This window comes from Pseudomonas sp. GW823-FHT02E01, from assembly GCF_058797535.1.
This window is the reverse complement of sequence record NZ_JBXAJS010000002.1, coordinates 622,148-737,490: the sequence shown is the minus strand read 5'-3', so window position 1 is coordinate 737,490 and position 115,343 is coordinate 622,148. Positions and strand designations below refer to the sequence as shown.

Annotated in this window: 100 protein-coding genes and 1 tRNA gene (2 of these 101 running past the window's edge); 57 read left to right on the top strand and 44 right to left on the bottom strand. The window is 60.0% G+C overall.

The genetic code is table 11. From position 1 onward, the window contains the following. The 8 genes from rsmA to AC1RDQ_RS07125 all read left to right on the top strand — a co-directional run. Positions 1-559, top strand: the 3' portion of a protein-coding gene (rsmA, locus tag AC1RDQ_RS07160) for a 16S rRNA (adenine(1518)-N(6)/adenine(1519)-N(6))-dimethyltransferase RsmA (RefSeq protein ID WP_057713072.1). It extends 251 nt beyond the left edge of the window; 559 of the gene's 810 nt are visible here — the last part of the coding sequence; its start codon lies beyond the left edge, outside the window; the stop codon is at positions 557-559. Between the two features lie 115 nt (positions 560-674). After that, the gene (gene apaG / locus AC1RDQ_RS07155; RefSeq protein ID WP_095944860.1) at positions 675-1,055 is read left to right on the top strand and encodes a Co2+/Mg2+ efflux protein ApaG; all 381 of its coding nucleotides are present in this window, start codon (positions 675-677) and stop codon (positions 1,053-1,055) included. Next, entirely contained in the window at positions 1,055-1,936 is an 882-nt protein-coding gene (locus AC1RDQ_RS07150) for a symmetrical bis(5'-nucleosyl)-tetraphosphatase (RefSeq protein ID WP_407516240.1), read from the top strand. The genes apaG and AC1RDQ_RS07150 overlap by 1 nt, the downstream gene beginning before the upstream one ends. Before the next feature lie 33 nt (positions 1,937-1,969). Then, positions 1,970-2,299 carry a thiosulfate sulfurtransferase GlpE gene (gene glpE, locus AC1RDQ_RS07145; protein WP_008051614.1) on the top strand — a complete coding sequence of 110 codons (330 nt, stop codon included), beginning with the start codon at positions 1,970-1,972 and terminating at the stop codon, positions 2,297-2,299. A gap of 297 nt (positions 2,300-2,596) precedes the next feature. Then, positions 2,597-4,519, top strand: a complete 1,923-nt coding sequence (locus AC1RDQ_RS07140; RefSeq protein WP_057713069.1) for a PrkA family serine protein kinase — start codon at positions 2,597-2,599, stop codon at positions 4,517-4,519. 204 nt (positions 4,520-4,723) lie between these two features. Next, the gene (locus AC1RDQ_RS07135; RefSeq protein ID WP_057713068.1) at positions 4,724-5,995 is read left to right on the top strand and encodes a YeaH/YhbH family protein; all 1,272 of its coding nucleotides are present in this window, start codon (positions 4,724-4,726) and stop codon (positions 5,993-5,995) included. Further along, entirely contained in the window at positions 5,992-7,554 is a 1,563-nt protein-coding gene (locus tag AC1RDQ_RS07130; protein ID WP_057713067.1) for a SpoVR family protein, read from the top strand. Before AC1RDQ_RS07135 ends, AC1RDQ_RS07130 begins: the two co-directional genes overlap by 4 nt. Positions 7,555-7,617: 63 nt before the next feature. Further along, positions 7,618-8,847 (top strand): multifunctional CCA addition/repair protein, encoded by a 1,230-nt coding sequence (locus tag AC1RDQ_RS07125; protein ID WP_492586825.1) that lies wholly within the window; start codon positions 7,618-7,620, stop codon positions 8,845-8,847. An 82-nt stretch (positions 8,848-8,929) separates the two neighbouring features. On the opposite strand, the gene folK is transcribed toward AC1RDQ_RS07125, so the two are convergent. Both folK and folB read right to left on the bottom strand, forming a co-directional pair. Then, on the bottom strand, positions 8,930-9,448 hold the full coding sequence (folK, locus tag AC1RDQ_RS07120; protein ID WP_407516239.1) for a 2-amino-4-hydroxy-6-hydroxymethyldihydropteridine diphosphokinase: 519 nt from the start codon (positions 9,446-9,448) through the stop codon (positions 8,930-8,932). Next, the gene (folB, locus tag AC1RDQ_RS07115; RefSeq protein ID WP_008051601.1) at positions 9,439-9,795 is read right to left on the bottom strand and encodes a dihydroneopterin aldolase; all 357 of its coding nucleotides are present in this window, start codon (positions 9,793-9,795) and stop codon (positions 9,439-9,441) included. The genes folK and folB overlap by 10 nt, the downstream gene beginning before the upstream one ends. Before the next feature lie 74 nt (positions 9,796-9,869). Here folB and plsY point away from each other — a divergent pair, with 74 nt between their 5' ends. Further along, positions 9,870-10,439, top strand: coding sequence for a glycerol-3-phosphate 1-O-acyltransferase PlsY (plsY, locus tag AC1RDQ_RS07110; protein ID WP_057713064.1), 570 nt, complete (start codon positions 9,870-9,872; stop codon positions 10,437-10,439). Positions 10,440-10,462: 23 nt separating this feature from the next. On the opposite strand, the gene tsaD is transcribed toward plsY, so the two are convergent. Further along, complete coding sequence (tsaD, locus tag AC1RDQ_RS07105; RefSeq protein WP_492586823.1) at positions 10,463-11,488, bottom strand: tRNA (adenosine(37)-N6)-threonylcarbamoyltransferase complex transferase subunit TsaD; 1,026 nt, start codon at positions 11,486-11,488, stop codon at positions 10,463-10,465. A 199-nt stretch (positions 11,489-11,687) separates the two neighbouring features. Here tsaD and rpsU point away from each other — a divergent pair, with 199 nt between their 5' ends. The 8 genes from rpsU (at position 11,688) to AC1RDQ_RS07065 (ending at position 22,035) form a co-directional block, all read left to right on the top strand. Beyond that, complete coding sequence (gene rpsU, locus AC1RDQ_RS07100; protein WP_002551877.1) at positions 11,688-11,903, top strand: 30S ribosomal protein S21; 216 nt, start codon at positions 11,688-11,690, stop codon at positions 11,901-11,903. Between the two features lie 481 nt (positions 11,904-12,384). Further along, a complete protein-coding gene (gene dnaG, locus AC1RDQ_RS07095; protein ID WP_492586821.1) occupies positions 12,385-14,352 on the top strand; it encodes a DNA primase in 1,968 nt (655 codons plus the stop codon). A gap of 67 nt (positions 14,353-14,419) precedes the next feature. Beyond that, positions 14,420-16,267, top strand: coding sequence for an RNA polymerase sigma factor RpoD (gene rpoD, locus AC1RDQ_RS07090; protein WP_057713062.1), 1,848 nt, complete (start codon positions 14,420-14,422; stop codon positions 16,265-16,267). A 122-nt stretch (positions 16,268-16,389) separates the two neighbouring features. Continuing rightward, a complete protein-coding gene (locus tag AC1RDQ_RS07085) occupies positions 16,390-20,136 on the top strand; it encodes a bifunctional diguanylate cyclase/phosphodiesterase (protein ID WP_223502324.1) in 3,747 nt (1,248 codons plus the stop codon). A 15-nt stretch (positions 20,137-20,151) separates the two neighbouring features. Then, a tRNA-Ile gene (locus tag AC1RDQ_RS07080) sits at positions 20,152-20,228 on the top strand. A 397-nt stretch (positions 20,229-20,625) separates the two neighbouring features. Beyond that, on the top strand, positions 20,626-20,946 hold the full coding sequence (locus AC1RDQ_RS07075) for a DUF3077 domain-containing protein (RefSeq protein WP_057713050.1): 321 nt from the start codon (positions 20,626-20,628) through the stop codon (positions 20,944-20,946). A 68-nt stretch (positions 20,947-21,014) separates the two neighbouring features. Next, positions 21,015-21,617: a nucleotidyltransferase domain-containing protein gene (locus AC1RDQ_RS07070; protein ID WP_492586819.1), complete on the top strand. Its 603-nt coding sequence runs from the start codon at positions 21,015-21,017 to the stop codon at positions 21,615-21,617. Further along, positions 21,607-22,035, top strand: coding sequence for a hypothetical protein (locus tag AC1RDQ_RS07065; RefSeq protein WP_492586817.1), 429 nt, complete (start codon positions 21,607-21,609; stop codon positions 22,033-22,035). Before AC1RDQ_RS07070 ends, AC1RDQ_RS07065 begins: the two co-directional genes overlap by 11 nt. A 15-nt stretch (positions 22,036-22,050) precedes the next feature. Here AC1RDQ_RS07065 and AC1RDQ_RS07060 read toward each other — a convergent pair whose 3' ends face one another. Then, positions 22,051-22,731 (bottom strand): zinc metalloprotease, encoded by a 681-nt coding sequence (locus AC1RDQ_RS07060; RefSeq protein ID WP_429522222.1) that lies wholly within the window; start codon positions 22,729-22,731, stop codon positions 22,051-22,053. Between the two features lie 171 nt (positions 22,732-22,902). Beyond that, the gene (locus tag AC1RDQ_RS07055) at positions 22,903-25,254 is read right to left on the bottom strand and encodes a glucose/quinate/shikimate family membrane-bound PQQ-dependent dehydrogenase (protein WP_492586816.1); all 2,352 of its coding nucleotides are present in this window, start codon (positions 25,252-25,254) and stop codon (positions 22,903-22,905) included. A gap of 183 nt (positions 25,255-25,437) precedes the next feature. On the opposite strand from AC1RDQ_RS07055, the gene AC1RDQ_RS07050 reads away from it, so the two are divergent. The 10 genes from AC1RDQ_RS07050 to AC1RDQ_RS07005 all read left to right on the top strand — a co-directional run bounded on the left by AC1RDQ_RS07050 (position 25,438) and on the right by AC1RDQ_RS07005 (position 36,345). Beyond that, complete coding sequence (locus AC1RDQ_RS07050) at positions 25,438-25,899, top strand: Lrp/AsnC family transcriptional regulator (protein ID WP_046039454.1); 462 nt, start codon at positions 25,438-25,440, stop codon at positions 25,897-25,899. A gap of 221 nt (positions 25,900-26,120) precedes the next feature. Further along, entirely contained in the window at positions 26,121-27,803 is a 1,683-nt protein-coding gene (locus AC1RDQ_RS07045) for a flavin monoamine oxidase family protein (RefSeq protein ID WP_057713046.1), read from the top strand. 12 nt (positions 27,804-27,815) lie between these two features. After that, positions 27,816-28,610 carry a carbon-nitrogen hydrolase family protein gene (locus AC1RDQ_RS07040; protein ID WP_223502306.1) on the top strand — a complete coding sequence of 265 codons (795 nt, stop codon included), beginning with the start codon at positions 27,816-27,818 and terminating at the stop codon, positions 28,608-28,610. Between the two features lie 38 nt (positions 28,611-28,648). After that, a complete protein-coding gene (pqqF, locus tag AC1RDQ_RS07035; RefSeq protein WP_492586814.1) occupies positions 28,649-31,078 on the top strand; it encodes a pyrroloquinoline quinone biosynthesis protein PqqF in 2,430 nt (809 codons plus the stop codon). Positions 31,079-31,236: 158 nt separating this feature from the next. Beyond that, positions 31,237-31,311, top strand: coding sequence for a pyrroloquinoline quinone precursor peptide PqqA (pqqA, locus tag AC1RDQ_RS07030; protein WP_003444522.1), 75 nt, complete (start codon positions 31,237-31,239; stop codon positions 31,309-31,311). Positions 31,312-31,392: 81 nt separating this feature from the next. After that, entirely contained in the window at positions 31,393-32,304 is a 912-nt protein-coding gene (pqqB, locus tag AC1RDQ_RS07025; RefSeq protein ID WP_492586812.1) for a pyrroloquinoline quinone biosynthesis protein PqqB, read from the top strand. A gap of 80 nt (positions 32,305-32,384) precedes the next feature. Continuing rightward, complete coding sequence (gene pqqC, locus AC1RDQ_RS07020) at positions 32,385-33,137, top strand: pyrroloquinoline-quinone synthase PqqC (protein WP_007993179.1); 753 nt, start codon at positions 32,385-32,387, stop codon at positions 33,135-33,137. After that, a complete protein-coding gene (gene pqqD, locus AC1RDQ_RS07015) occupies positions 33,134-33,409 on the top strand; it encodes a pyrroloquinoline quinone biosynthesis peptide chaperone PqqD (protein WP_020796019.1) in 276 nt (91 codons plus the stop codon). Before pqqC ends, pqqD begins: the two co-directional genes overlap by 4 nt. Next, positions 33,381-34,553, top strand: a complete 1,173-nt coding sequence (gene pqqE, locus AC1RDQ_RS07010; protein ID WP_150814011.1) for a pyrroloquinoline quinone biosynthesis protein PqqE — start codon at positions 33,381-33,383, stop codon at positions 34,551-34,553. Before pqqD ends, pqqE begins: the two co-directional genes overlap by 29 nt. Continuing rightward, complete coding sequence (locus AC1RDQ_RS07005) at positions 34,519-36,345, top strand: S9 family peptidase (RefSeq protein WP_492586811.1); 1,827 nt, start codon at positions 34,519-34,521, stop codon at positions 36,343-36,345. The genes pqqE and AC1RDQ_RS07005 overlap by 35 nt, the downstream gene beginning before the upstream one ends. A 131-nt stretch (positions 36,346-36,476) precedes the next feature. Here the strand turns inward: AC1RDQ_RS07005 and AC1RDQ_RS07000 are convergent, their stop codons facing one another. The 4 genes from AC1RDQ_RS07000 to AC1RDQ_RS06985 form a co-directional block, all read right to left on the bottom strand. Next, positions 36,477-36,635, bottom strand: a complete 159-nt coding sequence (locus AC1RDQ_RS07000) for a YqaE/Pmp3 family membrane protein (RefSeq protein WP_003228885.1) — start codon at positions 36,633-36,635, stop codon at positions 36,477-36,479. Positions 36,636-36,719: 84 nt separating this feature from the next. Further along, on the bottom strand, positions 36,720-37,040 hold the full coding sequence (locus AC1RDQ_RS06995) for a helix-turn-helix domain-containing protein (RefSeq protein ID WP_046039442.1): 321 nt from the start codon (positions 37,038-37,040) through the stop codon (positions 36,720-36,722). After that, on the bottom strand, positions 37,033-37,389 hold the full coding sequence (locus tag AC1RDQ_RS06990) for a type II toxin-antitoxin system RelE/ParE family toxin (RefSeq protein ID WP_057713038.1): 357 nt from the start codon (positions 37,387-37,389) through the stop codon (positions 37,033-37,035). The genes AC1RDQ_RS06995 and AC1RDQ_RS06990 overlap by 8 nt, the downstream gene beginning before the upstream one ends. Positions 37,390-37,640: 251 nt before the next feature. Beyond that, positions 37,641-38,924: an aspartate aminotransferase family protein gene (locus tag AC1RDQ_RS06985; protein WP_492586809.1), complete on the bottom strand. Its 1,284-nt coding sequence runs from the start codon at positions 38,922-38,924 to the stop codon at positions 37,641-37,643. A 169-nt stretch (positions 38,925-39,093) separates the two neighbouring features. Here AC1RDQ_RS06985 and AC1RDQ_RS06980 point away from each other — a divergent pair, with 169 nt between their 5' ends. Beyond that, positions 39,094-40,023, top strand: coding sequence for a LysR family transcriptional regulator (locus AC1RDQ_RS06980; protein ID WP_057713036.1), 930 nt, complete (start codon positions 39,094-39,096; stop codon positions 40,021-40,023). Positions 40,024-40,250: 227 nt separating this feature from the next. On the opposite strand, the gene AC1RDQ_RS06975 is transcribed toward AC1RDQ_RS06980, so the two are convergent. The 10 genes from AC1RDQ_RS06975 to bioB all read right to left on the bottom strand — a co-directional run bounded on the left by AC1RDQ_RS06975 (position 40,251) and on the right by bioB (position 52,736). Then, positions 40,251-42,029 (bottom strand): acyl-CoA dehydrogenase C-terminal domain-containing protein, encoded by a 1,779-nt coding sequence (locus AC1RDQ_RS06975; protein ID WP_492586808.1) that lies wholly within the window; start codon positions 42,027-42,029, stop codon positions 40,251-40,253. Positions 42,030-42,271: 242 nt separating this feature from the next. Further along, a complete protein-coding gene (locus AC1RDQ_RS06970) occupies positions 42,272-44,068 on the bottom strand; it encodes an acyl-CoA dehydrogenase C-terminal domain-containing protein (RefSeq protein WP_492586806.1) in 1,797 nt (598 codons plus the stop codon). Between the two features lie 85 nt (positions 44,069-44,153). After that, positions 44,154-45,446, bottom strand: coding sequence for a GGDEF domain-containing protein (locus tag AC1RDQ_RS06965; protein ID WP_492586804.1), 1,293 nt, complete (start codon positions 45,444-45,446; stop codon positions 44,154-44,156). Between the two features lie 195 nt (positions 45,447-45,641). After that, positions 45,642-47,447: a phenylacyl-CoA dehydrogenase gene (locus AC1RDQ_RS06960; RefSeq protein WP_492586802.1), complete on the bottom strand. Its 1,806-nt coding sequence runs from the start codon at positions 47,445-47,447 to the stop codon at positions 45,642-45,644. Positions 47,448-47,723: 276 nt separating this feature from the next. Continuing rightward, on the bottom strand, positions 47,724-47,999 hold the full coding sequence (locus AC1RDQ_RS06955; protein WP_492586800.1) for a pyrroloquinoline quinone biosynthesis protein PqqE: 276 nt from the start codon (positions 47,997-47,999) through the stop codon (positions 47,724-47,726). Between the two features lie 122 nt (positions 48,000-48,121). Continuing rightward, entirely contained in the window at positions 48,122-48,802 is a 681-nt protein-coding gene (gene bioD, locus AC1RDQ_RS06950; RefSeq protein ID WP_057713030.1) for a dethiobiotin synthase, read from the bottom strand. After that, positions 48,799-49,611 (bottom strand): malonyl-ACP O-methyltransferase BioC, encoded by an 813-nt coding sequence (bioC, locus tag AC1RDQ_RS06945; RefSeq protein ID WP_492586798.1) that lies wholly within the window; start codon positions 49,609-49,611, stop codon positions 48,799-48,801. Before bioC ends, bioD begins: the two co-directional genes overlap by 4 nt. Further along, positions 49,604-50,335: an alpha/beta fold hydrolase gene (locus AC1RDQ_RS06940; RefSeq protein WP_223502295.1), complete on the bottom strand. Its 732-nt coding sequence runs from the start codon at positions 50,333-50,335 to the stop codon at positions 49,604-49,606. Before AC1RDQ_RS06940 ends, bioC begins: the two co-directional genes overlap by 8 nt. Continuing rightward, the gene (gene bioF, locus AC1RDQ_RS06935) at positions 50,328-51,506 is read right to left on the bottom strand and encodes an 8-amino-7-oxononanoate synthase (protein ID WP_492586796.1); all 1,179 of its coding nucleotides are present in this window, start codon (positions 51,504-51,506) and stop codon (positions 50,328-50,330) included. Before bioF ends, AC1RDQ_RS06940 begins: the two co-directional genes overlap by 8 nt. 174 nt (positions 51,507-51,680) lie before the next feature. Next, positions 51,681-52,736 (bottom strand): biotin synthase BioB, encoded by a 1,056-nt coding sequence (bioB, locus tag AC1RDQ_RS06930; RefSeq protein WP_492586794.1) that lies wholly within the window; start codon positions 52,734-52,736, stop codon positions 51,681-51,683. Between the two features lie 93 nt (positions 52,737-52,829). Between bioB and AC1RDQ_RS06925 the strand changes: the two genes are divergently transcribed. From AC1RDQ_RS06925 to rarD, 5 genes are all read left to right on the top strand, one after another. Next, the gene (locus AC1RDQ_RS06925) at positions 52,830-53,570 is read left to right on the top strand and encodes a ComFC family protein (RefSeq protein ID WP_492586792.1); all 741 of its coding nucleotides are present in this window, start codon (positions 52,830-52,832) and stop codon (positions 53,568-53,570) included. A gap of 63 nt (positions 53,571-53,633) precedes the next feature. Further along, positions 53,634-54,398, top strand: a complete 765-nt coding sequence (locus AC1RDQ_RS06920) for a TOBE domain-containing protein (RefSeq protein ID WP_218494744.1) — start codon at positions 53,634-53,636, stop codon at positions 54,396-54,398. 67 nt (positions 54,399-54,465) lie between these two features. After that, entirely contained in the window at positions 54,466-56,367 is a 1,902-nt protein-coding gene (locus AC1RDQ_RS06915) for a PhoX family protein (protein ID WP_492586790.1), read from the top strand. Between the two features lie 195 nt (positions 56,368-56,562). Then, entirely contained in the window at positions 56,563-57,537 is a 975-nt protein-coding gene (locus AC1RDQ_RS06910; RefSeq protein ID WP_102670838.1) for a serine/threonine protein kinase, read from the top strand. 216 nt (positions 57,538-57,753) lie between these two features. Further along, positions 57,754-58,641, top strand: coding sequence for an EamA family transporter RarD (gene rarD, locus AC1RDQ_RS06905; RefSeq protein WP_090451795.1), 888 nt, complete (start codon positions 57,754-57,756; stop codon positions 58,639-58,641). 215 nt (positions 58,642-58,856) lie between these two features. On the opposite strand, the gene AC1RDQ_RS06900 is transcribed toward rarD, so the two are convergent. After that, entirely contained in the window at positions 58,857-59,375 is a 519-nt protein-coding gene (locus tag AC1RDQ_RS06900; protein WP_008017358.1) for a glycine cleavage system transcriptional repressor, read from the bottom strand. Between the two features lie 583 nt (positions 59,376-59,958). Between AC1RDQ_RS06900 and AC1RDQ_RS06895 the strand changes: the two genes are divergently transcribed. Continuing rightward, positions 59,959-62,136, top strand: a complete 2,178-nt coding sequence (locus tag AC1RDQ_RS06895) for a malate synthase G (RefSeq protein WP_492586789.1) — start codon at positions 59,959-59,961, stop codon at positions 62,134-62,136. A 110-nt stretch (positions 62,137-62,246) separates the two neighbouring features. On the opposite strand, the gene AC1RDQ_RS06890 is transcribed toward AC1RDQ_RS06895, so the two are convergent. Next, positions 62,247-62,693 (bottom strand): response regulator, encoded by a 447-nt coding sequence (locus AC1RDQ_RS06890; protein WP_090451799.1) that lies wholly within the window; start codon positions 62,691-62,693, stop codon positions 62,247-62,249. Positions 62,694-62,946: 253 nt separating this feature from the next. On the opposite strand from AC1RDQ_RS06890, the gene AC1RDQ_RS06885 reads away from it, so the two are divergent. The 9 genes from AC1RDQ_RS06885 to AC1RDQ_RS06845 all read left to right on the top strand — a co-directional run bounded on the left by AC1RDQ_RS06885 (position 62,947) and on the right by AC1RDQ_RS06845 (position 73,346). Beyond that, positions 62,947-64,887 (top strand): putative nucleotidyltransferase substrate binding domain-containing protein, encoded by a 1,941-nt coding sequence (locus AC1RDQ_RS06885; RefSeq protein ID WP_492586787.1) that lies wholly within the window; start codon positions 62,947-62,949, stop codon positions 64,885-64,887. Beyond that, the gene (locus AC1RDQ_RS06880) at positions 64,884-65,591 is read left to right on the top strand and encodes a 3'-5' exonuclease (protein WP_492586785.1); all 708 of its coding nucleotides are present in this window, start codon (positions 64,884-64,886) and stop codon (positions 65,589-65,591) included. The genes AC1RDQ_RS06885 and AC1RDQ_RS06880 overlap by 4 nt, the downstream gene beginning before the upstream one ends. Before the next feature lie 226 nt (positions 65,592-65,817). Next, on the top strand, positions 65,818-66,336 hold the full coding sequence (locus tag AC1RDQ_RS06875) for an RNA polymerase sigma factor (protein WP_057713015.1): 519 nt from the start codon (positions 65,818-65,820) through the stop codon (positions 66,334-66,336). After that, complete coding sequence (locus AC1RDQ_RS06870) at positions 66,333-67,307, top strand: FecR domain-containing protein (protein ID WP_492586783.1); 975 nt, start codon at positions 66,333-66,335, stop codon at positions 67,305-67,307. Before AC1RDQ_RS06875 ends, AC1RDQ_RS06870 begins: the two co-directional genes overlap by 4 nt. 270 nt (positions 67,308-67,577) lie before the next feature. Further along, complete coding sequence (locus tag AC1RDQ_RS06865) at positions 67,578-70,013, top strand: TonB-dependent siderophore receptor (RefSeq protein WP_492586781.1); 2,436 nt, start codon at positions 67,578-67,580, stop codon at positions 70,011-70,013. Positions 70,014-70,085: 72 nt separating this feature from the next. After that, a complete protein-coding gene (locus tag AC1RDQ_RS06860; protein ID WP_492586779.1) occupies positions 70,086-71,216 on the top strand; it encodes a PepSY-associated TM helix domain-containing protein in 1,131 nt (376 codons plus the stop codon). Then, entirely contained in the window at positions 71,213-71,392 is a 180-nt protein-coding gene (locus AC1RDQ_RS06855) for a hypothetical protein (protein WP_085716476.1), read from the top strand. Before AC1RDQ_RS06860 ends, AC1RDQ_RS06855 begins: the two co-directional genes overlap by 4 nt. 193 nt (positions 71,393-71,585) lie before the next feature. Beyond that, positions 71,586-72,215: a glutathione S-transferase family protein gene (locus AC1RDQ_RS06850; RefSeq protein ID WP_492586777.1), complete on the top strand. Its 630-nt coding sequence runs from the start codon at positions 71,586-71,588 to the stop codon at positions 72,213-72,215. A gap of 102 nt (positions 72,216-72,317) precedes the next feature. Beyond that, positions 72,318-73,346, top strand: a complete 1,029-nt coding sequence (locus AC1RDQ_RS06845; RefSeq protein WP_492586775.1) for an RHS repeat-associated core domain-containing protein — start codon at positions 72,318-72,320, stop codon at positions 73,344-73,346. A 207-nt stretch (positions 73,347-73,553) separates the two neighbouring features. Here AC1RDQ_RS06845 and creD read toward each other — a convergent pair whose 3' ends face one another. The 3 genes from creD to creB form a co-directional block, all read right to left on the bottom strand. Further along, entirely contained in the window at positions 73,554-74,924 is a 1,371-nt protein-coding gene (gene creD, locus AC1RDQ_RS06840) for a cell envelope integrity protein CreD (protein ID WP_492586773.1), read from the bottom strand. Positions 74,925-75,040: 116 nt separating this feature from the next. Beyond that, on the bottom strand, positions 75,041-76,459 hold the full coding sequence (gene creC, locus AC1RDQ_RS06835; RefSeq protein WP_492586771.1) for a two-component system sensor histidine kinase CreC: 1,419 nt from the start codon (positions 76,457-76,459) through the stop codon (positions 75,041-75,043). Continuing rightward, the gene (gene creB / locus AC1RDQ_RS06830; RefSeq protein ID WP_492586769.1) at positions 76,459-77,139 is read right to left on the bottom strand and encodes a two-component system response regulator CreB; all 681 of its coding nucleotides are present in this window, start codon (positions 77,137-77,139) and stop codon (positions 76,459-76,461) included. The genes creC and creB overlap by 1 nt, the downstream gene beginning before the upstream one ends. Positions 77,140-77,318: 179 nt before the next feature. On the opposite strand from creB, the gene AC1RDQ_RS06825 reads away from it, so the two are divergent. Next, on the top strand, positions 77,319-78,182 hold the full coding sequence (locus tag AC1RDQ_RS06825) for an RHS repeat-associated core domain-containing protein (RefSeq protein WP_492586767.1): 864 nt from the start codon (positions 77,319-77,321) through the stop codon (positions 78,180-78,182). A 24-nt stretch (positions 78,183-78,206) separates the two neighbouring features. Here the strand turns inward: AC1RDQ_RS06825 and rloA2 are convergent, their stop codons facing one another. Next, positions 78,207-78,710, bottom strand: coding sequence for a retropepsin-like aspartic peptidase RloA2 (rloA2, locus tag AC1RDQ_RS06820; protein ID WP_492586765.1), 504 nt, complete (start codon positions 78,708-78,710; stop codon positions 78,207-78,209). A gap of 314 nt (positions 78,711-79,024) precedes the next feature. Here rloA2 and yihG point away from each other — a divergent pair, with 314 nt between their 5' ends. Continuing rightward, positions 79,025-79,912 carry a 1-acylglycerol-3-phosphate O-acyltransferase, YihG family gene (gene yihG / locus AC1RDQ_RS06815; RefSeq protein WP_429522185.1) on the top strand — a complete coding sequence of 296 codons (888 nt, stop codon included), beginning with the start codon at positions 79,025-79,027 and terminating at the stop codon, positions 79,910-79,912. 1 nt (position 79,913) lies between these two features. Here yihG and AC1RDQ_RS06810 read toward each other — a convergent pair whose 3' ends face one another. Beyond that, positions 79,914-80,468 carry a DUF2780 domain-containing protein gene (locus tag AC1RDQ_RS06810; RefSeq protein WP_492586764.1) on the bottom strand — a complete coding sequence of 185 codons (555 nt, stop codon included), beginning with the start codon at positions 80,466-80,468 and terminating at the stop codon, positions 79,914-79,916. Between the two features lie 225 nt (positions 80,469-80,693). Here AC1RDQ_RS06810 and AC1RDQ_RS06805 point away from each other — a divergent pair, with 225 nt between their 5' ends. Next, on the top strand, positions 80,694-81,725 hold the full coding sequence (locus AC1RDQ_RS06805; RefSeq protein WP_492586762.1) for an RHS repeat-associated core domain-containing protein: 1,032 nt from the start codon (positions 80,694-80,696) through the stop codon (positions 81,723-81,725). A 46-nt stretch (positions 81,726-81,771) separates the two neighbouring features. Here AC1RDQ_RS06805 and fdhA read toward each other — a convergent pair whose 3' ends face one another. The 8 genes from fdhA to AC1RDQ_RS06765 form a co-directional block, all read right to left on the bottom strand. Then, entirely contained in the window at positions 81,772-82,971 is a 1,200-nt protein-coding gene (fdhA, locus tag AC1RDQ_RS06800) for a formaldehyde dehydrogenase, glutathione-independent (protein WP_090451825.1), read from the bottom strand. 203 nt (positions 82,972-83,174) lie between these two features. Beyond that, complete coding sequence (purU, locus tag AC1RDQ_RS06795; RefSeq protein ID WP_007981374.1) at positions 83,175-84,032, bottom strand: formyltetrahydrofolate deformylase; 858 nt, start codon at positions 84,030-84,032, stop codon at positions 83,175-83,177. Between the two features lie 169 nt (positions 84,033-84,201). After that, positions 84,202-84,834, bottom strand: a complete 633-nt coding sequence (locus tag AC1RDQ_RS06790; protein ID WP_043302458.1) for a sarcosine oxidase subunit gamma — start codon at positions 84,832-84,834, stop codon at positions 84,202-84,204. Between the two features lie 156 nt (positions 84,835-84,990). After that, the gene (locus AC1RDQ_RS06785; protein WP_340313365.1) at positions 84,991-88,008 is read right to left on the bottom strand and encodes a sarcosine oxidase subunit alpha; all 3,018 of its coding nucleotides are present in this window, start codon (positions 88,006-88,008) and stop codon (positions 84,991-84,993) included. Next, complete coding sequence (locus AC1RDQ_RS06780) at positions 88,005-88,334, bottom strand: sarcosine oxidase subunit delta (protein ID WP_057713000.1); 330 nt, start codon at positions 88,332-88,334, stop codon at positions 88,005-88,007. Before AC1RDQ_RS06780 ends, AC1RDQ_RS06785 begins: the two co-directional genes overlap by 4 nt. A 14-nt stretch (positions 88,335-88,348) precedes the next feature. Continuing rightward, a complete protein-coding gene (locus AC1RDQ_RS06775) occupies positions 88,349-89,599 on the bottom strand; it encodes a sarcosine oxidase subunit beta (protein WP_007907561.1) in 1,251 nt (416 codons plus the stop codon). A 23-nt stretch (positions 89,600-89,622) separates the two neighbouring features. Beyond that, the gene (gene glyA / locus AC1RDQ_RS06770) at positions 89,623-90,876 is read right to left on the bottom strand and encodes a serine hydroxymethyltransferase (protein WP_154946824.1); all 1,254 of its coding nucleotides are present in this window, start codon (positions 90,874-90,876) and stop codon (positions 89,623-89,625) included. Between the two features lie 283 nt (positions 90,877-91,159). Further along, positions 91,160-91,876 carry a TraX family protein gene (locus AC1RDQ_RS06765; RefSeq protein ID WP_154946823.1) on the bottom strand — a complete coding sequence of 239 codons (717 nt, stop codon included), beginning with the start codon at positions 91,874-91,876 and terminating at the stop codon, positions 91,160-91,162. A 156-nt stretch (positions 91,877-92,032) separates the two neighbouring features. On the opposite strand from AC1RDQ_RS06765, the gene AC1RDQ_RS06760 reads away from it, so the two are divergent. Together AC1RDQ_RS06760 and AC1RDQ_RS06755 are read left to right on the top strand one after the other, a co-directional pair. Next, a complete protein-coding gene (locus AC1RDQ_RS06760) occupies positions 92,033-93,073 on the top strand; it encodes a threonine aldolase family protein (RefSeq protein WP_090451829.1) in 1,041 nt (346 codons plus the stop codon). A gap of 193 nt (positions 93,074-93,266) precedes the next feature. Beyond that, positions 93,267-94,091 (top strand): SDR family oxidoreductase, encoded by an 825-nt coding sequence (locus AC1RDQ_RS06755; RefSeq protein ID WP_150813793.1) that lies wholly within the window; start codon positions 93,267-93,269, stop codon positions 94,089-94,091. Between the two features lie 133 nt (positions 94,092-94,224). On the opposite strand, the gene gbcB is transcribed toward AC1RDQ_RS06755, so the two are convergent. Further along, entirely contained in the window at positions 94,225-95,325 is a 1,101-nt protein-coding gene (gene gbcB, locus AC1RDQ_RS06750) for a glycine betaine monooxygenase reductase subunit (RefSeq protein WP_090451831.1), read from the bottom strand. Between the two features lie 282 nt (positions 95,326-95,607). On the opposite strand from gbcB, the gene gbca reads away from it, so the two are divergent. Further along, entirely contained in the window at positions 95,608-96,903 is a 1,296-nt protein-coding gene (gbca, locus tag AC1RDQ_RS06745) for a glycine betaine monooxygenase oxygenase subunit (RefSeq protein WP_057712996.1), read from the top strand. An 806-nt stretch (positions 96,904-97,709) separates the two neighbouring features. On the opposite strand, the gene AC1RDQ_RS06740 is transcribed toward gbca, so the two are convergent. The 8 genes from AC1RDQ_RS06740 to AC1RDQ_RS06705 all read right to left on the bottom strand — a co-directional run bounded on the left by AC1RDQ_RS06740 (position 97,710) and on the right by AC1RDQ_RS06705 (position 107,644). Beyond that, positions 97,710-98,930, bottom strand: a complete 1,221-nt coding sequence (locus AC1RDQ_RS06740; RefSeq protein WP_492586760.1) for a retroviral-like aspartic protease family protein — start codon at positions 98,928-98,930, stop codon at positions 97,710-97,712. A 163-nt stretch (positions 98,931-99,093) separates the two neighbouring features. Further along, positions 99,094-99,660 (bottom strand): GNAT family N-acetyltransferase, encoded by a 567-nt coding sequence (locus AC1RDQ_RS06735; protein ID WP_489847832.1) that lies wholly within the window; start codon positions 99,658-99,660, stop codon positions 99,094-99,096. Between the two features lie 191 nt (positions 99,661-99,851). Beyond that, positions 99,852-100,622, bottom strand: coding sequence for an electron transfer flavoprotein subunit beta (etfB, locus tag AC1RDQ_RS06730; protein WP_090451839.1), 771 nt, complete (start codon positions 100,620-100,622; stop codon positions 99,852-99,854). Positions 100,623-100,637: 15 nt separating this feature from the next. Then, complete coding sequence (gene etfA / locus AC1RDQ_RS06725; protein ID WP_492586758.1) at positions 100,638-101,858, bottom strand: electron transfer flavoprotein subunit alpha; 1,221 nt, start codon at positions 101,856-101,858, stop codon at positions 100,638-100,640. Next, the gene (gene dgcB, locus AC1RDQ_RS06720) at positions 101,858-103,807 is read right to left on the bottom strand and encodes a dimethylglycine demethylation protein DgcB (RefSeq protein ID WP_057712991.1); all 1,950 of its coding nucleotides are present in this window, start codon (positions 103,805-103,807) and stop codon (positions 101,858-101,860) included. The genes etfA and dgcB overlap by 1 nt, the downstream gene beginning before the upstream one ends. 174 nt (positions 103,808-103,981) lie before the next feature. After that, on the bottom strand, positions 103,982-106,042 hold the full coding sequence (gene dgcA, locus AC1RDQ_RS06715) for a dimethylglycine demethylation protein DgcA (protein ID WP_057712990.1): 2,061 nt from the start codon (positions 106,040-106,042) through the stop codon (positions 103,982-103,984). 15 nt (positions 106,043-106,057) lie between these two features. Further along, complete coding sequence (locus tag AC1RDQ_RS06710) at positions 106,058-106,588, bottom strand: DUF5943 domain-containing protein (protein ID WP_008048169.1); 531 nt, start codon at positions 106,586-106,588, stop codon at positions 106,058-106,060. Positions 106,589-106,666: 78 nt separating this feature from the next. Further along, complete coding sequence (locus tag AC1RDQ_RS06705; RefSeq protein WP_032829497.1) at positions 106,667-107,644, bottom strand: dipeptidase; 978 nt, start codon at positions 107,642-107,644, stop codon at positions 106,667-106,669. 236 nt (positions 107,645-107,880) lie between these two features. Between AC1RDQ_RS06705 and AC1RDQ_RS06700 the strand changes: the two genes are divergently transcribed. Together AC1RDQ_RS06700 and AC1RDQ_RS06695 are read left to right on the top strand one after the other, a co-directional pair. Further along, positions 107,881-108,282, top strand: a complete 402-nt coding sequence (locus tag AC1RDQ_RS06700) for a lysozyme inhibitor LprI family protein (RefSeq protein ID WP_218494728.1) — start codon at positions 107,881-107,883, stop codon at positions 108,280-108,282. A 61-nt stretch (positions 108,283-108,343) separates the two neighbouring features. After that, positions 108,344-108,760 (top strand): DUF3010 family protein, encoded by a 417-nt coding sequence (locus AC1RDQ_RS06695; RefSeq protein ID WP_340313383.1) that lies wholly within the window; start codon positions 108,344-108,346, stop codon positions 108,758-108,760. 129 nt (positions 108,761-108,889) lie between these two features. On the opposite strand, the gene AC1RDQ_RS06690 is transcribed toward AC1RDQ_RS06695, so the two are convergent. Then, positions 108,890-109,834 (bottom strand): GlxA family transcriptional regulator, encoded by a 945-nt coding sequence (locus tag AC1RDQ_RS06690; protein WP_057712988.1) that lies wholly within the window; start codon positions 109,832-109,834, stop codon positions 108,890-108,892. 223 nt (positions 109,835-110,057) lie between these two features. On the opposite strand from AC1RDQ_RS06690, the gene AC1RDQ_RS06685 reads away from it, so the two are divergent. The 6 genes from AC1RDQ_RS06685 to AC1RDQ_RS06660 form a co-directional block, all read left to right on the top strand. After that, positions 110,058-111,002: a choline ABC transporter substrate-binding protein gene (locus AC1RDQ_RS06685; RefSeq protein WP_057712987.1), complete on the top strand. Its 945-nt coding sequence runs from the start codon at positions 110,058-110,060 to the stop codon at positions 111,000-111,002. Positions 111,003-111,096: 94 nt separating this feature from the next. Then, positions 111,097-111,984 (top strand): 3-dehydrocarnitine:acetyl-CoA trimethylamine transferase CdhC, encoded by an 888-nt coding sequence (cdhC, locus tag AC1RDQ_RS06680; RefSeq protein WP_492586756.1) that lies wholly within the window; start codon positions 111,097-111,099, stop codon positions 111,982-111,984. A gap of 133 nt (positions 111,985-112,117) precedes the next feature. Next, complete coding sequence (locus tag AC1RDQ_RS06675) at positions 112,118-113,083, top strand: L-carnitine dehydrogenase (RefSeq protein WP_492586754.1); 966 nt, start codon at positions 112,118-112,120, stop codon at positions 113,081-113,083. A gap of 153 nt (positions 113,084-113,236) precedes the next feature. After that, positions 113,237-113,713 (top strand): thioesterase family protein, encoded by a 477-nt coding sequence (locus AC1RDQ_RS06670; protein ID WP_090451849.1) that lies wholly within the window; start codon positions 113,237-113,239, stop codon positions 113,711-113,713. Between the two features lie 13 nt (positions 113,714-113,726). Continuing rightward, positions 113,727-114,890 (top strand): gamma-butyrobetaine dioxygenase, encoded by a 1,164-nt coding sequence (locus AC1RDQ_RS06665; RefSeq protein ID WP_492586752.1) that lies wholly within the window; start codon positions 113,727-113,729, stop codon positions 114,888-114,890. Positions 114,891-115,284: 394 nt separating this feature from the next. Then, a protein-coding gene (locus AC1RDQ_RS06660) for a hypothetical protein (protein WP_007995656.1) crosses the window boundary here: on the top strand, positions 115,285-115,343 show its beginning. 208 nt of this gene lie beyond the right edge of the window; the window shows 59 of its 267 coding nt (coding positions 1-59); its start codon is at positions 115,285-115,287; the stop codon falls past the right edge of the window.

Here is a 115,343-nt window from a genome sequence, read left to right as displayed (position 1 = left end):
CCTGCATCAGGGCGATGCGCTGAAGTTCGACTTCAATAGCCTGAATGCCGCGCCTGGCAGCCTGCGCGTGGTCGGCAACCTGCCGTACAACATCTCCACGCCGCTGATTTTTCACCTGCTGCACAACTCGCACCTGATTCGCGACATGCACTTCATGCTGCAAAAGGAAGTGGTCGAGCGCCTGGCTGCCGGCCCTGGTGGTGGCGACTGGGGTCGCTTGTCGATCATGGTTCAGTACCATTGCCGGGTCGAGCACCTGTTCAATGTCGGCCCGGGCGCGTTCAACCCGCCGCCGAAAGTCGATTCGGCCATCGTGCGCCTGGTACCCCACGCGGTACTGCCACACCCGGCCAAGGATCACCGCCTGCTGGAACGCGTCGTGCGCGAAGCTTTCAACCAGCGCCGCAAAACCCTGCGCAACACTCTCAAGCTGCTGCTGAGCAATGCCGAAATCGAAGCAGCCGGCGTCGATGGCAGCCTGCGTCCCGAGCAACTCGACCTGGCCGCGTTCGTGCGCCTGGCCGACAAGCTCAGCGAACAAAAGCCTACCGCTGACTGACAGGCGATGAGCGCTATCGGGTAGGACGCCACTCTGGTCTACTACCCGATACTTGGCCTAGACTGAACCCCAACAGCTACGCCCCGCGTCCCGCTTCGTTTTTAAGGCCCTTTGCATGTCCGATCCTCGCTATCAGGTCGACGTCAGCGTCGTCACCCGCTATCTGGCAGAACAATCGCAACCCGAGCACGACCGCTTTGCCTTCGCCTACACCATCACCGTGCAAAACAACGGTGAAATGCCCGCCAAACTGCTTTCACGGCACTGGGTCATCACCGATGGTGACGGGCATGTCGAAGAAGTGCGCGGTGCAGGCGTGGTCGGCCAGCAACCGTTGATCGAGCCCGGCAAGAGCCACACCTACAGCAGCGGCACGGTCATGACCACCAAGGTCGGCACCATGCAAGGCACCTATCAGATGCTGTCCGACGACGGTAAACATTTCGATGCCATCATCGCGCCTTTCCGCCTGGCGGTGCCCGGAGCCCTGCACTGATGGCAACGTACGCTGTCGGTGACCTGCAAGGCTGTCTTCAGGCCCTGCAATGCCTGCTCAAACAAGTGGCGTTCGACCCGAAACGCGATCGTCTGTGGCTGGTGGGCGACTTGGTGAACCGCGGCCCGCAGTCGCTGGAAACCTTGCGCTTCCTCTACAGCATTCGCGAATCGCTGGTGTGCGTGCTCGGCAACCATGACCTGCACTTGCTGGCGGCCGGACGCAATATCGAACGCCTGAAGAAGGCCGACACCCTGCGCGAGATCATTGAAGCGCCCGATAGCGCTGAACTGCTCGAATGGCTGCGCCAGCAAAAACTCATGCACTACGACGAACAGCGCAACCTTGTACTGGTCCATGCCGGCATTCCACCGCAGTGGTCGCTGCGCAAGGCCTTGAAATGTGCCGCCGAAGTCGAGGCTGCCTTGCGTGACGACAACCTGTTGCCGCCCTACCTCGATGGCATGTACGGCAACGATCCGGCGAAATGGGACAACGACCTCAAAGGCGTGACGCGCCTGCGGGTGATCACCAACTATTTCACCCGCATGCGTTTCTGCACCGCCGAAGGCAAACTCGACCTCAAGAGCAAGGAAGGCCTCGATACCGCACCACCTGGCTACAAACCCTGGTTCCAGCACAAGGAACGCAAGACCAAGAATCTGAAAATCATTTTCGGTCACTGGGCAGCGCTGGAAGGCAACGTCGAAGAGCCGGGTGTTTCGGCGCTCGATACAGGCTGTGTCTGGGGCGGCGCCCTGACCCTGATGAACGTCGACAGCCTTGAGCGCCTGTCCTGCAAATGCGACGAACACGGCCATGCCGTGCCGCCAGTCGCCTCATCCATTCCCCAAACATCACCAGCCAGCGCCCCGCGCTAGACTGCCCATTCAGCCGAGCCACAGGAGCCCGCCATGAGCGAATTCAAACGTATTCCCCCGGAACAGGCCCAAGCCCTGCGCGAACAAGGCGCAGTGGTGGTCGACGTCCGCGACCCGGCCACTTTTGCCGCCCTGCACATCGCAGGTTCCAAGCATCTGGACAACCATTCCCTGCACGCTTTCATCCAGGGTGCCGACCTCGATGCACCGACCGTGGTGGTCTGCTATCACGGCAATTCCAGCCAGGGCGCGGCCGCTTACCTGATCAGCCAGGGCTTCTCCGACGTCTACAGCATGGATGGCGGATTCGAGTTGTGGCGTACGACGTATCCTGCGGAAACGGCGCAAGGCACCACTGAATAATTTTTTTGTAACGTTGCAGGCCCCGGCTCCCGCGGGCTAGCGTGGTGGCAGACGAACGGTCTGCCACAACTAATTACGTATCTCGCCTTTACCTCCCGAATTCCCAACTATCCTTAAGCCCAGGCCATCCAAAACAGGGGAGAGCCGGTACACCGGCGCACGGGTCATCGGGAGTAGCTTTCGGAGTAGTCAGCTCCGGGAGAGTTCTGGGGGGTAAACAGCAATCGCCTGTTCGGTTGCTGCCAGCATCGACTGAGTGATCCGGCGTCGGCTCCACGTATCGAGCGAGGTGACGTCATGAGTATCTTTAGCCACTTCCAACAACGCTTCGAGTCCACACGCCAGGAAGAACTCTCTCTGCAAGAGTATCTTGAGCTGTGCAAACAGGACCGCAGCGCCTACGCCTCCGCCGCCGAGCGTCTATTGCTGGCCATCGGTGAACCGGAACTGCTCGACACCTCGACCAACTCGAGACTGTCGCGCATCTTCTCCAACAAGGTCATCCGCCGCTATCCGGCCTTTGAAGACTTCCACGGGATGGAAGAATGCATCGACCAGATCGTGTCGTATTTCCGCCATGCCGCTCAGGGCCTGGAAGAGAAGAAACAGATCCTGTACCTGCTCGGCCCTGTCGGTGGCGGTAAATCGTCCCTGGCCGAGAAGCTCAAGCAACTGATAGAAAAAGTGCCCTTCTATGCAATCAAGGGCTCGCCGGTTTTCGAGTCGCCCCTGGGTCTTTTCAACGCCACCGAAGATGGCGCGATCCTCGAGGAAGACTTTGGCATTCCACGGCGCTACCTCAACACCATCATGTCGCCATGGGCGACCAAACGCCTGGCCGAATTCGGTGGCGACATCAGTCAGTTCCGCGTGGTCAAACTCTACCCGTCGATCCTCAACCAGGTCGCTGTGGCCAAGACCGAACCTGGCGACGAAAACAACCAGGACATCTCGGCGCTGGTGGGCAAGGTCGATATCCGCAAACTGGAGGAGTTCCCGCAAAACGACGCCGACGCCTACAGCTACTCGGGCGCCCTGTGCCGGGCCAACCAGGGCCTGATGGAATTCGTCGAAATGTTCAAGGCACCGATCAAGGTGCTGCACCCACTGCTGACCGCCACCCAGGAAGGCAACTACAACAGTACCGAAGGCCTCGGCGCGATTCCGTTCACCGGGATCCTGCTGGCGCACTCCAACGAATCGGAGTGGCACACCTTCCGCAACAACAAGAACAACGAAGCCTTCATCGACCGGATCTACATCGTCAAAGTGCCGTACTGCCTGCGGGTCAGTGACGAAGTGAAGATCTACGACAAGCTGCTGTTCAACAGTTCGCTGGCCAAGGCCCATTGCGCGCCGGATACCCTGAAGATGCTGGCCCAGTTCACCGTGCTCTCGCGCCTCAAGGAGCCGGAAAACTCCAACATCTACTCGAAGATGCGCGTGTACGACGGCGAGAACCTCAAGGACACCGATCCGAAAGCCAAGTCGATCCAGGAATACCGCGACAATGCGGGCGTCGACGAAGGCATGAACGGTCTGTCGACCCGCTTCGCGTTCAAGATCCTGTCGAAAGTGTTCAACTTCGACCCGCACGAAATTGCCGCCAACCCGGTGCACCTGCTCTACGTGCTTGAACAACAGATCGAGCAGGAACAGTTCCAGGCCGAGACCCGCGAACGCTATCTGCGCTTCCTCAAGGAGTACCTGGCACCGCGCTACATCGAATTCATCGGCAAGGAGATCCAGACCGCCTACCTCGAGTCCTATAGCGAGTACGGCCAGAACATCTTCGATCGTTATGTGCTGTACGCCGACTTCTGGATCCAGGACCAGGAATACCGCGACCCGGAAACCGGCGAGATCCTCAACCGCGTAGCGTTGAACGAAGAACTGGAGAAAATCGAAAAACCGGCCGGCATCAGCAATCCGAAGGATTTCCGCAACGAAATCGTCAACTTCGTACTGCGCGCCCGGGCCAACAACAACGGCAAGAACCCGACCTGGCTCAGCTACGAAAAACTGCGGGTGGTCATCGAGAAGAAAATGTTCTCCAACACCGAAGACCTGCTGCCGGTCATCAGCTTCAATGCCAAGGCCAGCAAAGAAGACCAGCAGAAGCACAACGACTTCGTCACACGGATGGTCGAGCGCGGCTACACCGACAAACAGGTACGACTGCTGTCCGAGTGGTACCTGCGGGTCAGAAAATCACAGTAACCCGCTGCCGGTCAGACCGGTTGTCGTCAGCCAGAGGCCTGTGTACGCGTTTTCTGTTACACAGACCTCTGGAAGGTGTTCGAAAGTCGGTAGCGAGGTACAGGCAGCATCCAAAAGCGCTTGGGGGAGCGTGAACATCCCTTGGCACCGGTCCGATGCTGCATAACCGCTCGCCCCTTTCAGGACAGCTTCTAAGGAGCAGTCATGAGCTATGTGATCGACCGACGTCTCAATGGCAAGAACAAGAGCACGGTAAACCGCCAGCGATTTCTGCGGCGCTACCGTGATCACATCAAGAAGGCTGTCGAAGAGGCGGTCAGCCGGCGCTCCATTACCGATATGGAACACGGCGAACAAATCAGCATTCCCGGCCGCGACATCGACGAGCCGGTGCTTCATCACGGTCGCGGTGGCAAGCAGACGGTCGTGCACCCGGGCAACAAGGAATTCACCAGCGGCGAACATATTGCCCGCCCACCGGGAGGCGGTGGCGGCCGAGGCCCCGGCAAGGCGGGCAATTCCGGCGAGGGGATGGACGAATTCGTCTTCCAGATTACCCAGGAAGAGTTCCTCGAGTTCATGTTCGAGGACCTCGAACTGCCCAACCTGGTCAAACGCAACCTGACCGGCACCGACACCTTCAAGACCGTGCGCGCCGGGATCAGCAACGAGGGCAACCCGTCGCGGATCAACATCATCCGCACCCTGCGCTCAGCCCACGCCCGGCGCATCGCCCTATCCGGCAGCAGCCGCGCAAAACTGCGTGAAGCCAAGGAAGAACTTCTGCGACTCAAGCAAGAAGAACCGGACAACTTCGGCGATATCCAGGAAATCGAAGCAGAAATCGAAAAACTCAGCGCGCGCATTCACCGTATACCGTTTCTCGACACCTTCGACCTCAAGTACAACCTGCTCATCAAACAACCCAACCCCAGCTCCAAGGCCGTGATGTTCTGCCTGATGGACGTGTCCGGCTCGATGACCCAGGCGACCAAGGACATCGCCAAGCGCTTCTTCATCCTGCTGTACCTGTTTCTCAAGCGTAACTACGACAAGATCGACGTCGTGTTCATCCGCCACCACACCAGCGCCCGCGAAGTGGATGAAGAGGAGTTTTTCTACTCCCGGGAAACCGGTGGCACCATCGTCTCCAGCGCCTTGAAACTGATGCAGGAGATCATGGCCGAGCGTTATCCGAGCAACGAGTGGAACATCTACGCCGCCCAGGCCTCAGATGGTGACAACTGGAACGACGACTCTCCGATCTGCCGCGACATCCTGATCAACCAGATCATGCCATTCGTGCAGTACTACACTTACGTTGAGATCACCCCGCGCGAACACCAGGCCCTGTGGTTCGAGTACGAGCGCATCGCCGAAGCCTTTTCCGATACATTTGCCCAGCAACAACTGGTCTCGGCCGGGGATATCTATCCGGTCTTCCGTGAACTCTTCCAGCGCAGGTTAGTGACATGACCGCCAAAGAGCAGAAACGCCAACCCATTTCCACCGGCTCCGAATGGACGTTCGAGCTGATCCAGGCCTACGACCGCGAAATCAGTCGTATTGCGGCCGGTTACGCACTCGATACGTATCCCAACCAGATCGAAGTGATCACCGCCGAACAGATGATGGACGCCTACGCCTCGGTCGGTATGCCGCTGGGTTATCACCACTGGTCCTATGGCAAGCACTTCCTCAGCACCGAAAAGTCCTACACCCGCGGCCAGATGGGGCTGGCGTACGAGATCGTGATCAACTCCGACCCATGCATCGCTTACCTGATGGAAGAAAACACCATCTGCATGCAGGCGCTGGTGGTGGCCCATGCCTGCTACGGGCACAACAGTTTTTTCAAAGGCAATTACCTGTTCCGCACCTGGACCGACGCCAGTTCGATCATCGATTACCTGGTGTTTGCCAAGCAGTACATCATGCAGTGCGAAGAACGCCACGGTATCGACGCGGTCGAGGATCTGCTCGACTCCTGCCATGCGCTGATGAACTATGGTGTCGATCGTTACAAACGCCCTTATCCGATCTCCGCGGAGGAAGAACGTCGCCGGCAAAAGGACCGGGAAGAGCATTTACAGAAACAGATCAACGATCTGTGGCGCACCATTCCCAAGGGCGCGGACAAGTACAGCGACAAGGACAACGCACGCTTCCCCGCCGAACCCCAGGAAAACATCCTGTACTTCATCGAAAAACATGCGCCGCTGCTGGAGCCATGGCAGCGGGAAATCGTGCGTATCGTGCGCAAGATCGCCCAGTATTTTTATCCACAGCGTCAGACCCAGGTCATGAACGAGGGTTGGGCCACGTTCTGGCACTACACACTGATGAACGACCTGTACGACGAAGGCCTGGTCACCGACGGCTTCATGATGGAGTTCCTGACGTCCCACACCAGCGTGGTGTTCCAGCCTGGCTTCGATAGCCCCTACTACAGTGGCATCAACCCCTACGCCCTGGGGTTTGCCATGTACCGCGACATCCGCCGCATGTGCGAAGAGCCTACGGAAGAAGATCGCCGCTGGTTCCCTGACATTGCCGGTACCGACTGGCTGGCAGCCATCAAGTTCGCCATGAGCAGCTTCAAGGATGAGAGCTTCATCCTGCAGTACCTGTCGCCCAAGGTGATCCGCGACCTGAAGCTGTTCAGCATTCTCGATGACGACCAGAAGGACGACCTGCTGGTGCCCGCCATTCACGACGAAGGTGGCTACCGCATCATCAGGGAAACCCTCGCGGCACAATACAACCTGGGCAATCGCGAGCCCAACGTGCAGATCTACAGCATCGACCGTCGCGGTGACCGCTCCCTGACCCTGCGTCACCAGCAGCACGACCGCAAACCGTTGGGGGACTCGACCGAAGAAGTGCTCAAACACCTGCACCGCCTCTGGGGCTTCGACATTCACCTGGAAACCCTGCAAGGCGATCAGGTCATGAAAACCCACCATGTGCCGCCCAGAAGCGAGCACAGCGAAGGTGATTACGGCCGCCTGGACCTGGCCGTCATCCATCTTTGATCCGGTTTGTGCCTCCGAAAGCTCGATGCAACGGTTATCCTGTCGAGCTAACGGAGGTTTTTTATGCGTATTTATAAAGTCGGCGGTGCGGTACGTGATCGCCTGCTGGGCAAACCGGTTACCGATATCGACTGGGTTGTGGTCGGCGCTACCACCGAAGAAATGCTCGCCAAGGGCTTTCGCCCGGTGGGCGCGGACTTCCCGGTGTTCCTTCATCCCAAAAGCGGTGAGGAATACGCCCTCGCCCGCACCGAGCGCAAAAGCGGACGCGGTTACGGCGGGTTCACTTTTCACGCCAGCCCTGAAGTCACCCTCGAAGAAGACCTGATCCGCCGCGACCTGACCATCAATGCCATGGCCGAGGACGATCAGCAGAACCTGACCGACCCGTACCACGGCCAGCGTGATCTTGAAGCGCGCCTGCTTCGCCATGTTTCCCCGGCATTTGCCGAAGATCCACTCCGGGTCCTGCGTGTTGCCCGCTTCGCGGCGCGCTACGCGACGCTGGGTTTTACCGTTGCCCCGGAAACCCTGGCGCTGATGCGCCAACTCAGCGAGTCAGGCGAACTTGAAGCGCTGACCCCCGAGCGCAGCTGGAAGGAAATTTCCCGCGCCCTGATGGAAGATCAGCCACAAGTATTTATTGAGGTTCTGCGCGCATGCAGCGCACTCAAGGTTCTGATGCCCGAGGTCGACGCGCTGTTTGGCGTACCGCAACCACCCGCCCATCACCCGGAAATCGATACAGGCGCACATACCCTGAGCGTGTTGCAGCAAGCCGCACTACACAAACAGCCACTCACCGTGCGCTGGGCGTGCCTGCTGCACGACCTGGGCAAGGGACTGACGCCAGAGGATGAATGGCCGCGACACATTGCCCACGAGTTCAAGGGCCTGAAGCTGATCAAAGCGGTCAATGAACGCTTCAAGGTGCCGAGGGACTGCCAGGAACTGGCGCTGCTGGTGGGCGAGTACCACACCCATGGGCATCGCGCCCTTGAGCTGAAGCCATCGACATTGCTGGAATTGTTGCAAAGCTTCGACATTTACCGTCGGCCACAGCGGTTCGAGGAGTTCATCGCCGCATGCGAGATGGATGCACGTGGGCGCAAAGGGCTGGAAGAAAGAAGTTACCCACAGGCGGATTACTTGCGCGGTGCTGCAACTGCGGCGCGTAGCGTGGCGGTTCAGCCGTTGCTGGAGAAAGGCTTCAAGGGGCCGGAGCTGGGGGAGGAGATCAAGCGCGAGCGGCTCAAGGCGCTGAAGGCTTACAAAGAGGCGACGTCTGTCTGAAAAGCTTCGCGAGCAAGCCCGCTCCCACAGGAATTGCATCGTACCTGTGGGAGCGAGCCTGCTCGCGAAGACGTCAGTTAGGTCACAACAAATCTGAAGGTGTGAGCTGTTCACCGCGCCATTCGAACGCTACTGGCGCCAACACCTGATCGATCTGCGCTTCAGCCCACAAAGTCGCAAAACTCTTGCCTGCGCCCGGGTGCACGCGATCCGGCGCTATCAACGACAACGGCCACAGAACGAACGCATTTTTCAGAATTTCTGCCCGCGGCAAGATCAAGCCATCGAAATTGCCCACCTGGTCACCGAACAACAATACGTCGATATCCAGCGGCAAACCTCGGCGATCCGGTGCGTAACGACCGTTATCCGCCTCAATGAACTTCAATCGACGATCAAGTTCCATCAGCGGCAGATCGGTATACGCCGACACCACGAAATTGAAGAACGGCCCGCTCTTGATGCCCACCGGCTGGCTTTCGAACACCGCCGAACAGCGGATATCGACAAGGAATGCCGCCAGAGCATCGAGTCCCGCCCGCAAATGGGTTTCACGCTCGATATTGCTACCGAGCCCGAGGTACACCTGAGTCAGCGACATCCGCGCTCGATCTCCACGCCCACACCGCCGGTGGCAGCCGGGACGGCCCCGGGCTTGGTCAGCTTAAGGCGCATCCAGGTGATCTTGAATTCGCTCATCAGCACTTCAACCAGGCGCTCGGCAAAGGTTTCCACCAACTGGAATTGCGCCTGCTCGGCAAACGCCTGGATGCGTGAGGAAACACTGGCGTAGTCGAGCGCCAGGGTCAGGTCATCACCGGCTGCGGCCGGGCGATTATCCCAGGCGAAACTCAGGTCAAGACGCAAGCACTGTCGGATGCCTCGCTCCCAGTCGTAGGCACCAATCACCGTGTCGACTTCCAGGCCCTCGATAAACACTCTGTCCAAGCACTTCTCTCCGCTACACGACAAGGGCGCAATGCGCCGTTAGAATCAGGGCTTCCTCGCCCGGAATAGTTAGCATGTTTTGGTTATTGGCGATCCTCGCCTACCTGCTCGGCTCTCTGTCCTTTGCCATTTTGCTCAGCCGCATGACCGGTAACCCCGATCCGCGAATGAGTGGCTCGGGCAATGCCGGTGCCACCAACATGTTGCGCCTGGCCGGCAAGAAGCTCGCCATCCTGACCCTGCTCGGGGACCTTTGCAAAGGCCTGCTGCCGGTACTGATTGCGCGTCTTGCGGGTCTTTCGCAGCAGGAACAGGCCTGGATCGGCGTCTATGCCGTCATCGGCCATCTGTTTCCGTTGTACTTTCGCTTTCGCGGCGGCAAGGGCGTCGCCACCGCTGCCGGCATGTTGCTGGGACTGTACCCGCCCGCTGCCCTTCTGGCGGTCTGCACCTGGCTCTTGACGTTCTACCTGACCCGCACCAGCTCCCTGGCCGCCCTCATCGCCACACCGCTGACCTTGCCGTTGCTGGCCTGGCAAGAACCGGCCGCCCTGCTGCCCATGAGCACGCTCACCGGGCTGATCGTCTGGCGTCATCGCGGCAATCTACGCGACCTGTTTGCCGGGCGCGAACGGCATTTCTAGCCGCCGGACATGAGCACCGCTCATCACAATGCGGTCAACTGCTCCATCGGCCAACGCGCCTGCACGCTGATCGCCAGGCTTTCCTGCTGACCGGCCTGCAAGCGCTGGCAGCCGGCAAAGGCAATCATCGCGCCGTTATCGGTGCAGAACTGCGCACGGGCATAAAACACATCGCCCTTCATGTCGCCGAGCATTTTCTCCAGGGAAGTGCGCAACGCCTTGTTGGCACTGACGCCCCCTGCAATCACCAGACGCTTCATGCCAGCGGCCTTAAGGGCACGCTTGCACTTGATGGTCAAAGTCTCCACCACGGCCTGCTGGAATGCCAGCGCGATGTCGCAACGGGCTTGCTCTCCGTCGTCCCCGGCGTTGACGCACTGTTGCCAGGTGTTCAGCGCAAAGGTTTTCAGGCCACTGAAGCTGAAATCCAGGCCCGGACGGTCGCACATCGGCCGCGGGAAGACGAAACGCCCTGCAATGCCTTGTTCTGCAAGGCGAGCGATCTCCGGTCCGCCCGGATAATTGAGCCCCATCATCTTGGCCGTCTTGTCGAAGGCCTCTCCGGCGGCGTCATCCAGGGTCTCGCCCAGAAGCGTGTACTGACCGATTCCGTCGACCTGAACCAGTTGCGTGTGACCACCCGACACCAACAAAGCGACGAACGGAAATTCCGGCGGTTGCGACTCCAGCATCGGCGCCAGCAAATGGCCTTCCATGTGATGCACGCCAAGGGCCGGAATGCCCCAGGCAAAGGCCAGCGCCTGAGCACAGGAAGCCCCTACCAGCAAGGCACCCACCAGGCCAGGACCCGCGGTGTAGGCGATCGCATCGATCTCGGTCGGCACGCAGTCGGCCTCGGCCAACACCTGACGAATCAAGGGCAGCATGCGTTTGACGTGATCGCGTGAAGCCAGCTCCGGCACCACGCCACCATAGGCACGGTGCAGGTCGATCTGACTGAACAACGCGTCGGCCAGCAGGCCGCGTTCACTGTCATACAATGCGACACCAGTTTCGTCGCAGGATGTTTCTAATCCCAGTACTAGCATGGGTTTGCGCCTTGTTTAGGCTGAATTCGAAGGCGCGCATAATAGTCGTCGCGTGATGCCCCTACCAGCGGTTTTCGATCAGAGGCTTTGCATTCCGAGCGTTGAGGGGTTAACATCCGCAACCCTTAAAAACCGACGTCTTCAAGTGCTCTTTTGCCGCGAGGATGTTGACCCCGGTAATGAATGAAGGTAGCTCTGGATGCCAGCCGTCAAAGTAAAAGAGAACGAACCCTTCGACGTAGCTCTGCGTCGTTTCAAGCGCTCCTGCGAAAAAGCCGGTGTACTGGCTGAAGTTCGTAGCCGCGAATTTTACGAGAAGCCAACTTCTGAGCGTAAGCGCAAAGCAGCAGCCGCTGTTAAGCGTCACGCCAAGAAAGTTCAGCGCGAACAGCGCCGCGCCGTTCGTCTGTACTAATACACAGACGATCGTAGCAAGCTTCTGCCAAGCCCGGCCCTCAGCCGGGCTTATGGCATTTGCGTAAAACGCTTGATGCTTCACTGTCAAAGCCGCAGACGCGACCGAGACAAATCTGCTTCACCGCGTCAGACCTGGCTCTTTTGCCAGCGGTGCACGTCTTTTCTGACGAGCCTTTCAAGGCTACTGACGAGCACACCCACTGATTCCTCTCACGACGATCAGCCCAAGGCACCTGCTTGCGTGCCAGATGATGAGCTATCCGGGGCCTGTGATTGGCCACAGCGGATTCAGCGCAACACATTCAAACAGTCGAATACTGATTGGCATTAACGTCAGTGGATTTTCGGCAGATACACTTCCCGACAGCGATTACGCAGACGACACTGGTCGAGCCGCACACTTTGCGCGCCTCAAACAATGACCGCGTTCGGTCGCCGTACGTTTCGGGTTCCTTTTCAGCGCAGATGACGAGAACGCCATGGCCGGGCTAATTCCCCAGAGCTTCATTGACGACCTTCTGAACCGCACCGACATCGTCGATGTGGTCAGCTCGCGCCTGCAATTGAAAAAGGCCGGCAAAAATCACACTGCCTGCTGCCCGTTCCACAAGGAAAAGACTCCGTCGTTCAGCGTCAGCCCCGACAAGCAGTTCTATTACTGCTTCGGCTGCGGCGCCGGCGGCAACGCCCTCGGCTTCATCATGGACCACGACAACCTGGATTTCGTCCAGGCTGTCGAAGAACTGGCCAAAGCCGCCGGCATGGAAATCCCCCGCGAAGAAAGCGGCCGGCCGCACAAACCGCGACAGCCGACCGATTCGCCGCTGTATCCGCTACTGAGCGCCGCTGCCGACTTTTATCGCCAGGCCCTCAAAAGCCACCCATCGCGCAAGGCCGCCGTGGAATACCTGAAAGGTCGCGGGCTGACCGGCGAAATCGCCCGGGACTTCGGCCTGGGCTTTGCTCCGCCGGGCTGGGACAACCTGTTCAAGCACTTGAGCAGCGATACCCTGCAACAAAAAGCCATGATCGATGCCGGCCTGCTGATCGAAAACGCCGAAAGCGGTAAACGCTACGACCGCTTCCGCGACCGCGTGATGTTTCCGATCCGCGACAGTCGCGGGCGCGTCATCGCCTTCGGCGGCCGGGTATTGGGCGACGACAAGCCGAAATACCTGAACTCCCCGGAAACCCCGGTTTTCCATAAAGGCCAGGAACTCTACGGCCTGTATGAAGCGCGCAAGACCAACCGCAACCTCGACGAGATCATCGTCGTCGAGGGCTACATGGACGTCATTGCCCTGGCCCAGCAAGGCCTGCGCAATGCCGTCGCGACCCTGGGCACCGCCACCAGCGAGGAACACCTCAAGCGGCTGTTTCGCGTCGTGCCCAGCGTGCTGTTCTGCTTCGACGGCGACCAGGCCGGCCGCAATGCGGCATGGCGGGCGCTGGAGGCGACACTTTCGAGCCTGCAGGACGGTCGTCGCGCACGCTTTTTGTTCCTGCCCGAAGGCGAGGACCCGGACACTCTGGTCCGCTCCGAAGGCACCGACGCCTTTCGCGCACGGATCAACCAGCACGCGCAGCCACTGGCCGATTACTTCTTCCAGCAACTGACGGAAGAAGCCGACCCGCGCTCGCTTGAGGGCAAGGCCCATATGGCCACCCTCGCCGCGCCGTTGATCGACAAAGTCCCGGGCGCCAACCTGCGCACCCTGATGCGTCAGCGCCTGAGCGAAATCACCGGCCTGAGCGGTGAAGCGGTCAGTCAGCTGGCACAAAGCGCCCCGCACGAAGCACCGCCGGCCTACGACCCGGGCATCGATTACGACGCGATGCCCGATTACAGCGACTATCATCAGCCGCAGGCACAGGAAATGTATGTGCCGCAGCAGGAATGGACGCCGAAGAAACCCGGTGCAGGAGGCAAGAAATGGGACAAGAAACCGTGGGACAAGAATGGCAAACGGGGCGGTGATCGTGATCAACCCCGCGCGCCACGGGTGCCCGCCGCCGTAGAACCGCCAACCCTCGCCGCCTTGCGCACGTTGCTGCATCACCCGCAACTGGCCGAAAAAGTCGAGGATGCCGGGCACTTCGCCGCCGAGGATCACACCAACACGCAATTGCTGGTGGCGCTGCTCGAAGCTGTACAGAAGAATCCCAAGCTAAACTCAATTCAACTGATTGCGCGTTGGCACGGCACAGAACAAGGCCGCTTGCTCAAGGCCTTGGCGGAAAAGGAATGGCTGATTGATGGAGATAACCTTGAACAACAGTTTTTCGACACCATTACTAGCTTGTCAGCCCGCCAACGCGAGCGAAACCTGGAACAACTTCTGCGAAAAGCGCGTCAAAGCGAATTGACCAGCGAAGAGAAAAATCAACTGCGCGACCTCTTGAGTCGCAATGTTTCCGCATCAAACCCGACCTCAACTGGCGCGTGAGGTCATAGCTCAGGTATAATCCTCGGCTTGTTTTTTGCCCGCCAAGACCTTCAGTGGATAGGGTGTTATGTCCGGAAAAGCGCAACAGCAGTCTCGTATCAAAGAGTTGATCACACTTGGTCGTGAGCAGGGCTACCTGACTTACGCGGAGGTCAACGACCACCTGCCGGAGGATATTTCAGATCCGGAACAGGTGGAAGACATCATCCGCATGATCAATGACATGGGGATCAACGTATTCGAGGTTGCGCCAGATAAGGATTCCCTTATGCTGGCCGACGCCGATACCGACGAAGCCGCAGCCGAAGAGGCCGCTGCAGCGTTGGCTGCGGTCGAGACCGACATTGGTCGCACTACCGACCCGGTGCGCATGTACATGCGCGAAATGGGTACGGTGGAGCTCCTCACGCGTGAAGGCGAAATCGAAATCGCCAAGCGTATTGAAGAGGGCATCCGTGAGGTGATGAGCGCAATCGCGCACTTCCCTGGCACGGTTGATCATATTCTCTCCGAGTACACCCGCGTCACCACCGAAGGTGGTCGCCTGTCCGACGTTCTGAGCGGTTATATCGACCCGGACGACGGCATTGCGCCGCCTGCGGCAGAAGTGCCGCCGCCGATTGACGCGAAAGCCGTCAAGGCGGATGACGATTCCGACGACGAAGAGGGTGAAGCCTCCGATGACGAGGAAGAAGCCGAAAGCGGTCCGGATCCGATCATCGCTGCACAGCGTTTTGGCGCTGTGGCCGATCAGATGGAAATCACCCGCAAGGCGCTGAAAAAGCACGGTCGCAACAACAAGGCAGCGATTGCCGAGCTGTTGGCCCTGGCCGAGCTGTTCATGCCGATCAAACTGGTGCCGAAGCAATTCGAAGGCCTGGTCGAGCGTGTTCGCAGCGCCCTGGATCGCCTGCGTCAGCAAGAGCGCGCAATCATGCAGCTCTGCGTTCGTGATGCGCGCATGCCGCGTGCCGACTTCCTGCGCCAGTTCCCGGGCAACGAAGTCGACGAAAGCTGGAGTGATGCCCTGGCCAAAGGCAAAGGCAAATACGCTGAAGCCATTGGTCGTCTGCAGCCGGACATCATCCGTTGCCAGCAGAAGCTGACCGCGCTGGAAACCGAAACCGGTTTGACCATCGCCGAGATCAAGGACATCAACCGTCGCATGTCGATCGGTGAGGCCAAGGCCCGCCGCGCGAAGAAAGAGATGGTTGAAGCCAACTTGCGTCTGGTGATCTCCATCGCCAAGAAGTACACCAACCGTGGCCTGCAATTCCTCGATCTGATCCAGGAAGGCAACATCGGCTTGATGAAAGCGGTAGACAAGTTCGAATACCGTCGCGGCTACAAATTCTCGACTTATGCCACCTGGTGGATCCGTCAGGCGATCACTCGCTCGATCGCCGACCAGGCCCGCACCATCCGTATTCCGGTGCACATGATCGAGACGATCAACAAGCTCAACCGCATTTCCCGCCAGATGTTGCAGGAAATGGGTCGTGAACCGACCCCGGAAGAGCTGGGCGAACGCATGGAAATGCCTGAGGACAAGATCCGCAAGGTATTGAAGATCGCTAAAGAGCCGATCTCCATGGAAACCCCGATCGGTGATGACGAAGACTCCCATCTGGGTGACTTCATCGAAGACTCGACCATGCAGTCGCCAATCGATGTTGCAACCGTTGAGAGCCTTAAAGAAGCGACTCGCGAAGTACTATCCGGCCTCACTGCCCGTGAAGCCAAGGTATTGCGCATGCGTTTCGGTATCGACATGAATACCGACCACACCCTTGAGGAGGTTGGTAAGCAGTTCGACGTGACCCGTGAGCGGATTCGTCAGATCGAAGCCAAGGCGCTGCGCAAGCTGCGCCACCCGACGAGAAGCGAGCATCTGCGCTCCTTCCTCGACGAGTGATCACAGAACCCCCGGCCCAGGCCGGGGGTTTTGCTTTGTACAGATTAAATCCCCCTGCTTCCCCCCTCCGCCCTGTAGCCGTCTACACTCGAAACATTCCCCCGAGCCATAACGAGACCGTTATGCCCAGACTGCCGACCGTGCTTTTTTTGCTGTCGCTGATGACCTGGACCGCAACGGCTGGCGCGCTGACTCTCACTGACGAAGAACGTAGCTGGCTGGCGGCTCACCCGGAATTGCGTCTGGGTGTCGATGCGTCATGGCCGCCCTTCGAGTTTCGTGACGATGAGGGCCGCTACCAGGGCCTTGCCGCGGATTACATTGAGGTCATCCGCAAAAGGCTGGCAACCCGGCTCACGCCCATCGAGCCGGTGAGCTGGACCGCCGTCCTGGAACAGGCTAAGAAGGGCAAGCTGGACCTGCTGCCGGGAATCATGTCGACCCCGGAACGCCAGAATTACCTGTCGTTCACCCGCCCCTATCTGGATTTTCCGATTGTCATCCTGGCCCATGTCGGGGGTCCTCAACCACATAACCTGAAAGACCTGTACGGCCTGAAAATCGCCGTGGTGGAAAACTACGCCCCCCACGAACTGCTGCGCACCCACCATCCCGACTTGAACCTTGTGGCGATGCCCAACGTCAGTTCGGCGCTGCAGGCGCTGGCCATCGACGAAGTAGACGCAGTGGTAGGCGATCTGGCTTCCAGCGTCTGGAGCCTGCGCCAACTCAAGCTCGATGGGTTGTATGTCAGCGGTGAAACACCCTATCGCTATCAACTGGCCATGGGTGTACCCCGCAACAACAAAATGCTGGTCGGCATTCTCGACAAAGTCCTGGCGGACATGAGCCCGGCTGAAATCAGCGCCATTCAGGAGCATTGGGTCGGTAACGTCCTCGATCATCGAACTTTCTGGAGTGACTTGCTGGTGTACGGCCTGCCCGGATTGCTGCTGCTGACTACCGTGCTGGCGGTGGTTATCCGCATCAACCGCCGCTTGAGCTCGGAAATCGCCCGCCGGGTCGACCTTGAACAGGAACTGCGCAGCAGCGAATACCACTATCGCGGCCTGGTGGAGAGCCTGTCGGCCATCGCCTGGGAAGCAAAAGTCACGGACTTCACCTACAGCTATGTATCGCCCCACGCCGAAGACCTTCTCGGTTATCCCCTGTCCCATTGGCTGATTCCAGGCTTCTGGCGCAACATCATTCACCCCGCCGACCTGACCCGAGCCCAGACCTTCTGCGATCACGAAGTACTGGCCGGGCGCGATCACCGCCTCGATTACCGGGTGATCACCGCCGACGGCCGCTGCCTGTGGGTGCGAGATATCGTCAGCCTGATCGAGCACGGGCATGAGCCGGTGCTGCGCGGCTTGATGATCGATATCACCGACGCCAAGCGCACTGAAGAAGCACTGCGCCTGTCGGAACAGAAATTTGCCTCCGTGTTCCAGCAATGTCCGGACATTCTGGTGATCGCGCGCCTGAGCGACGGTTGCCTGCTGGAGGTCAACGATGCGTTCGAGGAGCAAATCGGCCTCAAGGCCGAGGACGTCATTGGCCAGACCGCCACCAACCTGAACATCTGGGGGATTCCCGGTGTCGGGCCGGGCCTGCTGCAACGCTTGCAGGCCGGCAGCATCCGCAACCTGGAAATGCCCTTTCGCCGCAGCAACGGCCATGTGTTTACCGGCCTGATCTCCGCCGAGCCGTTCGACCTCGACATGACACCGGCGCTGGTGGTCGTGGTGCGGGACATCACCCAACTCAAGGAAACCCAGCAACAGCTGCAAACATCCGAAGAAAAGTTCGCCAAGGCCTTCCACGCCTCCCCCGACGGTTTGCTGCTGTCACGGCAAAGCGATGGCTTGCTGTTGGAGGTCAACGACGGTTTTAGCCGCATCACCGGGTTCAACAGCGCCATGTCGGTGGATCGTTCGGCGCTGGACCTGGGGATCTGGGTCAACCTCAATGAACGCAAGCAAATGCTCGATCTGCTGCGCCGCGATGGCTTTGTCCGCGACTTCAGCTGCCATATCCGCCGCAGCGACGGGCAGATCCGACTCTGTGAAGTATCCAGCCGTCCACTGCCGATTGGCGATGACGACTGCATGCTGACCATCGCCCGGGACATCACCGAGCGGCACCTGATGCAGGAAAAACTGCAACAGGCCGCCACCGTGTTCGAAAGCACCGCCGAAGGCGTGTTGATCACCGATACCCAACAGCACATCAGCGCGGTCAACCGTGCTTTCACCGAAATCACCGGTTACAGCGAAAGCGAAGCCCTGGGCCACACGCCACGCCTGCTCGCCTCGGGCCTGCATGACAGCGCGTTCTACGCGGCCATGTGGCATCAATTGACCGCCGAAGGCCACTGGCAAGGCGAGATTTCCAACCGACGCAAGAATGGCGAGCTGTATCCAAGCTGGCTGACCATCAGTGCCGTGCGCAACCGGGAGAACTTCATCACCCACTTTGTCGCGGTGTTCGCCGACATTTCCAGCCTCAAGCACGCCCAGGCCAAACTCGACTACCAGGCACACCACGACCCGCTGACCGGCCTGCCGAACCGTACGCTGTTCGAAAGCCGCCTGCTGACGGCGCTCAACAGCCAGCAGGAAAACGGCGGCCAGGGCGCGGTGCTGTTCCTCGACCTCGACCGCTTCAAACACATCAACGACAGCCTCGGCCACCCGGTCGGCGACCTGCTGCTCAAAGGCATTGCCGTGCGCCTCAAGGAGCAGTTGCGTGACATCGATACCGTGGCGCGCCTGGGGGGTGACGAATTCATTATCCTGCTGCCGGGCCTGCAACAATCCAGCGATGCCGACCACATCGCCACCAAACTGCTCAACTGTTTCGCCGCGCCGTTCCAGGCCGGTGAACACGAGTTTTTCATCAGCGCCAGCATCGGCACCAGCCTCTATCCGAAGGATGGCTGCGACGTTGCCACACTGATCAAGAACGCCGACGCCGCGATGTACCGCTCCAAGGCCAAGGGCCGCAACCGTGTCGAAAGCTACACCCGCGACCTAACCGCCCAGGCCAGCGAACGCGTGGCGCTGGAACACGAACTGCGCCGTGCCATCGAGCGCAACGAGTTGCGCCTGTGCTACCAACCGAAAATCAGCCTCGAAGACTACAGCCTGGTCGGCGCCGAAGCCCTGATCCGCTGGCACCATCCGACCTTTGGCGACGTGCCGCGGGAACACTTCATCCCGCTGGCCGAAGAAAACGGCATGATCCTGCAAATCGGCGACTGGGTCCTGGAAACCGCCTGCCGGCAGATGGCCGAATGGCACCGGCTGTACGAAAATCCCGGCCCGCTGTCGGTCAACCTGGCCGGCGCCCAACTGCGCCAACCCAACTTGCTGGGCCGCATCGAACAGTTGCTCAAGGACAACGGTCTCAACCCCGGTTTCCTGCAACTGGAAATCACCGAAAACTTCATCATGAGCCAGGCAGAGGAAGCGCTGGCGGTATTGCATCAACTCAAACAACTGGGCGTGCAACTGGCCATCGATGACTTCGGCACCGGCTACTCGTCCTTGAGTTACCTCAAGCGCCTGCCGCTGGACATCCTCAAGATCGACCAGTCCTTCGTCCGCGGCCTGCCGGACGATCCCCACGACGCGGCGATCGTCCGCGCCATCATCGCCCTCGGACGCAGCATGCAGTTCACCGTGATTGCCGAAGGAGTCGAGACCCACGCGCAACAGCAATTCCTCGCCGCCGAAGGCTGTGAACAAATCCAGGGCTACATCGTCAGCCTGCCCCTACCCCCCGACGAATTTGCCGCAACGTTTCTTCGTACAGCAGTAAAGGCTTTTTCGGATAGCACAGTCGCAAAACCGTCGCTATAATCCGCGACCTACTGAGGGCCTATAGCTCAGTTGGTTAGAGCAGAGGACTCATAATCCTTTGGTCCACGGTTCAAGTCCGTGTGGGCCCACCAAACAAGAAAGCCGCGCAATGCGCGGCTTTTTCGTGCCTGGCGTTTAGTTTTGTTTACTTAAGCTCTCGCTTTATCGGATGACGCCCGCAGACCTTGTAGGCAAACTCCGAATCTTCTATTTGGGCACTTTGCCGCCTTGTTGCCCTTTTCTTCGACGGGATAGTCTCCGGACGTCGCTGACCATTCAGCGATCGGGCTTGGAAACCCGCCGAACTCTAGCCGCAACAGCGCCCTCATCACGATTGCTTGTATTGTGTGATCCTGAGTTATGACGGCTGTGCGTGGGACGCCTTCGGGCGTGCCGGTTCCTAGGTTCCCGGTTTTCCAACCTGCGTACAGCCGTCACCCATTCGCTTGGAAACGATTGTGGCGGCTCCTAGAACCCAGGAGTAAAACCATGACTGAAGCAGATTCACCCGCACCCTCAGACCTGAAAACCGCCGGCTTCACACCCTTCCTGTACCTCTCGGATCAACCTCTGTTCCACGTCTGCCGCAACGTCCCCATCGCCGACGCTCTGGCCCAAGCCTCCGACCTGCTGTTCCTCGCCAAATCCCTCATCGTGGACGCCGCCTACTCCCAAGACTCCGACCGCCACGCCTGGGCCGCGCATTACCTGACGACGATGAGCAAAGCGGTGATTGATGATGTGGTAAAGGTGCTGACGCGCCGGCCTGTTCAAATGAGAAAGGAAGCAGACCCATCGAAAAACACATAATCACGGCAAAGTTGATAATTCCCAAAAAGGGACCTATCGTTCCCTTTTTGGGACTTATAGAGCCGACCATGCCTGCCATCCCGCTAAGCGATGCTCTCTTTACTGCCACCCAGCAAAAAGTGCTGGGCATGTTGTATGGCAAACCGGATCAGAGCTTCTATGCCAATGAAATATCCCGCTGGGCGCAGGTCGGCAAGGGCAGCCTGATGCGTGAGCTGGAGCGTCTGCATAGCGCAGGCATTCTCACCATGAGTCGACGGGGTAATCAGACGCACTACCAAGCCAACCCTGAGTGCCCCATCTATGCAGAACTGCTTGGGATAGTGCGTAAGACTTTTGGCATTGCAGAGCAGCTGCGTGCGGCCTTGACTCCGCTGAATGATCAGTTGGTATGGGCGTTCATCTATGGCTCCATTGCCAAGGGTAACGAGCACGCAGGCAGTGACATTGACCTGATGCTGATTGGTGAAAATCTCAGTTACAGCGACTTGATGGAACGGGTACTGCCCGTAGAGGAACAGCTTGGCCGCACCATTAACCCAACGCTCTACACACTGGTCGACTGGCAAACCAAGAAGGCGGCCGGCAACAGCTTTGTAGTGCGGGTTGAACAACAGGACAAAATTGATTTGATTGGCCGCAATCCAGCAGAGGTAGCCGATGGGCAGTAACGAAAATCTGGAGAACCTGGTGCGTAGCGGCGGCCTCAAAGCCGAACCTCCAGATCGCAAGGAATGTGAAGGGCTGCTTAGATCGGCCACGGACCGTTTGAAGGATGCTCACAGTTCGGCCCTGTCCTTCGCCAGTCGCTTCGACCTCGCCTACAACGCTGCACATGCCCTGGCACTGACGGCCATGCGTCTACAGGGTTTTCGCTCCGACCGCCGCTATCTGGTATTTCAGTGCCTTGTACATACTCTCGGTCTGAACAAAATCCAGGTACGCCTGTTCGCACTTTGTCACGAGCGCCGCAATCTGGCTGAGTACGAAGGTTATCTGGATGTGGACGAAACCCTTCTTGCCGAACTGTTGGCGGCAACTGATGCACTGTTGCCATTGGTGCAAGACGCTATGCTCGCGAGCAAGTAACGCTTCGACCCTTCGTTATTTCCAGTGCTGAACGGCATCACTGCAACTGTCAGTCCAAACACGCAACGAAGGGATGGCCTGCACCACCCGCAGTCGCTCCAGCATCTGCCCCGTCAACACCACCTCATACGTATCCGCCCCCCGCCCCCATTGCTCAACGAGCACCATGCCGTCGACCAATGTCGCCGCCAATTCGGCAATCGTCCCGGCCTGATCTTCGATAATTCCTTGAGTCCGAATCCAAACCCGATCTGTCATCGCTTTAAGCTCCGCCGCTATCTGCTCAGACGACGTGGGATCGGTATCGGGGCAAGTGATATTGCGCAGCAGATGCTGAAGCTCCCTGATTTTTGCGTAATCCTGTTCAGCCCCCTGCTCGCCTTTGAGGATGGCTGTGGCTTTCGGCTTATCGACGCGTTTGGCGGCTGAAGTTTTTGAAGGGAGTGTCTGCGCCATTGCGCCAGCCAGGAGCACCATCATCCGGGCTTCCAGATGCTCCTTCATGGCTTCCATCGACGAAATTGGGCGCACCAGCGTAATGCAGGCCCCTCCCTGGTGCCGCAGATCCATAGTCACCGTCAGGGTCACGCCGCCCGTTTCAAACCCCAGGGCGCGGGCCACGACGTAGTGGCCCATTTCGTGATGGGCGATCTGCAGGGCATGATCGCGTACTGCGGGGGGCATCTTCCTCGTCATATCCATTGCCTCGGAACCTTCGTTCTCGCATTCGACTACGAGTGACGGTCGCTGTCCATCCTGATGCCCCGCGCAATGTGGGAGCGAGCCTGCTCGCGATGGACTTGAAAGCACCGCGCCCATTCAGACAGCACGCGTTATCGTTCACGACCTTCGCGAGCGAGCTCGCTCCTACGGCAAAGCATAGGCAATCACATAATCCCCACGATCGGTCGACTGCCGCGCACCACCCACCGTCAGCAGGATGTACTGCTTGCCGGTTTTCGGCGATACGTAAGTCATCGGCCCGGACTGGCTGCCCACTGGCAAACGCGATTTCCAGATTTCGTTGCCGTTGCCGGTGTCGAAGGCGCGCAGGTAGAAGTCCTGTGTGCCAGCGAAGAACAGCAGGCCCGACTGGGTGGCCAGCGATGCGCCGAGGGTCGGCATGCCGATCGGGATCGGCAGGTGCATGCGGATGCCCAGCGGGCCGGTGTCTTGCACGGTGCCGACCGGGACTTGCCACATCAGTTTGTGGGTCTTGAGGTCGATGGCCGACATGGTGCCGAACGGTGGTTTCTGGCACGGAATGCCGACCGCCGAAAGGAAGCGCTCGCGCATGGCGCCGAACGGCGTGCCCTCCTGCGGTACCACGCCCATTTCGATACCACTGGCCCCGGCTTTGATCTTGTCGCGCGGGATCATGTAGTTGGCCAGGCCCAGGCGCATGTCGTTGACGAACATGTAGTGGGTGTTCGGATCAACCGAGACGCTGCCCCAGTTCATGCCGCCCAGCGAGCCCGGGAATTGCAGGGCGCGGTCCATGCCCGGCGGGGTGTAGACACCTTCGTGACGCATGCCTTTGAACTGGATGCGGCACATCAACTGGTCAAACGGCGTGGCGCCCCACATGTCGGATTCGGTCAGGGTCTTGTTGCCGATTGACGGCATATCCACCGAGAACGGCTGGGTTGGCGAGTAGTGTTCGCCAGGCACATGGCCCTGGGGCACCGGACGCTCTTCAACGCGAGCGATCGGTACGCCGGTTTCACGGTTGAGCAAGAAGATCTCGCCCTGTTTGGTAACTTGCGCCAGCGCTGGTTGGGTGCCGCCCTTGTCATCCGGCACGTCGTAGAGCAACGGTTGCGCCGGCAGGTCGAAGTCCCACAGATCGTTGTGGGTGGTCTGGAAGTGCCAGCGCACCTGGCCGCTCTTCACGTCGATGGCGACGATGGATGAGTTCCACTTGTTGTCCATCTCGGTGCGCTGACCGCCAAAGAAGTCTGGGGTCGCGTTGCCAGTTGGCAGGTAGACCAGACCGAGTTTGGCGTCGTAGGACATGGCCGACCACACGTTCGGCGTGCCACGGGTGTAAGTCTCGCCGGCCGGTGGGCGTTTGGTGGTGTTCGGGTTGCCCGGGTCCCATGCCCATACCAGCTCACCACTGCGCACGTCGTAGGCACGCACCACGCCCGGCGGTTCGCCGGTGGAGTAGTTATCGGCCACGCGACCACCGACGATCACCACGTCCCCAGCGACCAATGGGGTCGAGGTTTGCTGGTAGTAACCGGGCTTTACTTCGCCCATGTCAGTGGTCAGGTCAACGGTGCCTTTGTTGCCGAACTCTTCGCAGGGCTTGCCGGTGTCGGCGTTAATGGCGATCAGACGCGCGTCGCCGGTCGGCAGAAACAGACGTTTCGTACAGGCGGTTGGCTGATTGTCCGAAGACACCGGGGTTTCGGAGTAACCCAGGCCACGGCACCGCTGCCAATTGGGCGCAGTGCCTTGCGGGTCGAACTTCCAGCGCTGGGCGCCGGTGTCGGCATCCAGGGCGAAGACTTTGCCGTAGGCGGTGCAGGTGTAGACGGTGTCACCGATTTGCAGTGGAGTGTTCTGGTCTTCGGCGCCGGCACCGGTGCTTTGCGGAATATCGCCGGTGCGGAAGGTCCAGGCGACCTGCAATTTGTCGATGTTGCCCTTGTTGATCTGGTCCAGGGCGGCAAAGCGATTACCGGCGGTAGTGTTGCCCCAGTGCGCCCAGTCTTTCTGTTCGGTGCCCGGAGTGACCGGCGTTACCGCAGGTTCGGTGGTGGCCTTGACCACGTGGGTTGGCACGAACATGTAGGCCATCGTCGCAACGACTGCGACACCCAAAATGCCAGCCAGACCATAAGCGCCACGCCCGCCGGTCGCGCCCGAAGCACGGACCAGGGTCGGATAGATCAGCGCCACAACCAGACCGATCACGGCAAAGGTCAGTATCCGTGAGACCAGCGGCCAGTATTCAAGGCCCGCATCCCAAACGGCCCAAATCGCAGTGAGGACCAACGCTACACCATACAGCCAGGCGCCGAGCGGCTTGCGCCGGGCAATCATCAACCCGGACGCCAGCATCGCCAGCCCCATCAGCAGGAAATACCAACTGCCGCCCAGCGCGATCAGATAGCCACCGCCACCGGCCAGGCCGAGGCCGATCAGTGCAATCAGCACACCCAGCCCCGCCAGCAACCATTTACTGCCGGCGGCAGCCTCAGAATTGTTCATGTCGGAAATTTCCCCATTTGTGACAAGGGCGGAATAATGTACTACCTAGTTACTTATGGCAATTTGTCGCAGGCAAAAATGTCATGAACGGTATTGAGGCTAGATCAAATCTCCGTCGCGAGCGTCCTGCAGAATCTGCCTGTAACATGCTTGCGCACTGATCCATGCCGCTGGAGATAACCCTTGCCTGACACTCGCACGCCTGTTCTCGATGAAATCGACCGCCAACTGATTGCCGCCCTGCAGATCAACGCCCGCGAGAGCGTGGCCATGCTCGCCCGGCAATTGGGCATTGCCCGCACCACAGTGACTTCGCGCCTGGCGCGGCTGGAAAAGGCCAAAGTGATCACCGGCTACGGCGTGCGCCTCGGGCAGCGGGTGGTGGATGGCGGGTTGCAGGCGTATGTGGGGATCACCGTGCAACCACGCTCCGGCAAGGAGGTGCTGCGGCGCCTGAGCGCGATGGCGCAGGTGCAGCAGTTGTGTGCGGTGAGTGGCGAATTTGATTATGTGGCGTGGTTGCGCACCGATTCACCGGAACAACTGGATCAGTTGCTGGACCAGATTGGCAGTGTGGATGGGGTGGAGAAGACCACGACTTCGATCATCTTGAGCAGCAAGATTGATCGGGGGCAGCCGGTTTGAGTTTCTGCCTGTAGTTTTTTGGGTGCCAGAGCTGGCCTCTTCGCGGGCAAACCCACTCCCACAGTGGTCAGTGTGTATTGATAGATCGTCATACTGATCAAACTAATAGCAAAATGACGACACTTTGCGTCTTATTAACGTGTTCCGTGCTCTCTAGAATGGCTGGCATCTTTTCCTATACTCAGATGCGCATTGCGCGTCGGTCGCCAGCAAGGTCAGCCATGAACAAGAACAATCGCCATCCTGCAGACGGTAAGAAACCAGTCACCATTTTCGGCCCGGACTTTCCTTTCGCCTTCGACGACTGGATCGAACACCCGGCCGGGCTGGGCAGTATTCCCGAGCACAATCACGGTGCCGAAGTGGCGATTGTCGGCGGCGGGATCGCCGGCCTGGTGGCGGCGTATGAGTTGATGAAGCTGGGCCTGAAACCGGTCGTCTACGAAGCTTCGAAAATGGGTGGCCGCCTGCGCTCCCAGGCATTCAATGGCGCCGAAGGCATCGTTGCCGAACTGGGCGGGATGCGCTTCCCGGTGTCGTCAACCGCGTTCTATCACTACGTCGACAAACTGGGGCTGGAAACCAAACCTTTCCCCAACCCGCTAACGCCCGCGTCGGGCAGCACGGTGATCGACCTCGAAGGTCAGACCCATTACGCACAGAAGCTGTCGGACCTTCCTGCACTGTTCCAGGAAGTGGCTGACGCCTGGGCCGATGCCCTGGAAGCCGGCTCGCAGTTCTCCGATATCCAGCAAGCCATTCGCGACCGCGACGTACCGCGCCTCAAGGAACTGTGGAACACCCTGGTGCCGCTGTGGGATGACCGCACCTTCTACGATTTCGTCGCCACGTCCAAGGCCTTCGCCAAGCTCTCGTTCCATCACCGTGAAGTGTTCGGCCAAGTCGGTTTCGGCACCGGCGGCTGGGATTCGGACTTCCCGAACTCGATGCTGGAAATCTTCCGCGTGGTGATGACCAATTGCGACGATCACCAGCACCTGGTGGTCGGCGGCGTGGAACAGGTGCCACAAGGCATCTGGCGCCATGTGCCGGAGCGTTGCGCGCATTGGCCGGCCGGCACCAGCCTCAGCTCGCTGCACAACGGCGCACCGCGTACCGGCGTGAAGAAGATTGCCCACGCGCCGGGCGGCCGTTTCGCCGTCACCGACAACTGGGGTGACACCCGCGAATACGCGGCCGTGCTGACCACCTGCCAGAGCTGGCTGCTGACCACCCAGATCGAATGCGACGAAACCCTGTTCTCGCAAAAGATGTGGATGGCTTTGGACCGCACCCGCTACATGCAGTCGTCGAAGACTTTCGTGATGGTCGACCGCCCGTTCTGGAAGGACAAGGATCCGGAAACCGGCCGCGACCTGATGAGCATGACCCTCACCGACCGCTTGACCCGTGGCACTTATCTGTTCGACAACGGCGACGACAAGCCGGGGGTGATCTGCCTCTCGTACTCGTGGATGAGCGACGCGCTGAAAATGCTGCCCCAACCGGTGGAAAAACGCGTGAAACTGGCGCTGGATGCACTGAAAAAGATCTACCCGAAAGTCGACATCGCCGCGCGGATCATCGGCGACCCGATCACCGTTTCGTGGGAAGCCGACCCGCATTTCCTCGGCGCGTTCAAAGGCGCCCTGCCCGGCCACTACCGCTACAACCAACGCATGTACGCCCACTTCATGCAGGACGACATGCCAGCCGAACAGCGCGGGATCTTCATCGCCGGTGACGACGTTTCGTGGACACCGGCCTGGGTTGAGGGTGCGGTACAGACCTCGCTCAACGCGGTGTGGGGCATCATGAAACATTTCGGCGGTGCAACTCACGCCGAGAATCCGGGTCCAGGAGATGTGTTCAACGAGATCGGACCGATCGCCCTGCCCGAGTAAGAGGAATCCGAAATGCGCGTAGCCCTTTACCAATGTCCGCCGCTGCCCCTGGATGTCGCCGGCAACCTGCAACGCTTGCAGCAGCTTGCGCTGGAGGCAAAAGGCGCCGATCTGCTGGTGCTGCCGGAGATGTTCCTGACTGGCTACAACATCGGCGTCGATGCCGTCAGCGTGCTGGCGGAGGTGTACAACGGTGAGTCGGCGCAGCAGGTTGCGCGCATTGCCAAGGCTGCCGGGATCGCCATTTTGTATGGCTATCCCGAGCGCACCGAGGACGGGCAGATCTACAACGCCGTACAGTTGATCGACTCTGACGGCGAGCGCGTCTGCAACTACCGCAAGACCCATCTGTTCGGCGATCTGGATCACTCGATGTTCAGCGCAGGTTCCGACGAGTTTCCCATCGTTGAACTCAACGGCTGGAAGCTCGGTTTCCTGATCTGCTACGACCTGGAATTTCCGGAAAACGCCCGACGCCTGGCCCTGGCCGGTGCCGAGCTGATCCTGGTGCCGACTGCGAACATGATTCCGTTCGATTTCGTCGCCGATGTCACCGTGCGCGCCCGCGCCTTCGAAAACCAGTGCTACGTGGCTTATGCCAATTACTGTGGGCACGAAGGCGACATCCACTACTGCGGCCAGAGCAGCATCGCTGCGCCGGATGGCAGCCGCATCGCTCAGGCGGGACTGGATGAATCGCTGATTGTTGGTGAGCTGGATCGACAGTTGATGCTCGACTCCCGCGCCGCCAATCGCTACCTCCTCGATCGCCGCCCCGAGCTTTACGGCGAGCTGAACAAGTCCTAATCCGCTAGCATTGGCACTTCACTGTTCTGGAAGTGCCCATGCCCGCGCTGAATCACCCTCGCCCCCACACTGAAACCCTGGCCAATGGTCTGCGGGTGACGCTGCGTCATGCCCCGAATTTGAAGCGTTGCGCAGCAGCGTTGCGGGTCGCCGCGGGCAGCCATGATGTGCCGCTGGCGTGGCCCGGTCTGGCGCACTTTCTTGAGCATCTGCTGTTTCTGGGCACTGAGCGTTTTCCCGCCGGGCAAGGGTTGATGGCCTACGTCCAGAGTCATGGCGGCCAGGTAAACGCGCGGACCAGCGAACGCACCACGGACTACTTTTTCGAACTGCCGCCCCAAGCGTTTGCCGGTGGGCTGGAGCGTTTGTCAGACATGCTCGCCCATCCGCGTATGAATCCGGACGACCAGCAGCGGGAACGGGAAGTGCTGCAGGCAGAGTTTGTCGCCTGGTCGCAGGATGCCAAGGCGCAGCAGCAATTTGCGCTGTTCAATGGCCTGGCCGAGGCTCATCCACTACGGGGTTTTCATGCCGGCAATCGCGACAGTCTGCCGCTGCAACAACCCGAGTTTCAGCAGGCGTTGCAGGATTTTTATCAGCGGTTTTACCAGACCGGGCAAATGACCTTGAGCCTGGCCGGGCCACAGAGTCTCGTTGAGTTGAAGGCAATGGCCGAAGCCTTTGGCAGTGTCATTGCCAAAGGCCAGACAGCCACTCAACTGCCCCCAGTACCGCTGATGGACGCCTCAACCAACAGTTATCAACAGACTGGCGAGCGACGCCTGGATCTGCTGTTTGCCCTTGAAGTGCTACCCGATTTCTCTGCCGATGCGTTGGCGTTCCTGTGCCACTGGCTGAACCTGGCAAAACCCGGTGGCTTAATGGCGGACCTGCGCGAGCGCGGGCTGGCCGATCACCTCAAAGCCCAGCCGCTGTACCAGTTCGCCGGGCAAGCCTTGCTGCATATCGAATTCACCCTGCCCACCGCAAACTCGGCAACAGGCATCCGCGAACGCTTGATGGACTGGCTCGGTTTCTTTGCCGCGCAAGACTGGAACCAATTGCGTGAAGAGTACGCCACCCTGCTCCAGCGCCAGCAGCAAGTCAGCGGCGCCTTGCAACTGGCCCGACTGGACAGCGAACAACGCGAAGTCGGGTTATCCGAGCCAGGTGTTACAGCCCTCAAGCAAATCCTTCAACAAATCGACGCTGTGGATAACTTCAGCGGCCCATGGCAATTACCAGCACCCAACCCGTTCTTGTGCTCCGAAGCACCGGCAGCCAACGCCGGATTGATTCGCGGCCAGACCAGCGCCCACCGAGGCCTGCGCACTTTTGCCCAGGACCGTTCGCGCAGCCGTCGTGAACGTTCGCCGATGCAATTCAGCCAGGCATGGCCGGACAACGGTGCTGAAGGCGCGATTTATCTGCGCTGGCGCCTGGACTCGGCTCCCGGCAGCCACCTTCAATCACGGCTGGAAAACTACCTGCAACCGTTGCGCGAAGACGCGCACCAGGCCGGTGTGGAATTTTCCTTCAGTGCATCGGGCAACGAATGGCTGCTCAAACTGAACGGGCTGCAGGAACCGATGCCCAGCGTCCTGGAGCATGTGCTGAAAGAACTGACAAAACCTGACGCCGCTGTCTCACAAGCCGAATCGACGAGCGTTGCGCCAATACCGATTCGACAACTGCTCAAGGCATTACCCGAACACTGCCTCGGGCAGTCCGCGAACTCGAATGACGTGCAGCCACTCTGGTCGAGTGCGCGATGGGATGGGCTGGCCATCGGGTTATCGGCTCAGACTCAAGCGGCTATGGGCTTGGCCTTGAGCCGCATACCCGGCACGCCGGACAATCAACTGACGCCGCCCTCTTCGATCCTTGCACGGCATCTGTGGAGCACTGTCGATACCGCCTCCAGCGAGCACGCGTTGCTGCTGTTCTGTCCTGCAGCCACCCAGGAAATGGCCGACGAAGCCGCGTGGCGTTTGCTCGCGCATGTCTGCCAGACACCGTTCTACCAACGCCTGCGGGTGGAGTTGCAACTCGGCTATGCGGTGTTCAGCGCCCTGCGGCAGATTCACGGGCAAACCGGGGTGCTGTTCGGCGTGCAATCGCCAAGCGTTGCACCTGTGGAGCTGCTGCAACACATCGAGCAATTCCTGAATCGATTGCCGGAACTGATCAACGCACTCGACGACACCACCTTCAATGCTCAACGCCAGGCCCTGGCGGATCAGTTTTGCAGCGCTGCGCTCACCACGGCTCAAGCGGCCGAATTGCTCTGGCAAAGCAAACTGGCCGGCCGCTCGTCGGATTATCTGACGCACCTGCCCGAGGCCATTGTGCGCATTGACCGGAGCGTTCTACTGGCTGCGGCCCAACGCCTGAATCAGGCCGAAGGCGGCTGGCTGTGCCTTGCCAACAGCATTACCCCGGGTGCGCCATGGCAAGCGGCAAAATGATCATTACCGGGGCTGCAAGGAGCTTTCTCAAAGTTTCACGGGCAATTTCTTTGAAATTTTGAGTAACATAGCAACCTAACTATCTGGAACCTCTCTGATTTGAGGTGGACTATACCTATAGATAGCGCTGTCCTACCCTACCTGAAGGAGTTCAATTTATGGCTTGGACCAAACCGGCTTACACCGACCTGCGTATTGGCTTTGAAGTCACCATGTACTTCGCAAGCCGCTAATCTCAGCTTTGGCAGAGATGCAGCACAACGCCTCGGTTATCCGAGGCGTTTTATTTTCAGCGTTGAAATGATGGAGCGTCCATGTTTGTCCAGATTCTAGGTTCCGCTGCCGGCGGCGGCTTCCCCCAGTGGAACTGCAACTGCGTGAACTGCGCGGGCTTTCGCGACGGCAGCCTGCGGGCCAAGGCGCGGACGCAATCGTCCATCGCGATTTCCGATGACGGCGTGAACTGGGTGCTGTGCAACACCTCCCCGGACATCCGCGCCCAACTCCAGGGCTTCGCCCCGATGCAGCCGGGCCGCGCCCTGCGCGATACCGGGATCGGCGCGATCATCCTGATGGACAGCCAGATCGACCACACCACCGGCCTGCTCATGTTGCGCGAAGGGTGCCCGCATCAGGTCTGGTGCACCGACATGGTCCATGAAGACCTGAGCACCGGATTTCCGCTGTTCACCATGCTCAACCACTGGAATGGCGGGCTGACCTGGAATCGCATCGAACTCGACCAGAGCTTCAGCGTACCGGCATGCCCGAACCTGCGCTTCACCCCGCTGCCGTTGCGCAGTGCCGCGCCGCCGTACTCACCACACCGCTTCGACCCCCATCCGGGCGACAACATCGGCCTGATCGTCGAAGACCTCAACACCGGCGGCAAACTGTTCTACGCACCGGGCCTGGGCAAGGTGGATGCAGGGCTTCTGGAAATCATGGCCGGCAGCGATTGCCTGCTGGTCGATGGAACGTTGTGGGATGACGATGAAATGCAGCGTCGCGGCGTCGGCACCCGCACCGGTCGGGAGATGGGACACCTGGCGCAGAGCGGCCCCGGTGGCATGCTCGAAGTGCTTGAGCAATTGCCCAACCAGCGCAAAGTACTTATCCACATCAACAACACCAACCCGATTCTCGATGAAGGCTCGCCAGAACGCGCGGAACTGGATCGGCGCCAGGTTGAAGTGGCGTATGACGGCATGAGTATTGTGCTGTAGCGGATGCCCCTATCGCGAGCAAGCTCGCGATGAGGCCGGCAGCAGCAACACATATCCTGGTTGTTCCCCGGAGAACCGCAATGACTGACACCCCGATGTCCCCCGCCGAATTCGAAGCGGCTCTGCGCGCCAAGGGCGCCTACTACCACATCCATCACCCCTATCACGTGGCGATGTACGAAGGCCGGGCCACCCGCGAACAGATCCAGGGCTGGGTCGCCAACCGTTTCTACTATCAGGTGAACATCCCCCTGAAGGACGCGGCCATTCTGGCCAACTGCCCGGACCGCGAGATCCGCCGCGAGTGGATTCAACGCCTGCTGGACCACGACGGTGCGCCCGGTGAAGACGGCGGCATCGAAGCCTGGCTGCGCCTGGGCCAGGCCGTGGGCCTCGACCCGGACCAACTGCGTTCCCAGGAGCTGGTACTGCCCGGCGTGCGCTTCGCCGTGGACGCCTATGTCAATTTCGCCCGCCGTGCCAGTTGGCAGGAAGCCGCGAGCAGCTCGCTGACCGAACTGTTCGCCCCGCAGATCCACCAATCGCGCCTGGACAGTTGGCCCCAGCACTACCCATGGATCGACCCGGCCGGCTACGAGTATTTCCGCACGCGCCTGGGCCAGGCACGGCGTGATGTCGAGCATGGTCTGGCGATCACGTTGCAGCACTACACCACCCGTGAAGGCCAGGAGCGCATGCTGGAAATTCTCCAGTTCAAACTGGACATTCTTTGGAGCATGCTTGATGCCATGAGCATGGCCTACGAACTGAAACGCCCGCCGTATCACAGCGTGACCGGGGAACGGGTCTGGCACAAAGGAATCACCTTATGAGTTTCGATCGCAGCAAGACCCCGACCTGGCGTCCCGGCTACCGCTTCCAGTACGAACCGGCGCAAAAAGGCCACGTGCTGCTGTACCCGGAAGGCATGATCAAGCTCAACGAAAGTGCCGCGCTGATCGGCGGTTTGATTGATGGTGAACGGAATGTCGCGGCCATCATCAATGAGCTCGACCAACAGTTTCCCGGCGTGCCCGAACTCGGAGACGACATCGAGCAATTCATGGAGGTTGCCCGTGCGCAGCACTGGATCGAACTTGCCTGATTCATCAAGGCAAGTACCGCCCAAACCCGAGGTCGGCTTGCCGCTGTGGCTGCTCGCCGAGCTGACCTATCGCTGCCCGCTGCAATGCCCATACTGCTCCAATCCGCTGGATTTCGCCGAGCAAGGTAAAGAGCTGAGCACCGAGCAGTGGATCAAGGTGTTTCGTGAAGCGCGGGAAATGGGCGCCGCGCAGCTTGGCTTTTCCGGTGGCGAACCGCTGGTGCGTCAGGACCTCGCCGAGCTGATCGTTGAAGCGCGCAAGCTGGGTTTCTATACCAACCTGATCACCTCCGGCATCGGCCTGACCGAACAGAAAATCAGCGACTTCAAGAAGGCCGGCCTGGATCACATCCAGATCAGCTTCCAGGCCAGTGACGAGCAGGTGAACAATCTGCTGGCCGGCTCGAAAAAGGCCTTCGCGCAGAAACTGGAAATGGCCCGGGCGGTGAAGGCCCACGGTTATCCGATGGTGCTGAACTTCGTCACCCATCGGCACAATATCGACCAGATCGACCGCATCATCGAGTTGTGCATCGCACTGGAAGCGGACTTCGTCGAGCTCGCCACCTGCCAGTTCTACGGCTGGGCGCAACTCAATCGCGTTGGGCTTTTGCCGACCAAGGAGCAATTGGTGCGCGCCGAACGCATCACCAACGAATACCGCGCAAAACTGGAAGCCGAAGGGCATCCGTGCAAGCTGATTTTCGTCACGCCGGACTATTACGAAGAACGCCCGAAAGCCTGCATGAACGGCTGGGGCAGTATTTTCCTGACGGTCACGCCAGACGGAACCGCCCTGCCCTGTCACGGTGCCCGACAGATGCCGGTGCAGTTTCCCAACGTGCGCGACCACAGCATGCAGCACATCTGGTACGACTCGTTCGGTTTCAACCGCTTTCGCGGGTACGACTGGATGCCCGAGCCGTGCCGCTCCTGTGACGAGAAAGAAAAAGACTTCGGCGGCTGCCGCTGCCAGGCGTTCATGCTCACCGGCGATGCAAGCAATGCAGACCCGGTATGCAGCAAGTCGCCACAACACGGCGTGATCCTCAAGGCTCGCGAAGAAGCCGGGCACGCGACCCAGACCATCGACCAACTGGCCTTTCGCAATGAACGAAACTCACGCCTCATCGCCAAAAGCTGAACCTTTCAGCGCTGCCAAAGCCGTGGCCGCCGGTATCGACTTTGCCGAACTGCAGGTCGGTCGACAGGGCCTGTTCTGGAACGAATACCGCCCCGAAGACGCTGCGTGCCGGATCTGGCATTGGCGTGACGGCGCAGCGAAATGCCTGACGCCACCAGAGTTCAGCGTGCGCAGTCGGGTGTACGAATATGGCGGTGGAGCGTTTTGTCTGACGGACGATGGAATCGTTTTCGTCAATGAGGCCGACCAGCAGTTGTATCGGCAATCACTGCAAGACGAAGCGCCCGAAAGGCTGACGTCCGGAGCGTGCCGTTATGGCGATCTGCAGTTCGCCAACGGGCAAGTGCTGGCGGTCGAGGAGCACCGCGATCAACACCGATTGGTGGCGATCGATCTGTTGGATGGCGCACGTCACTTGCTGGCCGAGGGTGCTGATTTCTACGCGGCACCGACACTGAGCGCGGATGCCCGGCGCCTGGCCTGGATCGAGTGGAGTCGCCCGAATCAGCCATGGACAGCGACCCGCTTGATGGTTGCCGAGCGCCTCGCCAACGGCGGCTTTGCCGAGCCCCGTTGTGTGGCGGGCGAAGGCACTCAAGAGTCTGTGCAACAACCGCGGTTTGATGCCGGCGGTCGCCTGTATTGCCTGACGGATCGCGCGGGTTACTGGCAGCCTTGGAAAGAATCTGAAAAAGGCCTGAGCCCATTGCCAAGTGCCAGCGCCGACCATGGCCCCGCGCCCTGGCAACTCGGCGGCAGCACCTGGTTGCCGCTTAGCGACAACAGTTATCTGGCCAGTTGGACCGAGGGCGGGTTTGGCCGACTGGGCATAGGCGGCGACTCCAGCGCCGACTTTACCGGCGACTACAGCCGCTTCCGCCATCTCGCCGTGGATGAGCAGTTCATCTATTGCATCGCGGCGTCGCCCGTCAGTTCAACCGCCGTCATCGCCATCGACCGTCAGAGCCGGCAAGTGCAAGTGCTGGCCGGCGGCATCGCACCGCTTGCTCCCGAACAGATCAGCCGCCCGCAAACCTTGCGCTACCCAAGTGGCTCAGGCGAAGCACACGGCTTCTTCTACCCGGCGATGACCGGCGAGGCGAAGCCGCCATTGGTGGTGTTCGTCCATGGCGGACCGACTTCGGCGTGTTACCCGATGCTCGATCCGCGTATCCAGTACTGGGCACAGCGGGGCTTCGCCGTGGCTGATCTCAACTACCGCGGCAGCAGCGGTTACGGCCGGGCCTATCGCCAGGCACTGCACCTGAGTTGGGGTGACGTTGATGTGCAAGACGCCTGCGCCGTGGTCAGTTACCTCAAGCAGCGAGGCTTGATCGACGGCGATCAGGCGTTCATTCGCGGCGGCAGCGCTGGCGGCTACACCAGCCTTTGCGCCTTGGCCTTTCACAACGTGTTCCGCGCCGGCGCCAGCCTGTATGGGGTCAGCGACCCGGTGGCGCTGGGGCGCGCGACCCACAAATTCGAAAGCGACTATCTGGATTGGCTGATCGGCGATCCGCAACTGGATGCCGAACGCTACGCTGCCCGCACGCCGCTGCTGCATGCCGGCAACATCCGCGTGCCGATGATCTTCTTTCAAGGAGAACTGGATGCCGTGGTCGTCCCGCAACAGACCCGCGACATGGTCACGGCACTGCAGGACAACGGCATCCTGGTCGAAGCGCATTACTACGCCGATGAACGCCATGGCTTTCGCAAGGCCGGTAACCAGGCCCATGCGCTGGAGCAGGAGTGGTTGTTTTATCGGCGGGTGATGGATTCAGTGGACTGAAGCCTGCGTTCATTGCCGAAACGGTAGCGTCCCCTTCGCGGGCAAGCCCGCTCCCACAGGTTCTGCTGCGTGCACAAATCCTGTGGGAGCGGGCTTGCCCGCGAAAGCGATCGATCTAACGCCGCAAAAATTCAGCGCTTGGCGATGATGTACACCGCATGCACGATCCCCGGAATATAACCGCACAACGTCAGCAGAATATTCAGCCAGAACGCTCCGCCGAATCCTACTTGCAGAAACACGCCCAATGGCGGTAACAGGATGGCGATGATGATGCGAATAAAGTCCATGGGACAGCTCCTGATTGGGGGTGGACTCGTTCGAGCCCTACAGCTAATCGACCTGCGCCGTTTGTCAGGGTTCAGCCCGATTCCTCAGGCCAGTATCTCCAGACCGTGTTTGCGCACGATACTCAGCAACTTCAACGCCATGCCACTGGGGTGCTTATCCCCTGCTTCCCATTGCTTGACCGTGGAAGCACTGGTGTTCAGGTAGCGCGCGAACACCGGTTGGCTGACATTGTTGCGCTCGCGCAGTGCCTTGATCTCCTGCGCGGGAATCGCATCCGGCACTCTTGCAAGACAGGACTCATCGAACTCACGCATGGTCGCCTTGCTGATTGCACCTATGGCGTACAAGGCACTGGCCGATTCGTGGATCGACTCCGATAGCTCACTTTTGAATTTTTTACTCATTTAGTATCTCCACAAACTCCTTTGCATCCAGCAATTGCTGAATTTCCATTTCGGTCAGTCCACCATATGTCTTGGCCAACTCTCGCAAGTCGAGCAAATGCCTGGGACTGATATTGCTCTGATCTTTTTTTGCGTACAGAAACTGATAGACCCAATGAGCACCGCCCCTGGCCAGGATAATCGAGCGATGGCGGTTGGCATTCAAGCGCTTCTTCCAGACCCCGCCACCCAAATTGTCAGCCTGACCATTGAGCATTTCGGTGAATGCCTCCCTGAGCTCGTCATCACCGATCCAGGCCTTGGCAGCCTGCATTGCGAAGCGCTTTGTCTTGAACAGCCTTGGTGACATGGGCATCCCTTCCATAAAACATACCACTCAGTGGTATAGGAATCAAAACCAACGCGACAGCAACACCGTTTCGCTGGCACCGGCACTCCCTGCCGATGCACGCTAGAAAGCCATTAATGTGTTAACCGCTCAAGCCGAAACTGCCTTTGGAAAAAACCGGCCACAAAAAAACGCCCCACGCCAAAAGTATCGGGCGTGGGGCGTGCGTATTACCGCGAGACGGTTCTGGAATGTGTACAGGGCGCGTCTGATCAGACGGCAATCCCTTTGCGGCACTGCAATTGTGCGGTTCGCACTCGGGAGAAGGCGCGCGCCAGGCGCAGGAGCATTTCATCGATGTTGGCGTTGCTGACATTTAGTGCAGGGGTAAAGCGCAGGCAGTCGGGTTGCGGAGCATTGAGCAGCAAGCCTTCGTACAGCGCGGCCTTGACCACCGCGTCAGCGGAGTCGTCCGACAGCGTCAGCCCCCACAGCAGCCCTTGTCCGCGCAACTCGCCGTGACCGTAACGATGGGCCAAACGCCCTAACCCTTCACGCAGGTGTTGACCGGCCTCTGCGACGTGCTTGAGGAAAGCCTTGTCCTGCACGGTATCGAGCACTGAAAGCCCCGCCGCGGTCATCAACGCATTACCGTGATGAGTACCCGCCAACTCGCCAATGTCGAAACAGCAAGCCTTGCCCCGCGCCAGCAGCGCGGCCAATGGCACGCCGCCGCCCAAGCCTTTGCCGAGCACGACGATATCCGCCGTGACACCGCAGGACTGTTCCGCGAGCAAGGTGCCACAACGGCCGATGCCGGTTTGCACTTCGTCGAAGATCAGCAAAATGCCGAGTTCACGGCACAGGCGTTCAACGCCCTTGAGATAGTGCACGGTGGCCGGGACCACGCCGGCTTCGCTCTGGATCGGCTCGAGCATGATCGCTACGGTCCGTTCATCCACGGCCGCATGCAACGCTGGCAGGTCATTGAACGGAACACGACTGAAGCCTGGCAATTGCGGCTCGAACCGGTTGGCCAATGTCGAACTGTCCGACGCCGAAATCGTCGCCAGGCTCCGGCCGTGGCAACCGTTGTTGGCCACAATGATTCGCGACGCACCGCCGCGATGCCGTTGACCCCATTTACGCGCCAGTTTGATCGCCGCCTCGCAGGCTTCGCTGCCGGTATTGAGCAGGTAGGCCTGATCACTGCCGGTGCTGGCACACAAATGTTCGGCGAGGCTGAGCATGCCGCGGTTATGCAGGCCAAAACCCGGGTTGATCAGCGACTGAGCCTGGGCTGTGATTGCATTGACCAGTACCGAAGGGCTATGACCGAGGCTGTTGGCCCCGCCGCCCTGGGAAAAATCCAGGTACGCACGATCATCGCTGTCCCACAACCATGAACCCTGGCCACGCACAAACACCTGTTTTGGCCGCTCGACACTGGGCATCAAGTACTCGCTGGAAAGGTTAACGCCTTGGGATGGCAGGGAGGCGTCCATGACCAGATCATCAAGACTGGGAGGACTGCGGCGCAGACTGAACAGATTCATCTGAAAAAAACCTTTTTGAGGTTTTTTGCCTTACCTATGTAAATACCATCGAAGCAAAGGGTATTCATCGCGCTCTGTGGCCCTGTAAGCCCTGTGAATGCGGTTAGACTAGGCTCAGGCGAGGCGTTCAGCCATTTCGATTTCCCAGCATTTTCGATAAGTAATACTTATGGATTTCAAGCAACTGCGTTATTTCGTCGCGGTCTATGAAGAAGGCCACGTGGGCCGGGCCGCCGAGCGTCTGTCCATCTCTCAGCCGGCGCTGTCCCAGCAAATCCGCCACCTCGAGCAAAACCTCGATGTGAGCCTGTTCGAGCGCAGTAGCAAACGCCTGTTGCCGACTCTCGCGGCCCACACGCTGTACAACCATGCCCTGCCTTTGCTCGATGGCCTGCAACGGGCACGGGAAGCGCTCGGCAACTTCAAGGGTCAGGCGCTGCGCACCCTGGCCATCGGTGTATTGCAAACCGTGCACACCAGCCTCGTTCCGCAGATGCTCGAGCGGGTGCGCAAGGCGCAGCCGCATCTGGTGGTGCAGATCTACGAACTGACCGGCCTGGAAATCGAGCGGCGACTGCTCAACGGTTCTCTGGATATCGGCATCAGCTACCTGCCACCCCGCCAGCCTGGCTTGCATGGCGTGATGCTGTACGAAGACGAACTGACCCTGGTCATCCCGGCAGAGCATCCGCTGCGTGAATTCAAGAAAGTGTCCATGAGTCAGGCTGCCGAACTGCCGATGTTGCTGCTGGGCGAAGAGTTTCAGATCAGGCAGATCTGGCAGGCACAGCTGACAAGCCTCGGACGTCGCCCACAGGTGCAAGCCGAATTGAACAACATGGCCGGCATCCTCGACAGCCTGCCCCACACGCGCCTGGCGACGGTACTGCCCGGTCGCTCGCAAAAGACCCATGGCAACCACGAACTGCTGTGGAAACCCCTGAGCGAACCGCGAGTGCCGCTGAAAGTCGGTTTGGTGTGTCGGGATGTGCAACGGCAGCAGGCCTCGCTGGCATTGCTGCGGACATTGCTGGAAGAAGTGATAAATGGCCCGGACGGGCGCTTGAACAGCGCGCAGGCTCTGGATGGGCCAAGCTGAAAACTTTTCTTCAGGCAAAAGAAAACCCCGCCGAAGCGGGGCTTTGCAGACTGTTTCCCTGACATCCATTTCACTCCGCCGTCCTGGCAGAATCCTACGTGTCCCTGTTGTTGCTTTGCGCTTCCTGCGCTACGTCCATGAGAAGTAGATTAGCCGTGGATCCAATTTGCATCTATGGGAGAACAGCAGCACGTTATGTAAGAGAATGCTTACATAACGTTACTTCATCAGAATTGTCCCGCATCCAGCAGGAACAACGATTCGCTACCAGCCTTCACCGACGCGCTCAACGAGTGAATGCGCGGCAGCAGGCGGGCAAAGTAGAAGCGCGCCGTGCCCAGTTTGCTGGCGTAGAAATCGTCTTGCGCTTCCTTGCCGAAAGCCGCCTTGGCCATCAGGGCCCACATGTAGGCGTAGGCCACGTAGCCGAACACCTGCAGATACTCGACCGACGCCGCGCCGATTTCGTTCGGATTGCTCTTCGCCCGGTCCAGCAACCACGCAGTCAGTTCATCGAGGGAGGTCACGGCGTCGTTCAGCGGCTTGGTGAATTCGGCGAGGTCCGCGCTGGCGGTCGCTGTGAAGTGGCGGATCTCGTCGGCGAACAGGTTGTAGAACGCCCCGCCGCTACCGACGATCTTGCGCCCGACCAGGTCCAGCGCCTGGATGCCGTTGGTGCCTTCGTAGATCTGGGTGATGCGCACGTCACGCACCAGTTGCTCCTGGCCCCACTCACGGATATAGCCGTGTCCGCCGAAGACCTGCTGGCCGTGTACAGTGGTTTCCAGGCCGAGGTCGGTCAGGAACGCTTTGGCCACCGGGGTCAGCAACGCCACCAGGTCTTCCGCACGCTTGCGGGTGGCGGCGTCTTCGCTGAACTTGGCGGTGTCCAGTTGCATCGCCACGTAGGTGGAGAATGCACGACCACCTTCGTTCGAGGCTTTCATGGTCAGCAGCATGCGTCGCACGTCCGGGTGGACGATGATCGGGTCAGCCACTTTGTCCTTGTTCTGCGCGCCAGTCGGCGAACGGCTTTGCAGACGGTCGCGGGCGTATTCCACGGCGTTCTGGTACGAGCGCTCGCCCGTGGCCAGGCCCTGGATACCAACGCCCAGACGCTCGTAGTTCATCATGGTGAACATCGCCGCCAGGCCTTTGTTCGGCTCGCCGACCAGGTAACCCACGGCTTCATCGAAGTTCATCACGCAGGTGGCGGACGCCTGGATGCCCATTTTGTGTTCGATCGAACCGCAGTTGGCCGGGTTGCGCGCGCCCAGGCTGCCATCGGCATTGACCATGAACTTCGGCACCAGGAACAGCGAAATGCCTTTCGGCCCCGCCGGTGCATCCGGCAGCTTGGCCAGCACCAGGTGGATGATGTTTTCGGTCAGGTCGTGTTCGCCACCGGTGATGAAGATCTTGGTGCCGCTGACCTTGTAGGAACCGTCAGCCTGAGGCTCGGCCTTGGTGCGGATGATCCCCAGGTCGGTACCGGCGTGCGGCTCGGTCAGGCACATGGAACCGGCCCAGATGCCGGCGTACATGTTCGGCAGGTACGCGGCTTTCAGTTCTTCGCTGGCGTGGGCGTTGATCGACAGGCAAGCACCGGCGGTCAGCATCGGGTACAGGCCGAACGACAGGCTGGCGGAGTTGACCATTTCCTCGACCTGGGCCGAAACGGCTTTGGGCATGCCCATGCCGCCGTAGGACGGATCACCACCGACACCGACCCAGCCGCCTTCAGCGTAGGTCTGATAGGCCTGCGGGAAACCTGCCGGCGTGGTGACGGCACCGTCCGCCCAATGGCAACCTTCTTCGTCAGCGGCACGGCTCAGCGGTGCGATGCTTTTGCTGGTGACTTTGCCGGCTTCTTCCAGGATGGCTTGGACGGTTTCTGCATCCACAGTCTCGGCCAGTGCAGGCAGTTCGGCCCAGAGTTTGGCGACCTCGAAAACTTCATTGAGGACGAAGCGCATATCGCGCAGGGGCGCTTTGTAGTCAGCCATGGCAAACCTCGCAAGATCTATACAGGTGATTCACAGGAAGAGTGTTTTCGTTGGGTCGGAGTGTACCTCAACAACTTTTGCGACACATAGGGTCAACTCATGACCGTTTTGTTATTTTTAGTCATATAATTGTGTAGGAGCGAGCTTGCTCGCGAAAAATCCGAAGACGCCGCGGGCATCTGGTTTTACGCGTTATCGTTCACGACCATCGCGAGCAGAGCTCGCTCCTACAGAGGGCGATGTCAGAGCGCAAACATCTGCGCCGGCAGTTGCATCAGGCAATCGCTACCTGCTTCGACGGCCGCCCGATGAGCGGCAGTGCGTGGCAACAGACGCTTGAAGTAAAACTCGTTGGTCGCCAGTTTGCCCCGGCAGAAGTCACCATCACCGCTGCCCGCATCGAGCTGCGCCTGAGCCACCAGCGCCATGCGCAACCACAGGTAGCCGAGGATGATGTAACCGCTGTACATCAGGTAATCCACCGACGCAGCACCGACTTCGTCCGGGTTTTTCATCGCCGCCATACCGACCCTGGTGGTCAATTCACCCCACTGCTGGTTCAGTTGATTGAGCTGCGCCACATACCCGGCCAGTTGTGGATGTTCAGCGTTCGCCGCGCAGAACTTGTGGACGATTTTGGTGAAGCCACGCAGCAGTTTGCCCTGGCTGCCGAGTACCTTGCGCCCGAGCAAGTCCAGCGCCTGAATACCATTGGTACCTTCATAGATCGGCGCGATCCGGCAGTCACGGACCAGTTGCTCCATACCCCATTCGCGAATGAAGCCGTGGCCGCCATAGACCTGCATGCCATGGTTGGTCACCTCCAGCCCGGTGTCGGTCATGAAGGCTTTGCAGATTGGCGTGAGGAACGCCAGCAAGTCTTCGGCATCCCGGCGCGCCGTTTCGTCCGGGCTCAGGTGTGCAACGTCGAGCAACTGTGCGGTGAAGTAAGTCAGCGCGCGGTTGCCCTCGTTGAAGGCTTTCATGGTCAGCAACATCCGCCGCACATCAGGGTGCACGATGATCGGGTCGGCGGCCTTTTCCGGCGCTTTCGGGCCGGTCAGCGAGCGCATCTGCAAACGGTCGTTGGCGTATTTGATCGCGCCCTGGAAGCTCGCCTCCCCCAGACACAGCCCTTGCATGCCGGTGCCCAGTCGCGCGTGGTTCATCATGGTGAACATGCAGTTGAGGCCCTTGTTCGGCTCGCCGATCAGGAAGCCCTTGGCCTCGTCGAAGTTCAGCACGCAGGTGGCCGAAGCCTTGATGCCCATTTTGTGTTCGATCGAGCCGCAGGACACGCCGTTGCGCTCACCCGCTTCCCCCGTCGCATCAGGCAGGAACTTGGGCACGATGAACAGTGAAATGCCCTTGGTTCCGGCCGGTGCGTCCGGCAATTTGGCCAGCACCAGGTGAATGATGTTGGCGCTCATGTCGTGCTCGCCGGCGGAGATGAAGATCTTGCTGCCGGAGATCGCGTAGCTGCCATCGGCCGCAGGCACGGCGCGGGTCTTGATGATGCCCAGGTCGGTGCCGCAATGGGCTTCGGTCAGGCACATGGTGCCGGTCCATTGGCCAGCGGTGAGCTTCTTCAAATAGGTCTGCTTTTGCGCCTCGGTACCATGGGCGTGGATCGCCGACATCGCACCGTGGGTCAGACCGGGGTACATGCCCCATGAGGTGTTGCTGGAAGCCACCATTTCGCTGATCACCAGGCCCAGAGAGATCGGCAACCCTTGACCGCCGTAAACCGGATCCGCCGCCAGGCCATGCCAGCCGCCCTCGACATATTGGGCGAATGCCTGCTTGAAGCCCGCGGGTGTCGTGACCACGCCATTGTCGAAATGGCAGCCTTCTTCATCGCCACTGCGGTTCAGCGGCGACAGTACGTTTTCGCAGAACTTCGCCCCTTCTTCGAGGATCGCATTGACCATGTCCGGGCTGGCATCGGTGGCCCCCAGCGCGGCGTAGTTGCTGTGAAAGTCGAAGACGTGGTCGATCAGAAAGCGCATGTCGCGCAAGGGAGCTTTGTACTCGGGCATGGTCATTCTCCGTCGGCAGATTTCTCCAACCTACTGCTGCCGACCACGCCTCACAATCACTTTGCGCTCGCTGAATGCGCCATCATCACTCAACCGTAGCGGCGTCCATGCGCACGGCGCCACGGCGGTTCTGCCCGAACGCCATCACGCAGTTGCGCCCGGCGCCCTTGGCGCTGTAGAGCGCCTGGTCAGCGGACTTGAGCACCTCTTCGGGGGTGCGTTGTTCGATCCGTTCGGCAACGCCGATACTGACCGTCACCGACACACTCGACGCACCGGAACCGGCACGCCGCTGGCGCCCCTGATTGTCGTCCTGTGGGCGGTTTTCCTGATTGCGCAGTTGAATGTTGTAAGTGGCAATGGACTCGCGGATGACTTCCAGGTGCGGCATGCACTCTTCGAGGGTCTTGCCTGCAAACACCAGGGCAAATTCCTCGCCGCCATAGCGATACGCCTTACCGCCACCGCCGATTTTCGACAGCTTGCTGGCCACCAGTCGCAGCACCTGGTCGCCGACGTCGTGGCCGTGGGTGTCGTTGAATTTCTTGAAGTGGTCGACGTCGCTCATGGCCAACACGTAGTTGCGCCCCAACCGTTGCATGCGTTCATTCAACGCGCGACGGCCCGGCAGCCCGGTCAGTTCGTCGCGGAACGCCATTTGATAGGCCTCGTGGGCAACGGCGGCTGCGATCATCAGCATCACCTGGCTGCACATGATGTTCAGCGTGAACGGCAGGATGAAGGTTTTCGGCAACATCCAGAACAACCCGAGCAGCCCCACCCATTGCGCGGCATGCAGCGGTCGCGGGTTGCGCCAGTATTGCCAGGCCAGCAACAGGAACGCAGCGATGAACACCGGATAGGACAACTGGATCAGGCTCATCCAGGCGCCATGCAAGGCAGGCCAGCGAATCTCCGACAGCCAGATCAGCAGCGCGTGTGGATAACTTTGCTCAAGCCCCAGCGCCACGCTGCCGACCGCCAGCAAGACCGCGAAGCGCGCCACCATGTCCTGGAACAGATGGGTGCGTTCCTGCCACGCCGCGAACACGCCAAACAGCAGCGGCAGCAGCAGGCAACACAAATGAAAGACCACCGCGGCGTCGTCACGCACCTTGCCGTTGTCGCGGTAATAGTCGGTCTGGGTGTCGAGCAGGAAGTAGGCGATGTACACCGTGACCATCAGAAACAGTTCACGCTGGCGTCGGTACACCGCGCAATAGGCGCCACCGAGCAACAACACCAGGGTGGGCAGCACGTTGAACAGCGACGTGAAGAAGACGTTCAGATCCTTGATGTAAGCAGCCGCAAGCCCCGCCACCAACAGCAGCAATGACGGCAGGAAATGACTGAAACGTACAGCAGATGAGCGCGGCAAGGGTAAAGCTCCGACCCGTCAAATCAATAGATGGCAATGTGCCAACTACTGTAACGGCAGGAAGCCCGAGTTACTGAGTGAATTACTGAGGTATTTTTCAAAGGGCGTTGTAAACATTTTCCACCGCCAACCTTTAAAGCAAAAAAGCCGCTGTTCCCGAGGGAGCAGCGGCTTTTTCAAGTACTTCGCTAAGGCTTAGTAGCCCAGGTCGAAGTTCTCTTCTTTCATGTCCATCAGGTTGTTGGCGCCCGACAGCATGGTTACGACGTGAGTGCGGGTACGCGGCAAGATGCGCTGGAAGTAGAAGCGCGCAGTCTGCAGCTTGGCGGTGTAGAACGCCTCTTCGGAAGTGCCGGCAGCCAGTTTCTCGGCAGCCAGGCGCGCCATGTCGGCCCAGAAGTAGGCCAGGCAGGCGTAACCGGAGTACATCAGGTAGTCCACGGAGGCTGCGCCGACTTCTTCGCGATCTTTCATGGCGGCCATACCGACCTTCATGGTCAGCTCGCCCCATTCCTTGTTCAATGCGGCCAGCGGAGCGACGAACTCTTGAACCGCTTCGTTGCCTTCGTTGGTCTGGCAGAACTTGTGGACGATCTTGGTGAAGCCTTTCAGAGCCTCGCCCTGGGTCATCAGCACTTTACGGCCCAGCAGGTCGAGTGCCTGGATGCCGGTGGTGCCTTCGTACAGCATCGAGATACGGCTGTCGCGGACGTTCTGCTCCATGCCCCACTCGGCGATGAAGCCGTGGCCGCCGTAGATCTGCACGCCGTGGTTGGCCGATTCGAAACCGACTTCGGTCATGAAGGCTTTGGCGATTGGAGTCATGAACGCCAACAGTGCGTCGGCTTTCTTCTTCTCTTCTTCGTCCACGCCGTACTTGACGATGTCGACCTGCTTGGCGGTGAAGTAAACCATCGCGCGGTTGCCTTCGGCGAATGCCTTCATGGTCAACAGCATGCGGCGTACGTCAGGGTGCACGATGATCGGGTCAGCGGCTTTGTCCGGCGCTTTGGGACCCGTCAGCGAGCGCATCTGCAGACGGTCGCGAGCGTATTTCAGGCCACCCTGGAAACCGACTTCAGCGTGGGCCAGGCCTTGCAGCGCGGTACCCAGACGTGCGGTGTTCATGAAGGTGAACATGCAGTTCAGGCCTTTGTTCGCCGGGCCGATCAGGAAACCGGTAGCGCCGTCGAAGTTCATCACGCAAGTAGCGTTGCCGTGGATGCCCATCTTGTGTTCCAGGGAACCGCAAGATACGGCGTTACGTGTGCCAACCGAGCCATCAGCGTTCGGCATGAATTTCGGAACGATGAACAGGGAGATGCCTTTGGTGCCAGCCGGTGCATCCGGCAGGCGGGCCAGCACGATGTGGACGATGTTGTCGGCCATGTCGTGTTCACCGGCCGAGATGAAGATCTTGGTGCCGGAAACCTTGTAGGAACCGTCGGCCTGAGGCTCGGCCTTGGTGCGCAGCATGCCCAGGTCGGTGCCGCAGTGCGGCTCGGTCAGGCACATGGTGCCGGTCCACTCGCCGGAAACCAGCTTGGTCAGGTAAGCCTCTTGCTGCTCAGGGGTGCCGTGCTCGGAGATGGTGTTCATCGCACCGTGCGACAGGCCTGGGTACATGCCCCACGACCAGTTGGACTCGCCAACCATTTCGCTGATGGCCAGACCCAGGGACTCCGGCAGGCCTTGGCCGCCGTGCTCTACGTCGTGAGCCAGGCTTGGCCAGCCACCTTCGACGAATTGCTTGTAGGCTTCCTTGAAGCCAGTCGGGGTCTTAACGCCGGACTCGCTCCAGGTGCAGCCTTCGAGATCGCCCACGCGGTTCAGCGGAGCCAGTACCTGCTCACAAAACTTGGCGCCTTCCTCAAGAATGGCGTCAACCATGTCCGGAGTTGCGTCGGCACAAGCCGGAAGGCTCTGATAGTGCGCTTCGTAGCCGAGCAGCTCGTCACGAACGAAGCGAATATCACGCAAGGGGGCCTTGTAGTCAGGCATAGCGATAAACCTCTGCTGATGTAACCGGGAATGAACGACCGCATTGATTTGTTGTTGCGATCAAACAGTTGTTTGAAACATACGTTTACGCCCAAATCTTGTCAAGCGTCGATCTTTTTCCGTTCGTCACCGAAGATCAGGCACATCTGCGCGCAACCGCACGACGGACATTGACCGAGCGAGCCACCATGCAGAAAAGATTAGTTGAGTGAGAAGGACTTACGCAGAAAAACGCCGCGAACAGGCGCGGCGTTGGAGAGACGGATTCAATGAGGATCAGGCGAAAGTATCGATCAGCGTTCCGAGCACTTCGTCGGATGCCTTGGCGACTTTGGCGCCCAGTTCGACCTGAAATTTGCCTTGGGCCATTTCGACCACATTGCTGGCCAGGTCCGATCGCAGACGATCGACCTGCGCCTCGGAGGACTGGCTGGTGACCGAGCGCTCGATCGTCGTGTTGGCGATCTGCCCGGCGGCTTGATCGACACGGTTCTGCCCTGTCTGAAGAGTGCTCAGACCGGCATAAAAAGCGGTGTTTCCTGAGATTTCCAAGGGAGAACTCGTCCTTTCAAAGGATCAACAGTGACCATTGAAGCAGAGTGGCCAGCAAAACACTCGACAAAAACACTAATGGCACAGTGCCTTCCCATAGGCAAAGCCCGCAGCCACTCGCCTCAGTCCAACAGGTCCAGTTGCAAGTGCTCGGCCACTGCCTCGGCCGTAACGGCCTTGAGTTTAGGCACACGCCCCAGGCACGGTGCCGGGAGGCGCTCGGCCAGGGTAGCCAGGTTTTCTTCCAGCCGCGAGGTCTTCGGTTCGATGATGTTGGCCACCCACCCCGCCAGTTGCAAACCGTCCCGGGCAATCGCTTCGGCGGTCAACAGGGCATGGCTGATACACCCCAGGCGTACACCGACCACCAGGATCACCGGCAGCTTCAACGCGATGGCCAGGTCTGACAGGTTGTCCTGATCCGCCAGGGGTACGCGCCAGCCACCAGCGCCTTCGATCAGGGTAAAGTCCGCCTGCATGCCCAGAATCTGCCGCATCGGCGCCAGCAACGACTGCACCGTCAGCGCCACGCCCGCCTCTCGCGCCGCCAGATGCGGGGCAATGGCCGGTTCGAAGGCCATCGGATTGACCTGTGCGTAGGTCAGCGGCAGCGAACACTGCGCCAGCAAGGCCAGCGCATCGGCGTTGCGCAGGCCTTTAGGTGTCACATCGCAACCGGACGCGACCGGCTTGCCCGCCGCCGTGCTCAAACCCGCCGAACGCGCCGCATGCAGCAGCCCCGCAGCGACCGTGGTTTTACCGACATCGGTATCCGTGCCGGCGATGAAATAGGCTGCGCTCATAAGGGTTTCTCCAAAACGGCGTACACCACTTGATAAGTCGCCGGCAGTCCCTGGGCCTGACGAAACTGTTCGTAAGCCTCGATCAAACCCAAAATCCGCGCCCGGCCGGTCAAGCCACCCGGTCGCCCGGGATTGAGATTGTGCGCACCCAACGCCTTGAGTTCATGGGTCAGGCTGCGCACATCCGGGTAATACAGCACGTGCGCAAGGTTTTGCAGACTGACCATCCTCAAGCCGCTGGCCGCACACAGTTGTTGATAAACACCAAACTCCCGGAAGCGGTTGACGTGCACCATACCGTCGACTTCGCGCCAGCTGTCGCGCAATTCAAACAACGTCCCTACACACAGACTAGCAAACGCGAAAATGCCGCCCGGTTTCAGTACTCGAAAGGCTTCACTGAGCACCGAGTCGAAGTCCGCGCACCACTGCACCGCCAGGCTGGAGAAGATCAGGTCGCAAGACGAATCCTGCAGTGGCAGTCGCTCGGCATCGCCGGCCACGAAGTATGTGGCACCCCCCAATGGCCGGGCGTGGTTGAGCATGCCCTCGGCAATGTCCAGCGCCACCCCGTGGCTGCCCGGAAATTGCTCACCCAGGGCACGACTGAAATGCCCGGTGCCACAGCCCAGGTCCAGCCAGCGCTGCGGTACGAAGTCCTGCGGCAAGCGCCCGAGCAATTGGCTGCCCACATCACGCTGCAGCTCGGCCACGCTGTCGTAGCTTGCTGCCGCGCGGGAGAATGAGGCTGCTACCTGGCGCTTGTCGGGCAAGGCGCCGGGCAGGTTGGGAAGGGATAAATCAGTCATCGCCGGACTCATGCAAAAAGGCCTGGATCGCCCCCGCCACACCGTGGGGATCCTCCAGGAGAAACACGTGGCTGGCCTGTTCAATCAGACCGATTTCGACATCCGGCAGCAATGCCAACAACTCGCCCGCCGCTTCCACCGGCACCAGCCCATCGAGGCCGGCGAACAGATGCAGTTGCGGACCACGGAACGATTGCAGCGCCTGTCGTGTATCCAGTTGCGCGAGCACTTGCAGACCACTCAGCAACACCGGCGCAGCGGTGTTCGGGGCACCGCCGAGCAACAACCGCGACAATCCGCGTGGGTCTTCGGCGCCTTGGGCGCAAAGCAGTGAAAAGCGTTTCAAGGTCGCGCGCGGATCGGCTTCACATCCCGCCAGAAACGCATCGAAGGTTTCCCCGGACATGGCGCTTGTCCATTGATCATGAGCGACAAAAGAAACGTTGCTGGCCAGGGTGAACACACCACAGCAGCGATCGCCACGCCGGGCCGCCAATTCGCAGGCGAGCATGCCGCCCAATGACCAACCGCCCAGCCACACGTCTTGCGGCAAGGTCGAATCAAGCTCATCGAGCCACTCCTCAAGATCGCTCGACTCCAGCTCCGGCAACGGCTCGATTTCGACGCGCAGGTGCTCATCAAGACCGCGCAGGGCCGCCGCCAGAGGCTCCAGCGGTGAAACGCCAAGGCCCCAGCCGGGCAGCAGAATCAGACGATCACGCATGGCTTGGCTCCGGCTTCAGTTGTTGAAAACAATCGGCCAGTCCGTTTAACAATAGCTGTACCTGAGTCTCACTGTGGGCAGCCGTCAACGTGACCCGCAGCCGGGCACTGCCGGCGGGTACGGTTGGCGGGCGAATCGCGGTTACCATCAACCCGCGTTCACGCAGCATTTGCGAAAGTCGCACCGCTCGCCCCGCGTCACCGATCATGATCGGCTGGATCGGCGTGAAGCTGTCCATGAGTTCCAGGCCAATCTGCTCGGCACCTTTGCGGAACTGGCGGATCAGCGTCTGCAAATGCTCGCGGCGCCAGTGTTCGCTGCGCAGCAGTTCCAGGCTTTTCAACGTGGCGCAGGCCAGCGCGGGGGGCTGGCTGGTGGTGTAGATGTAGGGGCGGGCGAACTGGATCAGGCTTTCGATCAGCTCTTCGCTGCCAGCCACAAAGGCACCTGCCGTACCGAATGCCTTGCCGAGGGTGCCGACCAGCACCGGAACGTCATCCTGGCTCAAGCCAAAGTGTTCGACGATGCCGCCACCGTTGGCACCCAGCGGTCCAAAACCATGGGCATCGTCGACCATCAACCAGGCGCCTTTGGCCTTGGCTTCTCGGGCCAGCGCCGGCAAGTCGGCAAGATCACCGTCCATGCTGAACACGCCGTCGGTGACCACCAGCGTATTGCCGGTGGCTTTTTCCAGGCGCTTGGCCAGGCTCGCCGGGTCGTTGTGCAGATAACGATTGAACCGCGCGCCGGACAACAGCCCCGCGTCGAGCAGCGACGCATGATTGAGCCGGTCTTCGAGCACCGTATCACCCTGCCCCACCAATGCCGTGACCGCACCGAGGTTGGCCATGTAGCCGGTGGTGAACAGCAACGCCCGCGGGCGACCGGTCAGGTCGGCCAACACTTCTTCCAGGGCATGGTGCGGGGAACTATGGCCGATGACCAGATGCGATGCCCCTCCGCCCACACCCCACTTCGAAGCGCCGGCACGCCAGGCTTCGATCACTTGCGGATGATTGGCCAGGCCCAGGTAGTCGTTGTTACAGAACGCCAGCAACAGCTGGCCATCAACCACCACTTGCGGCCCCTGCGGGCTTTCTAGCAGCGGGCGCTGGCGGTAGAGGTTTTCGGCACGACGGGCGGCAAGGCGTGCGGCGAGATCGAAAGACATGCAGGCCTCGAAGTTCAGATCACAGAAATCAAAATGAATGCGATCCCTTTGGGAGCGAGCTTGCTCGCGATGGCGGCGTCACATTCAACATTGATGTCGACGGACCTGACGCAATCGCGAGCAAGCTCGCTCCCACAGTGTTTTGCATTCCAGCCAGAGAAGTCGGTGGATGACTCAAACAGCCGCGTTGTAAAACTGCTCGCTGCTCTTCTGCTCCACCAGCGCCTGCTCGATAGCTGCCTGATGCACCTCGTCGGCGTGCTCTTCGCGGGCTTCCGGCAGGATGCCCAGGCGCGAGAACAGTTGCATGTCCTTGTCGGCCTGCGGGTTGGCGGTGGTCAGCAGTTTGTCGCCGTAGAAAATCGAGTTGGCACCGGCGAAGAACGCCAAGGCCTGCATCTGCTCGTTCATGGCTTCGCGGCCGGCGGACAGGCGCACGTGGGATTGCGGCATCAGGATGCGCGCGACGGCGAGCATGCGGATGAAGTCGAACGGATCGACGTCGTCGGCATTTTCCAGCGGCGTACCGGCGACTTTCACCAGCATGTTGATCGGCACCGACTCCGGATGCTCAGGCAGGTTGGCCAACTGGATCAGCAGGTTGGCGCGGTCGTCCAGCGACTCGCCCATGCCCAGAATGCCGCCGGAGCAGATCTTCATCCCCGAATCACGCACGTACGCCAGGGTTTGCAGGCGTTCGCTGTAGGTGCGGGTGGTGATGATGCTGCCGTAGAACTCCGGCGAGGTATCGAGGTTGTGGTTGTAGTAGTCGAGGCCGGCCTTGGCCAGCGCTTCGGTCTGCTCCTGATCCAGGCGACCGAGGGTCATGCAGGTTTCCAGGCCCATGGCTTTCACGCCTTCGACCATCTTCAACACGTACGGCATGTCCTTGGCCGACGGATGCTTCCACGCCGCGCCCATGCAGAAGCGGGTCGAACCGATGGCCTTGGCGCGAGCGGCCTCTTCGAGGACCTTCTGCACCTCCATCAGTTTCTCTTTTTCCAGGCCGGTGTTGTAGTGACCGGACTGCGGACAATATTTGCAATCTTCCGGGCAGGCGCCGGTCTTGATCGACAGCAGGGTCGACACCTGGACGCGGTTGGCGTCGAAATGCGCACGGTGCACCGTCTGCGCCTGGAACAACAGGTCATTGAATGGCTGAACGAAGAGTGCTTTGACTTCGGCCAAAGTCCAGTCATTACGCAGGGTGGCAGTGGTGCTGGCGCTCATGGGCGTTTCCTTTGAATTATGCTTTGGCAGTCGGCTGGGTAATGGAGTTTCACAGCCGCTTCACAGATGTTTCGGCATATTTAAGGAAGAGCGATGCGCTGTCAACCACGATACGAAGGGCCGGTTTACATCTGGTCAAAAAACAAACAATCATGCCTTTTGTGCGATGAAACGGCCGACGGCATCCCTCCTGTCTGCACGGCCTGCGAAATCGAGTTGCCCTGGCTCGGTGATCACTGTCTGACCTGCGCCCTGCCGCTCCCGGCCGCAGGACTGACCTGCGGCCATTGCCTGAAGCAGCCACCGGCCTTCGAACAAGTGATTGCGCCCTGGACCTACAGCTTTCCGGTAGACAGCTTGATCACCCGCTTCAAACACAACGCCAAGTGGCCGTTTGGCCGCCTGCTCGCCGAACTTCTCGCTCAATACCTGCAACATCGCTTCGAAGACGATCTGCTGCGACCCCAGGCGCTGATCCCGGTGCCGCTGGCCAATCGGCGCCTGCGCCAGCGCGGGTTCAATCAGGCGGCGATGCTGGCTCACTGGTTGAGTGCGAGTCTCGATATCCCTTGCGACGAACGGTTGCTGCTGCGCACTCAAGACACCGACGCCCAACAGGCATTGAACGCCGAAGCCCGCCTAAGGAACCTGCGCAATGCTTTCGCCCTGGCACCCGGCGCGGTCGTCAAAGGCCGGCACCTGGCTCTGGTCGACGACGTACTGACCACCGGAGCCACGGCCCAGGCCCTGGCTCGCCTGTTGATGGACGCCGGGGCGGCGAGGGTCGACGTCTATTGCCTGGCCCGCACGCCCAAACCCGGCGAGACACCCTGACTTGACTCGCGCGGCCCAAGCGACCAACGTCCTCACCATCGTCACCACCCAAAGCGACTTGTCATGTCTTTGCCAACCTTGCTGTCCCAGCACATTGTCCGCCGTCCGCAGCGCATCGCCCTGCTGCAGCACATCGCCGAACAAGGCTCGATCACCCGCGCGGCAAAAAGCGCGGGCCTGAGCTACAAGGCTGCCTGGGATGCGATCGATGAGCTGAACAACCTGGCGCAGAAGCCGCTGGTGGAGCGGATTGTCGGCGGCAAAGGCGGCGGCGGTGCGCGCCTGTCCAACGAAGGCGAGCGGGTGTTGCGCCTGTACCAGAAGCTGCAAGCCTTGCAGGCCCAAGTGCTGGAAGCAACTGAAGACGCGAGCGATCTGGATCTGCTCGGGCGCCTGATGCTGCGCACCAGCGCGCGCAATCAGTTGCACGGCAAGGTGATTGCGATCGAACCTCAGGGACGCAACGACCTGATTCGCCTCGAAGTCGCCGAAGGCGTGATCGTCGCCGCGCAAATTACCCACGACAGCACCGAGCGCCTGGAACTGCAAATCGGCACTGAAGTCGTGGCATTGATCAAGGCCGGCTGGCTCGACGTGCTGCAAATCGACTCAGTCGAAACGCCTGAAAACAATTGCCTCAGCGGCATCATCGAAAAAATTCTCGACGCCGACGACGGTCCCAGCGAAGTGCGCATCACCCTACCCAACGGCCTGACTCTATGCGCCTTGGCCGAACCGAGTCATCTGCAAGCATCGGGGCTGACGTGCGGCAAACCGGTGCGCGTGGAGTTTTCGCCGTCCAGGGTTCTGCTGGGCACACCACTGTAAGCAGAACTGCAATAAAAGGTTCATGACTCATCTTTAAGGTGTCTGCAAAATCCGCAGGGAGCCTGAAATGAGCCTATTAGAAGAAAACCAGTCCACCGACCTCGAAACCATGGTCGGCCTCAGCCGTCGCGGCTTCATCAGCGCAGGTGCCCTGTGCGGCGCGGCGATGTTCCTTGGCGGCAACCTGCTGAGCCGCAGCGTGATGGCCGCCAGTGTCAGTGCCGGCAACAGCCAGTTGCTGGGTTTCGACAGCATTGCCGCCGCCACCAGCGACACCATCACCCTGCCGCCGGGCTACAAGTCCTCGGTGCTGATCAGCTGGGGCCAGCCCCTGCACAAGGACGGTCCGGTGTTCGACCCGAGCGGCAACGGCAGCGCCGAACATCAGGAAGTCCAGTTCGGCGACAACAACGACGGCATGAGCCTGTTCGAGTTTCCGGGCGAAAAAGACCGGGCGCTGATGGCGATCAACAACGAATACACCAACTACCGCTACCTCTACGCCCACGGCGGCATGCCGCAATCGGCGCAAGAAGTGCGCAAGGCGCTGGCCTGCGAAGGTGTGTCGGTGATTGAAGTGCAGCGCAAGAACGGCCAATGGCAGTTCGTCCAGGGCTCACGCTACAACCGCCGCATTCACGGCAACGCACCGATCACCCTGAGCGGCCCGGCCGCCGGACATGCCCTGCTCAAAACCAGTGCCGATCCGCACGGCAAGAACGTCCTGGGCACCTTCCAGAACTGCGCCAACGGCAAGACGCCGTGGGGCACCTATCTGACCTGTGAAGAGAACTTCACCGACTGCTTCGGCAGCAGCAACGCCGAGCAGAAGTTCGACCCGGCGCAAAAACGCTACGGCGTGGTGGCCACCAGCAAAGAAATCAACTGGCACCAGCACGACGAGCGCTTCGACATGGCGAAGAACCCCAACGAGCTCAACCGTCACGGCTGGGTGGTGGAGATCGATCCGTTCGATCCGAAATCGACGCCGGTCAAACGCACGGCCCTGGGCCGCTTCAAGCACGAAAACGCCGCACTGGCCGAAACCGGCGACGGTCATGCCGTGGTGTACATGGGCGACGATGAACGCGGTGAGTTCATCTACAAATTCGTCAGCCGCGACAAGATCGACCACAAGAACCCCAAGGCCAACCGTGACATTCTCGACCACGGCACCCTGTACGTGGCGCGGTTCGATGCCGGCGACGGCAACGTCGATCACCCGAAAGGCCAGGGTGAATGGATCGAACTGACCCACGGCAAAAACGGCATCGACGCCAGCAGCGGTTTTGCCGATCAGGCCGAAGTTTTGATTCACGCGCGTCTCGCCGCCAGTGTGGTGAAGGCCACGCGCATGGACCGCCCGGAATGGATCGTGGTCAGCCCCAAGGATGGCCAGGTCTACTGCACGCTGACCAACAACGCCAAACGCGGCGAAGACGGGCAACCGGCGGGCGGGCCGAACCCGCGTGAGAAGAACGTCTACGGCCAGATCCTGCGCTGGCGCACCGAGCGTGACGATCACGGCTCGAAAACCTTTGCCTGGGACCTGTTCGTCGTCGCCGGTAATCCGGGGGTTCACGCCGGCACACCAAAAGGCGGATCGTCGAACATCACGCCGCAGAACATGTTCAACAGCCCGGACGGTCTGGGCTTCGACAAGGCCGGACGCTTGTGGATTCTCACCGACGGCGATTCGAGCAACGCCGGAGACTTTGCCGGCATGGGCAACAACCAGATGCTCTGTGCCGATCCGGTAACCGGTGAGATTCGTCGCTTCATGGTTGGCCCGGTAGGTTGTGAAGTGACGGGGATCAGCTTCTCGCCGGACCAGAAAACCCTGTTTGTCGGGATTCAGCATCCGGGTGAAAACGGCGGTTCTACCTTCCCCGAGCACCTGCCCAACGGCAAGCCGCGGTCTTCGGTGATGGCAATTTCGCGGGAAGATGGCGGGATCGTCGGCGCCTGACAACCCCTCATCGCGAGCAGGCTCGCTCCCACAGGATTGGCGCGATTTCATATCTGGCGCATGACCTGTGGGAGCGAGCTTGCTCGCGATGGCGTCAGCACATACAACGCACACCTCAAGCCCACCCCCTAAAGCCCCCCGTCTGCGCTACCATGCCTGGCCGGACGCAGCAGCCTGCTGCGCGCAGGAGTCAGCATGGCCCACCCGTTTGAAACCCTCACACCAGACCTCGTGCTCGATGCCGTCGAAAGCATCGGCTTTCTCAGCGACGCGCGCATCCTGGCGCTCAACAGCTACGAGAACCGTGTCTATCAGGTCGGTATCGAAGACGCCGAGCCGCTGATCGCCAAGTTCTACCGGCCGCAACGCTGGAGCAACGAAGCGATTCTGGAAGAGCACCAGTTCACCGCCGAACTCGCCGACTGCGAGGTGCCGGTCGTGGCGCCGTTGATCCACAACGGTGAAACCCTGCACGAACACAACGGTTTCCGTTTCACCCTGTTCCCCCGCCGTGGCGGCCGAGCACCGGAGCCGGGCAACCTCGACCAACTCTATCGCCTGGGCCAGTTGCTCGGGCGCCTGCATGCGGTCGGCTCGACCCGGCCGTTCGAGCACCGTGAAGCGCTGGCGGTAAAAAACTTCGGCCATGACTCGCTGGCCACACTGCTCGACGGCAACTTCATCCCCCGCAGCCTGCTGCCGGCCTACGAGTCAGTGGCCCGCGATCTGCTCAAGCGTGTGGAAGATGCCTACAGCAACACGCCGCACCAGAACATCCGCATGCACGGTGACTGCCACCCCGGCAACATGATGTGCCGTGACGAGATGTTCCATATCGTCGACCTCGACGACTGCCGCATGGGTCCGGCGGTACAGGACATCTGGATGATGCTCGCCGGCGATCGTCAGGATTGCCTGAGCCAGTTGTCGGAACTGATGGACGGCTACAACGAATTCCACGACTTCGATCCCCGTGAACTGGCCTTGATCGAACCGTTGCGCGCCCTGCGCCTGCTGCATTACAGCGCCTGGCTCGCCCGCCGCTGGGACGATCCTGCCTTCCCCCGCAGTTTTCCGTGGTTCGGCACCGAGCGTTATTGGGGTGATCAAGTGCTGGCGTTGCGCGAGCAGTTGGCGGCGCTCCAAGAAGAGCCACTGAAGCTCTTCTGACCCACCCTGCCCCCCTGTAGGAGCGAGCCTGCTCGCGAAGAACGCAAGGGCAACGCGTTTATTCAGACAGCACGCGTTATCGTTGACGTCCATCGCGAGCAGGCTCGCTCCTACAGATACCGATGTTCACAAATGTCCTACCTATTCAGTCAGGACATTCGCAGACAAATCTCCTTACAATCCCCTCTTTGTTAGCTGCCTAAGCAAGGATTCTGCATGCAAGCCGCCAACCCGCGTCGCGGGTACATACTGGGCCTGAGTGCCTATATCATCTGGGGGCTTTTCCCCCTCTACTTCAAAGCCATCGCCAGCGTGCCCGCAGTGGAAATCATCATCCACCGGGTGCTGTGGTCGGCGCTGTTCGGCGCCTTGTTGCTGATGGTCTGGAAGCATCCCGGCTGGTGGCGCGAGCTGCGGGAGAACCCCAAGCGACTGGCGATCCTGGCCCTGAGCGGCGCGCTGATCGCGGCCAACTGGCTGACCTACGTCTGGTCGGTGAACAACGGCCGCATGCTGGAGGCAAGTCTCGGTTACTACATCAACCCCTTGGTGAACGTGTTGCTGGGCATGCTGATCCTCGGCGAACGGCTGCGGCGCATGCAATGGATTGCCGTCGGCCTGGCGGCGGTGGGTGTGGCGCAGCAGGTCTGGCAAGTCGGCAGTCTGCCGTGGGTGTCGTTGGTGCTGGCCCTGACCTTCGGCTTCTATGGCCTGATTCGCAAGCAGGCACCGGTCAAGGCACTGCCGGGGCTCGTGGTGGAAACCTGGATGCTGGTGCCGATTGCCCTTGGCTGGTTGCTGCTCAATCCGACGGCCAGCAGCGCCCAGGCCGAATTCTGGACCACGTCCCAGGCCTGGTGGTTGGTCGCCGCCGGCCCGATCACGCTGGTGCCGCTGGTCTGCTTCAACGCTGCTGCACGGCATTTGCCCTACACGACACTGGGGTTTCTTCAGTACCTGGCGCCAACCCTGGTTCTGCTGCAAGCCGTTCTGCTGTTTGGCGAGCACCTGTCGTCCAGCACCTTGGTAGCGTTCATGTTTATCTGGGCCGGTCTGGCGGTTTACAGCATCGATGCGTGGATAAGTTTGCGCCGCCGCAGCTGATCAAAAAACACACAAAAGCCTACAGGCCACGTCTCCCGTGGCCTGCATCATTCCTTCCCAAGGTTATCCACAGCGTGATCCCCGCCGATTGTGCGCAAGTGGCTGAAACTGCTGGTTTTTTGATCAGATCATGAAGAACCCCGGTCGGCGTGGCCTGGCGGGGTGTCTCTACAGGTTATCCACAGGCCGGTGCACGTTTAACTTGGATAACCTGATCAGGGATCACTGCGTAGCACCAACTCGACCATCAGATCGTCCGCCAGGGTTTCCAGGCGCGATTGCAGCACGTCCAGCGACAGCGTCAGCGGGACGGCAAGAATCGCTTCGGCATGGAACAACGGCTCGCTGCTCATCGGGGCCGGGCGCACTTCGGTGACCAGCCGTTCCAGACTCACCCCCTGCTCGCTCAACAAGCGGGTGATGTCACGCACGATCCCCGGACGATCATTTCCCACCAGTTCCATGGCGATCGGCTTCCAGGTGCAGGATTGTTCGATGCTGCTTTCGGCGACCAACACGCGAATGCCCTGGGCGGACAAGCCCTGCAGGGCATCGACCAATTCGTCGTAGGCCTCGGCCGGCACGCCCACCCGCAGAATGCCGGCGAATTGTCCCGCCATGCGCGACATGCGGCTTTCCAGCCAATTGCCGCCGTGCTCGGCAATGCATTGGGCAATACGCTCGACTTGCCCGGGCTTGTCCGGAGCAAAAACAGTGAGTACGAGGTGGTCCATGGCGCAGCCCTCCAGTCATGACTTTTGTTATAGAGAACCAAGTATAGGCAAGGGGAACATTGTGGCGAGGGGGCTTGCCCTCGTTCGGCTGCGCAGCAGTCGCAAAATGAACGGATGTAATTTTTCGTGGTACATGCACGGGAGCGGCTTCGCCACTCAACGGGGGCAAGCCCCCTCGCCACAAAAACAGGCACCCCATAGCAGAGCACCAAAGATAATGTGTACAACTTTTGATATTTAACTGGAACAATCCAATAGTTTTTTGAGAACATCACGCTCCCCGACGTGACCGCAATGCGTCATGGGGTCGCAGAACGACGTAATTAGTCTAATTTTCACAACCGCAATTCATCATGTAGTATGCCGCAGCGCGCACTACATAACGTTGGATCGATGTCTGCCGCAGGCACGTTCGCAACCCTGAAAGCCCTGTCAGCAAGGCCCCAAGCCGTTGATTGGTCCCAACCCAGCCGCCTGTCATGGGCATGTACTGGTAGAGGGGTTTGTGGTTTAAATGGCCAGAGGCTTCATTGTTAAATTGAAGAGCTGAAAAGCGAAATAGCTGAGCAGAGTGAGGCAAGCAATGACTGAACACGTTCAAGTCGGTGGCCTGCAGGTCGCCAAAGTCCTGTTCGACTTCGTGAACAACGAAGCCATTCCCGGTACCGGCCTCACCGCCGATAAGTTCTGGGCCGGTGCCGACAAGGTCATCCATGACCTGGCACCGAAGAACAAAGCCCTACTCGCCAAACGCGATGATTTCCAGGCTCGTATCGATGCCTGGCACCAGGAACGTGCAGGTCAGGCGCACGACGCCGTGGCCTACAAAGCTTTCCTGCAAGACATCGGTTATCTGCTGCCAGAAGCGGCCGATTTCCAGGCAACGACGCAAAACGTCGATGAAGAAATCGCCCGCATGGCCGGTCCACAACTCGTGGTGCCGGTGATGAACGCCCGCTTCGCTCTCAATGCTTCGAACGCCCGCTGGGGTTCGCTGTACGACGCGCTCTACGGCACCGACGCCATCAGCGAAGCCGACGGCGCGGAAAAAGGCAAAGGCTACAACAAGGTTCGCGGTGACAAGGTCATCGCTTTCGCCCGTGCCTTCCTCGACGAAGCGGCGCCTTTGGCGGCCGGTTCCCACGTCGACTCCACTGGCTACAAGATCGTCGACGGCAAACTGGTGGTCGCCCTCAAAGGCGGCAGCAACACCGGCCTGCGCAACGATGCGCAACTGATCGGCTTCCAGGGCGATGCCGCTGCACCGACCGCGATCCTGCTGAAAAACAACGGCCTGCATTTCGAAATCCAGGTCGACGCCAGCACCCCGGTCGGCCAGACCGACGCGGCCGGCGTCAAAGACATCCTGATGGAAGCCGCGCTGACCACCATCATGGACTGCGAAGACTCGGTTGCCGCGGTCGATGCCGATGACAAAGTGGTGATCTACCGCAACTGGCTCGGCCTGATGAAGGGCGATCTGTCGGAAGAAGTCGCCAAGGGCGGTCAGACCTTTACCCGCACCATGAACGCCGACCGCACCTACACCGCCGTCGATGGCAGTGAACTGAGCCTGCACGGTCGTTCGTTGCTGTTCGTGCGTAACGTCGGTCACCTGATGACCATCGATGCGATCCTCGACAAAGACGGTAACGAAGTGCCTGAAGGCATTCTCGATGGCCTGGTGACTTGCCTGGCATCGATGCACAACCTGAACGGCAACACCTCGCGCAAAAACACCCGCACCGGCTCGATCTACATCGTGAAGCCGAAGATGCACGGCCCTGAAGAAGCGGCGTTCACCAACGAGCTGTTCGGTCGCATCGAAGACGTGCTGGGCCTGCCGCGCAACACCCTCAAAGTCGGGATCATGGACGAGGAGCGTCGTACCACGATCAACCTCAAGGCCTGCATCAAGGCGGCGAGCGAGCGTGTGGTGTTCATCAACACCGGCTTCCTCGACCGCACGGGCGATGAAATCCATACCTCCATGGAAGCCGGCCCGATGGTGCGCAAGGCGGACATGAAGGCGGAAAAATGGATCGGCGCCTACGAGAACTCCAACGTCGATATCGGTCTGAGCACCGGCCTGCAAGGTCGCGCACAGATCGGTAAAGGCATGTGGGCCATGCCGGACCTGATGGCGGCGATGCTCGAACAGAAAATCGCTCACCCGATGGCCGGTGCCAACACCGCCTGGGTACCCTCGCCGACCGCTGCTGCCCTGCACGCGCTGCACTACCACAAGGTTGACGTGTTCGCCCGTCAGGCCGAACTGGCCAAACGTGCCCATGCTTCGGTAGACGACATCCTGACCATCCCGCTGGCGGTGAACCCGCAGTGGACCGCCGAACAGATCAAGAACGAACTGGACAACAACAGCCAGGGCATTCTCGGTTACGTGGTGCGCTGGATCGACCAGGGTGTCGGCTGTTCGAAAGTGCCGGATATCAACGACGTCGGCCTGATGGAAGACCGTGCAACGCTGCGTATTTCCAGCCAGCACATCGCCAACTGGCTGCGTCACGGCATCGTCACCGAAGAGCAAGTGATGGAAAGCCTCAAGCGCATGGCGCCGGTGGTTGACCGTCAGAACGCTGGCGACGCGCTGTACCGTCCGCTGGCCCCGAACTTCGACAGCAACATCGCCTTCCAGGCGGCGGTCGAACTGGTGGTCGAAGGCACGAAGCAGCCGAACGGCTACACCGAGCCGGTCCTGCACCGTCGTCGTCGCGAGTTCAAGGCTGCCAATGGCCTGTAACTGAGCGTCTGCGCCGGACATGAAAAAGCCCTGATCGAAAGATCAGGGCTTTTTCTTTTTGGGCTGTCCGCGATCTCCCACAGAGGTAGTTCAGGGCTGACAGGCTTGGACTAAGGCTCCACCCCAAGTTCATGCTTGACCAGTTCCAGCAGCTTGCCGGCATCAATCGGCTTGAGCAGAAAGTCCACCACATTCAAATGCATCGCGGCGATCGCATCTTTCACGTCGGCATCACCCGAGACGATGATGATCGGCAACGCCGCCCGTACCGACTCGCGCACCTGTCGGATCAGGTCCAGGCCGTCGACGAGGCCCATGCGCAGGTCGGTAATCACCAGTCCGATCGAAGGTTTCTCCTCCAGCATCTTGAGTGCTGCTTCGCCACTGGCCGCCGTCATGCAGTGAATACCGTCAAGCGCCAGGATCTCTGACAACAGTTCCCTGGCGTCTTTATCGTCATCGACGATCAGCACCCGTTGTGGCGGCAGGTCAGGTTCCAGCATGACGGCGCTCAAGGCTTCGCGCTCGGCGTCGCTCAAAATATCGTGGTCGGACATGGCTTTCTCTACATGTTCAGTTCATTTCCCTAGCACAGTGACGAGACATCGCTAAGCAGGCCTTAAATGTGCGCTTCGTCGGATATTTTTCCAATAGGGGGACAGAGAGGTTTTTCGCACAGTTGCGTAGGATTCTTCCGACATTTCAGCATACCAATCGCCTACCTAGACTTACGTCCAATGGGCACTCCGGCCACAGGGGTCGACCATGTCTGGGTCATCCGACAACAACAATTCAAAAAAGACTGCGGTAATGGTTATGAGTAAAGCGGACGCCTTCACACAGGCAGGGAAAACCGCGGTGTTGCAGAACATCCAGGGCACGTTGCAATTCCTCCAGCGCTTCCCACCTTTCAATCAGATGGAACACGCTCACCTGGCGTATCTGGTCGAGCAATGTCAGATGCGTTTTTACGCCCCCGGCGAGAGCATCATCAAACCCGCTGACGGCCCGGTCGAGCACTTCTATATCGTCAAGCAAGGCCGGGTCGTGGGCGAGCGTCCGCATACGGTAAACGGTAGCACCGAAACGGTCTTCGAGATCACCACTGGCGAATGTTTCCCTCTCGCGGCGTTGCTGGGTGAACGGGCGACCCGCACCGAGCACCTGGCCGGCGAAGACACCTTCTGCCTGCAACTGAACAAGCCGGCATTCATCCGCCTGTTTTCGCTATCGGACACCTTCCGCAACTTCGCCCTGCGCTGCGTCAGCAGCCTGCTGGATCAGGTCAACCAGCAAGTGCAGCAAAAAGCCGTGGAAACCCTGGGCACCCAATATTCGCTCAATACCCGACTGGGCGAATTGGCCATGCGCCACCCGGTGACATGCGCCCCGCAGACGCCATTGCGCGAAGCCGTGACGTTGATGCACGAACAACAGGTCGGCAGCATCGTGGTGGTCGATGACCTCAAGGCGCCACTGGGGATTTTCACCCTGCGCGACCTGCGCCAGACCGTGGCCAACGGCAGCAGTGATTTCAACGAAGCCATCGAAGGGTACATGACCCGGGCGCCGTTCTTCCTGTCGCCGGATCAGAGTGCATTCGACGCGGCGATTGCCATGACCGAGCGGCACATCGCCCATGTCTGCCTGGTCAAGGACCAGCGCTTGTGCGGCGTGGTTTCCGAGCGTGATCTGTTTTCCCTGCAACGGGTCGACCTGGTGCACCTGGCGCGCACTATCCGCAATGCCCAGAAAGTGGAAAACCTGATGGCGCTGCGGGGCGAAATCGGTCAACTGGTCGAGCGCATGCTGGCCCACGGCGCCTCTTCGACGCAGATCACCCACATCATCACCTTGCTCAACGACCACACCGTGTGCCGAGTGATCGAGCTGACTCTCGCCGAAAAAGGCGACCCCGGCGTGCCGTTCAGCTGGCTGTGTTTCGGCAGCGAAGGCCGTCGCGAGCAGACCCTGCACACCGATCAGGACAACGGCATTCTGTTCGAAGCCAGGGATGCGGCCCATGCCGCCGAGATTCGCGGCAAACTGTTGCCCATTGCCCAGCAGATCAACCAGAGCCTGGCGCTGTGCGGCTTCACCTTGTGCAAGGGCAATATCATGGCTGGCAATCCTGAGCTGTGCCTGTCCCGGGCCGAATGGGCGCGGCGCTTTGCGGCGTTTATCCGCGAGGCAACCCCGGAGAACCTGCTGGGTTCGAGCATCTATTTCGATTTGCGCGTGGTCTGGGGCAGCGAGCAAGGCTGTGAGCAATTGCGCCGGAGCATTCTCGACCAGGTCGGCGACAACCGCTTGTTCCAGCGCATGATGGCTGAGAATGCGTTGCGCAATCGCCCGCCCGTAGGGCGTTTCCGCGAGTTCGTACTGGCGCGAAAAAATGGCGAGAAGGCCACCCTGGACCTGAAGACTCAGGGTCTGACACCCTTTGTCGACGGCGCCCGGTTGCTGGCCCTGGCCCACGGTATCGAAACAAACAACACGCTGGAGCGTTTTCGCCAGTTAGTCGACAAGGAGGTCATCGATCCCCTGGACGGCGCTGCGTACGAAGAGGCCTATCACTTCATCCAGCAAACACGCATGCAGCAACATCAACTACAGACCCGAGAGAATTTTCCTTACTCAAATCGGGTCGATCCCGACAGCCTCAATCATCTGGACCGGCGCATCCTGCGTGAGTCCCTGCGCCAGGCACAGCGCCTGCAAAGCAGCCTGACCTTGCGGTATCAGATATGAGCCTGTTTTCATGGCTGCGCCCGGCCGGCCCGAGCTTGTCCGCAGACCTGCAACAACGTCTTCAACGCCTGCCGACGGTCACCGGATTGAGTGAATGCAGCCTGCGCGAGCAGCGCTGGGTAGTGCTCGACCTGGAAACTACCGGGCTGAATATGAACAAGGACCGGGTACTGTCCATCGGCGCCGTGGTGATCGAGGATGGCGCGATCGATTTCAGTCGACAGTTCGAGCGAACCTTGCAATGCGGCGAACTCAAACTCGGCCCCAGTGTGCTGATTCACGGCTTGGGCCCCAGTGCAATTGCTGCCGGCAGCGATCCGGCCGAGGCGCTGCTCGAACTCATGGAGTTTGTCGGCGACAGCCCGGTGCTGGCCTTCCATGCGCCGTTCGACCAGCACATGTTGGCGCGCGCCCTGAAGGATCATCTGGGTTACAAGTTGCAGCATGCCTTTCTGGATGTGGCAGATATTGCGCCACTGCTATGCCCCCAGGCGCACATTCGCGAGGCCGGGCTGGACGATTGGATCGACTGGTTCAAGCTCGTAGTCTTCGAGCGCCACCACGCCAGCGCCGACGCCCTGGCCACCGCCGAACTGGCACTGATCCTGTTCAGCCGTGCGCGGCAGCAGCAGATTCATAGCCCGTTGAATTTGCAACAGCGCTTGAGTCAGTGGAAGCGCCGGCAGCAGGCGCCTTCCTTCTGACCTTCAGGACCCTCCTGTAGGAGCGAGCTTGCTCGCGATGGTCGTGAACGGTGACGCGTGCTGTCTGGAAAAATGCGTCGCCTTCAAGTTCATCGCGAGCAAGCTCGCTCCTACAGGGGCCTTCGCCAAATCCCCACCCGACCAACGCCAATTGCTTACCTCCCTCGCCTCTGCCACAATCGCGAACAATTCTCGTTAGTTAATATTTCCCAATCGGTGATGCGGCGTGTCGTCAGTCCCAAGCCCTCAAAGTGAGCTCGTCGGTGCGTTATATCGCGACCATCGCGGTTGGCTATTGGCCTGGCTTCGACGCAACGTCGCCTGCCCGCAGCGGGCCGAAGACCTGAGCCAGGACACTTTCGTGCGTTTGCTGGGCCGTGAGGAATTGAAGGCACCGCGCGAGCCGCGGGCGTTCCTGGTGGCGATCGCCAAGGGCCTGCTGTTCGATTATTTCCGTCGCGCCGCGCTGGAACAGGCCTACCTCACCGAGTTGATGCTGATTCCCGAAGCCGAACAACCATCGGCGGAAGAACAGCAAATGATCCTCGAAGACCTGAAAAACATCGACCGCTTGCTCGGCACGCTTTCCAGCAAGGCCCGGGCGGCATTCCTCTATAACCGCCTCGACGGCCTCGGTCACGCGGAAATCGCCGAGCGCCTCGGTGTGTCGGTGCCGCGGGTGCGCCAGTACCTGGCCCAAGGCATTCGCCAGTGCTATATCGCGCTGTATGGTGAGCCGACATGAACCCGGTCAGTTCCAAACCGGTATCGGCCAGCGTGCTGGACGCGGCGATTGCCTGGCAGCTGTCCATGGACTCCGCCAACCCGGTAGAGCGCGAAGAGTTCGCCAAGTGGCACGCGGCCCACGAAGAGCACGCCCGCGCCTGGCGCCAGTTGGGCATGCTCGACCAACGCTTCAGCGTGGCCAGCGGCCCGGCCCGCACTGCCTTGCTGCAATCGCGCGAAGGCATTCGTCGGCGAGTGCGCAAGCTTGGCAACGGTGTCGCCAGTTTCGTTGCCGTGGTCGGCCTGGCCCTGTTCGCCGGGGATCGTTACCTGCCGATCGACTATTGGCTGGCCGACCAGCGCACCGCCGTTGGCGAGCAACGCACCCTGCGTCTGGCTGACGGCACGCTGATCAATCTCAATACCCACAGTGCGCTGGATGTGCGTTTCGATGAAAAGCAGCGGCGCATCGTGCTTCAGGAAGGCGAAATACTGGTTGAAACCGGCCATGGCGATCCCCGGCCGTTCATCGTCGAAACCCGCGAAGGCAGCATGCGTGCGCTGGGTACGCGGTTTCTGGTCAAGCGCGAGGAGGACGGAACGCGCTTGAGCGTATTGCAGTCGGCGGTGGCGGTTCACCCTGAGTCCAACCCTGACGAAAAGATTCTGCGCGAAGGCCAGCAGGTACTGATCCGCAACAACGGCCTGGGCCCGGTTCTGGCCGTCAACCTCGGTGCGGATGCCTGGACCCGCGGCATGCTGGTGGTGGACAACACACGGCTGGAAGACCTGGTGCATGAAATCGGCCGCTATCGAAACGGTTACGTCGGGGTCGCGCCGGAAGTGGCCGACCTGCGCATCACCGGCAGTTTCCCGCTTCGCGACACCGACCTGGCACTCAACGCCCTGCTGCCGACCCTGCCGGTGCAGATCGAACAGCACACGCAGTGGTGGGTGAAGGTCGTGGCCAAGGCCGATACCAAGCCCTGAATCCGCACACAGAACCCTGTGGCGAGGGGGCTTGCCCCCGTTGGGTCGCAAAGCGGCCCCCGCATTTTCCAGTTAAACCGCATTGGCTGATTTTGCGACTGCTACGCAGCCGGACGGGGGCAAGCCCCCTCGCCACAACTGCGCACGACTGAAGCTTTTTGATAACGACTCAGTATCTGAATCGAAATTATTTTCATCCAGCCCTATCACTTTTTGATTTTCGTACGGCACACAGGCAATTGAGAAATGTTTCCATTCAGGAGCCGCTGTATGCCTCGTTCGCTAGACTCCCTGTTACGCCGCAGTTTGCTGGCGGTTGCCATTGCCCTTTGCACCCCTTTGGCCAGCAGCCAACTGGTCGCCGCTGAACAGGCGTCCGGCGTCCGCGCCTACAACCTGCCGACCGCTCCACTGGTCAACACCCTGAACCAGATTGCCAGCCAGGCCGGTCTGGCCCTGTCGTTGAATCCATCCCTGGCGGCGGGCAAGGCCTCGGCGCCGGTCAAAGGCCAGTTCGACGCAGCCGGCGCCCTGCGCGAAGCCCTGCGTGGCACCGGGCTGCAACTGGAACAGAGCAGTGCGGGCACCTACAGCCTGGTGGCCGTGCCCGAGGGCGTGATGGACCTGCCAGTAACCAGCGTGATTGGTGTGCAAGACACTGAAAGCGCCTGGGGCCCGGCACAGGGCTACCTGGCCAAGCGCACCGCCGCCGGCACCAAGACCGACACCGCGCTGGTCGAGGCACCGCGTTCGATTTCGGTCGTCACTCGCGAGCAGATGGACGACCGCAACGCACACACCCTCGACGATGCCGTGCGCTACTTGCCGGGCATCACCTCCAGCAGCTTCGGCAGCGACACCCGCGCCGACTGGTTGCGCGTGCGCGGTTTCGAGCCGACTCAATTCCTCGACGGCTTGCCACTGCCAAAAGGTGTGTACTCCAACCCGAAACAGGAAACCTGGAACCTCGACCGCCTGGCGCTGCTGCGCGGCCCGGCCTCCTCCGTGTACGGCCAGACCCCGCCGGGCGGCCTGCTGGACATGGTCAGCCGTCGCCCAAGCGCTGAAGCCAGCAGCGAGGTCCAGCTGCAATACGGCAGCGACAATCATCGCCAGATCAACTTCGCCAGCACCGGCAAGATCGATGACGAAGGCCAGTTCCTTTACAGCCTCAGCGGCGTGCTGCGCGACGGCGGCACCCCCATCGACCACATCGATGACAAGCGCTACAACATTGCCCCCAGCCTGACCTGGAACATCGACGAAGACACCAAATTCACCCTGCTCACGCAGTTCACCCGTGACGATACCGGTATCACCAGTCAGTTCTATCCGATCCAGGGCACCAAGATCGACATGCCGTTCGGCGATATCTCCCACCACAAGAACCTGGGTGACCCGAACTACGACTTCTACGACCGCACCTACTACGCACTGGGCTATGCCTTCGAACACCGCTTGAACGATGTCTGGCAGTTCCGCCAGAACCTGCGCTACACCAAGTCGGAGCTGTCATTCCAGGCCGTGACCGTCAATAGCTACGGCCCCTCTTACGGGTCTGTTGTTGACGATCAAGGCAATACCGGCCGTGGCACCACCAATGTCGACGAAGACATCGCCCAATTCGCCGTGGACAACAACTTCCAGGGCGACTTCGTCACCGGCGACGTCAGTCACACCTTGCTGATCGGTCTGGACCATCAGCGCAACACCACCAACTACCTCTCGATCTTCGGCACCGCGCCGGGCATCAACGTCAACGACCCGGTCTATGGCTTGCCGATCGAGCGTCCGGCACGCTCCACAGCCTTCTATGACTACGAACAGAAGACCCAGCAGACCGGCCTGTACATCCAGGACCAGATGGCCCTCGGCCAATGGCGCCTGACCCTCGGCGGTCGTGAAGACTGGGTCCACACCGGTACCACGTTCTTCAACAAGGGCGATGCCACCAACACCGAACGCGACAAGAACTTCAGCGGCAACGCGGCGATCAGCTACGTGTTCGACTCGGGCTTCGTGCCTTACCTGTCCTACGCCGAATCGTTCCAGCCGACCAGCAATGCCGTCGCCTCGCCGACCGAGTCGTTCAAGCCGACCGAAGGCAAGCAATGGGAACTGGGGATCAAGTACCAGCCACCGGGCAGCAACACCCTGCTGACCGCGGCTGTGTATGACCTGACCCAGAAAAACGTTTCCGTCACCAACAACGTGGGCAACGTGACAGTCACTAGCCAGACCGGCGAAGTGAAAGTCAAAGGCCTGGAGCTGGAAGCCGTTTCCGACGTGACCGAAAACCTCAAGGTCACCGCTGCCTACACCCTGGCCAAATCCGAAGTGCAAGAGGGCATCTACAAGGGCAATCGCCTGCAACTGATGCCTAACCAGCAAGCGTCGGTGTGGGGCGACTACACCTGGCACAACGGCGTGCTGGATGGCTTCGGCATCGGCGCCGGCGCGCGCTACACCGGCAATACCTATGGCGACCAGGCTAACACCTGGCTGGGCAAGGCCGACGCCTACACGGTGTTCGACGCAGTGGTTCACTACGACCTCGGCCGCCTGGACAACAGCCTCAAAGGCGCTTCGCTGGCCGTCAACGCAACCAACCTGCTCGACAAGGACTACATCTCGACTTGCGACAGCTACTACTGCTACTACGGCGACCAGCGCAGTGTCGTCGCAAGTGCAACCTACAAGTGGTAACGCTTTGAGCTGACACGCCCAATGACCAGGCCGTCCTTCGTGGGCGGCTTTGGTTTTTCTGAAGGCTATGAAATGAAAAGTAAAACAATTCGCCGCTGGTCCTTCGTCCACACCTGGTCCAGCCTGATCTGCACAGCGTTTCTGCTGATGCTGGCACTGACCGGCCTGCCGTTGATCTTTCACCACGAGATCGACCACTTGCTGGGCGATGCGCCTGAAGTGAAGGTAATGTCGGCGGACACCCCGCACCTGAATTTGCAGCAGTTGGTGGACGCGGCCGAGAAACATCGTCCCGGTGAAGTCATGCAGTACTTCGGCTTCGAGGACGATGAGCCCAACGCAGTGCTGACCATCATGGCCGCGACCGCAGGCACCGAGCCGAACTCGTCCCACACCTTCATGCTCGACGCCCGTACTGGCGAAGCGCTGGAAACGCCATCGGCCAACGGTGGCTTCATGATGGTCATGTTGCGCCTGCACGTGGACATGTTCGCCGGCTTGCCGGGCAAGTTGCTGCTGGCGTTCATGGGAATTGCGTTCGTGGCAGCGATCGTTTCCGGCACGGTGCTGTACTTGCCGTTCATGCGCCGCTTGAAATTCGCCACCGTGCGCCAGGACAAATCCACTCGCCTGCGCTGGCTCGACCTGCATAACCTGATCGGCGTCGTGACGTTGACCTGGGCGCTGGTGGTCGGCGTAACCGGCGTCGTCAGTGCCTGCGCAGACCTACTGATTGCAGCATGGCGCAACGACACACTGGCCGCGATGATCGCGCCGTATCGCGATGCACCACCGCTGACTCAACTGGCGCCGGCCAACCGTTTGCTCGACATCGCCAAGGAAGTCGCACCGGGCATGCAGCCGGACTTCATCGCCTTCCCCGGCACACGCTTTTCCAGTGAGTACCATTACGCAGTGTTCATGAAGGGCAGCACGCACCTGACCTCGCACCTGCTCACGCCGGTGCTGATCGATGCCAGCACCCTGCAAGTCACCGCAGTGGTCGAACGCCCGTGGTACATGGACGTCATGGGCATGTCACAACCGCTGCACTTCGGTGACTACGGTGGCATGCCGATGCAGATACTCTGGGCGACCCTCGATGTGCTGACCATCATCGTGCTCGGCAGCGGGGTCTACCTGTGGGTGGTGCGGCGCAAGGCTGCCAGGCCTGTGCTGGAAAAAGCGGAGAGCGTGGCATGAAGCCCCGGCAGTCGAACTTCTGGAAAGTGTTTAGCACTCCAATCGTCATCGCCTTGTTCAGCGCGGCAGGGTTGTTTGCCGCGTTGCTCGGGGATGGTGTGTGGGATTCGCTGAGCTGGCTAGGCTTGGGCATCCCCGCCGCTGTTGCCCTGCGGGGCCTCCTGCAACGCCGCTGAAACGACATCCCCCCCTGTAGGAGCGAGCTTGCTCGCGATGCACCCGAGAACTCCCCGGGGTGTCAGTCTTCCAACGTCATCGTTGACGACCATCGCGAGCAAGCTCGCTCCCACAAGGGGTCAAGCCATGATGCTTGAGCAATCAGACCAACGCGCTATGCTGCCCGACACTGCCACCGACCGAGACGCTGCCATGTCCGCCCCGAGCATGACCCTGTACCACAACCCGCTTTCGCCCTTCGTTCGCAAAGTCATGGTGCTGCTGCACGAAACCGGACAACAGAACCGCGTGGCGTTACAGACCAGCGTACTGACCCCGGTCAACCCGGACCTGACCCTGATCGACGACAACCCCCTGAGCAAAATCCCGGCCCTGCGCCTGGCCGATGGCAATGTCATCCATGACAGCCGGGTCATCCTCGACTACCTCGACCACCAGCACGTCGGTAACCCGCTGATCCCCCGCGAAGGCTCGGCCCGCTGGCGGCGCCTGACCCTCGCTTCACTGGCCGACGGGATCATGGACGCGGCCGTGCTGGTTCGCTACGAAGTCGCCCTGCGTGCCCCGGAGAAACACTGGGACGAATGGCTCGACGGCCAGCGCGACAAGATCCGTCGCGCCCTGGCCTTGCTGGAAAAGGACGCGATTGCCGAGCTGACCTGCCATTTCGATGTGGCGGCAATCAGCGTGGCCTGTGCATTGGGTTACCTGGACCTGCGCCATCCGGATCTGGACTGGCGCACAGCGAATCCGCAACTTGCGGCGTGGTATTTCGAGGTGAGCCAGCGGCCTTCGATGATTGCAACGATGCCGAAGGTTTAGCCTGGTGACACCAACGCACTATCAGTTCTGCTAGTAGGCAAAAACTGAAAAAGCTCCGATGCTCAAGGTCCTGCTATCCGGACCTTGAACGGAGTTCAGTCGATGCCCAATTCAACCCGTGAAACCGTACTGTGCCGCTACCATTACGATCCGCTGGACCGCCAGAATGGCTGTACGGCACTTCAGCAGCCCGCCATTCAGCGTTTTCATTGCAAAAGTCGACTGGCCACTGAAATTCAGGGCTCCGCTCGGTGGAGCATCTTTCAGCAAGATGACCAACTGCTGGCTCAACACAGTCACCTCGACGCCAAGGTGACCGCCACACTGCTCACAACTGACCAACAACGATCCGTGCTCAACGCACTAGAGGCGACTCAACCTAACCCCCTCGCCTACACGCCCTACGGTCATCGCCCGGCGAAGAACAGTTTACTCAGCTTGCTCGGGTTCAACGGCGAACGGCCGGACCCGGTGACCGGGCATTATCATTTGGGCAATGGGTATCGGCAGTTCAATCCGGTGTTGATGCGGTTTAACAGCCCGGATAGTTGGAGTCCGTTTGGGGATGGTGGGTTAAATGCGTATGCGTATTGCTCAGGAGATCCAGTCAATAAAGTGGATCCTAATGGGCATGCCTTTAGTGGTTTTTTAATGGTTGTTGGGGGAGTAGCTAGTATTGTTGGAGGCGTCATTCTTGCGAAAAAAGAAGGATCTGCAGCTTTTTTTGGTGGTTTGGCGCTGATGGTGCTGGGTGTTGCCGCTATAGGAGTAGGGATGGGGAGCATGACGACAAGTGCATACGGTTCATTGACTCGCCGTCGTTTACCGTCCCCCCAGTTACCCGATACACCCTCCCTTCCTCAACTTTCTTCGCCTAAATCATTCAATGTTCCTAATACCTTACCTAAGCCGGGACCTACTACGCCTGTTTCAGATTTATCTCGACCAAATTCCACCAATGGTGTATTCGAACCGCATACGCTGGATCGGCTTAAATCTATCGGTGAATTTAATATCCCCAGACCCAATAACAATTCCAGTTTCTCAGGAGCGTCCGATGTAGGAGCTAACGGAGCATTTAATCATCCCTCCTCACTTGAAAAAAAAAATAAAATTACTAGGAATGCCTAATAGACCACAAAGGTGGAGAGATAAAAAAGGCGACTGATTTAAATTTAGGATAAAAATTGGGACAGATTTATTTAAGTAAATCCGTCCCTATGCCTCGCACTATGCCCTAACTTTTTTTGACTAGCTGCCAAGCGGAAAACAACTTCGCGATCCGCATCGCCAACAACCGCCCCAACCGCTGATCCTCCCGCAACCCCACTGACCGGCTCACTCCACTTCTCCCATATCAAACGCCACTGGTTTGCCCGCCTTCTGCCCAACCCCATACCAATCCAGCTTCCGCGTCAGCACCATAAACACGCCCAGCAAGCCGAACAGCAGCAGCGAGCCCATCAACAGCGCGTAATCCTCTGCACTCAACAGCCCGTAGAGCAGCCCATACAACGCGGCCAATCCCACAGAAAAACTCAAGCCGTGACGCACGCTGCGCAATACGTGGCAAACGTAGAATCCGATCAACAACACACAACCGCTGGCGGACAACAGGTACGCCAAGGCAAAGCCGATGTGCTCGGACAACGACAGCAACAACAGGTAGAAGAACGCCAGCGCCACACCTACCAACGCATATTGCACCGGGTGTACCGCAAGGCTTTTCAGCACTTCGAACAGGAAGAAACCGGCAAAGGTCAGGACGATGAACAGCAGCGCATATTTGATCGCCCGGTCGCTTTTCAGGTACTGGTCCACGGGTTCGATGAAGCTCACGCCGAAGCTGCGACCGGACAACGCCTCACAGCCACCGCGGGACACGCAGCTGTTCAGCGTTTCTTGCAGGTTGGTGGAGAAAAACGAGGTCTGCCAATGGGCGGTAAAGCCCTGATCGGTAATCTCGCGCTGGGCAGGCAGGTAGTTGCCGATGAAGCTTGGATGCGGCCAGTTGGCATTCAACGAAACTTTACTGGTCTTGCCCACCGGCAGTATTTGTAACTGGCCGGTGCCTTGCAGCTTCAGGTCAAAACCGAAGGCCAACTCCGTGGCCTGCTTTGTCTCCAACGCCGGCAGGGTCACGTGGACGCCTTCACCCAGCCAGCTCACTTGGCTGCCCGGAATGAAGTCCAGGTTCTGGCCGTTGAGTTCAAGCTTCAAAGCGTTTTCGATACCACGAATGTCGCTGATGCCAACAGCGAGGAACGGCTGGTCGAACTGGTAATCGGCGAAATCTTCCTTGATGCCCAGTTGAACCGGCAGGGAAAAGTGGCCGCTGATGCGGTTGTCTGCATGGAACAACCGCGCCTGGTAAATACCTCGGGAACGCAGTTCGGTCTGAACGTCTGCGTCGAGTTCGAAGCGCTCCGGCAGAAAATACAAACGACCGCGCTCTTCACCGATCTCCTGATAACGCTCGTTGGTTTTTTCGTGGGTCTTCCAGGTTCGCACGACTTTACGATACGGCACCACCATCAGCGGGCCGCTCAATTGCTGGCTGTAACTGGAGCTGCGGGCAATGTCTTCGAGCACACCATCGCGCAGTTGCTGGCGCTCCTGGATCACGCCGTTGATCATCAGTAGCGGGATCAGCAACAACAGAATCAATAGGGCAATTGCCCCGAGTTTTAGGGTCAGGCTACGGTTCATGGGACTCTCCCTGTTTTGGATGGGGAGAGTCTGGATTCGGTATGTGGTGGGGCCATGGGGGGAATGTGGAGATTGTGTGGAGATTCAGCCTGCTCGCGATTGGCCGTAACTCGGTCTTAAGGCAGGTGTAACTTCACCTCCACACCGCCGTCGACATTACCAATACTCATCGTACCGCCATGCAGCTTGACCACTTCCTCGACAAAGTTGAGCCCGAGCCCGGTGCTTTTGCGCCCACTGTCGGGACGCGGCAACGAGTAAAAACGCTCGCTCAAACGCGGCAGCGCGTAGTCGGGAATCGACTCTGCCTGATTGAAAAGCTTGAACTCGACCTGCTCGCCTGTCCGTTCGGCGGTGAATCGCAGCACACCTTCAACAGGGGTGAAATCCAGCGCATTGTCCAGCAGATTACCCAACGCCTGACGCAGCAGAAATGGCTCGCCGATCAGCATCAGGTCCGATGAAATCGTTTGCTCTACGCGCAACTGCTTACCTGCGATTCGCGCAGATTGCGCGTTCAGCAGGCCATCCACCAAAGCCGCCAATGGCACCGCCACCCGCTGTTCCAGCCCTTGGCGTTGCTCGACCTGCGCCAGGTTCAAAAGCCGCTCGATCAACTGCTGCATGCGCGCACTTTCACTGTCGATATTGCCGACGAAACGTTGCCGCTGTGCCAGAGGCATTTCGCCCTGCAACAGTTCCGCCGCGCCACGAATCGCCGCCAACGGACTCTTCAACTCATGGGTCAAGGTGTGCACGTAACGTTCGACGTAGGCCTTGCCTTCAAGCTGCGTGCGCATCTGCTCCACTGCCGTGGCCAATTGCTCCAGCTCACCGCCGCGATAATGCGGCACTTCAACCCGCCGGCCTTCACTGACGCCTTGGGCGTACGCCGTCAATCTTCGCAGGGCGCGGCTCAGCCACCAGGACAACAACGCGCCGAACAGCAGACCGAGGCCGATCAGCCCGGCGCCGTAAGCCAGCAACCGGCGTTCCGTGCGATCCACATAAGGCTGCACCGAGCTGTTGGGCTTGGCCACAGTGACCACGCCGATGATCTGGCCGTTGTCGCGAATCGGCGCGCCGACGTGCATCACCGAAGACGCCGGATCGTTCGGGTCATTGCGCGTGGAGCGTGCGCCGTATTCGCCACGAAGGGTCAGGTAGACGTCGTTCCAGCGCGAGTAATCCTGCCCCACCGCCGTCCCGCTGGAGTCCAGCACGACGATGCCCTTGGCGTCGGTGACGTAGATGCGGTGGTTGACCTGATTCTTTGGCAAGCCCCAGATTTTCGCTCCGGGCTGTCGCTCACCATAGGCCTTGAGCAGTTCCGGCCAGCGGTTCTGGTTGAGGCTGCCGGCCTTGAAGTCGTCGCGCAGGATCTCGGCCATCAGGTTGGCGGTATCGACCAGGGTTTCTTCGGTGGACTGGCGCACGCCGGGGCGGATCTCCTGCATGACCGTGTTGAGCACAAAGTAGCCGGTCAGGCCGATGAACAGTGCGTAGACCAGGAAAATCCGGATTCCCAGCGGCATCAGCTTTGTCCCGGGTTGTAGCTGTAGCCGAGGCCGCGGTGGGTCTGGATCGGTTCGGCATCAGCCTTCACCAATCGCAACTTGGCGCGCACGCTCTTGATGTGGCTGTCGATGCTGCGCTCGTAACCGGCGTCGGCGGCCACACCCAGGGCATCGAGCAACTGTTCGCGGCTGAAGACTCGCTCGGGCTGCTCCAGCAGGCATTGCAGCAGACGGAATTCATGGCGGGTCAGGGTCAGCAGTTGACCGCGATAACTGATTTGCACACGTTCACTATCGATGCGAAACAGCATCGCCGACAGTTCGCTCACCGTGCGGGGCACCATGCGCTTGAGAATCGCCCGGACCCGCGCCGCCACTTCTCGAGGGCTGAACGGTTTGACCACGTAATCGTCGGCGCCGATTTCCAGGCCCACGACGCGATCGATTTCGCCATCCCGGGCGCTGAGGAACATCACCGGCACTTCGCTGAAGCGCCGCAGTTGCTTGCAGGTTTCGAAGCCGCTGATGTCCGGCAGGCCGATATCGAGAATGATCAGATCCGCCGGGGTCTGGCGCTGGTGCTCCAGCGCCGCCGCGCCCAGGCTCAGCCATGTGGTGGTGAAGCCCTCGCCTTGCAGGGCGAAAACCAGGGTGTCGGCAATGGCCGCTTCGTCTTCGACAATCAGGATATGAGGCATGGCGTCCGAGCCCGGCAGTGATGTGGGCGAACGGTGACTCAAGGGGGAATCGGCGTCAATCCGGCTGTGTTAATTGGCGGCGAGGCCTGTGGTACCTAGCAGTTCTGTTAGTAGGCAATGGATGAAAACAAGCTGATTCTGATAGCCCGTCTTTTTGGTACTGACACGGAGACCAGTCAATGCCTTCGCACTCTCGCAAAACGATTCTGCTGGCAACCGATCATCAGCGCTCGGTAATAAACGCCCTGGACGAGAATCGGCCACAACCCATCGCCTACACACCCTATGGTCATCGCCCAGCCGAAAACGGCTTGCTCAGCCTGCTGGGTTTCAACGGCGAACGGCCGGACCCGCTGACCGGGCATTATCATTTGGGTAACGGATATCGGCAGCTCAATCCGGTGTTGATGCGGTTTAATAGCCCGGATAGTTGGAGTCCGTTTGACAGGGGGGGATTGAACTCATATGCGTATTGTGCGGGGAACCCTGTCAATTGGAAGGATCCAACAGGTCACTCTGTAATACCCGCAGTTTTTTTCGACGACGTATTCATGAACCTCTATAAGTTCATGAGAGGGACGAATAGTGTACGGTTTACAAACATCGTAACGTCCACGGAAGAACTCTTTGGTGGAGTAGCGAAGATCAAAATGCTTGCGAGCAGCAAGAACACTCATCCCGACGCATTCATTGCTCGCGTTCTATCTGAGCAAAAAAAACCTGCTTATTTCTCTACAGAAATCCCTCCAGATTTAGCAACAGGCCTCGAGTATCTCCATCGCGCCAATCAACACCTTCGAGATACCTTAGATGCAATCACTACAAATACCGGCCTACTCAACCCAAAAAAACCGTTCTTTAAACACCTGAATGAAGTGGAAATAAGAAATCTGAACACTGACCTGCTCACTCATAAAAAAGAATTGGCACAAGTCATTTCACACGTCTCGTCCCTGCGCATTGAGGGGCCCAGCCGTGTCGGCGCACACTTCAACGCACAAGATTTTGTTGATACCGCGATCAGAATCAGAGACTCACGATAGGGCCACGTAGCGGTGAGTCAGCTATCAACAATCCGGCTTGTCCGCCGTAAACCTTCTCGCCGGATTCACCGCCGCGCCAAACTCACGCAACGCCTTGGCCCCAATCAACAACGGATAATTAAAGCTGCTGCGATCAGTCAGGTTGACCTCGACCGTGCGCTTGACGTTGCCCAGGCACAATTCCAGATCGACCACCGGACGCTTGCTGGGCGCGGCAGTGTCTTCTTCTTCGTCCTCTTCAGAACGGGTCTTGATTTTGCTGATCCGCGCAACTTTATGCTCGTAGACCTTGTTGCTCGCATCCTTGGTCGCGAGGCGGAAACGCACCCAGTCTTCACCGTCGCGGGTAAAGGTCTCGATGTCCTTGGCCGACAGCGACGCAGTCAGCGCGCCGGTGTCCATCTTGGCCTTTAGCACTTCGCCGCCGATTTCCGGCAGCGCGATGTATTCGTAACGTCCGTACAGCGTGGGCTCGGCGGCCATGACCGGCAGGGCCAGAAGAGAAAGCAGTGCGAGGAGCGATTTCACGTATGGGGCTTCCTTGAGCAATGGGCAGCGGAATTTTAGACCGTCAGTTGGCAATTCGTTCGTTCTTGGAATCGCTTCGCGGGCAAGCCACGCTCCCACAGGGTTTTGTGTCGTTCACACATCTTGTGTACACCCCCAATCCACTGTGGGAGCGGGCTTGCCCGCGAAGAGGCCGGTACAATCGCCACAGTAATGTGACCGGATACTCCAACCCAGCCTACCCATCCAATGGTGAAACATTCGTCATCAGCCGATTTGGCCTGTCGCCCGAAGCTGCTTATCATGGCGCGCCCAACCGCTTCCACGAGTGACTTATGCGCCGCCTGCTCACCGGCTGTTTCGTGACCCTGCTGCTCCTGCTCAACACCCTGATCCTGATCGGACCGTTGATGGTGTTTGCCCTGCTCAAACTGATCCTGCCTGGCCGTTTTCGCGATTACGCCTCATGGTCGGTGATGTGGATCGCCGAGACCTGGTCCGAGATCGACAAGCTGATCTTCCGTGTCTGCATCCCTACCCAATGGGACATCCGTGGCGGTGACGATCTGCGTCGCGACACCTCATATCTGGTGATCAGCAACCATCAATCCTGGGTCGACATCCCGGCGCTGATCCAGACGCTGAACCGGCGCACGCCGTTCTTCAAATTCTTCCTCAAGAAAGAGCTGATCTGGGTGCCCTTCCTGGGCCTGGCGTGGTGGGCGCTGGATTACCCGTTCATGAAGCGCTACAGCAAGACGTTCCTGGCGAAATACCCGGAACTGGCCGGCAAGGATCTGGAAATCACCAGACAGGCCTGTGAATTGTTCAAGCGTCAGCCAGTGACGGTGGTCAACTACCTCGAAGGCACCCGCTTCACGGCGGCTAAATGTGACCAGCAACAGTCACCGTTCAATCACCTGCTCAAGCCCAAGGCCGGCGGGGTGGCCTTTGTGCTGGCGGCGATGGGTGAGCAGCTGGACGCGATTCTCGATGTGACAGTGGTTTACCCGCAGCAGACGATTCCGGGGTTCTGGGACTTGATCAGCGGCAACGTTCCGCGGGTCATCATCGACATCAAGACTCGCGAACTCGACCCGGCGCTGTGGCAGGGCGATTACGAAAACGACCCTGCGTTTCGCGAGAAGGTCCAGAACTGGGTCAACCAGCTCTGGATCGAGAAGGACCGGCGCATCGACGCGTTACGCGCCGGGCGCCGCTGAATCAGCTACCGGTGCCGGTGCCCCAGATGCTGCCCAGGCTGCTCAGCAGCGAACCGCCGACGCCCTGCTGACCGAAGTATTGCAGGAGCACCGGGGCAAACTGGCCGATCATGCCGCTGTCCATACCCAGGGCGCTGAAGGCGTTGTTCAGGTCGTTGGTGTCCTTGACGTTGCCCAAGGCGTTGTCCAGCCCTGCGGCTTTGCCGCTGGAGCCGAGCAGGCCGGCCAGTGCACCCAACTCCCCGCCGCCCGAGAGCATGTCGATGCCCGGCACGCTTTTGGCCAGTTCCGAGTAGTCGGTCGAACTCAACTGGTTCTTCGCCAGCCCCAGCATCGCCCCGGCACCGCCAACGGCTTGCTCTGGGGTGATGTCCAATTCACTGAGGGTGCTCAGCAGGTTGGCGGTCTGTGGTGTCGGTGCGGCGGTCGCGGCCTCGTCAGCACCCTTCATGCCGGCAATGGCATTGACCGCATCGCCCAGATTGAACTGTGCGAAGACCGGGCTGGCAGTCAGGGTCAGGAGTGATGCCAGTGCAAAACCGCGTGAAATCTTCATTCAGACATCCTCTTGTTTCATGAAAAACGCCCGGCTTACAGGCGCAAAGCTGCCGATTTGACCGGGCAGACGCGGGCATGTTCCTCAGATCTCCATCCATTTACCATCCGCTCGTCACAAAGTAGCCCTGAAGCCTGCGGCACTATCAGATCTGCCAGTAGGCGGCTCTGTTCGAATGCGCCACAGTAAAACCCTGGATCGACAAACTCATTCAGGAACCCGGCCATGCTCCCCAATCGAGAAACTCTGCTCTGCAGTTATCGCTACGACCCGCTGGATCGTCTGGTTGATTGCACTCCCTTTGCGCAGTCCCCCAACCAACGCTTTTACCTGAAAGATCGTCTAGCCACGGAGATTCAAGGTGTGGTGCAGCATTCGATCATGCAGCACGACGATAAACTGCTGGCTCAGCAGCAGCGTCAGAGCAGCACAGCAGAAACCCGCTTGCTCGCCACGGATCAACAGCGTTCGGTTTTGAATGTACTTGATGTCGCTCGACTACATCCCCTCGCCTATTCACCCTATGGTCATCGCCCTGCGGAAAGTGGCTTGCTCAGCCTGCTCGGCTTCAACGGCGAACGGCCGGATCTGGTGACGGGGTGTTATTTGTTGGGGAACGGCTATCGGGCGTTTAACCCGGTGTTGATGCGGTTTAACAGCCCGGACAGTTGGAGTCCGTTTGGGGAGGGCGGGTTGAATGGGTATGCGTATTGTGTGGGGGATCCGGTGAATCGCCATGACCCGTCGGGACACACCTGGAAATGGTTGAAAAAGGTTCTGCGTTTAACCGGGCCCATGAGAAAGAAAACACCTGTTGTGGGTCTCAGTAGCAACAGAGCCGGTGCTAGAACCCCCCTTCAAGGTAATCAACTGCCGAGTAATACAAGCATAGCGTCCGAGAGGATAAGCAATGGCCGGACAAACATCTCAGGAATTTCAAAAACAGAACCATTAAATGTTACTAAAGAAGAGGCAATCGAAAAGATTTCAACTTTACAAGAACTGCAGAAACAGACGAATAGTAAAATCAAAAAACTAGATAAAAGTTCGAACGATCTCGGCGATACCATCGCCACCCTGACAAGTAAAAAAGAAGAATATACCTATGGCAGGCCTTTAGACCATAAAATTTCATCATCTACCATTTCAGAATTAACTCACAAACGAAATTTAATACGTGAGGAGCGTATACCGCATGTCAGACTCCAATACAGCACCGAAAAACTTATAGAAAAATACTCACTATATATACAATAATTAAAAAGTGCTTAAAAAGGGCGACAACATGTCGCCCTAAATTTATTTACGCCGCACTAAACATCTTATGCGGATCAATCACAAACTTCTTCGGCACACCCGCGTCAAACTCGCCATAACCCTGCGGAGCCTGATCCAGGCTGATCACCTGAACGCCCACCACTTCGGCGATGTTGATGCGGTCCCACATGATCGCTTGCATCAGCGCGCGGTTGTACTTCATCACCGGGGTCTGGCCGGTGTGGAAGCTGTGGGACTTGGCCCAGCCCAGGCCGAAGCGGATGCTCAGGCTGCCCATTTTCGCGGCAGCGTCGACAGCGCCCGGGTCTTCGGTCACGTAGAGGCCGGGGATGCCGATCTTGCCTGCCACACGCACCACGCCCATCAGCGAGTTGAGCACGGTGGCCGGGGCTTCGTGTTTCACGCCGTCATGGCCATGGCCACGGGCTTCGAAACCAACGGCGTCGATGGCGCAATCCACTTCCGGCTCGCCCAGCAGTGCAGCGATCTGTTCGTGCAGCGGCGTGTCCAGGGACAAGTCGGCGATCTCGAAGCCCTGAGCCTTGGCGTGAGCCAGGCGCACGGTGTTGACGTCACCGATGATCACCACCGCCGCGCCCAACAGACGAGCCGAAGCAGCCGCCGCCAAACCGACCGGACCGGCACCGGCGATGTACACGGTGCTGCCCGGGCCGACGCCAGCGGTCACGGCACCGTGATAGCCGGTCGGCAGGATGTCGGAGAGGCAGGTCAGGTCGCGGATTTTTTCCATCGCCCGGTCGCGATCCGGCAGTTTCAGCAGGTTGAAGTCGGCGTACGGCACCATGGCGTATTCGGCCTGGCCACCGGTCCAGTCGCCCATGTCGACGTAACCATAAGCACCGCCCGGACGCGCCGGGTTGACGCTCAGGCAGACGCCTGTGTGCATTTCTTTGCAGGAACGGCAGCGCCCGCAAGCCACGTTGAACGGAACAGACACCAGGTCACCGATCTGCAGGTTCTCGACGTCGCTGCCCTTTTCGATCACTTCACCGGTGATCTCGTGACCCAGGACCAGACCGGTTTGAGCGGTGGTACGGCCGCGCACCATGTGCTGGTCGGAACCACAGATATTGGTGGAAACCACGCGCAGGATCACGGCGTGGTTAATTTTCCTGCCACGCGGGTCCTGCATTTTCGGATAATCAATACTCTGCACTTCGACCTTGCCAGCGCCGAGATACACCACACCACGATTGCCAGACATGCTTTCACCTCGCTGTTGTTTTTATGGAACCGCGTTGCCCAGGCAGGCAGCGCGTTAAATGCTCGGGTTATTGCCGTTGTCATTTGTGTTGCTTGTAAGGGCCTCATCGCGAGCAAGCTCGCTCCCACAGGTTTTTGTGTCGTTCACAAATCTTGTGTCCGCCCCCGATCCACTGTGGGAGCGAGCTTGCTCGCGATGGCGATTTAAAGAACGACCGTTCTGTTGGCGTTCAAAAACACTCTTCTCTCAATGTGATACCCAACCGCCCTCGCCAAAGTCAGCCCTTCGATATCCCGCCCCTTGGCGATCAGGTCTTCCGGATAATGGCTGTGGTCCACCGCCTCCACACCCTGGGCAATGATCGGGCCTTCATCCAGGTCGTTGTTGATGTAATGCGCGGTGGCGCCGACCAGTTTCACGCCCTTGTTGTAGGCCTGATGGTAGGGCTTGGCGCCCTTGAAACCGGGCAGCAGGGAGTGGTGGATGTTGATCGCCTTGCCATCGAGCTTGCGGCACAGCTCCGGCGACAGCACTTGCATGTAGCGCGCAAGGATCACCAGTTCCGCACCGGACTCTTCAATGACCTGCCAGACCTGACGTTCCTGGGACGGCTTGTCGTTCGGATCCAGCGGGAAGTGGTAGTACGGAATCTGGTGCCAGTCAGCCAGTGGCTTGAGGTCCGGGTGGTTGGAGACCACGGCGGCCACGTCCATCGACAACTGGCCGATGCGCTGGCGATAGAGCAAATCGTTGAGGCAGTGATCGGCCTTGGAAACCATGATCACCACTTTCGGCCGGTAGTTCGGCGCGGTCAGTTCGAAGATCATGCCAAAGGCTTCACCGCGCTCGGCGAGGCCCGCGCGGAAGGACTGCTCGTCGAAACCGTCAGGCTGGCGGAATTCCACACGAATGAAGAAACGGCCCGAGAGTCGGTCATCGAAGGAATGGTGCTCGGTGACGTAGCAGCCCTGCTCGAACAGAAAGCGGGTCACCGCGTCCACGGTGCCGAGGACGCTGGGGCAGTCGGCGGTCAGAATCCATGTGTCTGGGGCGCGGCTCATGGTGCGGTGACTCCTGTGATATCTAAAGATGACGCTGCATCTTGTGGGAGCGAGCTTGCTCGCGATGGGCGTCAACGATAACGCGTACTTACTGGATCAACGCGTCGCCCTCAAGTCCATCGCGAGCAAGCTCGCTCCCACAAGTGATCGCCTCCATGGCGGGTGGTGATCAAGCCTGAACGCTGAGGCCGAATTCGGCAGAAGCATCCTGCAGCCACAACCACCAGTAATCCGAGAAGCTGCGACGAATCAGCAGTTCCCAGGTGTCTTCGGCGGTGTGACGGATCATCAATTGCGACTTGGCGAACACCGTGCCGACGGCTTTGCCCACCGGGAAGTTGTTCGGGTGCACGTCGTAGCTGGTGGACTTCATCAGTACCTGGCGCACGTTCGGGCCGCTCAGTTCGAGGAGTTGCTGGCCGCCGCTGACGTTGACGATCGCAATGTGCAAATCGCCCAGCGCTTTGCGCAGTTTTTGCTCGGCGGCCAGTTCTTCACCAGTCGGCACGATCAGCAGCCACTCATCCGGCCCCATCCATTGCAAACTGGTTTCGCCTTTGACGATGACGCTCAGCGCGCCCGGCAACTCGATGCCCAGGGCCTTGTGCACGCCCGCGGCAAACGCGGCATCGTGGCCATCGCCGCGGATGGTCAGGTGGCCGAGGAGTTTTTTCTCACGCACGGTCACGCCGGCGTTCTTGCGACCCTTGCCCACCAGGCTGGCGAGGTCGGCGTGATGCAGCGACGACTCGGCCTTGGCCCCGGAGGTTGGGCGTTGTTGGTAAACATTGGCTGCGGTCATAAAGCACCTGTTTTGAATTCTGTTGGTTCTGGCCCTTGTGGTGGCTGTTCTACCGCCATCGCGAGCAAGCTCGCTCCCACAGGGGTTAGGCGATCTCCTGTGGGAGCGAGCTTGCTCGCGATGGCGGCAGCTCACACCCCACAGGACCCGAAGCCTTTACACGTTCTGGCGCTCACCCTTCGGATCGAAGAACACCGAAGAAACGATTTCCGCCTCGATCACGCTGCCGTCCGCCAATGGCGCGAAGACACGCTCGCCCATGCGGTTCAGGCCGCCCTTGACTACGCCCATGGCGAACGAATAGCCCAGGGAGTTGTGCAGGTAACTGGAAGTCACGTGACCCACCATGGTCATCGGGATGGCTTGCTTGGTGTTGAACACCAGTTGCGCACCTTCCGGCAGCCATTTGTTCGGATCGATCGGTTTCAGGCCAACCAGTTGCTTGCGCTGATCACGCACGCAGTCTTCACGGTTCATGCCACGCCAGCCGATCCACGAGAACGGTTTGGTGCGACCGACACACCAGCCCATGTTCAGGTCGTCCGGGGTCATCGAGCTGTCAGTGTCCTGACCGACGATGATGAAGCCCTTCTCGGCCCGCAGCACGTGCATGGTTTCGGTGCCGTACGGCGTCAGGTTGTACTTCTTGCCGGCGTCGACGATTTTTTCCAGCACGCCCATGGCGTAGTCGGCTTGCACGTTGACTTCGTACGACAGTTCGCCGGTAAACGAAATCCGGAACACCCGCGCCGGCACACCACCGACCAGACCTTCTTTCCAGGTCATGAACGGGAAGGCTTCGCTGCTCAGGTCGATGTCGGTGACTTCAGCGAGCAGCTTGCGGCTGTTCGGCCCGGACAGGGTCATGGTCGCCCAGTGGTCGGTGACGGAGGTGAAGTACACCTTCATGTCCGGCCATTCGGTCTGGTGGTACAGCTCCAGCCACTGCAGCACACGAGCCGCGCCGCCGGTGGTGGTGGTCATGACGAAATGGTTGTCGGCCAGGCAAGCCGTCACGCCGTCGTCGAAGACCATGCCGTCTTCTTTGCACATCAGGCCGTAACGGGCCTTGCCCACATCGAGCTTGGTCCAGGCGTTGGTGTAGACGCGATTGAGGAACTCACGCGCATCCGGGCCCTGGATGTCGATCTTGCCCAGGGTCGAAGCATCGAGCAGGCCGACGCTGTCGCGCACGGCTTTGCATTCGCGCTTCACCGCGGCATGCAGGTCTTCACCGGATTTCGGGAAGTACCAAGGACGCTTCCACTGGCCGACGTCTTCGAACTCGGCGCCGTTTTTCAGGTGCCATTGATGCAGTGCGGTGTAACGCACCGGCTCGAAGATGTGCCCACAGTGACGACCGGCCACGGCGCCGAAAGTCACTGGCGTGTAGTTCGGACGGAACATGGTGGTGCCCATCTGCGGGATGGTCACGTTCAGCGAGCGGGCAGCGATGGCCAGGCCGTTGACGTTGCCGAGCTTGCCCTGATCGGTGCCGAAGCCCAGTGCGGTGTAGCGCTTAACGTGCTCGACCGACTCGAAGCCCTCGCGGGTCGCCAGTTCGATGGCGGCGGCGGTGACATCGTTTTGCAAGTCGACGAATTGCTTCGGTGCCCGTGCGGTGCTCTTTTCATGGGGCACCTGGAACAGCGCCAGGGTCGGCTCTTCGAGACGGCTCAGGGCTTTCGGCAGTACGCCTTCAACCGTCTGGAATCCGGCTTCAGCAGCGGCGCGAGCGCCACCTTCAAAACCGTCGGCCAGGGAATCGCCAAGGCCGTAGACGCCGTTGATGCCGCCGACACACACGCGTTTCTGCGGTGCTTCGCCCGGTACGAAACCGAGGATGTCTTCACGCCAGATCGGCTTGCCACCCAGGTGCGAAGCCAAGTGAACCACCGGGCTGTAGCCACCGGAGCTGGCGACGACGTCGCAGTCGAGCCATTCGCCAGGGCTGGTCACGGTGTGGGCTTTGACGTCGATGGCGGCCACACGGGCAGCGGTCACGTGCTTGCTGCCACGAGCCTCGATCACGGCACTGCCGGTGAGGATGCGGATGCCTTTGGCGCGGGCTTCTTCCACCAGCGCACCACGCGGATTGCTGCGGGCGTCGGCGATGGCCACCACTTGCAGGCTGGCATCGAGCCAATCCAGGGCAACGCGGTAGGCGTGGTCGTTGTTGGTCGACAGCACCAGCTTCTTGCCCGGTGCCACGCCGTAACGACGCACGTAGGTCGAGATGGCGCCGGCGAGCATGTTGCCCGGCACGTCGTTGTTGCCGTAGACCAATGGACGCTCGTGAGCGCCGGTTGCCAGTACCACGCGATTGGCGCGGACCCGGTGAATGCGCTGACGCACCTGGCCAATCGGTGCGCGGTCGCCGAGGTGATCGGTCAGGCGCTCGTGAATGGTCAGGAAGTTGTGGTCGTGGTAGCCGTTGACGGTGGCGCGCGGCAACAGCAGCACGTCCGGGGTGTTCTTCAGCTCGTCGATGACGCTGGCCACCCACTCCATCGCAGGCTTGCCGTCGAGGCTTTCGCGGGAATCGAGCAGGCTGCCGCCGAACTCTTCCTGTTCATCGGCGAGGATTACCCGGGCACCGCTGCGCGCAGCCGCCAGGGCAGCCGCCAGGCCAGCAGGGCCGGCACCGACGATCAGCACGTCGCAGTGCTGGTTCATGTAGTCGTAGGTGTCCGGATCGTTTTCGGTCGGCGAGCGACCAAGACCGGCGGCCTTACGAATGTACTTCTCGTAGGTCATCCAGAACGATTGCGGGTACATGAAGGTTTTGTAGTAGAAGCCCGGTGGCATCAGCTTGCCGCCGACCTTGCCGAGAATCCCCATCATGTCGTTGTTCACGCTCGGCCAGCCGTTGGTGCTAGTGGCGACCAGGCCCTGATACAGCGCCTGTTGCGTAGCACGCACGTTCGGGATCTGCGTGGCTTCGGTGGCGCCGATCTGCAGCACCGCGTTCGGCTCTTCGGCACCGGCGGCGAAGATGCCGCGCGGACGAGAATACTTGAAGCTGCGACCGATGATATCGACGCCGTTGGCCAGCAGTGCAGCGGCCAGGGAATCGCCTTCGAAGCCTTTGTAGTTCTGGCCGTTGAAGGTGAAGGTCAAGACTTTGTTGCGGTCGATCCGTCCGCCGTTGGACAGGCGATTGATCTGGCTCATACCTTCTCTCCCAGAGCCGTGCTGGCCGCTTTCGGGCTATCGGTCTTGTCGGTGAATTGTGGCTTGGTGCCGATCTTGTAGGTTTCGAGAATCTCGTAGGTCACGGTGTCGCGGGTGACGTTGAAGTACTGACGGCAACCGGCGACGTGATCCCACAGTTCGTGGTGCAGACCGCGCGGGTTATCGCGGAAGAACATGTAGTCGCCCCACTCCTCGTCGGTGCAACTGCTCGGGTCCAGTGGGCGCGGGATGTGCGCCTGGCCGGATGCATGGAATTCCTCTTCGGAGCGCAGTTCGCCGCAGTGAGGACAGAAGATATGCAACATAGGGATTTCTCCTGTTAGTGGGCGACTGCTGCAGCGCCGTGTTCGTCGATCAACGCACCGCTGTGGAAACGGTCGATGGAGAAAGGTGCGGCCAGTGGGTGCATTTCACCCTTGGCCAGGCTTGCGGCAAATACGTTGCCCGAGCCAGGTGTAGCCTTGAAGCCACCGGTGCCCCAACCGCAGTTGAAGAACATGTTCGGTACCGGGGTTTTCGAAATGATCGGGCAGGCATCCGGCGTGGTGTCGACGATGCCGCCCCACTGACGGTTCATGCGTACCCGCGACAGCACCGGGAACATCTCGACGATCGCCTGGATGGTGTGCTCGATCACCGGATAGGAACCGCGCTGACCGTAGCCGTTGTAGCCGTCGATACCGGCGCCGATCACCAGGTCACCCTTGTCGGACTGGCTGATGTAACCGTGCACGGCGTTGGACATGATCACGCTGTCGATAATCGGCTTGATCGGCTCGGACACCAGCGCTTGCAGCGGGTGCGATTCGATCGGCAGACGGAAACCGGCGAGTTTGGCCATGTGCCCGGAGTTACCGGCGGTGACCACACCGACGCGCTTGGCGCCGATGAAGCCCTTGTTGGTCTCAACACCGATGCACACGCCGTTTTCCTTGCGGAAACCGATCACTTCGGTCTGCTGGATCAAGTCCACGCCCAATGCATCGGCGGCCCGGGCAAAGCCCCAGGCCACGGCATCGTGACGGGCCACGCCGCCGCGACGCTGGACGGTGGCGCCCATCACCGGGTAGCGAGTGTTCTTGGAGCAGTCGAGGTACGGAATCTCGTCGGCAACCTGCTTGGCATCGAGCAGTTCACCGTCCACGCCATTGAGGCGGTTGGCGCTGACCCGACGCTCGGAATCACGAATGTCCTGCAGGGTGTGGCACAGGTTGTAGACGCCACGCTGGGAGAACATCACGTTGTAGTTGAGGTCCTGGGACAGGCCTTCCCACAGTTTCATCGCGTGTTCGTACAGGTGCGCCGACTCGTCCCACAGGTAGTTGGAGCGAACGATGGTGGTGTTGCGCGCGGTGTTACCGCCGCCCAGCCAGCCTTTCTCGACCACGGCCACGTTGGTGATGCCGTGTTCCTTGGCCAGGTAGTAGGCCGTGGCCAGACCATGCCCGCCACCACCGACGATGACCACGTCGTAGACCTTTTTAGGGGTCGGCGTGCGCCACATTTTCTGCCAGTTTTCATGATGGCTGAGAGAGTGTTTGAAGAGGCCGAAGCCCGAGTAGCGTTGCATAGTCATTTACTCCAAAACCGCACTCAGCGATAAACCGGGAAGTCCGCGCACAGGGCTGCCACTTGCTCGGCGACATTGGCCTCGACATCGGCGTCGCCGAGGTTGTCGAGGATGTCGCAGATCCAGCCGGCCAGCGTGACGCACTGGGTCACCTTGAAGCCGCGAGTGGTGACCGCCGGGGTGCCGATGCGCAGGCCAGAGGTCACGAACGGCGACTGTGGATCGTTCGGGACAGCGTTCTTGTTCACAGTGATGTGGGCGCGACCGAGTGCTGCATCCGCCTCTTTGCCGGTGAGGCCCTGACGGATCAGGCTGACCAGGAACAGGTGGTTATCGGTACCGCCGGACACTACATCGTAGCCGCGTTTGATAAACACGCCGGCCATGGCCTGGGCGTTGTCGATCACTTGCTGCTGATAAGCCTTGAAGCCAGGCTCCAGCGCTTCCTTGAAGCACACCGCCTTACCGGCGATCACGTGCATCAGCGGGCCGCCCTGGGCACCGGGGAAAACTGCTGCGTTGAGCTTCTTCTCGATTTCTTCGTTGGACTTGGCCAGGATCAGGCCGCCACGCGGACCGCGCAGGGTCTTGTGGGTAGTGGTGGTGACCACATCGGCGTAAGGCAGCGGGTTCGGGTACAGACCAGCGGCAACCAGACCGGCCACGTGGGCCATGTCGACGAACAGCAGCGCACCGACCTTGTCCGCGATCTGGCGGAAGCGCGGGAAGTCGAGGGTCTTGGAGTAGGCCGAGAAGCCAGCAACGATCATCTTCGGCTTGCACTCGACGGCCAGACGCTCGACTTCGTCGTAATCGATCAGGCCGGTGTTGGTGTCGATGCCGTACTGCACGGCGTTGTACAACTTGCCCGAGGACGACACTTTGGCGCCGTGGGTCAGGTGACCGCCGTGGGCCAGGCTCATGCCGAGAATGGTGTCGCCGGCTTGCAGCAGGGCCAGGTACACGGCGCTGTTGGCCGAGGAGCCGGAGTGCGGCTGGACGTTGGCGTAATCGGCACCGAACAGTTGCTTGGCGCGCTCGATGGCCAGCGCCTCAACCTTGTCGACGTGTTCGCAGCCACCGTAGTAGCGCTTGCCCGGATAACCTTCGGCGTATTTGTTGGTCAGGCCACTGCCTTGCGCTTCCATGACGCGCTTGCTGGTGTAGTTCTCTGACGCGATCAGCTCGATGTGATCTTCCTGACGTTGCTCCTCGGCATTCATCGCCGCCAGCAGTGCATCGTCGTAACCCTGGATCTTGTCTTGCTTGCTGAACATCGCGTCTCTCCCAGCGGCGGCGGTGCGCCATTCGTCTCGGTGAGGCACTGGCTTTTCGGCAGTGCCCTTTGGTAGCGATGGTATGACTGGCTTGGAGTCGTCAAATGCCTACGGGCGCCACGCAAAGGTGCGTTTACGACATGGCGGGAAATGGCAAGCCGCAAGCAAACCTCAAATCAGCCTGGATCCCTTGTGGGAGCGGGCTTGCTCGCGAATTCGGCGTATCAGTAAGTATTGAAGTGACTGACACCCCGCTTTCGCGAGCAAGCCCGCTCCCACAGGGTTATGCGAGCACCTGACGCAAAGTCAGCAAAGCGACGAAATGCGCGGGATACAGGGCATACGCCCAACGCCGCATCGGTGGTGGATTTACGCCCTTTGCGTGTCGCAACAAGAACAGCCCGAGCCATGGCGCAATCAGGCACGTGACGATGGCCGGAATCGCCGCGACATTGCCCAGGCGAGCGGCGTGATACAGCACCTGCCATTGATTGGCCGCCAGACAGACCAGCCCCGCCAATAGCGCGAAATACCAGGGTCGCTGAAGTACCAGCAGCAAGGCCAGCGGCAACAGAACGCCAAAGAAACCGAACATCAATCGCTGGGAGAAAAACCCTGCCAGCAGCAACGCGCCGACGGCCAGCAGGCGCGACGCAAGCACCGGCTGCTGCCAGCCACGAATCACCAGCAAGCCCAGGGCAAGGGTGGGCAGCACGTTCAAGGTGTCGGGATTGTGAATATACATCCGGTAAGGAATTTCACTCACCGCGCTAAACAGCAGCAACCAGCCCAGATAGCGCCATTGCCCACCGTCCAGCACAACAGGCTTTCGTGACAGATTGGCCGCCATCGCCAGGCAGAACCACGGGAATGCCAGCCGCCCCGGCACATACAACAGATCGGCGGAATAACCGACATATCGCAGGTGATCGAGCACCATGCTTAAAAGCGCCAGCCACTTGAGCAGATCCAGTGCCCCGTCGCGCTGCTTTAAGTGCATGGCCTTGTGCATCGTCACGTGCATAATTGCCCTTCGACTGTGTATGTTCCCGACAGCGACATCCTGTGCGCTCCACCTGACGATCTTGGGTACAGTGCGCACCCTCATTGACCACGGGACGCTTCACCATAGGCATCTCGACCACGGAAGCAGGCCATGACCGACAAGAGCCAACAATTCGCCAGCGACAACTATTCCGGCATCTGCCCTGAAGCCTGGGCCGCCATGGAGCAGGCCAACCACGGCCACCAGCGCGCATACGGCGACGACGAGTGGACCGCCCGCGCCTCCGACGGATTCCGCAAACTGTTCGAAACCGACTGCGAAGTGTTTTTTGCCTTCAACGGCACCGCCGCCAACTCGTTGGCGCTGTCGTCGTTGTGCCAGAGTTACCACAGCGTGATCTGCTCGGAAACAGCTCACGTCGAAACCGATGAATGCGGCGCACCGGAATTCTTCTCCAACGGCTCCAAACTGCTGATCGCCCGTACTGAAAACGGCAAGTTGACCCCGGAATCGATCCGCGAGGTCGCGCTCAAGCGCCAGGACATCCACTACCCGAAACCCCGTGTGGTGACCCTGACCCAGGCCACCGAAGTCGGCAGCGTCTACACCCCGGACGAAATCCGCGCCATCAGCGCCACCTGCAAAGAACTGGGCCTGAACCTGCACATGGACGGCGCACGATTCTCCAACGCCTGCGCCTTCCTCGGCTGCACCCCGGCTGACCTGACCTGGAAGGCCGGCGTCGACGTGCTGTGCTTCGGCGGCACGAAGAACGGCATGGCCGTGGGCGAGGCGATTCTGTTCTTCAACCACAAACTGGCCGAAGACTTCGATTACCGCTGCAAACAGGCCGGGCAGCTTGCTTCAAAAATGCGCTTCCTGTCGGCGCCGTGGGTCGGGATCCTGGAAAACGACGCCTGGCTCAAATACGCCAACCACGCCAACCACTGCGCGCAGTTGCTGGCCGAACTGGTCAGCGACATCCCCGGCGTGGAGCTGATGTTCCCCGTACAGGCCAACGGCGTGTTCCTGCAACTGTCGGAACCGGCCATCGCCGCACTGACCGCCAAGGGCTGGCGCTTCTACACCTTCATCGGCAACGGCGGCGCACGCTTCATGTGCTCGTGGGACACCGAGCAAGAGCGCGTGCGTGAATTGGCGAAGGACATTCGCGAAGTGATGTCTCACTAACACTCTAAACCCTGTGGGAGCGAGCTTGCTCGCGATGAGGTCAGCACATCCAGCATTGATGTCGACTGACACTCCGCTATCGCGAGCAAGCTCGCTCCCACAGGGGGTACCCACCTCTACGTCCGCACCTGAAGACTTCGTCTACATTGTTTGTCGAGCCTTTGCTCAAATAACAATAATCAGGAGCGTACGCATGTCATTGCAAGGCAAAACCCTGTTCATCACCGGCGCCAGCCGCGGCATTGGTCGCGAGATCGCGCTGCGGGCCGCACGCGACGGGGCCAACATTGTGATTGCGGCGAAAAGTGCGTCGCCACACCCCAAATTACCCGGCACGATTTTCAGCGTGGCCCAAGAAGTCGAAGCCGCAGGCGGCAAGGCACTGGCCCTGCAAGTGGATGTGCGCGATGAAGATGCCGTGCATCAGGCCCTGGCCCAGGCCAACGAACATTTCGGTGGCATCGATGCACTGATCAACAATGCCGGGGCGATCAAGCTCACCGGGGTTCAACATCTCGAACTCAAGCGCTTTGACCTGATGCACCAGATCAACACCCGCGCCGTATTGCTGTGCAGCCAGGCAGCGTTGCCGTACCTGAAGAAGTCCAGCGGCCATATCCTCAACCTCTCGCCGCCGCTGAACCTGGCCGCCAAGTGGTTCGCCCAATACAGCCCCTATACCGTGACCAAGTACGGTATGAGCATGCTGACCCTGGGCATGAGCGAGGAATTCAGGAATTACGGGATCAGCGTCAACTCGCTATGGCCACAGACGATGATCGCCACCGCTGCCATCGAGTTTCAGTTGGGGTCGAGGGAATCGTTCAAGCATGCGCGCCTGCCTGCGATCATGGCGGATGCGGCGCATGTGATTCTGAGCAGCGCAAACCGCAGCCTGACCGGGCGCTTGTTGATTGATGAGGAGATTCTGCGGGAAAGCGGTGTGACGGAGTTCGAACACTATCGGTTCGCGCCGGACAGCAACGACAAGCTGATGACCGACTTGTTTATCGACTAAACACCCTCCCCTGTAGGAGCGAGCCTGCTCGCGATGAACCTGAGAACACCGCGGGGGGGGGGTCAGGTTGTCAGCGTTATCGTTGACGTCCATCGCGAGCAGGCTCGCTCCTACAGGGACTATTGCGCAACCATTAGAATTCGATGCGCACGTCGCCTTTAGGCACGCTGCAGCACGAAAGAATGAACCCTTCTGCTTCATCTTCCTCGGTGATCCCGCCGTTGTGGTCCATTTCCACTTCACCACCCAGCTTCAACACCTTGCAGGTGCCGCAGATACCCATGCCGCACGCTTTCGGAATCATCAGGCCGACCTTGGCCGCCGCCGCATGCACGGTCTCGCCCGGGGCCACACGAATGCTCTTGCCGGACGCCGTGAACTCCACCTGGTGCAGATCCGCCACGTCGACTTCCGGTGCCTCGGCCGCTTGCTCGGCGTGTTCCACGGCGTCGGCGCGCGCCTCTGGCGGGGTCGCACCGAAGGATTCTTCGTGATAACGCGACATGTCGAAGCCAGCGGCTTCCAGCAAGCGCTTGACCGCATTCATATACGGTGTCGGGCCGCAGCAGAACACTTCGCGCTCAAGGAAGTCAGGCGCCATCAATTCAAGCATTCTGTGGTTCAGGTAACCGCGATAACCGGCCCAGGGCTCACCCATACCGTGCTTCTCGCAGATCAGGTGCAGGCTGAAGTTGTCGATCCGCGACGCCATGTGTTCCAGCTCACGGTGGTAAATGATGTCCTTGGGCGAACGGGCGCTGTGGATAAACACCATGTCGACATTGCCGTTGGTGTCGTAGAACCAGCGCGCCATGGACATGACCGGCGTGATACCGACGCCGCCGCTGAGGTAAAGCACCTTTGGCGCGGTGAAGTCCATGGCATTGAACAGCCCGACCGGTCCGTGCACCGCCAGCTCCTGGCCTTCGTGCAGGGTGTCGTGCAGCCAGTTGGAGACCTTGCCACCCGGTACGCGCTTGATGGTCACCGAAAAGCTGTACGGCACCGATGGCGAGCTGGAAATGGTGTACGAACGCATGATCGGCTGGCCTTCAATCTCCAGCTCCAGGGTGACAAACTGCCCCGGTTTGAAGAAGAACATGATCGGCTGATCGGCCATGAAGCAGAAGGTGCGCACATCCCAGGTTTCCTGGATGACTTTGACGCAACGGACGATGTGCCGACCATTGGCCCAGGTCTGGGTGGTTACCGGATTCAGGAAACTATTGGACATGCTGATCTCCACGGCCGACTGCCGGCCTTCATGTTGGCGATTCTGCGTATAGCGCAGATCACCCATTTACCTATCTGCGACATTGACATGCTTATCGCGACCAGCCCCCAACGACTGGGGCTTGCGCGTCGGGAACAGATTGCACCATGTCGCCCATGGATAAGGTTCTGGCCTGCGCCGGCCCCACACTCGCCCCATACCAAGACACATTCTTTACACCTTGCGTAGCAACCCTGATCAGCCACTTTCGCGGCCACGCAGATGGCCTTGAGGAAATACACGATGGACGTCACTACTACCCTGAGCCTGGGCGATCCGCTGGAACCCGCACGCAAGGCCACCGCGCAGATGCTGCAAGAGCGCGAGCGCACGTTCTCGCTGCCGCAGCCGTTTTACTCCGACGAGCGCCTGTTTGATATCGACATGCAGGAAATCTTTCAGAAAGAGTGGTTGATCGCCGGCATGACCTGCGAGATCCCTACCAAGGGCAACTACCTGACCCTGCAGATCGGCAAGAACCCGATCATCGTGATCCGTGGCGCCGAAGGTGTGGTGCACGCGTTCCACAACGTCTGCCGCCACCGTGGCTCGCGCCTGTGCACCAGCGACAAGGGCAAGGTCGCCAAGCTGGTTTGCCACTATCACCAGTGGACCTACGAACTCGACGGCCGCCTACTGTTTGCCGGCACCGAAATGGGCGCCGACTTCGACATGAACCAGTACGGCCTCAAGCCGGTGAACGTGAAGACCGCCGGCGGCTACATCTTCATCAGCCTGGCGGAGAACCCACCGGCCATCGATGACTTCCTGTCGACGCTCAACCACTACATGGAACCGTACGACATGGAGAACACCAAGGTGGCGGTGCAAACCACCTTGATGGAAAAGGCCAACTGGAAACTGGTGCTGGAAAACAACCGCGAGTGCTACCACTGCAACGCGTCGCACCCGGAACTGCTGAAAACCCTGCTGGAGTGGGACGACGTCACCGACCCGCGCGCCGACCAGGCCTTCAAGGACCACGTAGCCGCCTCTGCCGCTGCCTGGGAAGCCGAGAAGATCCCTTACGCCCACGCCAGCTTCGGCCTGCGCAACCGCATCGTGCGTATGCCGCTGCTCAAGGGCACCGTGTCGATGACCATGGACGGCAAGCAGGGCTGCGCCAAGCTGATGGGTCGCATCAAGAACCCGGACCTGGGCTCGATGCGCATCCTGCACCTGCCGCACTCCTGGAACCACTGCATGGGCGACCACATCATCGTGTTCACCGTGTGGCCGATCAGCGCCCAGGAAACCATGGTCACCACCAAGTGGATCGTGCACAAGGACGCGGTCGAAGGCGTGGACTACGACGTGGAGCGCATGCGCCAGGTCTGGGACGCCACCAACGACCAGGACCGTCGCCTGGCCGAAGAAAACCAGCGCGGCATCAACTCCACCGCGTACCAGCCTGGTCCGTACTCCAAAACCTATGAGTTCGGTGTGGTGAACTTTGTGGACTGGTACAGCGAGCGCCTGCTGAGCAACTTGGGTGCCGAGCCTGCGCCTTACCTCAAAGGGGTTCCGGTTCAAGGCTAAAGCATGCCCCTGTAGGAGCGAGCTTGCTCGCGAAAAATCCAGGGGCACCGCTGGCCATCTGTCTTTTCGCGTCATCGTTCACGACCATCGCGAGCAAGCTCGCTCCTACAAGGGGCTTGCTCGCAACAGGTTTTCTCCCCGCTACACATTCCTCTATCTTTAGAACTGTACGAAATATGATCTATTTCGTTCAGAGCTATACTGCGCACGCCTCTCAGCCTTCCGCAAACAAGTTATCCACATCTCCACCCACAGCTATTGGGGACAACTGTGGAAAGACTGCTAAATCTCTCCACAAAAACCAAAGAAAAAACGTGACTTATCCAGAAGCACGCTTCCACGGTCGCACTGATCACTTTTTAACCAGAAGCCTGAAAGTCACGTAATGCAAGGCTTTCAGAGGATGGCAAACACCTTATCCACAGAAGCGCCAACAGACTTTGGGGTTAACTTCGCAGGGGCTGTGGAAAACCGCTAAAACCCGCAGGAACTCGGCGTTTGCGCGGAGGCTCACGACGCCAAACGGGCTTTTGATCATTTTATGATCAAAAGCCTACACGTCGCTGTTTATAAGGCCTACAGCCGATAGCAAACATCTTATCCACAGAAGCGCCAACAGAGATTGGGGGCAAGTCTGCATCAACAGCAGCACATATCCCCTTGAAAAAGCATGGAAAAACCACGAACCAGGCTGGGTGTTTTTTGATCGACACCATGCAAGGCTTGATTTGCATGGGGTGTAGCGAGGGGCGAACATGTTATCCACAGAACCACCAACAGGGATTGTGGGTAACCGTTCAGTCTGTTCAGACTCTATTGAGGCATGAGCGACCTGAATCGAGATCCAGGTTCAATTCAAAGTCTTTGAAGGCGCGCCATCCGAGTAATATCGACGGCACGTATTGTCCGTCCACCAACGACGGCGGGATGGTAAAGCCCGGGTAGTATTTGTAGCTGACCACCAAGGTGTCGCCTTGCAGGGCCAATACGCCGGTGAAGCGTTGAAAGTGCTTATTGTCGCCGGTGTAAACGTTCGAGCCTCCCGGTGTCAGCGCCTGCGCCACGCTGACTTGCCTGCCGGGCGACGCGGCCGTCAGGTAGTCGACATTTCCCGTATCGATGATGGCTTGCGTTGTCCGACGATCCAGCTGTGCGGCAACTACCAGCCGTTGGTTGAGATCCAGGCGGCTCAAGACAATTGGCGCATCACAGCGCCGGGCAGGCGGCGGATTAAGCTCCAGTGTTCTCCTGGTTATCTTCAAGCGCCCCAGCTTGCTGATCAGATCCAGCCCCAACAAATTATCCCGGTCGCTGACAAAGACCAGGACGTTCCTGAACTCACGGGTGCCGACTCTCAGTGACCCAAGAATTCCCAACCTCGCAGCCAGGCCCCTTTCGCCATAAAACGTGCTGTAACGATAATGAGCATCGGGCAACATCCTGATCCCCATCTGTTTCGCAGTTTCAATGTTGACCCGGGTTTGCGGCGCCCCCGTGTCCAGTACAAAACGCGCCGAGACACCGTTGGCCGTTCCGACCTCGATAAATGGCAGCGATTGTTCAGCGATGTAGAAGTCATTGGCATACGGATGGAGCTGCAGCACCTCATGTCGCGCAGATCCCTTGACCGAGAAATTGCCAGCCCTCGTCAGAATAGCCAGTGATTCGCTGCCAAACATGGAGAACAGGGCATTCAGGTCGGTGTCGGCCGCAATCGCCCGGGCATGCTTGCCCTTGATGGCCAGATAGTATTCGGGGATTTGGTTGGCGGCCTTGGCTTCGAGCATTCTGGCCAGGACCGTCACTGAACAGCTGAGGTGCTTATCGGCATCCAGTACCTTGCCGCACTGCTGCCGTAGCTGCGCCAGGGACGCGTCGCGCCCCTGCCCGGTCTCCAGCCATTGATAAAAGTCCTGATCAGCCACGGGCACGTTTGCCGGGACAGCAGACAGCAAGCCGGTGGATATCCACAGGGTCGATGCAAAAAGCGCCAGAAGAGCGAAAGTCTTCATGTTCAGGCCAGTCATAAAAACCGGATTTCATGAGTCAGCGCTGAACGTCTGAAAACTCCCTAAAGCGTGTCGCACCCTTGATCAGCGCATAGAAAACTGTAGCTCATCGCCCTCGTCAACGTGGGACGAGGGCGCGTGGCGTTGTGGATAACCTTCGCTGGTTAGAACCCCCGCAGACTCAGGGCCTGTGCATAAGATAGGCGTCACCGGTGACGCGGATCATGGGATGAGGGGTGACCTGGCAGGTTTTGATGATCCCGAAACCGTGCCGCTCGTAAAAGCGCCGGGCACCAGTGTTGGCGGCATAGTCGATCAGGCTCAGGCCATTGAGCCCCAGTTGGTCGGCACGTTCTTGAGCATGGGCGAGAAACTGCACGCCCAGGCCCCGGTTGCGCCAGCCCTCGTGCAGGGCAAGGCTGGAGATATAGAGCGTGTCGGGCACTTCCATGTCGGCGTAAGGCGCCAGTACCGGGTCGGTCGTCGGCACCGCCAGTGGATCGTGGCGCATCACGTAGCTGTGCATCATGCCAATGACCTGGCCACCGGCCTCGGCAATCAGGCAATTCTGGTAGGAGAAATCCACGTCGTCCCGGGCATACCGAATGGTGCCGACGTCCAACAGATCCTGGCCGGGCTCTGCGATCTGGCTCCAGATGTAGTCTGAAGCGCCTTCGGATGAAATCTGGAACAACCGCGCAATCTCACGCGCATCCGCGCGGACTGCCGAACGAAATTCAACTGTCATTGTTTCCCCGTGAATTCTGGTAATGCAGGCATCCGGTGGGACCAGTGTTAGCGTTCACCGAAGATCAAAGTTGTAGGAGCGAGCCTGCTCGCGAAAAACCTGAGGACACCAAGTCATTCAGGCATCCCGCGTCATCGTTAACCACCATCGCGAGCAGGCTCGCTCCTACAGGAGATCTGTGCTGAACCGGGTTAGCGGACCACACCTTCCTCAATCAGCAGCTTGAGGATCGCTTCTGCCCCCGCTTGCGCCGTAACGCCCTTGAGCACTTGCCCACCGCCACCGCTGGCCTTGGCCGTCGCGGCTTTCATGCGATCGGCGCCGCTCTTGGCCTTGATCACCTTAAGGCGCTTGGGCCGTGGCTTGGCCGGCTGCAGGGTGGCGACCGCGAGCAGTTCATCGTCGATGACCTCGACGTCCTGTGCCTGCAGCACGCCGCGTCGGGCCGGGCCGTAGGCACTCTGCCGTGGCTTGGGCGCGGCGTTATCCACAGTCGCCAGGAACGGCAAGCGAACCTTCAAGCGACGACGCTGACCACGCGGCAACGCTTGCAGCACTAGCGCCGAACCGCCATCGATGGACTCGACTTGCGCCAACCCCACCACCAGCGGCCAGCCCAGGTTTTCAGCGAGGAGGAATGGCAACATGCCCGATCCTTCGCCGGTTTCCGCCTGGCTGCCGGTCAACACCACCTGGGCCCCGGCATCGCGCAGATAATCGGTCAGCGCCGGCAGCGCGTCGGCGCCTTGTGGTTGTTCCAGCACGTGCAGTTGTTCCAGGCCCATGCCCAGATACGCGCGCAATGCAGGCTCGGTGATGTCGCCGGCATGCAGCACCTGCAAGTTATCCCCAGCCAATTGCAGGCCCAGTTCCACCGCCCGCGCATCCTGTTCCGCGCGACGCGGCCGACCGGACGTCGGGTGGGCGCCGATGGACACCAGGCTGATGATTTTCGTGCTCATAACCCTTTCCTTCCCTTAAGCCGCATCGCGCTTGGCGTCGTTGCGGTAAGCCGCTACCGCATCGATCAAGGCTTGAAGAATCTCGGCACTTTCGCCAATCACCGACAGGTCGGCCCGTTTGATCATGTCGCAGCCAGGGTCGAGGTTGATCGCCACCACCTTGTCGCAGGCACCAATACCTTGCAGGTGCTGGATCGCCCCGGAAATCCCCACCGCCACATAGACCCGTGCGGTAACCCAGGTGCCGGATGCCCCGACCTGACGGTCGCGGGCCATGAAGCCGTCGTCCACCGCCACCCGCGATGCACCTTCGGTCGCGCCGAGGGCTTCGGCGGTCCTGTGGAAAAGTCCCCAGTCCTTGACCCCGTTGCCGCCGGAGAAAATGAACTCGGCTTCGGCCATGGGGATTGCCGCCGGATCGACGGCCACTGCGCCCAGATCTTCGATTCGCGACAGGCTGCGTGCCACGGTTGTGGATAACTCCACGGGCAGCGCTTCGTGACGGGTTTCGCTGACCGGCTCGGCGCACTCGGCAGCCGCCAGAATCAGTCGCGCCAGCGGACGGGCAAGGTCTTGCAGGCCAGCACCGGCGCGGCCGATGCACTCCTGATCCTTGACTTGCCAGACCCGCGTGGCCGGGCGCTCGCCCAGTGCTGCGGCAAAACGTCGGCCGAGTTCGCCACCACCGCTGCGGCTGTCCGGCAGCAACCAGTGATGCGGGCTGAACTGGTTATCCACAGCCCGCAGGCCCTGGACCCGTTGTTCCGGTGCATAACCGCTGAATTCTTCGCCGTCCAGCACCAGCAGGCGGTCGACGCCCGCCGTGGCGAAAGCGTTTTCCTTGTGTTCGCCGAACACCACGGCCAGCACTGCACCGTCCTTGCCGGCCAGTTGATGAGCCAGGCCCAGCAGGTCGCGGTCGTGGCTGCTCAAGCGGCCGCCGACCATGTCCGGCACCACGCTGATGTAGAACGCAGGTGCAGCCACTTGATGCAGCGGCAATTGCACTTCAACCGCGGCCGAGCGTTTAGTCGCCCCGCCCTGCTGAGCGCCACTGCGGTCGATCCGTTTGATCCCATTGGGACCGATAAAACCGATCCCGTGAGGATTCTTGCGGATGACACCGTTCGGTCCCATCCAGCTGTGTTGCGCTGGCTGCATGGCCGCGTGCAGCGGGTGCAGACGGTTGCGGGCGATCCATTCGGCGCGAGGGTCGCGGCGGATAATGTCACTCATCAATGCACCTCCGCAGGTTCACGTTTGGCCGGTGCCGAAGGCTTTCCCGGCGCGGCGTCTTCGAGCAACGCATCAGCCACCAGTTCGGCGATGTCCTTGATCAGCGGACGTGGTTCGACCACGCCTTCAAGCATCGCGGTGCACTGTGGACAACCCACGGCCACCAGTTCGGCGCCGGTTTCGCGGATGTCTTCCATGCGCATGTCGGGAATGCGCTGCTTGCCGGGAATGTCGGTGATCGGCGCGCCGCCACCACCGCCGCAGCAGCGGGAGCGGAAGCCGGAGCGCTGCATTTCTTTTACTTCAATCCCGAGCGCGCGCAGAACCTGGCGCGGTGCCTCGTATTCGCCGTTGTAACGGCCGAGGTAGCACGGATCGTGATAGGTCACGCTGTCGCCTTTGTGCTGGCCAAGATTGAGCGCGCCAGCATCGATGATTTCCGCCATGTAGGTGCTGTGGTGCTGCACCAGGTAGTTACCATCGAAGGCGCCGTACTCGTTTTTCAGCACGTGGAAACTGTGCGGATCGCAGGTGACGATACGGTTGAAACTGTATTTGGCCAGAGTCTGGATGTTGCGCTTGGCCAACAGCTGGAAGGTTGCTTCGTCGCCCAGGCGCCGGGCCACGTCACCGCTGTCGCGCTCTTCGAGGCCGAGCACGGCGAAGTCGATTTTCGCCGCCTTGAGCACTTTGACGAAGGCGCGCAGGGTGCGCTGGTTACGCATGTCGAAGGCGCCGTCGCCGACCCAGAACAGCACGTCGGTGGATTTCTTTTCGCTGAGCAGGTTGAGGTTCAGGTCCGCTGCCCAGTTCATCCGCCCGCCCGGCGCGAAACCGCCAGGGTTGTCGGTGGCAATCAGGTTTTCCAGGACTTCGGCACCCTTGTTCGGGGTCGCGCCTTTTTCCAGGGTCAGATGACGGCGCATGTCGACGATGGCATCGACGTGCTCGATCATCATCGGGCATTCCTCGACGCAAGCGCGGCAGGTGGTGCACGACCACAGCGTCTCGGCATCTACCAGACCGTTGACGATTGGCTGATGCGGATTGCCCGCGTGTTCGCCAATGGCTTTGCCTGGATACGGGCTGCCGGCGAACTTGGCATCGGTGCCACCGGCCAGGCCGACGACCATGTCCTGAATCAGTTTTTTCGGGTTCAGCGGCTGACCGGCGGCGAAGGCCGGGCACGCTGCTTCGCATTTACCGCACTGCACGCAGGCGTCGAAGCCGAGCAACTGGTTCCAGGTGAAATCCTTGGGTTTTTCCACACCCAGTGGCGCGGTCAAGTCGCTAAGATCCAGCGGTTTCAACCCTGTGGAACGACCACCACCAAAGCGTTCGGCGCGGCGGTGCCAAGCCAGGTGCAAGGCACCGGCAAAGGCGTGTTTCATCGGCCCGCCCCAGGTCATGCCGAAGAACAGTTCCGACACGCCCCACAACACGCCAACCCCGAGAATCGCCGCCAACAGCCAGCCACCGAAATTTTCCGGCAGGATGCCCGCCACCGGCAGGGTCAACAGGAAGAACGAGGCCGAAAACGCCAGCAGGCTTTTCGGTAGGCGCATCCACGGGCCTTTCGACAGGCGCGACGGCGGATTGCGCCGACGCAGGTAAACGAAGATCGCACCAACGAACATCACCGCCGACATCAGCAGCAACGCATAGCCGAGGAAGCGGTTATGCAGGCCGAAACCATGCACCAGAATCGCCAGCACGATGGACGCCACCGCACCGCCAGCCGTGGCGACGTGGGTGTTGGCAATGTATTTGTCCCGCGCTACCACATGGTGCAAGTCGACCATGTAGCGCTTGGGCATGGCGAACAGGCCGCCGATCAGGTCGACCTTGGAGGCTCGGCCCCGGCGCCACATGGCCACCCGCCGCAACGCGCCCAGGACACCAAGGCCCAGGGCGGCGAACAACAGGATTGGAAGAAGGGTGTTCAACATGGTGAAGCTCCCAAAGACCTCGGGCTTAACTACCTGGATACCTTGCTCGACTCCCTGTAGGAGCGAGCTTGCTCGCGATGGGCGTTAACGATGACGCGTGCGGTCTGGAAGAACGCGGCGCCTTCAAATTCATCGCGAGCGAGCTCGCTCCTACACAGGGTTATGTGCAAGCCGTTAGAAATCCTTGCACAGCCGCAGCGCGTCGTAGATCGCCGCGTGCACGTTACGCTGGGCCACGCAGTCGCCGATGCGGAACAGCAGGTAGCCGTCGCCGCTCTGTTCCAGGCAAGGTTGCGGCTTGATCGCGAACAAGGCTTCGACGTCGATCTGGCCTTTGTTGCGCGAGCCTTCCTTCAGCGCGTAGTAGATTTCTTCGTCCGGACGCACGCCGTTTTCCACGACCACTTGGTCAACCACCCGCTCCTCTTTGGCGCCGGTGTATTCGTTTTCCAGTACCGCTACGAGCTTGTCGCCTTCGCGGTAGACCTTCTCCAGCATCATGTCGCCGGTCATGATCACTTCTTTCGGATACATGCTGCGGTAGTAAGTCGGGAACGACGTACCGCCAATCGCCACACCAGGCTTGATGTCGTCGGTAACGATCTCGACCTGGCTGCCCTTGTCGGCGAGGAAGTCGGCGGTCGACATGCCGGTGAACTCGCAAATGGTGTCGTAGACCAGCACGTTCTTGCCCGGTGCCACCTTGCCATCGAGGATGTCCCAGCTGCTGACCACCAGGCCTTCAGCCGCGCCCCAGTGTTCGTTCTGCTCGATGAACGGATGACCGCCGACGGCCAGCACAACCACGTCCGGACGCAGGTCCATGATGGTTGGCGCGTCAGCCGCGGTGCCCAGGCGCAGGTCGACTTTCAACCGCGCCAGTTCCAGTTGATACCAGCGGGTAATACCGGCGATCTGGTCCCGTTGCGGGGCTTTCGATGCGGTGGTGATCTGCCCGCCGATGAATTCCTTTTTCTCGAACAGGGTCACATCGTGGCCACGCTCGGCGGCTACGCGGGCGGCTTCCATCCCGGCAGGACCGGCGCCGACCACCACCACCTTGCGTTTCACGCCAGTGGTTTTTTCGATGATGTGCGGCAGGCCCATGTATTCACGAGAAGTCGCGGCGTTCTGAATGCACAGCACATCCAGACCCTGATACTGACGGTCGATGCAGTAGTTGGCACCGACGCATTGTTTGATCTGGTCGATCTGCCCCATTTTGATCTTGGCGATCAGGTGCGGGTCGGCGATGTGCGCGCGGGTCATGCCGACCATGTCGACGTAACCGCCTTCCAGGATACGTGTGGCCTGGTTAGGGTCCTTGATGTTCTGCGCGTGCAGCACTGGAACCTTGACCACTTCCTTGATACCGGCAGCCAGATGCAGGAACGGCTCCGGCGGATAACTCATGTTCGGAATCACGTTGGCCAGGGTGTTGTGGGTGTCGCAACCCGAACCCACGACGCCGATGAAGTCGAGCATGCCGGTATCGTCGTAATACTTGGCGATCTGCTTCATGTCTTCGTGGGAAAGACCATCCGGGTGGAACTCGTCACCGCAGATGCGCATGCCCACGCAGAAATCGTCACCGACCTCGGCGCGTACGGCTTTCAAGACTTCCAGACCGAACTTCATCCGGCCTTCGAAGGTGCCGCCCCATTCGTCGGTACGCTTGTTGACCCGTGGGCTCCAGAACTGGTCGATCATGTGCTGATGCACCGCCGACAGTTCGACACCGTCCAGGCCACCGGCCTTGGCGCGGCGGGCCGCTTGAGCGTAGTTACCGATCACCCGCCAGATTTCTTCCGGCTCGATGGTTTTGCAAGTGGCACGGTGCACCGGCTCGCGCACGCCCGACGGCGACATCAGCGTCGGCCAGTTGAAGCCGTCCCAACGCGAGCGACGGCCCATGTGGGTAATCTGGATCATGATCTTGGCGCCGTGCTTGTGCATGGCGTCGGCAAGATTCTGGAAGTGCGGAATGATGCGGTCGGTGGACAGGTTCACCGAACTCCACCATTCCTGCGGGCTGTCGATGGCCACCACGGACGAACCGCCGCAAATCGCCAGGCCGATACCGCCCTTGGCTTTCTCTTCGTAATACTTGACGTACCGGTCGGTGGTCATGCCGCCGTCGGTGGCATAGACCTCGGCGTGCGCGGTGCTGAGCACGCGGTTGCGGATGGTCAGTTTGCCGATCTGGATCGGCTGGAACATTGCTTCGAAAGCCATGGCGGGTTCCTCGACTTACAACGGCTTGACGGTGAACAAGCCGTCTTCGTGGCCCTCTTCGGAGCCACCGTAGACTTGTTCGGCCACGGTGCGGATCTTGCTGCCGCGAGCGGCGAGGATCTGATCCATGGCCCCTGCAAACCAGCCAGTGAACATGTAGTCGACCTTGCGCCCGACCTTGCCGTACACGTAGACGAATGCCGAGTGTTCGAGCTTGACGCTGGCGGTGCCTTTGTCGAGGTCGATGTCCTGGATCTTGAACAGGCCCCAGCCGCGCTGCGACAGGCGCTTCATGTAGTGTTCGAACACCGCTACGCCTTCCAGACCGTGGCATTCGGCTTCTTTTTCACACCAGTGCCAGGCGGACTTGTAGCCGGCCTTGTAGAGGATTTCGGCATAGGCTTCAGCGCCCAGCACTTCCTCGATGCCCATGTGGTTGTTAACGAAGAAATGGCGCGGCACGTACAGCATCGGCAGGGCGTCGGAGGTCCAGACACCGGTTTCGCTGTCGACTTCGATTGGCAATTGCGGGGCGATCTTGGCCATGGAAACTTAACTCCAGAAAAATTTTGGTGTTGCCCCCGGCGCGGGCGGCCGGGGGAAAGGATTCAGAGGTGCGGCGGCTTATTCGCCCCAGACATCTTTCAAGACGTTGACCCAGTTCTCGCCCATGATCTTGCGTACCACGCGCTCGGAGTGGCCGCGCTTGAGCAGGGTCTCGGTCAGGTTCGGGAACTCGCCCACGGTGCGGATGCCCAGCGGGTTGATGATCTTGCCGAAACTGGTCAGGCGGCGGGCGTAGCCCTTGTCGTGGGTCAGGTATTCGAAGAAGTCCTGGCCATGGCCCTGGGTGAAGTCGGTGCCGATGCCGATGGCGTCTTCGCCGACGATGTTCATCACGTACTCGATGGCTTCGGCGTAGTCGTCGATGGTCGAATCGATGCCCTTGGCCAGGAACGGCGCGAACATGGTCACGCCGACAAAGCCGCCGTGGTCGGCGATGAACTTCAGTTCTTCATCGGACTTGTTGCGCGGGTGCTCTTTGAGCCCCGATGGCAGGCAGTGGGAGTAGCAGACCGGTTTCTTCGACTCGAGGATGACTTCTTCGGAAGTCTTGGAACCGACGTGGGACAGGTCGCACATCACACCAACGCGGTTCATCTCGGCGACGATTTCGCGACCGAAACCCGACAGGCCGCCGTCACGCTCGTAGCAACCGGTGCCCACCAGGTTCTGGGTGTTGTAGCACATCTGCACAATGCCGACGCCCAGTTGCTTGAACACCTCGACATAGCCGATCTGGTCTTCGAAGGCGTGAGCGTTCTGGAAGCCGAACAGGATGCCGGTCTTGCCCTGCTCCTTGGCTTTACGGATGTCGGCGGTGGTGCGCACCGGGATCACCAGGTCGCTGTTCTCGCGAATCAGCTTCTGGCTCGCGGCGATGTTGTTGACGGTGGCCTGAAAGCCCTCCCACACCGACACGGTGCAGTTAGCCGCCGTCAGACCGCCCTTGCGCATGTCTTCGAACAGTTCACGGTTCCACTTGGCGATAATCAGCCCGTCGATAACGATGCTGTCGGCGTGCAATTCGGCTGGGCTCATCAGGCTGTCCCCTTGTTAGCGATTCATGCGCCGAATCGTGTGCCGGCGCTTTGGGGCCAGCATATGCCTCGGTGCAGGGGCAGCCGGGTGCAAAAACGACAGGGGGTTTGCCGAAAGCGTCAATCCGCGACAAAGGGTCGTCGCCAGGCACAATCATCGACCTGTTCAAGGCCCCTGGCTTGGGCCAGAATTCGCCGCATCACTGGATGCTTCACTGGACAAGAGCGGCGACGATAATGAAATCGATCATTCTGGCAATGGCACTGATTGCGACCGGCGTACACGCAGCGGAGGTGGCCGACGACAATCCCTGCGACAAAGTCGAAAACGACATCCAGACCCTCGAGTGCTCGGCCTTCAGCAAAACCTCCGCCGAAGACCTGCTCAAGGAAAACCTCCAGGGCCTGACCGAGCGCATGCAGTCGCAATACGGCAAAAACCCGTCGCAACTGGCCGACATCACCGCCAAGATCAAAGCCGCCCAACAGCAATGGCTGAAGACCCGCGACGCAGACTGCGCCGTCGAAGCCTTCCCGGCCACCAACGGCAGCAAGGCGCTCACCATTGCCCAGAACGATTGCATTGCACGGATGAGCGACGAGCGGTCGGAGTTTTTGGAGTCGATTGGGCAGGAGTGATCCGTTCCCCAGCCAGCTTGAGCTGTAAGCTGCACACCCTCTGTCACTAATGGGATTGAACATGAAAGTCTGCGGCATCGAAATCAAAGGCAGCGAAGCGATCATCGCCGTGGCCACGCTGGACGGTCAGGCGCTGAGCCATGTCGCGCTCGCCACCAAGAAAATTGCCCTGGACGATGACGACGAGGCCGCCAACGTCAAAGTATTCGCCGCTCAGGTCGCTTCGTTTGTCCGTGAGAATTCCATCGACCGCATTGCGATCAAGAAACGCAGCAAGAAAGGCGAGTTCGCTGGCGGGCCGACCACGTTCAAGATCGAGGGAGTTTTCCAGTTGCTGGAGAATTGCGAGGTGACCTTGCTGTCGCCGCAGACCATCAATGCCCAAGCCAAAAAGCACAATTTCGAGCTGCCTGGAACGCTGAACAAGTATCAGCATGAGGCTTACAAGGCTGCGTGTTCGGCATTGGTGAAGAAGTAAATAAACTTCCGGAACACCAATAACCTGTGGGAGCGAGCTTGCTCGCGATGGCGGTAAGGCAGTCGACATCTATGTTGAATGTGCCGACCTCATCGCGAGCAAGCTCGCTCCCACAGGTTTCTCGGGGGTTTATGCCTTGGCGGTGCGTCGATCCTCCCGAGGGCACCGCTCATACTTCGCCCGATAACTGCGAGTGAAATACGACGGCGATTCAAACCCGCAGGCAATGCTCACTTCCAGCACGCTCATGTCGGTCTGGCGTAGCAACTGCCGGGCCTTTTCCAGCCTTAACCGCAGATAGAAATTGCTCGGCGTGTCGTTCAGATGCAGGCGAAACAGGCGCTCCAGCTGCCGCCGCGTCACCTTGATCGATTCCGCCAGTTCCAGCGTGCTCAGCGGCGGCTCGCTGTGCTGCTCCATCTCACCGATCACGTGAACCAGCTTCTTGTTGCTGATGCCATAACGGGTGGCGACTTCCATGCGCTGATGGTCTTTGCGCGGGCGGATGCGGCCAAGCACGAATTGCTCGCTGACCTGGATCGCCAGCTCCGGACCATGAGCCTGGGCGATCAGATCCAGCATTAAATCAATAGAGGCGGTGCCGCCAGCAGAGGTGATGCGACGACGGTCGATCTCGAACAGTTCCTGGGTGACGCTGAGCTGTGGATAAGATTCCTTGAACGCGTCGATGGCTTCCCAGTGCAGGGTCAGGCGATGGCCGTCGAGCAAACCCGCCTCGGCGAGGATGAAGCTGCCGGTGTCGATGCCGCCGAGAGTCACGCCTTCGTGGTCCAGGCGGCGCAGCCAGTGTTCCAGCGCCGGGGTGGTGAACTTCAGGGGCTCGAACCCGGCGACCACCAGCAGCGTCACGCCTTTTTTCAACGGTTCCAGCGCCGCATCGGCGTTGACCGACATGCCGTTGCTCGCCAGCACCGCCCCGCCATCGGCGCTCAGCACATGCCAGCGATACAGCTCGCCACGAAAGCGATTGGCCACCCGCAACGGCTCGATGGCCGAGATAAATCCGATGGCCGAGAAACCCGGCATCAACAAGAAGTAGAAATCCTGGGACATGGAGCGCACTCGCTTAGCAGGTAACAAGAGGCCAGGTAACGAGAGGGCGGGCAACGTAGGGATGTTGATACGCCAGTTGCGAGCGGCATTCAAGAGCACAGGTCGCTGCAGTGCAAGAGCTGGTCGCCGCAGTGCGCTTTCATCGGTGCTTTGCTGCGTAACTTGGCATCACCGGCGCATCAGACACCGGAACTCACAATAACGAACTGCCGAGGAACCTGAGATGAAACGACTGATCAGCAGCTGTGTTCTTGCACTCAGTGGTACCGCGTTACTGAGCGCCAGTGTCATGGCCGCCGAACCCGCCGCATGCCAGAACGTGCGCATGGGTGTAGTGAACTGGACCGACGTGATCGCCACCAGTGCCATGACCCAGGTATTGCTCGACGGCCTCGGCTACAGCACCAAACAAACCAGTGCCTCCCAGCAAATCATCTTCGCCGGGATCCGCGACCAGCGTCTGGACCTGTTCCTCGGCTACTGGAACCCGCTGATGACCCAGACCATCACCCCGTTCGTCGACGCCAAACAGGTCAAGGTGCTTGATGCGCCAAGCCTGCAGGACGCCCGCGCGACCCTCGCCGTGCCGACCTACCTCGCCGACAAGGGCCTGAAAACCTTCGCTGATATCGCCAAATTCGAAAAAGAACTGGGCGGCAAGATCTACGGCATCGAGCCTGGCTCGGGCGCCAACACCCAGATCAAGGCCATGATTTCCAAGAACCAGTTCGGCCTTGGCAAGTTCCAGCTGGTCGAGTCCAGCGAAGCCGGCATGCTCGCCGCCGTGGACCGCGCCGTGCGTCGCAACGAAGCCGTGGTGTTCTTCGGCTGGGCACCGCACCCGATGAACGTCAACGTGAAAATGACCTACCTCACCGGCAGTGAAAACGCCCTTGGGCCGGACGAAGGCAAGGCCACCGTGTGGACCGTCACCGCACCGACATACGCCGAACAATGCCCGAACATCGGTCGCCTGCTGAGCAACCTGACTTTCACCGCCGAAGACGAGAGTCGGATGATGCAGCCGCTGCTGGATCACAAGGACGCTTTCGAGTCGGCCAAACAATGGATCAAGGATCACCCGCAGGACAAAAAGCGCTGGCTTGAAGGCGTCACCACCTTCGATGGCAAACCGGCTGCTGAAAACCTGCAACTGACCAGTAAATAAACCGAATGAACCACCGACTCGCAGCCCCAACGGGCTGCGAACGGGATCACCACGCCCGGCCAAAACCAAAAACTCGCCTGTAAGGAACCGCCTCATGAACCACGACGTCATCATCACCTGCGCACTCACCGGTGCTGGCGACACGACCGCCAAGAGCCCGCACGTGCCGGTCACCCCGAAACAAATCGCGGCTGCCGCCGTGGAAGCCGCCAAGGCCGGTGCCACCGTGGTTCACTGCCATGTGCGCGACCCGCAAACCGGCAAGTTCAGCCGTGACGTGGCGCTGTATCGCGAAGTGATGGAGCGCATCCGCGAGGCGGACGTGGACATCATCGTCAACCTCACCGCCGGCATGGGCGGCGACCTGGAAATCGGCGCCGGCGAGAACCCGATGGAATTCGGCCCGAATACCGACCTGGTCGGCCCGCTGACCCGCCTGGCCCACGTCGAAGAACTGCTGCCGGAAATCTGCACCCTCGACTGCGGCACCCTGAACTTCGGAGACGGCGACACCATATACGTCTCCACCCCGGCCCAACTGCGCGCTGGCGCCAAACGCATCCAGGAACTGGGCGTTAAAGCCGAGCTGGAAATCTTCGACACCGGCCACCTGTGGTTCGCCAAGCAGATGATCAAGGAAGGCCTGCTCGACAACCCATTGTTCCAGCTGTGCCTGGGCATCCCTTGGGGCGCGCCGGCGGACACCACCACCATGAAAGCCATGGTCGACAACCTGCCGGCCGACGCGGTCTGGGCCGGTTTCGGTATCGGTCGCATGCAGATGCCGATGGCGGCACAAGCAGTGTTGCTCGGCGGCAACGTGCGGGTCGGGCTGGAAGACAACCTGTGGCTGGACAAGGGCGTGCTGGCGACCAACGGCCAACTGGTCGAGCGCGCCTCGGAAATCCTCAGCCGCCTCGGTGCCCGCGTCCTGACCCCGGCTGAAGGCCGCAAGAAAATGGGCCTGACCAAGCGTGGTTAATCCCACACATCCCCCCCCTGTAGGAGCGAGCTTGCTCGCGAAAAAGGTACAGCCGACGCCAATCAGCGCCTGGAATACCATCGCGAGCAAGCTCGCTCCTACAGAGGATCACCGAATTCTCCAGGAAATCGCCATGAGCTTTATCACCGAAATCAAAACCTTCGCAGCATTAGGCAGCGGTGTCATCGGCAGCGGTTGGGTATCCCGCGCCCTCGCCCATGGCCTGGATGTAGTGGCTTGGGACCCGGCCCCCGGTGCCGAAGCGGCCCTGCGCAAGCGTGTCGCCAACGCTTGGGGCGCACTGGAAAAACAAGGCCTGGCACCGGGTGCATCGCAAGATCGCCTGCATTTTGTCGCAACCATCGAAGAGTGCGTGCGCGATGCCGATTTCATCCAGGAGAGCGCCCCAGAACGGCTGGAGCTGAAACTGGACCTGCATAGCAAAATCAGTGCGGCAGCCAAGCCCAATGCGTTGATCGGCTCCAGCACCTCTGGCCTGTTGCCGAGCGAGTTCTACGAGAGCGCCACGCACCCAGAACGCTGTGTGGTCGGTCACCCGTTCAACCCGGTTTACCTGCTGCCACTGGTGGAAGTGGTCGGCGGTAAAAACACCGCCCCTGAAGCGGTGCAAGCGGCCATGAAGGTCTATGAATCCCTGGGGATGCGCCCGTTGCACGTGCGCAAGGAAGTACCGGGTTTCATCGCCGACCGCCTGCTCGAAGCACTGTGGCGTGAGGCGCTGCACCTGGTCAACGACGGCGTGGCGACCACCGGCGAAATCGACGACGCCATCCGCTTCGGCGCGGGCTTGCGCTGGTCGTTCATGGGCACCTTCCTGACCTACACCCTGGCCGGCGGCGATGCCGGCATGCGCCACTTCATGGCGCAGTTCGGCCCGGCGTTGCAATTGCCGTGGACCTACCTGCCGGCGCCGGAGCTGACCGACAAACTGATCGATGATGTGGTCGATGGCACCAGCGATCAACTGGGTAAACACAGCATTTCGGCGCTGGAGCGCTATCGTGATGACTGCCTGCTGGCGGTGCTGGAGGCGGTGAAGACCACCAAAGAGAAGCATGGGATGGCCTTCAGCGAGTAAGCCCAAGCTTTGGGGCCAGCAGTGCTGACCCCATCGCGAGCAAGCTCGCTCCCACATTTGATCGCAGGTGTCTGATACAACTCGGTCACCTGTGGGAGCGAGCTTGCTCGCGATAGCGGCAGTCCGGTCACCACACAAATTGGATCAGAAACCATGCCCACCCTCACCACCTACCAAACCACCATCATCCCCGACTGGGTCGACTACAACGGCCACCTGCGCGACGCCTTCTACCTGCTGATTTTCAGCTACGCCACCGATGCCCTGATGGATCGCCTGGGCCTGGACAGCAACAGCCGCGAGGCCAGCGGCAACTCGCTGTTCACCCTCGAACTGCACCTCAATTACCTGCACGAGGTGAAGCTCGACGCCCAGGTCGAAGTGCACACCCAAATCATCGCCCACGACAACAAGCGCGTGCACCTCTATCACAGCCTGCATCTGGTGGGTGATGCCCGGGAACTGGCTGGCAATGAACAGATGCTGCTGCACGTGGACCTCGCCGGGCCGCGTTCGGCGCCGTTCAGCGAGCAGTCCTTGAGCCAGCTGCAAGCCATCGTCGCCGAACAGGCGGACCTACCAGCGCCCGAGTACATTGGCCGAGTGATCGCATTACCCCAAAAAAAATAACAAGGAGATCGCCATGAACACCGCCGCTGCCTTTGCCGACTTTCGTACCTATCCGTTGATCAGCGCGCTGACTGCCGTGCAGACCCTGGCGGACCGTGTTCTGGTGAAGTGGGCCGACAATCGCGTCAGCCCCTTCCACCATCAATGGCTGCGAGACAATTGCCCGTGCCCGCAGTGCGTCTACACCGTGACCCGCGAGCAAGTGCTGGAAATCGTCGATACAGCTCAAGACTTGATCCCTGACCAAGTGCACATCGACACCGAAGGTTGCCTGTCGGTTGATTGGCAGGACGGCCACAGCAGCCGCTTCGACCCCGGCTGGCTGCGCGCCCACGCCTATGACGACGAGTCCCGCGCCGAGCGCCAGGCACGCAAGCCAAAAGCCAGGCTTTGGCACAGTAATGTCCAGTTGCCGGCATTCGAGTATCAGGCGCTGATGAACGACTCCGACGCCTTGTTGCAATGGTTGTTGGCGGTACGGGATGTCGGATTGACCCAAGTCCGTGGCGTGCCCACCGAACCCGGCTCTCTGAAGCTGATCGCCCAACGGATTTCCTTCATCCGCGAGAGCAATTTCGGCGTGCTGTTCAACGTGCAATCCAAGGCCGACGCCGACAGCAACGCCTACACCGCGTTCAACCTGCCGCTGCACAGCGATTTGCCAACCCGGGAGTTGCAACCGGGGCTGCAATTCCTGCATTGCCTGGTCAATGACGCCGAGGGTGGCGAGAGCATTTTTGTCGACGGGTTTGCCATTGCCGACGCCTTGCGCCGGGAAGACCCCGAATCTTTCAAAAGCCTCTGCGAAATCCCCGTGGAGTTTCGCAACAAGGACCGTCACAGCGACTACCGCTGCCTGGCACCGATCATTGCCCTGGATACGTTGGGGCAGGTGTCGGAAATCCGCATGGCCAACTTTCTGCGCGGCCCCTTCGATGCATCGGTGGAGCAGATGCCCAAGTTGTATCAGGCCTACCGGCGCTTTATCGCGATGACCCGCGAGCCCCGCTTCAGGCTGATGCAGAGGCTCAATCCCGGTGAGCTGTGGTGCTTCGACAACCGCCGCACCTTGCATGCGCGCAATGCCTTCGATCCCGCCACTGGGGCGCGGCATTTCCAGGGTTGCTATGTCGACCGGGATGAATTGTTGTCGCGCATCCTCGTGTTACAGCGCTAGACCGCGTCATCGTTCATCGCGGGCAAGCCACGCTCCCACAGGTTTGGCGTCGTTCACTAAATCTGTGGTAACCCCGATCCTGTGGGAGCGTGGCTTGCCCGCGATGGCGCCAGTCCAGACACCGAATATTTCCCGGATTCACAAGTAAAAAAAAGCCCCGATCAAGCCGTGACAGGATCGAGGCAGAGGGTACTGTTGAGGAGCTGCCGTGCGAGGGTGACCAAACCTTCGTGAAGCGAGCTGAGTCCAGTGTGCCCCCTCCTTTGGCCGACAAGTTGCCCGAAAACGACCTGTTCATAGCCAATGCTGCCATTGCGACAATTCGCCCTTGCCGACACCCGGCACCCCTACCAGAATCGAACCAAGACACCGTTCCCTGAAGAAGGATTGCGTCATGATGCACGCCGATTTGATAGACCAGGAAGACCTGTTGGGCCAGCTCAAGTCGTTGGG

Bases quoted from the DNA above. Each gene is read 5' to 3' on its own strand.
- AC1RDQ_RS06705 (WP_032829497.1), bottom strand. From the start codon at position 107,644: ATGAGCCCAGCCGAATTGCACGCCGACAGCATCGTTATCGACGGGCTG.
- glpE (WP_008051614.1), top strand. From the start codon at position 1,970: ATGAGCGAATTCAAACGTATTCCCCCGGAACAGGCCCAAGCCCTGCGC.
- plsY (WP_057713064.1), top strand. From the start codon at position 9,870: ATGTTTTGGTTATTGGCGATCCTCGCCTACCTGCTCGGCTCTCTGTCC.
- AC1RDQ_RS06665 (WP_492586752.1), top strand. From the start codon at position 113,727: ATGAACACCGCCGCTGCCTTTGCCGACTTTCGTACCTATCCGTTGATC.
- creD (WP_492586773.1), bottom strand. From the start codon at position 74,924: ATGAACCGTAGCCTGACCCTAAAACTCGGGGCAATTGCCCTATTGATT.
- AC1RDQ_RS07055 (WP_492586816.1), bottom strand. From the start codon at position 25,254: ATGAACAATTCTGAGGCTGCCGCCGGCAGTAAATGGTTGCTGGCGGGG.
- AC1RDQ_RS06970 (WP_492586806.1), bottom strand. From the start codon at position 44,068: ATGCCCGAGTACAAAGCTCCCTTGCGCGACATGCGCTTTCTGATCGAC.
- cdhC (WP_492586756.1), top strand. From the start codon at position 111,097: ATGAACCACGACGTCATCATCACCTGCGCACTCACCGGTGCTGGCGAC.
- rarD (WP_090451795.1), top strand. From the start codon at position 57,754: ATGCAAGCCGCCAACCCGCGTCGCGGGTACATACTGGGCCTGAGTGCC.
- AC1RDQ_RS06895 (WP_492586789.1), top strand. From the start codon at position 59,959: ATGACTGAACACGTTCAAGTCGGTGGCCTGCAGGTCGCCAAAGTCCTG.
- AC1RDQ_RS06790 (WP_043302458.1), bottom strand. From the start codon at position 84,834: ATGACCGCAGCCAATGTTTACCAACAACGCCCAACCTCCGGGGCCAAG.
- gbca (WP_057712996.1), top strand. From the start codon at position 95,608: ATGGACGTCACTACTACCCTGAGCCTGGGCGATCCGCTGGAACCCGCA.
- AC1RDQ_RS06860 (WP_492586779.1), top strand. From the start codon at position 70,086: ATGAAAAGTAAAACAATTCGCCGCTGGTCCTTCGTCCACACCTGGTCC.
- AC1RDQ_RS07065 (WP_492586817.1), top strand. From the start codon at position 21,607: ATGGGCAGTAACGAAAATCTGGAGAACCTGGTGCGTAGCGGCGGCCTC.
- AC1RDQ_RS07135 (WP_057713068.1), top strand. From the start codon at position 4,724: ATGAGCTATGTGATCGACCGACGTCTCAATGGCAAGAACAAGAGCACG.
- yihG (WP_429522185.1), top strand. From the start codon at position 79,025: ATGCGCCGCCTGCTCACCGGCTGTTTCGTGACCCTGCTGCTCCTGCTC.
- AC1RDQ_RS06825 (WP_492586767.1), top strand. From the start codon at position 77,319: ATGCCTTCGCACTCTCGCAAAACGATTCTGCTGGCAACCGATCATCAG.
- AC1RDQ_RS06870 (WP_492586783.1), top strand. From the start codon at position 66,333: ATGAACCCGGTCAGTTCCAAACCGGTATCGGCCAGCGTGCTGGACGCG.
- AC1RDQ_RS06865 (WP_492586781.1), top strand. From the start codon at position 67,578: ATGCCTCGTTCGCTAGACTCCCTGTTACGCCGCAGTTTGCTGGCGGTT.
- AC1RDQ_RS06810 (WP_492586764.1), bottom strand. From the start codon at position 80,468: ATGAAGATTTCACGCGGTTTTGCACTGGCATCACTCCTGACCCTGACT.
- AC1RDQ_RS06735 (WP_489847832.1), bottom strand. From the start codon at position 99,660: ATGACAGTTGAATTTCGTTCGGCAGTCCGCGCGGATGCGCGTGAGATT.
- pqqF (WP_492586814.1), top strand. From the start codon at position 28,649: ATGCCCGCGCTGAATCACCCTCGCCCCCACACTGAAACCCTGGCCAAT.
- AC1RDQ_RS06845 (WP_492586775.1), top strand. From the start codon at position 72,318: ATGCCCAATTCAACCCGTGAAACCGTACTGTGCCGCTACCATTACGAT.
- fdhA (WP_090451825.1), bottom strand. From the start codon at position 82,971: ATGTCTGGCAATCGTGGTGTGGTGTATCTCGGCGCTGGCAAGGTCGAA.
- tsaD (WP_492586823.1), bottom strand. From the start codon at position 11,488: ATGCTAGTACTGGGATTAGAAACATCCTGCGACGAAACTGGTGTCGCA.
- AC1RDQ_RS06765 (WP_154946823.1), bottom strand. From the start codon at position 91,876: ATGCACTTAAAGCAGCGCGACGGGGCACTGGATCTGCTCAAGTGGCTG.
- AC1RDQ_RS06710 (WP_008048169.1), bottom strand. From the start codon at position 106,588: ATGGCCAAGATCGCCCCGCAATTGCCAATCGAAGTCGACAGCGAAACC.
- AC1RDQ_RS07125 (WP_492586825.1), top strand. From the start codon at position 7,618: ATGCGTATTTATAAAGTCGGCGGTGCGGTACGTGATCGCCTGCTGGGC.
- AC1RDQ_RS06775 (WP_007907561.1), bottom strand. From the start codon at position 89,599: ATGCAACGCTACTCGGGCTTCGGCCTCTTCAAACACTCTCTCAGCCAT.
- rpoD (WP_057713062.1), top strand. From the start codon at position 14,420: ATGTCCGGAAAAGCGCAACAGCAGTCTCGTATCAAAGAGTTGATCACA.
- etfB (WP_090451839.1), bottom strand. From the start codon at position 100,622: ATGAGCACGAAAATCATCAGCCTGGTGTCCATCGGCGCCCACCCGACG.
- AC1RDQ_RS07070 (WP_492586819.1), top strand. From the start codon at position 21,015: ATGCCTGCCATCCCGCTAAGCGATGCTCTCTTTACTGCCACCCAGCAA.
- AC1RDQ_RS06985 (WP_492586809.1), bottom strand. From the start codon at position 38,924: ATGAATCTGTTCAGTCTGCGCCGCAGTCCTCCCAGTCTTGATGATCTG.
- pqqB (WP_492586812.1), top strand. From the start codon at position 31,393: ATGTTTGTCCAGATTCTAGGTTCCGCTGCCGGCGGCGGCTTCCCCCAG.
- AC1RDQ_RS06915 (WP_492586790.1), top strand. From the start codon at position 54,466: ATGAGCCTATTAGAAGAAAACCAGTCCACCGACCTCGAAACCATGGTC.
- bioC (WP_492586798.1), bottom strand. From the start codon at position 49,611: ATGACTGATTTATCCCTTCCCAACCTGCCCGGCGCCTTGCCCGACAAG.
- AC1RDQ_RS06995 (WP_046039442.1), bottom strand. From the start codon at position 37,040: ATGAGTAAAAAATTCAAAAGTGAGCTATCGGAGTCGATCCACGAATCG.
- AC1RDQ_RS06690 (WP_057712988.1), bottom strand. From the start codon at position 109,834: ATGTCCCAGGATTTCTACTTCTTGTTGATGCCGGGTTTCTCGGCCATC.
- AC1RDQ_RS07075 (WP_057713050.1), top strand. From the start codon at position 20,626: ATGACTGAAGCAGATTCACCCGCACCCTCAGACCTGAAAACCGCCGGC.
- AC1RDQ_RS06675 (WP_492586754.1), top strand. From the start codon at position 112,118: ATGAGCTTTATCACCGAAATCAAAACCTTCGCAGCATTAGGCAGCGGT.
- AC1RDQ_RS06785 (WP_340313365.1), bottom strand. From the start codon at position 88,008: ATGAGCCAGATCAATCGCCTGTCCAACGGCGGACGGATCGACCGCAAC.
- AC1RDQ_RS06740 (WP_492586760.1), bottom strand. From the start codon at position 98,930: ATGACTGGCCTGAACATGAAGACTTTCGCTCTTCTGGCGCTTTTTGCA.
- AC1RDQ_RS06670 (WP_090451849.1), top strand. From the start codon at position 113,237: ATGCCCACCCTCACCACCTACCAAACCACCATCATCCCCGACTGGGTC.
- AC1RDQ_RS06890 (WP_090451799.1), bottom strand. From the start codon at position 62,693: ATGTCCGACCACGATATTTTGAGCGACGCCGAGCGCGAAGCCTTGAGC.
- folK (WP_407516239.1), bottom strand. From the start codon at position 9,448: ATGTCGCTGACTCAGGTGTACCTCGGGCTCGGTAGCAATATCGAGCGT.
- AC1RDQ_RS06960 (WP_492586802.1), bottom strand. From the start codon at position 47,447: ATGCCTGACTACAAGGCCCCCTTGCGTGATATTCGCTTCGTTCGTGAC.
- AC1RDQ_RS07150 (WP_407516240.1), top strand. From the start codon at position 1,055: ATGGCAACGTACGCTGTCGGTGACCTGCAAGGCTGTCTTCAGGCCCTG.
- AC1RDQ_RS06760 (WP_090451829.1), top strand. From the start codon at position 92,033: ATGACCGACAAGAGCCAACAATTCGCCAGCGACAACTATTCCGGCATC.
- purU (WP_007981374.1), bottom strand. From the start codon at position 84,032: ATGAGCCGCGCCCCAGACACATGGATTCTGACCGCCGACTGCCCCAGC.
- glyA (WP_154946824.1), bottom strand. From the start codon at position 90,876: ATGTTCAGCAAGCAAGACAAGATCCAGGGTTACGACGATGCACTGCTG.
- apaG (WP_095944860.1), top strand. From the start codon at position 675: ATGTCCGATCCTCGCTATCAGGTCGACGTCAGCGTCGTCACCCGCTAT.
- dgcA (WP_057712990.1), bottom strand. From the start codon at position 106,042: ATGGCTTTCGAAGCAATGTTCCAGCCGATCCAGATCGGCAAACTGACC.
- AC1RDQ_RS06780 (WP_057713000.1), bottom strand. From the start codon at position 88,334: ATGTTGCATATCTTCTGTCCTCACTGCGGCGAACTGCGCTCCGAAGAG.
- dgcB (WP_057712991.1), bottom strand. From the start codon at position 103,807: ATGTTGAACACCCTTCTTCCAATCCTGTTGTTCGCCGCCCTGGGCCTT.
- creB (WP_492586769.1), bottom strand. From the start codon at position 77,139: ATGCCTCATATCCTGATTGTCGAAGACGAAGCGGCCATTGCCGACACC.
- pqqC (WP_007993179.1), top strand. From the start codon at position 32,385: ATGACTGACACCCCGATGTCCCCCGCCGAATTCGAAGCGGCTCTGCGC.
- AC1RDQ_RS06880 (WP_492586785.1), top strand. From the start codon at position 64,884: ATGAGCCTGTTTTCATGGCTGCGCCCGGCCGGCCCGAGCTTGTCCGCA.
- AC1RDQ_RS06695 (WP_340313383.1), top strand. From the start codon at position 108,344: ATGAAAGTCTGCGGCATCGAAATCAAAGGCAGCGAAGCGATCATCGCC.
- AC1RDQ_RS06940 (WP_223502295.1), bottom strand. From the start codon at position 50,335: ATGCGTGATCGTCTGATTCTGCTGCCCGGCTGGGGCCTTGGCGTTTCA.
- AC1RDQ_RS06910 (WP_102670838.1), top strand. From the start codon at position 56,563: ATGGCCCACCCGTTTGAAACCCTCACACCAGACCTCGTGCTCGATGCC.
- AC1RDQ_RS06925 (WP_492586792.1), top strand. From the start codon at position 52,830: ATGCGCTGTCAACCACGATACGAAGGGCCGGTTTACATCTGGTCAAAA.
- AC1RDQ_RS07000 (WP_003228885.1), bottom strand. From the start codon at position 36,635: ATGGACTTTATTCGCATCATCATCGCCATCCTGTTACCGCCATTGGGC.
- AC1RDQ_RS07140 (WP_057713069.1), top strand. From the start codon at position 2,597: ATGAGTATCTTTAGCCACTTCCAACAACGCTTCGAGTCCACACGCCAG.
- AC1RDQ_RS06855 (WP_085716476.1), top strand. From the start codon at position 71,213: ATGAAGCCCCGGCAGTCGAACTTCTGGAAAGTGTTTAGCACTCCAATC.
- AC1RDQ_RS06900 (WP_008017358.1), bottom strand. From the start codon at position 59,375: ATGGACCACCTCGTACTCACTGTTTTTGCTCCGGACAAGCCCGGGCAA.
- dnaG (WP_492586821.1), top strand. From the start codon at position 12,385: ATGGCCGGGCTAATTCCCCAGAGCTTCATTGACGACCTTCTGAACCGC.
- pqqD (WP_020796019.1), top strand. From the start codon at position 33,134: ATGAGTTTCGATCGCAGCAAGACCCCGACCTGGCGTCCCGGCTACCGC.
- AC1RDQ_RS06975 (WP_492586808.1), bottom strand. From the start codon at position 42,029: ATGGCTGACTACAAAGCGCCCCTGCGCGATATGCGCTTCGTCCTCAAT.
- AC1RDQ_RS07005 (WP_492586811.1), top strand. From the start codon at position 34,519: ATGAACGAAACTCACGCCTCATCGCCAAAAGCTGAACCTTTCAGCGCT.
- AC1RDQ_RS06805 (WP_492586762.1), top strand. From the start codon at position 80,694: ATGCTCCCCAATCGAGAAACTCTGCTCTGCAGTTATCGCTACGACCCG.
- AC1RDQ_RS07045 (WP_057713046.1), top strand. From the start codon at position 26,121: ATGAACAAGAACAATCGCCATCCTGCAGACGGTAAGAAACCAGTCACC.
- AC1RDQ_RS07130 (WP_057713067.1), top strand. From the start codon at position 5,992: ATGACCGCCAAAGAGCAGAAACGCCAACCCATTTCCACCGGCTCCGAA.
- bioD (WP_057713030.1), bottom strand. From the start codon at position 48,802: ATGAGCGCAGCCTATTTCATCGCCGGCACGGATACCGATGTCGGTAAA.
- AC1RDQ_RS07085 (WP_223502324.1), top strand. From the start codon at position 16,390: ATGCCCAGACTGCCGACCGTGCTTTTTTTGCTGTCGCTGATGACCTGG.
- rpsU (WP_002551877.1), top strand. From the start codon at position 11,688: ATGCCAGCCGTCAAAGTAAAAGAGAACGAACCCTTCGACGTAGCTCTG.
- AC1RDQ_RS06755 (WP_150813793.1), top strand. From the start codon at position 93,267: ATGTCATTGCAAGGCAAAACCCTGTTCATCACCGGCGCCAGCCGCGGC.
- gbcB (WP_090451831.1), bottom strand. From the start codon at position 95,325: ATGTCCAATAGTTTCCTGAATCCGGTAACCACCCAGACCTGGGCCAAT.
- AC1RDQ_RS06700 (WP_218494728.1), top strand. From the start codon at position 107,881: ATGAAATCGATCATTCTGGCAATGGCACTGATTGCGACCGGCGTACAC.
- AC1RDQ_RS07040 (WP_223502306.1), top strand. From the start codon at position 27,816: ATGCGCGTAGCCCTTTACCAATGTCCGCCGCTGCCCCTGGATGTCGCC.
- AC1RDQ_RS06990 (WP_057713038.1), bottom strand. From the start codon at position 37,389: ATGTCACCAAGGCTGTTCAAGACAAAGCGCTTCGCAATGCAGGCTGCC.
- AC1RDQ_RS06980 (WP_057713036.1), top strand. From the start codon at position 39,094: ATGGATTTCAAGCAACTGCGTTATTTCGTCGCGGTCTATGAAGAAGGC.
- AC1RDQ_RS06850 (WP_492586777.1), top strand. From the start codon at position 71,586: ATGTCCGCCCCGAGCATGACCCTGTACCACAACCCGCTTTCGCCCTTC.
- bioB (WP_492586794.1), bottom strand. From the start codon at position 52,736: ATGAGCGCCAGCACCACTGCCACCCTGCGTAATGACTGGACTTTGGCC.
- creC (WP_492586771.1), bottom strand. From the start codon at position 76,459: ATGCCGCTGGGAATCCGGATTTTCCTGGTCTACGCACTGTTCATCGGC.
- AC1RDQ_RS06920 (WP_218494744.1), top strand. From the start codon at position 53,634: ATGTCTTTGCCAACCTTGCTGTCCCAGCACATTGTCCGCCGTCCGCAG.
- AC1RDQ_RS06885 (WP_492586787.1), top strand. From the start codon at position 62,947: ATGGTTATGAGTAAAGCGGACGCCTTCACACAGGCAGGGAAAACCGCG.
- bioF (WP_492586796.1), bottom strand. From the start codon at position 51,506: ATGTCTTTCGATCTCGCCGCACGCCTTGCCGCCCGTCGTGCCGAAAAC.
- AC1RDQ_RS06685 (WP_057712987.1), top strand. From the start codon at position 110,058: ATGAAACGACTGATCAGCAGCTGTGTTCTTGCACTCAGTGGTACCGCG.
- AC1RDQ_RS07060 (WP_429522222.1), bottom strand. From the start codon at position 22,731: ATGACGAGGAAGATGCCCCCCGCAGTACGCGATCATGCCCTGCAGATC.
- etfA (WP_492586758.1), bottom strand. From the start codon at position 101,858: ATGAGTGACATTATCCGCCGCGACCCTCGCGCCGAATGGATCGCCCGC.